The 106,149-nt window shown below is 67.9% G+C and carries 101 protein-coding genes, 1 tRNA gene and 1 pseudogene; 59 read left to right on the forward strand and 44 right to left on the reverse strand.

Translation table 11 applies throughout. The features are described from left to right. From CQ039_RS13050 to CQ039_RS13070, 5 genes and pseudogenes are all read left to right on the forward strand, one after another. Positions 1-705, forward strand: a pseudogene (locus CQ039_RS13050) (hypothetical protein); the annotation flags it as partial. Between the two features lie 54 nt (positions 706-759). After that, positions 760-2,736 carry an ATP-dependent zinc metalloprotease FtsH gene (gene ftsH, locus CQ039_RS13055; RefSeq protein ID WP_105562443.1) on the forward strand — a complete coding sequence of 659 codons (1,977 nt, stop codon included), beginning with the start codon at positions 760-762 and terminating at the stop codon, positions 2,734-2,736. Positions 2,737-2,875: 139 nt separating this feature from the next. After that, a complete protein-coding gene (locus CQ039_RS13060; protein WP_105562442.1) occupies positions 2,876-4,102 on the forward strand; it encodes an acyltransferase family protein in 1,227 nt (408 codons plus the stop codon). 64 nt (positions 4,103-4,166) lie between these two features. Continuing rightward, positions 4,167-4,805 carry a hypothetical protein gene (locus CQ039_RS13065; protein WP_105562441.1) on the forward strand — a complete coding sequence of 213 codons (639 nt, stop codon included), beginning with the start codon at positions 4,167-4,169 and terminating at the stop codon, positions 4,803-4,805. Between the two features lie 4 nt (positions 4,806-4,809). Then, on the forward strand, positions 4,810-5,112 hold the full coding sequence (locus tag CQ039_RS13070; RefSeq protein ID WP_105562440.1) for a transcriptional regulator: 303 nt from the start codon (positions 4,810-4,812) through the stop codon (positions 5,110-5,112). Positions 5,113-5,221: 109 nt separating this feature from the next. Here CQ039_RS13070 and CQ039_RS13075 read toward each other — a convergent pair whose 3' ends face one another. Both CQ039_RS13075 and CQ039_RS16640 read right to left on the reverse strand, forming a co-directional pair. Continuing rightward, positions 5,222-5,653 (reverse strand): GreA/GreB family elongation factor, encoded by a 432-nt coding sequence (locus CQ039_RS13075; protein WP_105562439.1) that lies wholly within the window; start codon positions 5,651-5,653, stop codon positions 5,222-5,224. Between the two features lie 38 nt (positions 5,654-5,691). Then, complete coding sequence (locus CQ039_RS16640) at positions 5,692-5,832, reverse strand: hypothetical protein (RefSeq protein ID WP_158255982.1); 141 nt, start codon at positions 5,830-5,832, stop codon at positions 5,692-5,694. 248 nt (positions 5,833-6,080) lie between these two features. Between CQ039_RS16640 and folP the strand changes: the two genes are divergently transcribed. Then, positions 6,081-6,923, forward strand: a complete 843-nt coding sequence (gene folP, locus CQ039_RS13080) for a dihydropteroate synthase (protein WP_105562438.1) — start codon at positions 6,081-6,083, stop codon at positions 6,921-6,923. On the opposite strand, the gene CQ039_RS13085 is transcribed toward folP, so the two are convergent. Continuing rightward, complete coding sequence (locus CQ039_RS13085) at positions 6,895-7,449, reverse strand: ester cyclase (protein ID WP_105562437.1); 555 nt, start codon at positions 7,447-7,449, stop codon at positions 6,895-6,897. The genes folP and CQ039_RS13085 overlap by 29 nt on opposite strands. A gap of 98 nt (positions 7,450-7,547) precedes the next feature. Continuing rightward, a complete protein-coding gene (locus tag CQ039_RS13090) occupies positions 7,548-8,018 on the reverse strand; it encodes an SRPBCC domain-containing protein (protein ID WP_199188054.1) in 471 nt (156 codons plus the stop codon). A gap of 232 nt (positions 8,019-8,250) precedes the next feature. Here CQ039_RS13090 and CQ039_RS13095 point away from each other — a divergent pair, with 232 nt between their 5' ends. The 3 genes from CQ039_RS13095 (at position 8,251) to CQ039_RS13105 (ending at position 10,195) form a co-directional block, all read left to right on the forward strand. Beyond that, positions 8,251-8,592: a multidrug efflux SMR transporter gene (locus CQ039_RS13095; RefSeq protein WP_105562435.1), complete on the forward strand. Its 342-nt coding sequence runs from the start codon at positions 8,251-8,253 to the stop codon at positions 8,590-8,592. Positions 8,593-8,668: 76 nt separating this feature from the next. Continuing rightward, positions 8,669-9,448, forward strand: a complete 780-nt coding sequence (thiD, locus tag CQ039_RS13100) for a bifunctional hydroxymethylpyrimidine kinase/phosphomethylpyrimidine kinase (RefSeq protein ID WP_105562434.1) — start codon at positions 8,669-8,671, stop codon at positions 9,446-9,448. 174 nt (positions 9,449-9,622) lie between these two features. Then, on the forward strand, positions 9,623-10,195 hold the full coding sequence (locus CQ039_RS13105) for a nucleotidyltransferase family protein (RefSeq protein WP_105562433.1): 573 nt from the start codon (positions 9,623-9,625) through the stop codon (positions 10,193-10,195). A gap of 83 nt (positions 10,196-10,278) precedes the next feature. On the opposite strand, the gene CQ039_RS13110 is transcribed toward CQ039_RS13105, so the two are convergent. Beyond that, positions 10,279-10,656, reverse strand: coding sequence for a hypothetical protein (locus CQ039_RS13110; protein ID WP_105562432.1), 378 nt, complete (start codon positions 10,654-10,656; stop codon positions 10,279-10,281). 256 nt (positions 10,657-10,912) lie between these two features. Between CQ039_RS13110 and CQ039_RS13115 the strand changes: the two genes are divergently transcribed. The 5 genes from CQ039_RS13115 (at position 10,913) to CQ039_RS13135 (ending at position 16,089) form a co-directional block, all read left to right on the forward strand. Beyond that, the gene (locus tag CQ039_RS13115; protein ID WP_105562431.1) at positions 10,913-11,263 is read left to right on the forward strand and encodes a hypothetical protein; all 351 of its coding nucleotides are present in this window, start codon (positions 10,913-10,915) and stop codon (positions 11,261-11,263) included. After that, complete coding sequence (locus CQ039_RS13120; RefSeq protein ID WP_105562430.1) at positions 11,264-11,944, forward strand: response regulator transcription factor; 681 nt, start codon at positions 11,264-11,266, stop codon at positions 11,942-11,944. Between the two features lie 6 nt (positions 11,945-11,950). Further along, positions 11,951-13,399 (forward strand): sensor histidine kinase, encoded by a 1,449-nt coding sequence (locus CQ039_RS13125; RefSeq protein ID WP_105562429.1) that lies wholly within the window; start codon positions 11,951-11,953, stop codon positions 13,397-13,399. 1,060 nt (positions 13,400-14,459) lie between these two features. Next, the gene (locus CQ039_RS16560; RefSeq protein WP_146112124.1) at positions 14,460-14,972 is read left to right on the forward strand and encodes a hypothetical protein; all 513 of its coding nucleotides are present in this window, start codon (positions 14,460-14,462) and stop codon (positions 14,970-14,972) included. A gap of 448 nt (positions 14,973-15,420) precedes the next feature. After that, positions 15,421-16,089, forward strand: a complete 669-nt coding sequence (locus CQ039_RS13135) for a hypothetical protein (RefSeq protein WP_105562427.1) — start codon at positions 15,421-15,423, stop codon at positions 16,087-16,089. Positions 16,090-16,092: 3 nt separating this feature from the next. Here the strand turns inward: CQ039_RS13135 and CQ039_RS13140 are convergent, their stop codons facing one another. Then, positions 16,093-16,848 carry a hypothetical protein gene (locus CQ039_RS13140; protein WP_146112123.1) on the reverse strand — a complete coding sequence of 252 codons (756 nt, stop codon included), beginning with the start codon at positions 16,846-16,848 and terminating at the stop codon, positions 16,093-16,095. A 241-nt stretch (positions 16,849-17,089) separates the two neighbouring features. Between CQ039_RS13140 and CQ039_RS13145 the strand changes: the two genes are divergently transcribed. From CQ039_RS13145 to CQ039_RS13215, 15 genes are all read left to right on the forward strand, one after another. After that, the gene (locus CQ039_RS13145; protein ID WP_105562425.1) at positions 17,090-18,469 is read left to right on the forward strand and encodes a hypothetical protein; all 1,380 of its coding nucleotides are present in this window, start codon (positions 17,090-17,092) and stop codon (positions 18,467-18,469) included. 18 nt (positions 18,470-18,487) lie between these two features. Then, complete coding sequence (gene ccmI, locus CQ039_RS13150) at positions 18,488-19,303, forward strand: c-type cytochrome biogenesis protein CcmI (RefSeq protein ID WP_105562424.1); 816 nt, start codon at positions 18,488-18,490, stop codon at positions 19,301-19,303. Between the two features lie 33 nt (positions 19,304-19,336). Beyond that, positions 19,337-19,825 carry a cytochrome c maturation protein CcmE gene (gene ccmE / locus CQ039_RS13155; RefSeq protein WP_105562423.1) on the forward strand — a complete coding sequence of 163 codons (489 nt, stop codon included), beginning with the start codon at positions 19,337-19,339 and terminating at the stop codon, positions 19,823-19,825. Next, the gene (locus CQ039_RS13160; protein ID WP_105562422.1) at positions 19,822-21,807 is read left to right on the forward strand and encodes a heme lyase CcmF/NrfE family subunit; all 1,986 of its coding nucleotides are present in this window, start codon (positions 19,822-19,824) and stop codon (positions 21,805-21,807) included. The genes ccmE and CQ039_RS13160 overlap by 4 nt, the downstream gene beginning before the upstream one ends. Beyond that, positions 21,804-22,295, forward strand: coding sequence for a cytochrome c-type biogenesis protein (locus CQ039_RS13165; RefSeq protein ID WP_105562421.1), 492 nt, complete (start codon positions 21,804-21,806; stop codon positions 22,293-22,295). The genes CQ039_RS13160 and CQ039_RS13165 overlap by 4 nt, the downstream gene beginning before the upstream one ends. A gap of 136 nt (positions 22,296-22,431) precedes the next feature. Beyond that, on the forward strand, positions 22,432-23,991 hold the full coding sequence (locus CQ039_RS13170; protein ID WP_105562420.1) for a Do family serine endopeptidase: 1,560 nt from the start codon (positions 22,432-22,434) through the stop codon (positions 23,989-23,991). A gap of 66 nt (positions 23,992-24,057) precedes the next feature. Then, complete coding sequence (locus tag CQ039_RS13175) at positions 24,058-24,729, forward strand: response regulator transcription factor (RefSeq protein ID WP_105562419.1); 672 nt, start codon at positions 24,058-24,060, stop codon at positions 24,727-24,729. A 21-nt stretch (positions 24,730-24,750) separates the two neighbouring features. After that, positions 24,751-26,169, forward strand: coding sequence for a HAMP domain-containing sensor histidine kinase (locus tag CQ039_RS13180; protein WP_105562418.1), 1,419 nt, complete (start codon positions 24,751-24,753; stop codon positions 26,167-26,169). Beyond that, on the forward strand, positions 26,169-29,069 hold the full coding sequence (locus CQ039_RS13185; RefSeq protein ID WP_105562417.1) for a bifunctional [glutamine synthetase] adenylyltransferase/[glutamine synthetase]-adenylyl-L-tyrosine phosphorylase: 2,901 nt from the start codon (positions 26,169-26,171) through the stop codon (positions 29,067-29,069). The genes CQ039_RS13180 and CQ039_RS13185 overlap by 1 nt, the downstream gene beginning before the upstream one ends. 64 nt (positions 29,070-29,133) lie before the next feature. After that, positions 29,134-29,760 (forward strand): EF-hand domain-containing protein, encoded by a 627-nt coding sequence (locus tag CQ039_RS13190; protein ID WP_105562557.1) that lies wholly within the window; start codon positions 29,134-29,136, stop codon positions 29,758-29,760. 63 nt (positions 29,761-29,823) lie between these two features. Then, positions 29,824-30,396 (forward strand): RNA polymerase sigma factor, encoded by a 573-nt coding sequence (locus CQ039_RS13195; RefSeq protein ID WP_105562416.1) that lies wholly within the window; start codon positions 29,824-29,826, stop codon positions 30,394-30,396. A 16-nt stretch (positions 30,397-30,412) separates the two neighbouring features. After that, positions 30,413-30,838 (forward strand): hypothetical protein, encoded by a 426-nt coding sequence (locus tag CQ039_RS13200; protein ID WP_233190136.1) that lies wholly within the window; start codon positions 30,413-30,415, stop codon positions 30,836-30,838. Next, positions 30,835-31,341 carry a periplasmic heavy metal sensor gene (locus CQ039_RS13205; protein ID WP_105562415.1) on the forward strand — a complete coding sequence of 169 codons (507 nt, stop codon included), beginning with the start codon at positions 30,835-30,837 and terminating at the stop codon, positions 31,339-31,341. The genes CQ039_RS13200 and CQ039_RS13205 overlap by 4 nt, the downstream gene beginning before the upstream one ends. A 150-nt stretch (positions 31,342-31,491) precedes the next feature. Continuing rightward, the gene (locus CQ039_RS13210; RefSeq protein ID WP_158255981.1) at positions 31,492-32,799 is read left to right on the forward strand and encodes a serine hydrolase; all 1,308 of its coding nucleotides are present in this window, start codon (positions 31,492-31,494) and stop codon (positions 32,797-32,799) included. Continuing rightward, positions 32,796-33,299 (forward strand): MarR family winged helix-turn-helix transcriptional regulator, encoded by a 504-nt coding sequence (locus tag CQ039_RS13215; RefSeq protein WP_105562413.1) that lies wholly within the window; start codon positions 32,796-32,798, stop codon positions 33,297-33,299. Before CQ039_RS13210 ends, CQ039_RS13215 begins: the two co-directional genes overlap by 4 nt. A gap of 67 nt (positions 33,300-33,366) precedes the next feature. Here the strand turns inward: CQ039_RS13215 and CQ039_RS13220 are convergent, their stop codons facing one another. The 3 genes from CQ039_RS13220 to CQ039_RS13230 all read right to left on the reverse strand — a co-directional run bounded on the left by CQ039_RS13220 (position 33,367) and on the right by CQ039_RS13230 (position 36,962). Continuing rightward, on the reverse strand, positions 33,367-35,769 hold the full coding sequence (locus CQ039_RS13220) for a HAMP domain-containing sensor histidine kinase (RefSeq protein ID WP_105562412.1): 2,403 nt from the start codon (positions 35,767-35,769) through the stop codon (positions 33,367-33,369). Positions 35,770-35,880: 111 nt separating this feature from the next. After that, the gene (locus CQ039_RS13225) at positions 35,881-36,459 is read right to left on the reverse strand and encodes a hypothetical protein (RefSeq protein ID WP_105562411.1); all 579 of its coding nucleotides are present in this window, start codon (positions 36,457-36,459) and stop codon (positions 35,881-35,883) included. Between the two features lie 89 nt (positions 36,460-36,548). Beyond that, positions 36,549-36,962 (reverse strand): CBS domain-containing protein, encoded by a 414-nt coding sequence (locus CQ039_RS13230; protein ID WP_105562410.1) that lies wholly within the window; start codon positions 36,960-36,962, stop codon positions 36,549-36,551. A gap of 137 nt (positions 36,963-37,099) precedes the next feature. On the opposite strand from CQ039_RS13230, the gene CQ039_RS13235 reads away from it, so the two are divergent. Further along, entirely contained in the window at positions 37,100-38,188 is a 1,089-nt protein-coding gene (locus CQ039_RS13235) for a flavodoxin family protein (protein WP_233190135.1), read from the forward strand. Positions 38,189-38,204: 16 nt separating this feature from the next. Here CQ039_RS13235 and CQ039_RS13240 read toward each other — a convergent pair whose 3' ends face one another. After that, the gene (locus tag CQ039_RS13240) at positions 38,205-40,061 is read right to left on the reverse strand and encodes a VWA domain-containing protein (protein ID WP_199183652.1); all 1,857 of its coding nucleotides are present in this window, start codon (positions 40,059-40,061) and stop codon (positions 38,205-38,207) included. Positions 40,062-40,239: 178 nt separating this feature from the next. Here CQ039_RS13240 and CQ039_RS13245 point away from each other — a divergent pair, with 178 nt between their 5' ends. The 4 genes from CQ039_RS13245 (at position 40,240) to CQ039_RS13260 (ending at position 45,588) form a co-directional block, all read left to right on the forward strand. Next, complete coding sequence (locus CQ039_RS13245; protein ID WP_105562409.1) at positions 40,240-42,105, forward strand: monovalent cation:proton antiporter-2 (CPA2) family protein; 1,866 nt, start codon at positions 40,240-40,242, stop codon at positions 42,103-42,105. Positions 42,106-42,111: 6 nt separating this feature from the next. Next, entirely contained in the window at positions 42,112-43,422 is a 1,311-nt protein-coding gene (locus CQ039_RS13250) for a nicotinate phosphoribosyltransferase (protein WP_105562408.1), read from the forward strand. Positions 43,423-43,509: 87 nt separating this feature from the next. Next, a complete protein-coding gene (locus CQ039_RS13255; protein WP_105562407.1) occupies positions 43,510-44,082 on the forward strand; it encodes an NADPH-dependent FMN reductase in 573 nt (190 codons plus the stop codon). 54 nt (positions 44,083-44,136) lie between these two features. Beyond that, entirely contained in the window at positions 44,137-45,588 is a 1,452-nt protein-coding gene (locus CQ039_RS13260; RefSeq protein WP_105562406.1) for a deoxyribodipyrimidine photo-lyase, read from the forward strand. On the opposite strand, the gene CQ039_RS13265 is transcribed toward CQ039_RS13260, so the two are convergent. Beyond that, a complete protein-coding gene (locus CQ039_RS13265; protein ID WP_105562405.1) occupies positions 45,585-46,241 on the reverse strand; it encodes a methyltransferase in 657 nt (218 codons plus the stop codon). The two genes, CQ039_RS13260 and CQ039_RS13265, sit on opposite strands and share 4 nt — an antisense overlap. 41 nt (positions 46,242-46,282) lie before the next feature. Then, on the reverse strand, positions 46,283-46,513 hold the full coding sequence (locus CQ039_RS13270; RefSeq protein WP_105562404.1) for a hypothetical protein: 231 nt from the start codon (positions 46,511-46,513) through the stop codon (positions 46,283-46,285). A gap of 159 nt (positions 46,514-46,672) precedes the next feature. Between CQ039_RS13270 and CQ039_RS13275 the strand changes: the two genes are divergently transcribed. The 3 genes from CQ039_RS13275 (at position 46,673) to CQ039_RS13285 (ending at position 48,352) form a co-directional block, all read left to right on the forward strand. Continuing rightward, positions 46,673-47,080 carry a hypothetical protein gene (locus CQ039_RS13275; protein ID WP_105562403.1) on the forward strand — a complete coding sequence of 136 codons (408 nt, stop codon included), beginning with the start codon at positions 46,673-46,675 and terminating at the stop codon, positions 47,078-47,080. Beyond that, the gene (locus tag CQ039_RS13280; protein ID WP_105562402.1) at positions 47,080-47,277 is read left to right on the forward strand and encodes a helix-turn-helix transcriptional regulator; all 198 of its coding nucleotides are present in this window, start codon (positions 47,080-47,082) and stop codon (positions 47,275-47,277) included. The genes CQ039_RS13275 and CQ039_RS13280 overlap by 1 nt, the downstream gene beginning before the upstream one ends. A 136-nt stretch (positions 47,278-47,413) precedes the next feature. Continuing rightward, on the forward strand, positions 47,414-48,352 hold the full coding sequence (locus CQ039_RS13285; protein WP_105562401.1) for an alpha/beta fold hydrolase: 939 nt from the start codon (positions 47,414-47,416) through the stop codon (positions 48,350-48,352). A 180-nt stretch (positions 48,353-48,532) separates the two neighbouring features. Here CQ039_RS13285 and CQ039_RS13290 read toward each other — a convergent pair whose 3' ends face one another. Further along, positions 48,533-49,363: an RsiV family protein gene (locus CQ039_RS13290; protein ID WP_105564397.1), complete on the reverse strand. Its 831-nt coding sequence runs from the start codon at positions 49,361-49,363 to the stop codon at positions 48,533-48,535. Between the two features lie 22 nt (positions 49,364-49,385). Then, positions 49,386-50,405, reverse strand: coding sequence for a UbiA family prenyltransferase (locus CQ039_RS13295; RefSeq protein WP_105564396.1), 1,020 nt, complete (start codon positions 50,403-50,405; stop codon positions 49,386-49,388). A 125-nt stretch (positions 50,406-50,530) separates the two neighbouring features. Here CQ039_RS13295 and CQ039_RS13300 point away from each other — a divergent pair, with 125 nt between their 5' ends. The 3 genes from CQ039_RS13300 to CQ039_RS16985 all read left to right on the forward strand — a co-directional run bounded on the left by CQ039_RS13300 (position 50,531) and on the right by CQ039_RS16985 (position 53,023). Next, positions 50,531-50,746, forward strand: a complete 216-nt coding sequence (locus tag CQ039_RS13300; protein ID WP_105564395.1) for a DUF4287 domain-containing protein — start codon at positions 50,531-50,533, stop codon at positions 50,744-50,746. 86 nt (positions 50,747-50,832) lie between these two features. Then, positions 50,833-52,029, forward strand: coding sequence for an MFS transporter (locus tag CQ039_RS13305; protein ID WP_105564394.1), 1,197 nt, complete (start codon positions 50,833-50,835; stop codon positions 52,027-52,029). 31 nt (positions 52,030-52,060) lie between these two features. Beyond that, a complete protein-coding gene (locus CQ039_RS16985; protein WP_369831560.1) occupies positions 52,061-53,023 on the forward strand; it encodes a hypothetical protein in 963 nt (320 codons plus the stop codon). A 4-nt stretch (positions 53,024-53,027) separates the two neighbouring features. On the opposite strand, the gene ppk2 is transcribed toward CQ039_RS16985, so the two are convergent. Beyond that, on the reverse strand, positions 53,028-53,771 hold the full coding sequence (gene ppk2, locus CQ039_RS13315; RefSeq protein WP_105564393.1) for a polyphosphate kinase 2: 744 nt from the start codon (positions 53,769-53,771) through the stop codon (positions 53,028-53,030). Between the two features lie 309 nt (positions 53,772-54,080). On the opposite strand from ppk2, the gene CQ039_RS13320 reads away from it, so the two are divergent. After that, positions 54,081-54,284, forward strand: a complete 204-nt coding sequence (locus CQ039_RS13320) for a cold-shock protein (RefSeq protein ID WP_105564392.1) — start codon at positions 54,081-54,083, stop codon at positions 54,282-54,284. 167 nt (positions 54,285-54,451) lie between these two features. Here the strand turns inward: CQ039_RS13320 and gluQRS are convergent, their stop codons facing one another. Then, on the reverse strand, positions 54,452-55,300 hold the full coding sequence (gene gluQRS / locus CQ039_RS13325) for a tRNA glutamyl-Q(34) synthetase GluQRS (protein WP_105564391.1): 849 nt from the start codon (positions 55,298-55,300) through the stop codon (positions 54,452-54,454). Between the two features lie 7 nt (positions 55,301-55,307). Further along, positions 55,308-56,441 (reverse strand): JmjC domain-containing protein, encoded by a 1,134-nt coding sequence (locus CQ039_RS13330; protein ID WP_105564390.1) that lies wholly within the window; start codon positions 56,439-56,441, stop codon positions 55,308-55,310. A 48-nt stretch (positions 56,442-56,489) separates the two neighbouring features. On the opposite strand from CQ039_RS13330, the gene CQ039_RS13335 reads away from it, so the two are divergent. From CQ039_RS13335 to CQ039_RS13375, 9 genes are all read left to right on the forward strand, one after another. Continuing rightward, complete coding sequence (locus CQ039_RS13335; protein WP_105564389.1) at positions 56,490-57,146, forward strand: DNA-3-methyladenine glycosylase; 657 nt, start codon at positions 56,490-56,492, stop codon at positions 57,144-57,146. Then, a complete protein-coding gene (locus tag CQ039_RS13340; RefSeq protein WP_233190300.1) occupies positions 57,143-57,793 on the forward strand; it encodes a trimeric intracellular cation channel family protein in 651 nt (216 codons plus the stop codon). Before CQ039_RS13335 ends, CQ039_RS13340 begins: the two co-directional genes overlap by 4 nt. 10 nt (positions 57,794-57,803) lie before the next feature. Beyond that, positions 57,804-58,202: an ASCH domain-containing protein gene (locus CQ039_RS13345; RefSeq protein ID WP_105564387.1), complete on the forward strand. Its 399-nt coding sequence runs from the start codon at positions 57,804-57,806 to the stop codon at positions 58,200-58,202. A 148-nt stretch (positions 58,203-58,350) separates the two neighbouring features. After that, positions 58,351-58,926, forward strand: coding sequence for an HNH endonuclease (locus tag CQ039_RS13350; RefSeq protein ID WP_199183656.1), 576 nt, complete (start codon positions 58,351-58,353; stop codon positions 58,924-58,926). Between the two features lie 235 nt (positions 58,927-59,161). Continuing rightward, positions 59,162-59,905 (forward strand): hypothetical protein, encoded by a 744-nt coding sequence (locus CQ039_RS13355; RefSeq protein WP_105564385.1) that lies wholly within the window; start codon positions 59,162-59,164, stop codon positions 59,903-59,905. A gap of 33 nt (positions 59,906-59,938) precedes the next feature. Further along, on the forward strand, positions 59,939-60,439 hold the full coding sequence (locus tag CQ039_RS13360; protein WP_146112130.1) for a hypothetical protein: 501 nt from the start codon (positions 59,939-59,941) through the stop codon (positions 60,437-60,439). 63 nt (positions 60,440-60,502) lie between these two features. Further along, positions 60,503-61,075 (forward strand): hypothetical protein, encoded by a 573-nt coding sequence (locus tag CQ039_RS13365; protein WP_105564383.1) that lies wholly within the window; start codon positions 60,503-60,505, stop codon positions 61,073-61,075. 25 nt (positions 61,076-61,100) lie between these two features. Beyond that, positions 61,101-61,616 (forward strand): hypothetical protein, encoded by a 516-nt coding sequence (locus CQ039_RS13370; protein WP_105564382.1) that lies wholly within the window; start codon positions 61,101-61,103, stop codon positions 61,614-61,616. Positions 61,617-61,810: 194 nt separating this feature from the next. Beyond that, positions 61,811-63,400, forward strand: coding sequence for a c-type cytochrome (locus CQ039_RS13375; RefSeq protein WP_146112131.1), 1,590 nt, complete (start codon positions 61,811-61,813; stop codon positions 63,398-63,400). On the opposite strand, the gene CQ039_RS13380 is transcribed toward CQ039_RS13375, so the two are convergent. The 5 genes from CQ039_RS13380 to CQ039_RS13400 are packed head-to-tail and all read right to left on the reverse strand — an operon-like array spanning position 63,401 to position 68,478. Next, positions 63,401-64,366: a hypothetical protein gene (locus CQ039_RS13380; RefSeq protein WP_105564380.1), complete on the reverse strand. Its 966-nt coding sequence runs from the start codon at positions 64,364-64,366 to the stop codon at positions 63,401-63,403. Continuing rightward, on the reverse strand, positions 64,363-65,487 hold the full coding sequence (locus tag CQ039_RS13385) for a GNAT family N-acetyltransferase (protein WP_105564379.1): 1,125 nt from the start codon (positions 65,485-65,487) through the stop codon (positions 64,363-64,365). The genes CQ039_RS13380 and CQ039_RS13385 overlap by 4 nt, the downstream gene beginning before the upstream one ends. Beyond that, positions 65,484-66,686 (reverse strand): hypothetical protein, encoded by a 1,203-nt coding sequence (locus tag CQ039_RS13390; protein WP_105564378.1) that lies wholly within the window; start codon positions 66,684-66,686, stop codon positions 65,484-65,486. Before CQ039_RS13390 ends, CQ039_RS13385 begins: the two co-directional genes overlap by 4 nt. Continuing rightward, positions 66,683-67,555, reverse strand: a complete 873-nt coding sequence (locus CQ039_RS13395; protein WP_105564377.1) for a ThiF family adenylyltransferase — start codon at positions 67,553-67,555, stop codon at positions 66,683-66,685. Before CQ039_RS13395 ends, CQ039_RS13390 begins: the two co-directional genes overlap by 4 nt. Further along, complete coding sequence (locus CQ039_RS13400; protein ID WP_105564376.1) at positions 67,552-68,478, reverse strand: hypothetical protein; 927 nt, start codon at positions 68,476-68,478, stop codon at positions 67,552-67,554. Before CQ039_RS13400 ends, CQ039_RS13395 begins: the two co-directional genes overlap by 4 nt. Positions 68,479-68,649: 171 nt before the next feature. Here CQ039_RS13400 and CQ039_RS13405 point away from each other — a divergent pair, with 171 nt between their 5' ends. Beyond that, positions 68,650-69,258: a TetR/AcrR family transcriptional regulator gene (locus CQ039_RS13405; protein ID WP_105564375.1), complete on the forward strand. Its 609-nt coding sequence runs from the start codon at positions 68,650-68,652 to the stop codon at positions 69,256-69,258. Positions 69,259-69,266: 8 nt separating this feature from the next. Here CQ039_RS13405 and CQ039_RS13410 read toward each other — a convergent pair whose 3' ends face one another. Continuing rightward, positions 69,267-69,881 carry a class GN sortase gene (locus CQ039_RS13410; RefSeq protein WP_199183653.1) on the reverse strand — a complete coding sequence of 205 codons (615 nt, stop codon included), beginning with the start codon at positions 69,879-69,881 and terminating at the stop codon, positions 69,267-69,269. Then, on the reverse strand, positions 69,878-72,013 hold the full coding sequence (locus CQ039_RS13415) for a marine proteobacterial sortase target protein (protein WP_105564374.1): 2,136 nt from the start codon (positions 72,011-72,013) through the stop codon (positions 69,878-69,880). The genes CQ039_RS13410 and CQ039_RS13415 overlap by 4 nt, the downstream gene beginning before the upstream one ends. Before the next feature lie 167 nt (positions 72,014-72,180). Between CQ039_RS13415 and CQ039_RS13420 the strand changes: the two genes are divergently transcribed. Beyond that, the gene (locus CQ039_RS13420; protein WP_105564373.1) at positions 72,181-72,909 is read left to right on the forward strand and encodes a helix-turn-helix transcriptional regulator; all 729 of its coding nucleotides are present in this window, start codon (positions 72,181-72,183) and stop codon (positions 72,907-72,909) included. Positions 72,910-72,921: 12 nt separating this feature from the next. Here CQ039_RS13420 and CQ039_RS13425 read toward each other — a convergent pair whose 3' ends face one another. Together CQ039_RS13425 and rpmB are read right to left on the reverse strand one after the other, a co-directional pair. Beyond that, positions 72,922-74,622 (reverse strand): M1 family metallopeptidase, encoded by a 1,701-nt coding sequence (locus CQ039_RS13425; RefSeq protein ID WP_105564372.1) that lies wholly within the window; start codon positions 74,620-74,622, stop codon positions 72,922-72,924. A gap of 109 nt (positions 74,623-74,731) precedes the next feature. After that, on the reverse strand, positions 74,732-75,028 hold the full coding sequence (gene rpmB / locus CQ039_RS13430) for a 50S ribosomal protein L28 (RefSeq protein WP_105564371.1): 297 nt from the start codon (positions 75,026-75,028) through the stop codon (positions 74,732-74,734). Between the two features lie 217 nt (positions 75,029-75,245). Between rpmB and CQ039_RS13435 the strand changes: the two genes are divergently transcribed. Continuing rightward, complete coding sequence (locus tag CQ039_RS13435; RefSeq protein WP_105564370.1) at positions 75,246-75,749, forward strand: DUF3617 family protein; 504 nt, start codon at positions 75,246-75,248, stop codon at positions 75,747-75,749. An 84-nt stretch (positions 75,750-75,833) separates the two neighbouring features. On the opposite strand, the gene CQ039_RS13440 is transcribed toward CQ039_RS13435, so the two are convergent. Together CQ039_RS13440 and fdxA are read right to left on the reverse strand one after the other, a co-directional pair. Next, entirely contained in the window at positions 75,834-76,394 is a 561-nt protein-coding gene (locus CQ039_RS13440) for a CarD family transcriptional regulator (protein WP_105564399.1), read from the reverse strand. Between the two features lie 312 nt (positions 76,395-76,706). Then, the gene (fdxA, locus tag CQ039_RS13445; RefSeq protein WP_105564369.1) at positions 76,707-77,048 is read right to left on the reverse strand and encodes a ferredoxin FdxA; all 342 of its coding nucleotides are present in this window, start codon (positions 77,046-77,048) and stop codon (positions 76,707-76,709) included. Between the two features lie 169 nt (positions 77,049-77,217). On the opposite strand from fdxA, the gene CQ039_RS13450 reads away from it, so the two are divergent. Beyond that, complete coding sequence (locus tag CQ039_RS13450) at positions 77,218-77,841, forward strand: YceI family protein (RefSeq protein ID WP_105564368.1); 624 nt, start codon at positions 77,218-77,220, stop codon at positions 77,839-77,841. Between the two features lie 45 nt (positions 77,842-77,886). Here the strand turns inward: CQ039_RS13450 and CQ039_RS13455 are convergent, their stop codons facing one another. Further along, positions 77,887-78,177 carry an RNA-binding S4 domain-containing protein gene (locus CQ039_RS13455; RefSeq protein WP_105564367.1) on the reverse strand — a complete coding sequence of 97 codons (291 nt, stop codon included), beginning with the start codon at positions 78,175-78,177 and terminating at the stop codon, positions 77,887-77,889. Then, complete coding sequence (locus CQ039_RS13460) at positions 78,174-80,684, reverse strand: helicase-related protein (protein WP_105564366.1); 2,511 nt, start codon at positions 80,682-80,684, stop codon at positions 78,174-78,176. Before CQ039_RS13460 ends, CQ039_RS13455 begins: the two co-directional genes overlap by 4 nt. A gap of 262 nt (positions 80,685-80,946) precedes the next feature. Here CQ039_RS13460 and CQ039_RS13465 point away from each other — a divergent pair. Continuing rightward, positions 80,947-81,023, forward strand: a tRNA-Arg gene (locus tag CQ039_RS13465). Between the two features lie 84 nt (positions 81,024-81,107). Here CQ039_RS13465 and CQ039_RS13470 read toward each other — a convergent pair. Beyond that, positions 81,108-82,523 carry an amidohydrolase family protein gene (locus tag CQ039_RS13470; RefSeq protein WP_105564365.1) on the reverse strand — a complete coding sequence of 472 codons (1,416 nt, stop codon included), beginning with the start codon at positions 82,521-82,523 and terminating at the stop codon, positions 81,108-81,110. Between the two features lie 109 nt (positions 82,524-82,632). After that, on the reverse strand, positions 82,633-84,882 hold the full coding sequence (locus tag CQ039_RS13475) for a glycoside hydrolase family 88 protein (protein ID WP_233190299.1): 2,250 nt from the start codon (positions 84,880-84,882) through the stop codon (positions 82,633-82,635). 157 nt (positions 84,883-85,039) lie between these two features. Here CQ039_RS13475 and CQ039_RS13480 point away from each other — a divergent pair, with 157 nt between their 5' ends. Next, positions 85,040-86,416 carry a glycoside hydrolase family 28 protein gene (locus tag CQ039_RS13480; protein WP_105564363.1) on the forward strand — a complete coding sequence of 459 codons (1,377 nt, stop codon included), beginning with the start codon at positions 85,040-85,042 and terminating at the stop codon, positions 86,414-86,416. Positions 86,417-86,552: 136 nt separating this feature from the next. Here CQ039_RS13480 and CQ039_RS13485 read toward each other — a convergent pair whose 3' ends face one another. From CQ039_RS13485 to rhmD, 8 genes are all read right to left on the reverse strand, one after another. Then, positions 86,553-89,282 carry a TonB-dependent receptor gene (locus tag CQ039_RS13485; protein WP_105564362.1) on the reverse strand — a complete coding sequence of 910 codons (2,730 nt, stop codon included), beginning with the start codon at positions 89,280-89,282 and terminating at the stop codon, positions 86,553-86,555. A 372-nt stretch (positions 89,283-89,654) separates the two neighbouring features. Next, a complete protein-coding gene (locus CQ039_RS13490) occupies positions 89,655-91,130 on the reverse strand; it encodes an oligogalacturonate lyase family protein (protein ID WP_105564361.1) in 1,476 nt (491 codons plus the stop codon). Between the two features lie 28 nt (positions 91,131-91,158). Then, positions 91,159-93,453: a hypothetical protein gene (locus CQ039_RS13495; RefSeq protein WP_199183654.1), complete on the reverse strand. Its 2,295-nt coding sequence runs from the start codon at positions 93,451-93,453 to the stop codon at positions 91,159-91,161. Continuing rightward, the gene (locus tag CQ039_RS13500; protein ID WP_105564360.1) at positions 93,453-94,718 is read right to left on the reverse strand and encodes a sugar MFS transporter; all 1,266 of its coding nucleotides are present in this window, start codon (positions 94,716-94,718) and stop codon (positions 93,453-93,455) included. Before CQ039_RS13500 ends, CQ039_RS13495 begins: the two co-directional genes overlap by 1 nt. A 64-nt stretch (positions 94,719-94,782) precedes the next feature. Next, entirely contained in the window at positions 94,783-95,685 is a 903-nt protein-coding gene (locus CQ039_RS13505; RefSeq protein ID WP_105564359.1) for an amidohydrolase, read from the reverse strand. 11 nt (positions 95,686-95,696) lie between these two features. Then, entirely contained in the window at positions 95,697-96,446 is a 750-nt protein-coding gene (locus CQ039_RS13510; protein ID WP_105564358.1) for an SDR family NAD(P)-dependent oxidoreductase, read from the reverse strand. Continuing rightward, positions 96,443-97,306 (reverse strand): fumarylacetoacetate hydrolase family protein, encoded by an 864-nt coding sequence (locus CQ039_RS13515; protein WP_105564357.1) that lies wholly within the window; start codon positions 97,304-97,306, stop codon positions 96,443-96,445. The genes CQ039_RS13510 and CQ039_RS13515 overlap by 4 nt, the downstream gene beginning before the upstream one ends. Positions 97,307-97,319: 13 nt before the next feature. Next, positions 97,320-98,513, reverse strand: a complete 1,194-nt coding sequence (gene rhmD / locus CQ039_RS13520) for an L-rhamnonate dehydratase (RefSeq protein ID WP_105564356.1) — start codon at positions 98,511-98,513, stop codon at positions 97,320-97,322. A gap of 150 nt (positions 98,514-98,663) precedes the next feature. Between rhmD and CQ039_RS13525 the strand changes: the two genes are divergently transcribed. Genes CQ039_RS13525 through lldD form a run of 3 tightly spaced genes read left to right on the forward strand, consistent with a single transcriptional unit; the run spans position 98,664 to position 101,399 of the window. Continuing rightward, the gene (locus CQ039_RS13525) at positions 98,664-99,461 is read left to right on the forward strand and encodes an IclR family transcriptional regulator (protein ID WP_105564355.1); all 798 of its coding nucleotides are present in this window, start codon (positions 98,664-98,666) and stop codon (positions 99,459-99,461) included. 26 nt (positions 99,462-99,487) lie between these two features. After that, positions 99,488-100,249 (forward strand): SDR family NAD(P)-dependent oxidoreductase, encoded by a 762-nt coding sequence (locus CQ039_RS13530; protein WP_105564354.1) that lies wholly within the window; start codon positions 99,488-99,490, stop codon positions 100,247-100,249. A gap of 10 nt (positions 100,250-100,259) precedes the next feature. Beyond that, entirely contained in the window at positions 100,260-101,399 is a 1,140-nt protein-coding gene (gene lldD, locus CQ039_RS13535) for an FMN-dependent L-lactate dehydrogenase LldD (RefSeq protein ID WP_105564353.1), read from the forward strand. 20 nt (positions 101,400-101,419) lie between these two features. Here the strand turns inward: lldD and CQ039_RS13540 are convergent, their stop codons facing one another. The 4 genes from CQ039_RS13540 to CQ039_RS13555 form a co-directional block, all read right to left on the reverse strand. Then, a complete protein-coding gene (locus CQ039_RS13540) occupies positions 101,420-102,817 on the reverse strand; it encodes an amino acid permease (protein ID WP_105564352.1) in 1,398 nt (465 codons plus the stop codon). A gap of 113 nt (positions 102,818-102,930) precedes the next feature. Then, positions 102,931-103,464, reverse strand: coding sequence for a PadR family transcriptional regulator (locus CQ039_RS13545; protein WP_105564351.1), 534 nt, complete (start codon positions 103,462-103,464; stop codon positions 102,931-102,933). A gap of 20 nt (positions 103,465-103,484) precedes the next feature. Continuing rightward, positions 103,485-103,913, reverse strand: coding sequence for a nuclear transport factor 2 family protein (locus CQ039_RS13550; RefSeq protein WP_105564350.1), 429 nt, complete (start codon positions 103,911-103,913; stop codon positions 103,485-103,487). 14 nt (positions 103,914-103,927) lie between these two features. Continuing rightward, a complete protein-coding gene (locus CQ039_RS13555) occupies positions 103,928-105,970 on the reverse strand; it encodes an NADPH-dependent 2,4-dienoyl-CoA reductase (RefSeq protein ID WP_304529187.1) in 2,043 nt (680 codons plus the stop codon). Positions 105,971-106,149 lie beyond the last annotated feature (179 nt).

Below are 106,149 nucleotides of genomic sequence, written 5' to 3' on the forward strand. Positions count from 1 at the left end.
CTGGAGGTAAAGACGGCGCCGCCTCCCGCGCCATCTCATCAAAGTCTGTCCGCGCACCCCCATCCCCCGCCCTTCCCCCCTCCGCCAACGGGAAGGGAGTTCGGTCGTTGTTTCGCCTGGGCCGGCGTTGTCGAAATCCCGCGCGAGGCCTCGGCCTCCAGGCTGGCGGCGGCCCTGCTGTGCGCGGGGGGCGGATCGGTTCCGCCGCGCGGGGATCGGCTGGAACGGTTGAGGGCGAGGCTTGCGGCCGGCGAGGACTTTACGGCGGGGCTGGCGGGGGCGCGGGTCGAGGCGGCCGGGGCGTCGGTTCTGCTGATGCGCGAGCCGGGCGAGATGAAGCGGCGCCCGCCGGAGCCCGTGGCCATGAGGCCGGGCATGGCGGCGGTCTGGGATGGGCGCTTTGAAATCACGACGCGCGAGGACGGCTGGCGGGTGGAGGCGGCGGCGGGGATGTTGGCGCGGCTGGCGCAGGCCGATCGACGCGCGGTCGCGGGTTTGCCGGCGGCGGCGCGGGGCGCCTTGCCCGTCCTGGTTCGGGACGGCGGGAGCGGCCCTATTCCTGGCCCGATTCTGGCATGGCGGGGGGCGACGGTGCGGGCCTTGGGCGGGCGACGTTTGGCGCTGGCGCTGGGCGAAACGACGCAGGAGGCCGACCTCTTTCACCCCATGCATGGCGAAACGCCGCCGACTGACCTATTTTCTTAGAAAGACTGCTGATCGGCGGGGCCTGACGGCGTCCGTCGAGAAACCGAGGATCGAATGAATCTGCGTAATCTAGCCATCTGGGGAGGGCTGCTGCTGGTCCTGGTCGCGGTCTATGCCGCGATCGGCACGAACGGCGGCGCGACCATGCCGGGCGCCAAGGGTGCGGCCGCCAGCCGCCCCGCGCCGATCACCTATTCGCAGCTGATCACGGCCATCAACGGCCAGGAGATCAAGACGGCGACGGTGCGCGGCGACACGATTAACGGCGTCTACAAGGACGACAGCAAGTTCACGACCGTCACGCCCCTGCCCAACGGCGACATCATCGACAAGATGCAGGCCGGCGGCGCCGCCGTGGACGTCAAGAGCACGCGCCAGCCCTGGTGGTCGGGCCTGCTGGGCCTGTTGCTGCCGGTGGCGCTGATCATCGCCTTCTGGTTCTTCATCATGAACCGGATGCAGGGCGGGGCCAAAGGCGCCATGGGCTTTGGCAAGTCCAAGGCCAAGCTGCTGACCGAGCACAAGGGCCGCAAGACCTTTGACGACGTCGCGGGCGTGGATGAGGCCAAGGAAGAACTGCAGGAGGTCGTCGACTTCCTGAAGGACCCGTCGAAGTTCCAGCGTCTGGGCGGCAAGATCCCCAAGGGCGCCCTGCTGGTCGGCCCTCCCGGCACCGGCAAGACCCTGCTGGCGCGCGCGGTGGCGGGCGAGGCGGGCGTGCCCTTCTTCTCGATCTCGGGTTCGGACTTTGTCGAGATGTTCGTCGGCGTCGGCGCCAGCCGCGTGCGCGACATGTTCGAGCAGTCCAAGAAGAACGCCCCCTGCATCATCTTCATCGATGAAATCGACGCCGTCGGCCGTCACCGCGGCGCCGGTCTGGGCGGCGGCAACGATGAGCGCGAGCAGACGCTGAACCAGCTGCTGGTCGAGATGGACGGCTTTGAGTCCAACGAAGGCATCATCCTGATCGCGGCGACCAACCGTCCCGACGTTCTGGACCCGGCCCTGCTGCGTCCCGGCCGCTTCGACCGTCAGGTCGTGGTGCCGAACCCCGACGTCTCGGGTCGTGAACGCATTCTGCGCGTGCACATGAAGGACGTGCCCCTGGCCGCCGACGTCAACGTCAAGACGATCGCGCGCGGCACGCCGGGCTTCTCGGGCGCGGACCTGGCCAATCTGGTCAATGAAGCCGCCCTGATGGCCGCCCGCAAGGACCGTCGCATGGTCACGCACCGCGACTTCGAGGACGCCAAGGACAAGGTCATGATGGGCGCCGAGCGCAAGTCCATGGCCATGAACGAGGAAGAGAAGCGCCTGACCGCCTATCACGAAGGCGGCCACGCCATCGTCGCCATCAACGTCAAGATGGCCGACCCGGTGCACAAGGCGACCATCGTCCCGCGCGGCCAGGCCCTGGGCATGGTGATGCAACTGCCGGAAGGCGACCGCTATTCCATGAAGTACCAGCAGATGGTCGATCGCATCGCCATCATGGCCGGCGGCCGCGTGGCCGAGGAACTGATCTTCGGCAAGGAGAACATCACCTCGGGCGCGTCGTCGGACATCCAGCAGGCGACCAAGCTGGCGCGCCGCATGGTGACGCAGTGGGGCTTCTCGGACGTGCTGGGGACTGTGGCTTATGGCGAGAATGAGCAGGAGGTCTTCCTGGGCCACTCGGTCGCGCGCAGCCAGAACATCAGTGAGGAAACCGCGCGTCTGATCGACAGCGAGGTCAAGAAGCTGGTCACGTCCGGCTGGGACGAGGCGCGCCAGATCCTGACCGACAAGGCGGCGGATCTGGAGAAGCTGGCTCAGGCCCTGCTGGAATACGAGACCCTGTCGGGCCAGGAGATCAACGATCTGCTGGAACGGGGCGTCACCCCGAACCGCGACGACGCCAACTCGCCCGTGCCGGGACCCTCGGTCTCGGTGCCGGTGACGCCGGTGTCGGACGGCACGGAGGTCGAGACGCCCAAGGCTTCGGAGGCCGAACCGGTCGCCGCGCCGGCGACGAGCGTGCCGACCGTCTGATCGGATCGGACAGGCTGAAATGAAGGAGGGGCGGGCCGCAGGGCTCGCCCCTTTTTCGTGCCCATCTTGGGTCTAGCAGACTTGTTTGTAATTTAGACTAGTCTGTGAGATATGGCGTTATCCGAAACAGGAGGGCGCCATGACGGCATCCGCATTCGACCAAGGCGAACGCCTGCACGGCCTCGACGGCTTGCGGGGCGCGGCCCTGCTGCTGGGGGTGGTGCTGCACGCCACCCTGTCCTTCTTTCCGAGCCAGATCTGGATCGTGGGCGACGACCAGAAGTCGGTCTGGGCCAGCGGGCTTTTCTTCGTCATTCACCTGTTCCGCATGGCCAGCTTCTTCCTGATCGCGGGCCTGTTCGGTCACATGATGCTGAAGCGGCGCGGGACGATGGGCTTCATCAAGAACCGGCTGATCCGCATTGCCGGGCCGCTGGCGGCTTTCTGGGGGCCGGTGATGGGCGGGATCATTGCGGTGCTGGTGTGGAACGCCTCTCTGCACGGCATGACGGCGGCGGATGCGCCGCCCCCGCCGACCTATGATTGGACCAATATCCCCCTGACCCATCTGTGGTTCCTGTGGGTGCTGCTGTGGTTCTATGCGGCCCTGGTGATCGTGAGCGCGGTCTTCGGGCGACTGGATTGGGCGGGCGCTCTGGGGCGCGGGCTGGACCGGCTGGCGGGCGGGCTGATCGGGCCGTGGGGTCTCCTAGTGCTCGGCGCGCCCTTGGCCCTGGCCCTGTGGCTGGAGCCGAACTGGATCGCCTTCTTCGGCATTCCGACGCCGGATGCGGGGCTGGTGCCCGAGACCTCGGCCCTGGTCGGCTTTGGTCTGGCCTTTGGCATGGGCGTCCTGCTGGATCGTCGTCGCGACCTGCTGGCGAGGATCACGGTCTGGACCCCGGTCTATCTGGGGCTGGCCCTGGGCGCCGGGACGACGGCCTTGATGCTGTCGGGCGGGCCGACGCTGGTGCTGACGCCGATGATCGATCCGGCGGCTAAGGCCATGACGGCGGCGGCGTTCGGCGTGGCGACCTATGCCTCGATGTTCGCCGTCGTCGGGCTGGCCCTGAGGTTCTGGTCGGGGCACAGCGCGGTTCGGCGCTATCTGGCCGACGCCTCCTACTGGATCTACATCGTCCACCTGCCGCTGGTGATGGCGGCGCAGGTGGTGGTTCAGGACTGGGCTCTGGTCTGGCCGGTCAAGCTGGCCATCGTGGTGGTCGGCGTCAGCGCCGTGTCGCTGGCCAGCTATGAGCTGATGGTCCGTCACGGGATGATGGGGCGCTGGCTGAACGGTCGGCGCGTGCCGTGGCGCAGGACTCGTCCGGTTGTGCCCGTCGTCCACCAAGCCGCCGCCGAATAGCTTGCCAACCTTGGCGGCTGCGTCCATCCGAAGGGGGCCGCCGCGTCGCGCCAGGAATCACCCGATGATCGACAAGTCCCGCACGCCCGAAGCCGACCTCGCCTTCATGCGCTCGATCGTGGAAGGCGGCGGGCGGCCGCCGATGACCCTGGCGATCTGCTATCTGGCGGGCGGGCTGTTGTATGGGCTGCAGTGCCTGTTTCATGTCGGGCAGGTGGTCGGGCTGATACGTTGGCCTGACCTGGCCAATCTGGTCTTTGTCGTCGGCATCACCGTCGCCTTTCTGGCGGTTCTGACCTGGGCCATCTTGAAGGACCGCAAGGCCGGGCCGTCCAACCGGGGGCCGCTGGCGACGCGGGTGACAAATGCGGCCTTCAGCGCCACGGGCATGGCCAACGCCGCGGTGATCATCGTCTTCGGGGTGGGGGCGGTGCGGGATCAGGATTTCGCCATCTGGCTCTACTACGCCGCCATCGTCTTCGCCCTGCAGGCGGCGGCCTGGTATGTGGCCTGGGTGCTGAAGAAGAAGGCCTGGATGCTGGCGGTGTCGCTGGGCGGATGGGTGACGGCGGTGGCTCTGGGCGTTCTGGTGCGCCAGCCGGTGGCCTATCTGGGCGTCTGCACCCTGGCCCTGTTCCTGCTGTTCGCCCTGCCGGGGTGGATGCTGTTCCGCGACGCCCGCGCGGGCGCCAAGGCCGCCTGACGTCATGGGACTGGCGGATGATTTCGGACGGATCGACGAGGTCATCCACGGCCGTATGCGGCTGGGGATCATGGTCTATCTGGCCGATGTCGAGGCGGCGGACTTCACTGAGCTGAAGTCCGTGCTGGAGGCGACCCAGGGCAATCTGTCGGTCCACCTGAAGAAGCTGGAAGAGGCGGGCTATGTCGCCATCAGCAAGAGCTTCGTGAACAACAAGCCCCTGACGCGGATCGCCATCACGCCCGAAGGGCGGGCGGCGTTTGCGGCCTATCTGGATGCGCTCGGCGGGTTGATCGGGCGGAAGTAGCGACGGCTGACGGCTTTGGAGAGGGGCGCGCTGACACCCCTCATCCGTCAGGCTTTCGCCTGCCACCTTCTCCCACAAGGGGAGAAGGGTTTTAGCGGCGCAGGGTCTTTCAGTGGGCGATGGCCTCGATGGGGTCTTCGTCCTCGATCAGGACGGCGGTCAGCTTGCGGGTTTCGCCTGACGGGTCGGGCCAGTTGATGGACTCGCCTTCCTTGAGGCCGATCAGGCCGGCGCCGACGTGCGACAGGATGGAGACGCGGCCCGCGTCGATGTCGGCCTCACGCGGCAGGACGAGCTGGACGCGGCGCACCTCGGGGTGGCGGTCGTCGGCGTAGTGCAGCCAGCGGTTCAGACCGACCACGTCACGCGGCATGTCGGCGGGCTCGCAGACCTCGGCGCGGTCCAGCTCCTGTTGCAGCAGGCCGGCGGGGCCGGAACCCGGCAGGTCGCCGACCAGGCGGTCCAGGGCGTCGAAGTCGGTGCGGCTGAGAAGGATGCCGGGCAGGGCCGGAGGGCGGCCGCGGGTCTTGGCGGTGGTCATGTCGGTTCTCGATGTGAAGAAAAAAGGGAAGAAGGGATTCAGGCGGCCGAGGGGCCGTCGTCGTCGCTGTCGTCCGCCGGGGGCGCAGGCGCGGGCGCGGGCGGCGTCGCGGGGCGGCGGCTCGGGAAGGGCAGGATGTCGGCGCCGCGCGCGGGCGGATCGTCTTGAGTTGGGGTCATGGCAGGTGTGTTCGCGGCTGACCGACGGGGCGGCTTGCGCGATCCTGATTTTAGGGAACTAGGAAAAAAGCGAAGCGACGCGCCCCGTAGCGGACGACAGCAAGCTGGCCGCTACGGGTTAAAGGCCTTCGACGCGGCGACCCGCGTGGGTGAGGCGTCGAGCCTGGCTGACGAAACGTTCCATAGTGTCTAGAGGCTGGGCCTCAGCGCGCGGAAAGTCAAACCGGCGCCTCGGGAGTTCTTGTCGCATGGATCGTCAATCCCTCGTGAAGCCGCCCCTGGTGATGGGCATCGTCAATGTGACGCCGGACAGTTTCTCCGACGGCGGGCGGCTGGCGACGCAGGAGGCCGCGCTGGCTCATGCCCTGCGGCTGATCGAACAGGGGGCGGATGTTCTGGACATCGGCGGCGAGAGCACGCGGCCGGGGTCGGACCCGGTGCGCGAGGACGAGGAGATCGACCGGGTCGCGCCCCTGATCACGGCGCTGCGGGCGCGTTGGGACGGGGTCATCAGCATCGACACCATGAAGCCGGGGGTGGCGCGGGCGGCGGTCGAGGCGGGAGCGACGATGTGGAATGACGTGACGGCGCTCATGCATGCGTCCGACAGTCTGGCGACCGCCGCCGACCTGGGGTGCGCGGTGGTGCTGATGCACATGAAGGGGGCGCCCAAGACCATGCAGGACGACCCGCACTATGACGACGTCGTCGCCGAGGTGGTCGCCCATCTGGCGGCGCGGGCCGAGGCGGCGATGACGGCGGGGGTGGCGCGCGAGAAGATCTGGCTGGACCCCGGCATCGGCTTCGCCAAGACCACGGTGCACAATCTGATGCTGTCGGCGCGGCTGGAGGCCCTGGTCGAGCTGGACTTCCCGGTGCTCTACGCCACCAGCCGCAAGCGGGTCGTTCAAGGCGTGGACGCCAGCGCGGTTCAGGCCAGCGACCGGCTGGGCGGGTCGCTGGCCCTGGCGCTGGAGGGCGTCCGTCGCGGCGCGCGGATGGTGCGCGTCCACGACGTGCGCGAGACGGTGCAGGCGCTGAAGCTTCAGGCCGCTGTGGCGGCTATGGCGCCAGGCCGATCTGCTTCATGAAGGCCTGGTTGTCCCAGTAGAGCCATTCCTCGACCATGACGCCGTTTTCCCAGCGGCCGACGGTCAGCATGGGCAGCTTGAACGCCTTGCCCGTCGGCTGGATCACCTTGCCGTCGCCGAGATCCATCGGCTGGGTGAAGGTGCCCTCCATGATGCCCTGGACTGCGGTGTAGTCGCCGTCGGCCAGCTTGATCGGGTGCTCCTTGATCCGCGTGTCGGGGGCGAAGACGAACTGCGGCTTCAGGCCCTCGATGTGGGCTGGCAGGCCCGTGGTGGTCGTGCCGTCAGGATAGTGGACGACGATGTTTTCGGCGTGGCTGCGGCTGAACTCGGCCCACTTCTGGCCGCTGTAGACGTTGAAATCCAGGTCGTCGAAGGTCGCCAGGTTGCGGGTCTGTTCGGCGGTGTGGCCGGAGGCGGCCGCTGCGGCGGGCGCCTTGTCCGCGGCCTTGTCGGCGGCGGGCGGCGAACAGGCGACCAGCGACAGACTGGCCGTGGCGATGACGAGGACGACGGAACCACGCATGTTGTCTCTCCGGTGAAGGCGGCATTGGCGCCCTCTTCGTAAGGGCGCCAATGCGAACGCGCTTCCGTGAGTTCTGGGCGCGGGCGCGGCCGCCCCGCCTAGCGCTGCTTCCAGGTTTCGCGAACCCGATCGGGAAAGCGGTCGAGGATGAAGCGGGGTTCAATCGCCTGTTCCAGCCAGAGCTTGGCCCCGGCCAGGACCAGGGTGAAGCCCTCCTTGGCGTCGAAGGCCTCGGCCAGGCCCTCGTCGGAATCCTCAAAGCCGCGATTGATGATCTCGACCCAGGTCGCCTTGCCACGACTTTCGAACAAGAATTCCACCTCGGTCGGACGATCTTCGAGGTTCCAGTCGAGCAGAATGCGACGACTGGGCTCGATCGCCTTGACCGCGACGCGGGTCGAAACGCCGTACATGCCCCAGGTCCAGGTCGCCTGCGCTCCCAGGGTCAGACGACGATCACCATGGGTAAACCAAAACCAGGACGTTACTCCTGGTTCCGTAAATGCTTGAAAAACCTCATCGATAGGGCGACGGATAAGCATTGCGGTGTTTACGAACGGTGTTTTCATATACCAACCTTGGCGGTAAACCTCCGCTGCAACGTGCAGCACCGAATAGTGTTGCACGACTGAGTAAAATTAGCCTTGAAATTTGGGATACCAATGTTTGTAAACATAGTAACGGATATTCTTGTTTCATGAATACTGTTGTCGGCCGGATTTCCACCCCCTTGAACGCGACCAAAGCCTGTCCATTTCGTCCCGCCTTGTCTGGAGACGCGTGATCGGTCATGCAGCGGCCATGTCCTGGCTGATGTCTCTGAATCCGTGGTTGGTGCTCGTCGTGGCGGGCCTGTTCGAGGTCATGTGGGCCTCGGGCATCAAATATGTGGGGGTGCAGCGGCCGCTGCTGTCCCTGGGTGTGGCCGCGGCCCTGGTGGCCAGCATGGTCGGGCTGTGGATCGCCACGCAGAAGCTGCCGGTGGGCACGGCCTATGCGGTGTGGACCGGCATCGGCGCCGTGGGCGCGGCGACGGTCGGGATCGTGATCTATGGGGAACCGGCGACGGCGGTGCGGGCGGTCTGCATCCTGCTGATCGTGGCGGGCATTGTCGGGCTGAAGCTGTTTTCGGGAGCGCACTGAGATGAGCGGGCACGACCTCCCTCAAGCCGTCTCCGACCGCGTCGGAGACGATAGGGACCAAAAGAGAGGCCGCGTATTGATACTGGCCGGTTCCGACTCCGGCGGCGGGGCGGGCATTCAGGCCGACATCAAGGCGGTGACCATGCTGGGCGGGTTCGCCGCCACGGCGATCACGGCCATCACCATTCAGAACACCCTGGGGGTGCATGGGGTCTATCCCCTGCCGCTCGACGTGATCGAGGCTCAGGCCAAGGCCGTGCTGGACGACATCGGCGCCGATGCGCTGAAGACCGGCATGCTGGGCTCGGTCGAGGTGGTCGAGGTGGTGGCCGCGCTGATCGACTATGCCGGCAACGTGCCGACGGTGGTGGACCCGGTGATGATCGCCAAGGGCGGCTCGCCCCTGCTGGAGGATCGCGCGGTCGAGGCGGTGCGGCGGCTGATGGTGCCGCGCGCGGCCCTTTTGACGCCCAATGCGCCCGAGGCCGAGGCCCTGACCGGGATCGCCGTGGTCGATCTGGACGGCCAGCGCCGCGCGGGCGAGGCTCTGCTGGAAATGGGCGCGCGGGCGGTGCTGATGAAGGGCGGCCATGTGCCGGGCGACACAGTCATCGACCTGCTGCTGACGTCTGAGGGTGAGACGGTGCTGGAAAGCGAGCGGGTGGACACGCGCCATACGCACGGGACGGGCTGCACCTTGGCGAGTGCGTGCGCCGCAGGCATCGCCAAGGGCCTGCCGCTGCCGGTCGCGGTGGCCGAGGCCTGGGCCTATGTGGCCGAGGCCATCCGCCGCGCGCCCGGTCTGGGCCAGGGACATGGGCCGCTGGATCACGGCTGGCCGATCCGGGATCGCTAGCGTTTTCCTCCCCATTTCATGGGGAGGTGGCGCGGCGCTGAAGGCGACGTGACGGAGGGGCGACTCCACGTCCGACCTCTGTGCCGCCCCCTCCACCGCTACGCGGTCCCCCTCCCCATAGAATGGGGAGGAAAGAGGTTGGCTTGCGTTCGGAATCGACAGCACAGAGCGCTCATGACCCTGGAAACCCGACTGATCGAGATCGTCCGCGCCGACGCGGCTTTGATGCATGTGCTGAACGTGATGCGCGACCTGGACCTGCCGGATTGGCGGCTGTTTTCCGGCGCTGTCTATCAGGGCGTGTGGAACGACCGGACCGGGCGGCCGGTCGGCTATGGGATCAAGGATTACGACATCGGCTATTTCGACCCCGACACGTCGTGGGACGCCGAGGACGTGATCATCAAGCGGGTCGCCGCCGCCTTCGAGCCGCCGTTCAGGGACCTGGTCGAGGTGCGCAACCAGGCGCGGGTGCATCTGTGGTTCGAGAGCAAGTTCGGCGAAACCTATGAGGCCCTGACCTGCACCGATGACGCGCCGGCGCAGTTTGTGGCGCCGGCCTTCGCCCTGGCCGTGCGGCTGGAGAAGGACGACACGATCAGCGTGGCCGCGCCCTATGGCTTGCGGGACGTGTTCGACATGGTGATCCGCCCCAACCCCGTGCGCGGTCTGGCCAAGGGCTGGGACAAGGTGATCGCCAGCGCGCGCGGGCGTTGGCCGGAAATCACGGTGGTCGAGCCGGAATGACGAAAGGGGCGCGACCCTTGCGGATCGCGCCCCTCGGCCGGGCCTCGGACAGGGAGGGATGAGGCCCGGTTCGGTGTCAGCCGTCAGTGGCGACGGCCGTTGTAGTCGTTGCGCTCGTAGCGGACCTTGGCCGACAGGCGGTCATAGCGACGGTCCAGGTCCTGGCGCTCCCAGCGGGTCAGGCCGCCGCGCTGATACTGGCGCTCCAGACGAACCAGGCTGTTCAGTTCGTCCTGCAGGCGCGAGGCCTCGCGGCGGCTAAGTTGGCGGGTGCGGACGCCCTGATCGATGCGGCGGTCCAGGTTGTGCTTGCGCTGGGCGATGGCGTTCCAGCCGCCGTAGTTCTGCTCATAGCCGTGACCGCGCGAGGGGCCGTTGTTGTGGCCATAGGACTGGGCGGCGGCGGGCAGGGCGGCCGAGGCGACGGCGACGGCCAGGGCGGGGATCAGCAGTTTTTTCATGGTCTTGGCTCCTTCGGTTCGTCGCAACCGGATCGGCTGCGTTGATCCCAAAAGACCACCCGGCGACTGAGCCGCATCTGAACGGCGCGTTTCAGTTCGGGTTCATCTGCATGAGAAGTTCGTCATCTTTGCGCAGGCGTGCTGACGGAAGGCCACAGCGACGGAGAATCCGCGTCCATGCGTTCCTTGTCCGGATGAACAGCGATAGACTGGCTGTTCAGCCCCTGTTCAGAGGCCCCTGTCTAGAAGACAAACCATGATGCGTATTCGAGCCCTCCTGCTGGCCGGTCTGATCGCTGTTGTTCCCCTGACGGACGCGGCGGCCCAGTCGCGCGGTCGTGACCGGGATCGTGACGACGACCGTCGCGAGCAACCCCGGAACTATCCGGGACAGGGCTTCCGCGATGCGCCCCGCTCGGCGCCGCAATCCTCGCCGCGGGCGGACCCCGGCGACATCGCGCGTCGTGTCCAGTCGGGTCGTCCCGGCCGGATGCTGGGCGTGCAGGAGCGCGGCGGCGACTATGTGGTGCGCTGGGAATATCCGGGCGGACGCGTGTCGGACATACAGGTTGACGGCCGGTCCGGCCGGGTTCGCGGAGACGACTGAATGCGGGTGCTGCTTGTCGAGGACGACGTCGATCTGTCGCGCCAGCTGAAGACGGCCCTGAGCGACGCCGGATACGCCGTCGATCATGCCCCGGACGGCGAGGAAGCCTGGTTCCTGGGCGACACCGAACCCTATGACGTGGTGGTGCTGGACCTGGGGCTGCCCAAGATCGACGGCGTTTCGGTGCTGGAACGCTGGCGCCGCGAGGGCAAGACGACGCCGGTGCTGATCCTGACGGCGCGCGGCGCCTGGTCGGACAAGGTGGCGGGCTTTGACGCCGGGGCCGACGACTATCTGACCAAGCCCTTCCACACCGAAGAACTGCTGGCCCGTCTGCGCGCCCTGCTGCGCCGCTCGGCCGGTCATGCGGCGGCGACCCTGACCTGCGGCGGCCTGAGGCTGGACCCGCGCGCGGCGCGGGCGACGGTCAATGGCGAGCCGCTGAGGCTGACCTCGCTGGAATACCGGCTGCTGCACTACATGATGATGCATCAGGGCCGGGTCATCAGCCGCACCGAGCTGGTCGAGCACCTGTATGATCAGGACTTCGACCGCGACTCCAACACCATCGAGGTCTTTGTCGGCCGTCTGCGCAAGAAGATCGGCTCGGACCGGATCGAGACGGTGCGCGGCTTGGGCTATCGCCTGTCGCCGCTGGCCGGCGAGAGCGACGCGGCCTGATTTCGGATGACCGACGCCGGGGCGATCGCGCCGCCCGCCAAGCCTGAAAAACCGGAGTGGGGCCGCTGGTTCGGGCGGCCAGGCCGGTCGCTGACCCGACGGCTGATCTGGCTGGCCTCGGCCTGGATCCTGGTGGCCCTGCTGGTGACGGGCGTGGTCCTGACCTCAGTGTTTCAGGAATCGGCGCTGCGGCGGCTCGGCAACATGCTGGGCGACACCATCGACGAGGCGGTGGTCGCGGCCAGCATCACCCCCGAGGGCGAGATCTTCATCGGCGAGATCCGCGACGCCCGCACCGAACGCCTGCTGTCCGGCAAGTACTGGATGGTGGCCGAGCAGGGGCCGGACGGACAGTTGCAGGTGGTGGCGCGCTCGGCCTCGCTGGGACGGGCCGATCTGGAATACGCCCATGACCTGGACGAGCGGCTGAGGGCCGCCTTTGGCCAGACCATCAGCTACAACGCCGAGGACGGCCCCAAGGGCGAGCCCCTGCGCATCGCCGCCAGCATGAAGCAACTGCCAGGGCGGCCTGCGCCGGTGGTCTTCTTCGCCGGGATCGACCGCTCGGACATCGACGCCGACACGCGCCAGTTCGCCACCGTGACGTGGGTGGCCATGCTGCTGCTGGGGGCCGGGCTGGTTTCGGCGGTCTTTATTCAGGTGCGGGTGGGGCTGCGACCCCTGTTCGACCTGAGGGACGAGATCTCCGACGTGCGCAAAGGCCGCTCGCACCGCATCGAGGGCGTCTATCCGGTCGAGATCCAGCCCCTGGCCGAACAGGTCAATCGGCTGCTGACGCACAACCAGGAGACGGTCGAGCGCCAGCGCACCCACGTCGGCAACCTGGCCCATGCGCTGAAGACGCCGCTGGCGGTCATGTTGGCCGAGGCGGGGACGTCCGAGGGCGTCCTGCCCGACATGGTGCGCAAGCAGACCAAGGTCATGCAGGATCAGGTCGACCACCACCTGCGCCGCGCCCGCGCCGCCGCCCGCGCCGCCCACGGCCTGGGCGAACGGACCCCGGTGGGCGAGGTTCTGGACGAACTGGCGGTCATGCTGGAGCGGGTGTTCGAGACCAAGGGGGTCGAGATCGACTGGCGCGCGCCGGACGACCTGGCCTTCCTGGGCGAGCGTCAGGACCTGCAGGAGATCCTCGGCAACCTGATCGAGAACGCCGCCAAGTGGTGCCGGCGCCGGGTGCGGATTTCAGCCGGGGCCTCGGTGCCAGGACAGATGGTGGTGGTGGTCGAGGACGACGGCCCCGGCCTGCCCGCCGACCAGCGCGACGCGGCGCTGAAGCGCGGCACGCGCATGGACGAGGACACGCCGGGCACGGGCCTGGGCCTGTCCATCGTCGAGGACCTGACGCGGGCCTACGGCGGCCGCGTCACCCTGGCCGACAGCGACATGGGCGGGCTGAAGGTGCTGCTGGAACTGCCGGCGGCGGAGGGGTGAGGGGCTTTGTCCCTCGCCGTAAGCGGACGGGCTAGAAGTCAGTTAGGGGGGGAAGCGGAGATCCCTAGAGCGGCGTTTTCTCCCTTTTCGTCATCCTCCGGCAAGCTGCCTCTTGGCGGCGCAGACCGGGGGACCCAGCGGCGCTGAAGGCGATCTGTTCACGAGAGATGTTCGACCATCGTCTGCGCGACAGGTTCGCGCTCTCGCGCGCCGCTGGGTCCCCCGGTCTCGCTGCGCTCGCCGGAGGATGACGAAAGCGAAAGCGCACACCAAGGTCTGCAATGGTCGATTGCGGTCCTGGGTTTCGGCGCCGAAAGCGGACATTGGCCTTCCGGCTCGAAAGCGGCCGCCGTCAATGTCCGCTAAGGGTGGGAAGCGGACGTCGATTGGAGGAAGTACCCGCTATGACCATTCGCCCTTTCTGCACGACTATTTCTCTCCTCGCCGCGGTGTTTGTCTCGATCGGAGTGTCCGCCTGCGGCGCACCCCCGCCGATGTCAGCCGCAGATCACACCTTCGACAACGCAATCTCGGCGGCATTGGCGGAAGGCCGATCTATCACCATCACCTCCCTTGAGCAGGGTGACTGGAGTATGGTGTGCGTCGTTGGGGAGGGGCGACCGGCAAACATGTTGCCTGGCCACGCTGCTCGCCCCGGCGAAGAGGCTTTTGAGAGCTTGTTCGATGCAGCGGCCTACTGGTCCGGTCCGAGCTCCGCTTTCGCGTTCCTCTATGATGAAGGTGTCGAAGTGCGACCGGTGAATGGCCTCCACGTGAATATGGGGCGACCCATAAACAGGTGCGTATCGAGAGGGGAGGCCATCCTTGTCCAGCATGGAGAAGGCGAATGGCGGTTCCGGGACTTCCCGACTTAGAACCGCGACCGTCCATTGTCCGCAACGGGTCGATTTCGGTCCATGGCTTTGGCGCCGAAAGCGGACACCGGCCTATAGGCCGGAAAGCGGTCGCCGTAGATGTCCGCTAGGGGGGGGAACGGCCATTGGCCGCGCAACTTGCCCAACGTATCGTTGTGAGGCGGCGATGTCTGCTGGAGAGAGGAATGAACGGCAAAATCTGGCCACTAGTAGTTATTGCGATCGGCCTGGTGTCTTGCGCAGACAAAGTCAGGATCGCCAATCCATCGCTATCGTCGCCTTATGATTTACCGATATCTATATCGAGTCATAGCCATTACGCAGGTATATCGGGATATGATGAAATTTCGTTCGACATGGATTTGTCTCGGATCAGATCTGAAGAAATTATCGCATCAAACATCCGTTTTGTTATCACATCATGTACTGATAATGTTGGCCGATTTACTGGCGATGTCATCATCAAAGGCGTCACATGGAGAGAGGCGCTAAACCACAATCGCGTTTCGAATTCTGATTCGTTACAGGCTAAAATATATGTTCCCCGCGATTTGATGTTGGCAAATATTTCGAATGAAAATCACATATTGACACGACCTTTGTCAGATCGCCGCCTCTGCTTATCCCTAGAAGGATATACGCGAAGCGGAACAAAAATTTTATCGAATGAATTGGAAATAGAACGGGCGTGGCTGTGATTTTGGGAAGTCCGCGCTTGGCCTGATTTGGTTCGGCCTAATCTGTCTGTTAGTCTGCATTGGGTCGTGAACCGAAGTTCGCTTTTGGGGGGTAGCGGACACTCGCTCGGGCGATGTTAGCGACTGTGAGCTTCCGGTCAGGACGCGTAATCGTTGCGCCCAAGCCGTCCCGACGACAAAGCTCGGTGACTTCCGAAATGGCGGCATCATCATCGTTGAAGAAGAGAGTGCCGAGCTGGGCCTTTCTGTCTCCAAAGTCCCATTCCACCTTGTATTTCGGCATCGCTGGTCCTCGTGGTGACACTTGCTGATCCTACATGGCGGCGGCGGTGCGGCAATGTCCGCAACGGGTCGGAAGCGGACGTCGCTTTCTCGACCACAAGCCGTCGCAGGTTGAACGCGCTGGGGCCGTCTGCGAGGGTGGGCGCGTCATGGCGCGGGGGCTGAAATGGACTTTCTGAAAATCCTCCGCAGCTTCGAGGAGTTCCTCTTTGAAGCGACGGCCTGGCTGTTGTTCTATCCGATGACGGTGTGGCGGATCATGCGCCACCCGCTGGCCGCCATGAGCTATTCGGACCGTCAGCAGCACGAACCGGACGAGCGCCGTTACGACGAGGCGATGAGCCCGCCTCTGGTCCTGCTGGTGACCCTAGTGCTGGCCAATCTGATCGCCGCCGCCGCCCATGTGCCGCCGCCCGAGAGCACGACCCATCTGGCCCACACCCTGCTGAACTCGCAGCAGAATCTGGTGCTGTTTCGCTCGCTGCTGTTCAGCCTGGTGCCGCTGATTTCGGCCGCCAGCCTGGTGCGTTTGCAAAAGAAGCAGCTCAGCCGCCAGTCGCTGATGGAGCCCTTCTACGCCCAGTGCTACCTGGCCGCGCCCTGCGCCTGCTTCGTCGGCCTGGGCGGCCTGATCGTACAAAGGCCCGATATTTCAAACGCCTATGGCGTCGCCATCATCATCGCCGGGACGGTGTGGTTCCTGTGGGTCCAGTCGGCCTGGTTCGCGCAGAAGCTGGACGTCACGCGCGCCAGAGGGGCTGTCCTGGCCAGCTGGGCCATGGCGCGCGCGGTCGTCTATATGCTGGCGATCCTGATCCCCTTCGCCCTGTTCTGAGGCCTAGTAGGGGTTCATGGCGCGGACATCGCCCGAGGCGCTGACGGTGCAGCGCGAGCGATAGGAGCCGGTGGCCATGGTCAGTTCATATTCGCCGCGGCCCAGATCGCGCACGCTGATCGGCACGCTGGAGCCATAGGGGCGGTTCTGGAAGTCGTCGGCGCTGCGGGCGCAGGCCTGTTGCGCCGCCGGCGGCGCGCCCTGGACCCAGCGGCTGTTCGAGTGGCGGCGGTTGCGGGCCTCGTCCTCGCCGGCCAGATAGCCCTCGTGATAGCCCTCGGTCTCGTGGCGATCATCATAGTTGGCGCCATAGAGGGCCGCCTGATAGCCGCGCTGATACTCGCGGTCATGGTTCTCGTCGGCGTCGTTGTGACGGTTGTTATGCGCGGCGATGGCGGCGGCCAGGCCGACGATGGCCACGCCCGCAACCACAGCGGCGGCGGTGTTGTTGGAGCTGGAATGGCTGTCGCCGCACTCGCTGCGCCCGGCGCGGTTGATCGAGGCGTAGCGGCCGTCGCGGGTCATGATGGCGACGCAGTCGTCGCCCTTGCGCCACCAGGTCAGGCGCCCGTCGCCCACCACTTCGGATCGGTCGGTGGCCTGATAGCCGCGACGCTGCAGCTCACCCTCGGCCTGACCGGCGCGGGCGTTGACCAGATCGCTGAGCGCGCCGGGCGTCTGAGCCCATGACGAGGCGGCGGAGGTCAGAACGACAACACTCGCAGCGAGGGCGGCTACGGATCTTTGGCGGAACGACATGACAGGCTCCGAAATGAGGCGGCGCCGCCGACCGATCCGACGACCGCGCAGGGTGAACATGAATCCGCGAGGGGAACAACCGGAGGATGCGCATGGTGATCCCATCACGATGGTCTCAGGACGATTTGTCGCTGATGGGAGGGTCAGGAAGGCGGGGGCGAGAGCGCCAAAATCCCCTGTTAACCCGAAGGGGGCACCCTTGGCGGGATGGCCGGGAATCGGATCGGCCCAAGGAGAGTGCATGGCGGACCTGTCGGTCGCGCAAAGGGCCGCCCTGGCCCAGCTGATCGCCGCTTGCCCGGATCATCTGCTGTCCCAGCTGGAAGCGCTGGCGGCGACGATGACGGGGGATCGCGCGTGGGCGCTGCGCGACATGGTCGAGGCCGAGGTGTTGGATCGGCGACGGCGAGACGCGGCCTTTGCGCCTTTGACGCCCCTGTTCCGGCGGCGCGAGGACGGGCTGGAGGGCTTGAGCTTTCCGGCAGGCGTTCCGACGCGGCTGTGGAAGCTGGCCACGCGCAATGAACCGGAACTGTTGCCGCAGCTGGATCGCGACGACGAGCTGTCGCGCATGGTGGCCGACCGTCTGTGCCTGAGCGCGGCCTCGGCGGTGCGGGATCAGGGCGAGGGGCTGTGGCCGGGCGCCAGCGCGGATGAGGCGGCGGAACTGGCGGCCTGTTTCGATCTGGCCGGGTTGGCGCGGCGTAGTCTGACGTTTCTGGAGACCTGGCTGGGACGGCCAGGGCCGGAGGCGACGGCGGAGCTGAAGCTGGCGCTGCGCCAGGCGGGGTCGATCGCGCCGGACGGGGCGGCGCGGTTGATGGAGATCTTCTTCGCTCATTTGTCGGACGCGCGGATGATGCTGCGGCTGGTGGCCCAGGCCACGCCCGCCGCCGGGCGCGAGACGGTGGTGGGCGAGAGCGAGCTGGCGGTCTTTGTCGACCGGGTGGTGACGGCGCTGGCGCATCGGGCGGCGCAGGCGGCGGCCTTTGACCCGACCGCCGTTGATTCTTCAGGGAGGGGGGCGGATGCGGCCCTGCTGAAGGCCGATCTGGACTGGTGCGCCGAGACCCTGGCCGAGATCGACATGACCCTGCCGCTGAGGGCCGACAGCGCCTGGGGCAAGGCGGTGCGGCAGGCGCGGCTGAAGATCGCCCTGCGCCTGTCCGAACTGTTCAGCGCCGCAGAGAAGGCGACGGCCAAGGTGCTGCCGGTCGAGCGCACGGCCATCGGAGGGCGGATGACGCGCCCCGCGCCGCGTCTGGACGAAGCGGTCGACGCCACAGCGGCGGACAAGGCCAAGGCTTTGGCGGCGGTGATCGGACTGGTGCGCGGGCCGGCCACGGTGTTCGGCTGCGAAGCCGAGCGGCGTCAGACGGCCGAGGGGCTGACCGGAAAGCTGGCGACCTGGGCTGACGAGGCCATCGAGCGGTTGAACGACGGCGAGGCGCCGAACGAGGGGATCGCGCGCAAGCGCATCGCCCTGACCGCCGAACTGCTGGGCCTGATCGGCGCCAGGGACGCCCAGCGCACGGTGAGGCGGCGGCTGACGGTGGCCGGAGCGCCGCCCAGCGTCGCGGTGGAGGCTGCGACCTCGGGAGCCTCGCGTCGGCGCGCCTGATCCGCTAGAGCGGCGGGCATGACGATCTTCTGGATCATGACGGGACTGGCCACGGCCCTGGCCGGGCTGCTGGTGCTGGCGGGCGCGCGACGCGGGGCGGACGCCGAAGGCGTGATCGACCGCGAGGCTGGCGCGCGCGAACTGGCCGAACTGGACCGGTTGAAAACACGCGGCCTTCTGGACGAGGCGGGCTGGACCGCCGCGCGGGCCGAGGCGGGACGGCGGCTGCTGGCGGCGCGCCGCGACGCGCGGGCGCCGACGGTGGGGGCCAAGGACCGTTTGTGGGTTCTGGGCGGGATCGGCCTGACGGCGGCGGTTTCGCTGGCGCTCTATCTGGGGCTGGCGGCGCCGGGCATGGCGGATCAGGCCTATGAGACGCGGGTGCGCGACTGGGCGGCCTCGCCCGAGACGCTGGAGCCGGCTCAGGCGGCGGCGGTGATCGGCCGCATCGTCAAGGATCGCCCCGACGACCATCAGGCCCTGGTCATGCTGGGCGCCGCGCGCTTCGAGGCGGGCGACCCCATCGGCGCGGCCTCGGCCTTCCGCCGGGCGCTGGCGATCCGGTCAGACGACGCCCAGAGCTGGGCCCGGCTGGGCGAGAGCCTGGTGCGGGCCAACGAAGGCGCGGTCGGCGGGGACGCCGAGGCGGCCTTTGTCGAGGCGCTGAAGCACGACCCGGATCAGCTGGGCGCGCGCTACTTCCTGGGCGAGGCGGCGCTGAAGCGCGGCGACAAGGCCGGGGCGGCGGCGGTCTGGGGGCCGCTGATCGCGGCGCTGGAGCCGAGCGATCCGCGCCGGGCCGACCTTCAAAAAAGACTGGGCGGGGCTGGATGAGCCTGCGCTGCAACCCTTCTGTGATGTCCTGACATGAGCTGGCTTCCCAAATCGCCCAAGGCGCGGCGTCGCCTGTGGATCGTGGCGGCGGCGGCGCCGGTGCTGGCCCTGGCGGTCGGCCTGTCGCTGTGGGCCATGAAGGACAATGTCACCTACTTCTTCTCGCCGTCCGAAGTGACCGAGGAAGCGGCGCCGACGGGTCGGGTCATCCGCCTGGGCGGACTGGTCGAGGCCGGCAGCGTGGTCAAGGGCGCCGACGGGACCGTGGTCTTCGTCGTCACCGACAATGCGGGACGCAGCAAGGTCAGCTATCACGGCGACCTGCCCGACCTGTTCCGCGAGGGGCAGGGCATCGTGGCGCAGGGCGCCTTCCGCCCCGACCGCGTGTTTGAAGCCAGTCAGGTCCTGGCCAAGCATGACGAGACCTATATGCCGCGCGAAGTCGCCGACCGGCTGAAGGAAAAGGGCGAGTGGCGCCCTGAAACGGGCGAAGCGCCGCCTGCCGGAGCGCAAAGGCTGTGATCGTCGAACTGGGGGCGTTTGCGCTGATCCTGGCGCTGGTTCTGGCCGGGCTGACGACGGTGCTGACCACGGCGGGGCGGCTGCGGGCCAGCCCGGTGCTGGCGGGCGCGGGCGGCGGGGCGTTGCTGGCTTCGGCGGCGGCGACGGCGCTGGCGTTTGCTGCGCTGATCTACGCCTTTGCGGTGTCGGACTTCTCAGTGTCGAACGTGGCCCTGAACAGCCACACCGACAAGCCCATGCTCTACAAGGTCGCCGCCGCCTGGGGCAGCCATGAAGGCTCGCTGGTGCTGTGGTGCCTGGTCATGACCGGCTTCGGCGGGGCGCTGGCGCTGGCGCGCGGCCTGCCGTTCGGGCTGAAGACCTCGGCCGTGGCGGTGCAGGGCGCGCTGTCGACCATGTTCCTGGCCTTCGCCGTCTTTACGTCGAACCCGTTTACGCGTCTGGACCCGGCCCCGGTGCAGGGCGCGTCGCTGAACCCGCTGTTGCAGGACCCGGCGCTCGCCTTCCATCCGCCGCTGCTCTACGCGGGCTATGTCGGCTTTTCGGTCTGTTTTTCGCTGGCGGTCGCCGCTCTGATCGAGAAGCGGGTCGATCCGGCCTGGGGGCGCTGGGTGCGGCCGTGGGCGCTGGCGTCGTGGGCCTTCCTGACGGTCGGCATCCTGCTGGGCTCCTTCTGGGCCTACTACGAGCTGGGCTGGGGCGGCTGGTGGTTCTGGGACCCGGTGGAGAATGCGTCCTTCATGCCGTGGCTGGCGGGGGCGGCCCTGCTGCACTCGGCCATCGTCACCGAACGGCGCGGGGCGCTGGCGGGCTGGACGGTGTTTCTGGCCATCCTGGCCTTCACCTTCTCCATGCTGGGGGCCTTCCTGGTGCGCTCGGGCGTGCTGACATCCGTCCACGCCTTCGCCGTCGATCCTGAGCGGGGCATGATGCTGCTGGCCATCCTGGGCGTGGCGGCGGGGGCGGCCTTTATCCTGTTCGCCTTCCGGGCGCCGGCGATCCGGTCGGGCGCGGCCTTTGCGCCGATCAGCCGCGAAGGCGCGCTGGTGCTGAACAACCTCTTCCTGACGGCGGCGGCGGCGACGGTGCTGCTGGGGACCCTCTATCCGCTGATCCTCGAGGGACTGTCGGGGGCGACCATTTCGGTGGGGCCGCCCTATTTCGCCGCGACCTTCGTGCCGCTGATGCTGGTGGCCTGTCTGATCCTGCCTGCCGGGCCTCTGCTGGCGTGGAAGCGCGGCGACCTGAAGGGGGCCTTGCAGCGTCTGTGGCTGGCGGCGGGTCTGGCGGTGGTGGCGGCCTTTGCGGCCTTTATGCTGTTCGAGCCCAAGAAGGCGTTGGCGGCGGCGGGTCTCGGCGTCGGGGCCTGGCTGATCCTGGGGGCGCTGGCCGAGGTGGCGACGCGGACCAAGGCGTTCCGCGCGCCCCTGGCCGAGACCCTGCGCCGCGCCAAGGGGCTGCCGCTGGGGGCCTGGGGCATGACCCTGGCCCACGCGGGGCTGGGCGTCTTCATCCTGGGGGCCGTGGTCGAGACCAGCTTCAAGGCCGAGGCGGCGGCGGCGGTTCCCTTGGGCGGGGTGGTCTCGTCGGGGCCGTGGCGGGTCCGTCTGGACGCCGTCGAGGTGATCGAGGGGCCGAACTACCTGGCCGAGCAGGGGCGACTGACGGTCATGCCGGTCGAGGGCGGCGCCGTCGAGCGCACCGTCACCGCCGAGCGCCGTTTCTTCCCGGCGGGCGGGCAGACGACGACCGAGGTCGGGCTCGACTTCCGCGGGCTGGACGACGTCTATGTGGTCATGGGCGAGCGGGCGCGCGCCGAGAACGGCGAGCAGGCCTGGACGGTGCGGGTCTATTACAATCCCTGGGCGCGGCTGATCTTCCTCGGTCCGGCCATCATGGCCCTGGGCGGAGTGCTGTCGCTGCTGGATCGGCGGCTGCGGGTCGGGGCGGGATCGCGTCAGAAGACGGGGGCCAAGGCGTGAGGCGGCTGGCTTGCCTGGTCGGGGCCTTGAGCCTGATGGCCGGCGCCGTCATGGCTGAACCGCCCCCGGCGCCAGACCGGCCTCTGCCCGACGCAGGCCAGGAGGCGCGGGCGCGGGCCCTGTTCGCCGACATCCGCTGCGTCGTCTGTCAGCACGAATCCATCGCCGACAGTCCGGCGGGCATCGCCGCCGACATGCGCCGTCTGGTCCGCGAGGAGATCGCGGCGGGCAAGAGCGATCAGGCGGTGCGTCAGGATCTGGTGCGGCGCTACGGCGACTATGTGCTGTTCCAGCCGCCGGTGCGGGCGGGGACCTGGCTTTTGTGGTTCGGCCCCTTCGCCCTGGTGCTGGGCGCGGGGACGGTCTTTGTCTGGCGCGCGCGCCGTCGACGGACCGAGATTCAGCCCTTGTCCGAAGACGAGGAGCGGGCGCTGGCGGAACTGACCGCCGATCCTGACGAAACCGAGAGCGTTTCGCCGCGATCCTGACGCAAGCGCGCCTCACGGCGAACGCGGATCAGGAACAACCATCGCGAGGGCGTGCATTGGCTTTGGCCATAAGCCCCTATATCCATGGGCGAACGGAGCTTTTGGAGCTCCGACTTTCAGGACTGCAAGGACGACGATGCTGAAACGCAAGGAGTTCATTCTGGGGGCGGCCGTCGGCCTGTCCTTCGCCGCTGTCGCGACGGCGGGCGGGGTGATCAGCTGGCCAGGGGCGCACGCCGCGCCCGCAGCCCAGGCTGCCGGACAACTGGTCCCCTCGGCTGGGGCCGCCGGACTGGCGTTTGCGCCGCCGCAGGGCGCGCCGCTCAGCTTCGCCGACATCTTCCAGCAGGTCGCGCCCGCCGTGGTGCAGATCGACGTCAAGACGCGGGTTCAGCGCCCGGCCGGCGTGCTGCAGATTCCCGGTTTCGGCGCCGTGCCCATCCCCGGTCGTCCGCGTGGCGGCGGTTCGGGCGAAGAGGGCGAGGACGACAACTCGACCACGGCCCTGGGCGCCGGTTCGGGCTTCCTGATCTCGGCCGACGGCTTCATCGTCACCAACAACCACGTCGTCGAGAACGCCGAGGAGATCAAGGTCAAGCTCAGTGACGGGCGTGAGCTGAAAGCGCGCCTGATCGGCCGCGACGAAGGCACCGACCTGGCGGTCATCAAGGTCGAGGGCGAGGCTTTCCCGTTCGTCAGCTTCGAGGAAACCGCAGCGCCGCGCGTCGGCGACTGGGTCATCGCCGTGGGCAACCCCTTCGGTCTGGGCGGCACGGCGACGGCGGGCATCGTTTCGGCCATGTCGCGCGACATCGATCCGGTCGGTTACAACGAATATCTGCAGATCGACGCGGCCATCAACCGGGGCAATTCGGGCGGGCCGACCTTTGACATCTATGGCCGGGTGATCGGCGTCAACACGGCGATCTTCTCGCCCACGGGCGGATCGGTCGGCATCGGCTTCGCCATTCCGGCGGCGACGGCCAAGAGCGTGACCGACAAGCTGATGCGCGGCGAGACGGTCGAGCGCGGCTATCTGGGCGTGCAGATCGTCAGCCTGTCGAGCGAGGCGGCCGCGGCTCTGGGCCTGCCCGAGAACACCAAGGGCGCCCTGGTCGGGGACGTCACCGCCGATGGTCCCGCCGACAAGGCCGGGATGAAGATTGAAGACATCGTGGTCAGCGTCAACGGCGAGGCCATCGACAGCTCGACCGAGCTGACCCGCCGCGTGGCCCGCGCCAAGGTCGGCGATGCTCTGCGTCTGGAAGTGCTGCGCGACGGTCGTCGTCAGACGCTGAACGTCCGCGCCGGTCGCCGTCCGTCCGAGGCGGAACTGCGCGCCGGTCTGGGTGAGGACGAGGGCGAACAGGCGGCGCCGTCGGCCGCGGCCGGTCAGGCCGTCGAGGGCATGACCGTGACGGCGATCACTCCGGCCCTGCGTCAGCGCTATTCCATCCCCGAGAGCGTCAATGGCGTGGTCGTCACCGCGGTTGAACCACGCTCCAAGGCCGGACAGATGCAGATGCCGGCGGGGACGGTCATCCTGCGCGCCAACAACCGCAGCGTCTCTTCGGCTGCGGATCTGAAGGCGGCGGTCGATGCGGCCCGGTCGGCGGGACGGCCCGGCGTGCTGCTGCTGGTTCGTGTCAGCGGCGGCAACAGCTCGGTCGTGCTGGAACTGTCCAAGTCTGAATAAGGCGTAACTCACGAGATCGGCGGCGATGCGCTAACATCGCCGCCGAATCTTTTTCTGGAGGGGCCCATGCGTATTCTGGTGGTCGAGGACGATGCCGAGGCGGCGACCGCGATGGTGCGAGGCCTGTCCGAGGCCGGGCACGAGGTGACGCACGCCGTGGACGGCGCCTTTGGTCTGCTGGAATCGCAAAAGGGCGGCTACGACGTCTATGTCGTGGACCGCATGATGCCGCGTCTGGACGGCGTCGGCATGGTCGAGACGGTGCGCAAGGGCGGCGATCAGACGCCGGTCCTGTTCCTGTCGGCGCTGGGCGAGGTCGAGGACCGGGTGACGGGCCTGAAGGCCGGCGCCGATGATTACCTGGTGAAGCCCTACGCCTTCGCCGAACTGATCGCGCGGGTCGAGGCCCTGGCGCGGCGTCGCGAGACCGGCGGGGTGCAGACCGTGCTCAAGGTCGGCGACCTGGAGATGAACCTGATCGGCCGCACCGTGCATCGCGGCGCGACCGAGATCGACCTGCAGCCGCGCGAGTTCCAACTGCTGGAGTTCCTGATGCGCCACGCCGGCCAGTCGGTGACGCGCACCATGCTGCTGGAGAAGGTGTGGGAATACCACTTCGACCCCCAGACCAACGTCATCGACGTCCACATCAGCCGCCTGCGCTCCAAGATCGACAAGGGCTTCGACAAGGCCATGCTGCAGACCGTGCGCGGCGCGGGGTATCGGCTGGAGGCGTAAGCCTCCCGCCGCCCGCCTGACGTGAAACTGCCCTCCCTTTTCAGGCGGACGCCGTTTCGGCTGACGCTGCTGTTTCTGGCGCTGTTCGTGGCGACGGCCAGCGCGGTGCTGGCCTATGTCTATGTCGCCTCGGCGTCGGAGGCGCGGGCGCGAGCCGAGGCCAGCGTGAAGGTCGAGGTGGACGCCCTGACCGCCATCTATCGCACGCGGGGCAAGGATGCGCTGAACCAGGCCTTGGTCGAGCGGGCCATTCGCGGTGGACCCTACCTCTATGTGCTGAAGGACGCGGCCGGAAAGATCGTTACCGCCAACATCACCGATGTGCCGGACGGCGTCTCCACGGGCGAGTGGGAGACCTTCCGCCTGACCGACACCGACGAGGACGGGCGGGTGCGCAAGCGCCAGTCCATCGGCCTCGACACGGCCCTGTCGGGCGGCGAACACCTGTTCGTCGGCGAGGACGTGGGCGACGTCGAGGCTTATCTGTCGCGCCTGACCCAGGCCCTATGGGGGGCTATGATCATGGTCCTGATCCTGGGCATCGGCGGCGGTCTGGTGATCAGTCGCCGGGTCGAGAAGTCGATGAGCGGGTTGAACCGCGTGGTCGCGGCGGTTCAGGAGGGCGACCTGAAGGTGCGCGCCCCGATCAGGAACTCGGGCGACGAACTGGACGAGCTGGGCCAGGGGCTGAACACCATGCTGGACCGGCTGGAGGCCTCGATGGCTTCGATCCGCCACGCCGGGGACGCCATCGCCCACGATCTGCGCTCGCCGCTGACGCGGATGCGGGCCAAGCTGGAGGTGGCGCTGATGGACGCCGACGCCGGCAAGGTGTCGGGGGTGGACGCCCTGGGCGTCGCCCTGGATGAGGCGGACCTGCTGCTGAAGACTTTCAATACGGTTCTGGCCATCGCCCGCTTGCAGGCGGGCGGGGCGCCCGATCCCAAGGTGTTCGACGCCGCTGAACTGGCCACCGACATGGCCGAGCTCTATGAGCCGTCCGGCGAGGACAAGGGGCTGGAGTTCTCGGCCGAGATCGAGAAGGGGCTGATGATCGAGGGCAACCAGCCCTTCCTGGCCCAGGCGCTGGCCAACATCATCGACAACGCCATCAAATATACGCCGTCGGGCGGGGCGGTGAAGTTCCGCGCCCGGCGGCGCTCGTCCGGCGAGATCGAGTTTTCCGTCACCGACACCGGGCCGGGCGTGCCGGACGAGGATCGCGAGCGGGTGCTGCAACGCTTTGTCCGGCTGGACAACAGCCGCACCGAGCCGGGCTCGGGGCTGGGCCTGTCGTTGGTGACGGCGGTGGCCGAGGCTCACGGCGGGCGGGTGCAACTGGATGAGGGGCCGGGGGCCTATGGCGGGCAGGGGCCGGGGCTGCGCGTGGCTCTGGTGCTGCCCCCAGCGAGCGGAACGGCGGGCGGGATGGCGAGCTGATGAGCGACGCTCTGGGGCTGAGGCTGAAGCCGTGCGGGCCGGTGCGCGATGCCGAGGCGGCGGCGCGTATCCATGAACGGCTGGTCGAGGCGGCGGACGCGCACAGCTGGCGCGCGACGCTGGACGGCGCCTGGGGGGCGCTGGAGCCGGTGTTTGCGGCCTCGCCCTATCTGGCTGGGCTGGCGCGGCGCTGGCCCGAGCGGCTGCGGCAGATCCTGGAGACGACGCCCGAGGTGCGGCTGGCCGAGATTCTGGCGGCGACCGACGCGATCGACGGCCCGGCGGACGAGGCCAAGGCGCCGCTGCGCTGGCTGAAGGCCGAACTGCATCTGCTGACTGCGCTTGCTGATCTGGGCGGGGTCTGGGATCTGGAGGCCGTGACGGGCGCCCTGTCGCGGTTCGCCGATGCGACGGCCCAGGCGGCGCTGCGCTGTCTGGCCCATGATCAGCGCCGACGCGGCAAGCTGATCTCGGCGGCGGATGATCCGCGCGGGCCTGTGCCCGGCCTGTTCGTCCTGGCCATGGGCAAGGGCGGGGCGTTCGAGCTGAACTATTCCTCGGACATCGACCTGTCGCTCTTCTTCGAGCCGGAGGCGCTGCACAGCGCGCTGGACGAGGGCGTGGAGGCGCAGAGTTTCGTCAACCGGCTGGCCCAGGGTCTGGCCAGTCTGCTGACCGAGCGGACGGCGGACGGCTATGTCTTCCGGGTGGACCTGAGGCTGCGGCCCGATCCGTCCTCGACCCCGCCGGTGGTCGCCGCGCCAATGGCCCTGGCCTATTACGAATCCGTCGGTCAGAACTGGGAGCGGGCGGCCTTCATCAAGGCGCGGGTCTGCGCCGGAGACGCGGTCGAGGGGGCGGATTTCCTCAAGGCCCTGGTCCCCTACATCTGGCGGCGCAGTCTGGACTATCAGGCTGTGCTCGACATCCAGTCGATCAAGAAACAGATCCACGTCCACAAGACTGGCGAGGGGCTGGAGGCGGCGGGCGCCAATCTGAAGCTGGGGCGCGGCGGCATTCGCGAGATCGAATTCTACGTCCAGACCCAGCAACTGATTCTGGGCGGGCGCGACAAGGGGCTGCGCTCGTCACGCACGCTGGAGGCGCTGGACGCCCTGACCGAGCGGGGCCATGTGACGCCCGAGGCGCGCGACGAGCTGGCCGCCGCCTATCATGAGCTACGGGCGCTGGAGCATCGGGTGCAGATGCTGGCCGACGAGCAGAGTCATGTCCTGCCGGTCGATCCCGAGCGCCGGGCCGATGTGGCGGCGCTGGCGGGCGAGGGGGATCTGGCGGCTTTTGACGCCGGGGTCGAGGCGGTGCTGGTGGGGGTCAACCAACGCTATGGCGAGCTGTTCGAGGGCGGCGAGGAGCTGTCGTCGCCCTATGGCAGTCTGGTCTTCACCGGGGTCGAGAATGATCCGGGGACGTTGGAGACCCTGAAGCGGATGGGGTTCTCTGAGCCCGCGACGGTGTCCGACACCATCCGAAGCTGGCACCACGGCCGCATTCAGGCGACGCGAACGGCGCGGGGGCGCGAGCTGTTCACCCGGCTGGCCCCGCAACTGCTGACGGCGGTGGCCAGGACCGGGGCGCCCGATGCGGCCTTCCGGCGGTTCGCGGTCTTCTTTTCCGGCCTGAGCGCCGGGGTGCAGGTGCAGGCCCTGTTCCTGAATCAGCCCAGGCTGTTCGATCTGGTGGTCGGGGTCATGGCCTTTGCGCCCAGATTGGCCCGCGCCCTGGGGCGTCAGCCGCAGGCCCTGGACGGTGTGCTGGACGCGCGCTTCATGACGGCGCTGGGCACCGACACCGGCCTGGCCGATCAGGTGGTGCGCGAGGCGCATGAGGCGGGGGATTTCGAGGGGGCCATGAACGCCGTGCGCCGCCTGCACCGCGAGCAGACCTTCCGCATCGGCATGCATGTCGTCACCGGGCGGACGACAGCCGAGCAGGCCGGGCTGACCAATACCTCCCTGGCCGACGCCTGCATGCGGGGCCTGGCCCCGGCGGCCCTGGCCGAGGCCGAGCGCATGGGCGGGGCCTTTGAGGGCGCGGTCGCCGTGGTGGCCCTGGGCAAGGCCGGATCGCGCGAGATGACGGCGGGGTCGGACCTGGACCTGATGACCGTCTATGCCGCGGCGCCGGAGGCGACCTCGGCGGGCAAGGGGTGGAGCGCGGACCTGTTTTATGGCCGGTTCACCCAGAGGCTGATCGCCGCCCTGTCGGCGCACACCGCCGAGGGCGGTCTATACGAGGTGGATATGCGGCTGCGGCCGACGGGGTCCAAGGGGCCGGTGTCGGTGCGGCTGGAGGCGTTGGACGCCTATTACGCCGAGGAGGCCGAGACCTGGGAGTTCATGGCCCTGACGCGCGGGCGCCTGGTCTGGGCCAGCGACGAGGCCTTTGGTGCGCGGGTCGAGGCGACGCTGGAGGCGGCGCTGCGGCGGCCGCGCCCGCCCGGCGTGGACGTGGCGCACGACGTGCGGGCCATGCGCGACCTGATGGACCGCGAGCGCCGGCCCAAGGGCTTCTGGGATCTGAAGCTGTCGGCGGGGGCGCAGGTCGACGCCGAGTTCGTGGCCCAGTACCGTCAGCTGTGCGCGGCGGCGGCGGGCGAGGCGCTGACGGTCTCGACGCTGGAGGCGCTGAAGGATGATCCGATCCTGGCCGAGACCTGGCGGACGCATCAGCAGTTGGGCCAGTTGATGGCCTGCGCCTTTGAGGACAAGGGCGACCCGGACGCCGAGCCTGCGGGCTTCCAAAAGCGGTTGGCGGCGACGGTGGGCGTGGCGGACTTCGAGACGCTGAAGGCGCGGTTGATCGACCTGCGGCTGCGGGCGCGGCGGGCGTTTGAGACGGCGCTGCCGGCTGTGCTGGATTCCAGCGGCGACGGAAACTGATCCGGGCGGCGTTCTATTTCTCGACAGGGATGTTTTCGGGCCTTGGCCCGTGGAGACCATCGAGATGAACAAGACCCTTGGCGGCGTCGCCGCTATCGCCATCCTGACCGTTTTCAGCGGCGTGGCTGTGGCCCAGACGGCTGCACCGCAACGCCCCGCGCGGGCGGCCATGGCCCAGCCGGTGTCGCAGGCGGACTTTGTCGCGCGCCGCGTGGAGCGCCTGCGCGCGGCTGACGCCAATCACGACGGCACGGTCACGGCAGAAGAAATGCGCGCCGCCGGTCAGGCCAAGCGCGCCGAGCGCCGCGCCGCCCTGTTCGACCGTCTGGACGCGAACAAGGACGGCTCCATCAGCCGCGCCGAGTTCGACGCGCCGCGCGCCGAAGGTCAGCGGGCCGGACGCGGCGAACGCGGTCCGCGCGCGGAGCACGCCGGTCGCGGTCATCGCGGCGGGATGCATCGCGGCGCCCAGCGCATGGGGCGGAATGGCGAAGGTCGTTTCCCCATCGTCATCGCCGAGGCCGAGCAAAGGGCGACGGCCAGCTTTACGCGCCTGGACGCCGACCATGACGGGACGCTGACCGCTGAGGAACGTCGCGCGGGGATGCAGGCCCGTCGCGCCGAGATGCGCGAGAAGCGCCAGGAACGCGGAGCCCCGGCGGCGTCGCCTTCGACGCCCGCTTCGGAGTAAGGAAGATGTCGGGGAAGGCGGTGCAGCCGTCGGCCCGTTTCGTGAACGGCGAAAGAGGCTGGATTGGCGAAGACCGCCGACCCCGACGAGGAACTGGTGCGGCGCGTGGGTCAGGGCGACCCCGCGGCGATCCAGGCCATGGTCGCTCGCAAGCTGCCGCGCATGCTGACGCTGGCGCAGCGGATGCTGGGCGACGCGACGGAGGCTGAGGACGTGGCGCAGGAGGCGATGCTGAGAGCCTGGCGACAGGCACCGCGCTGGACGCCGGGTCAGGCCAAGTTCGACACCTGGCTGCACCGGGTCGGGCTGAACCTCTGCTACGACCGGCTGCGGCGTCGGCGCGAGATCGCGACGGATGCGCCGCCCGACCGGCCCGACGACGGGCCAGGGCCGGATCGGGGTCTGCTGGCCATGGAGACCGGCGTGCGGGTCGAGGCGGCCCTGGCGAAACTGCCCGAGCGGCAGCGCGAGGCCATTGTCCTGTGTCACTATCAGGAACTGGGAAATATCGAGGCGGCGGGGCTGATGAATGTCAGCGTCGAGGCCCTGGAGAGCCTGCTGTCGCGTGGACGGCGGGCGTTGCGGACGGCGCTGGCCGATATGGCGCCGAATGCACAGAGAATGGCGAATGGGTAAGGCGGGGGCTGGAACCATGACGATGACGTACGAGCGGTTTGAATATCTGGCCGACGCCTATGGCGGCGACCTGCGGCGCTGGCCCGAGGCCGAGCGCGAGACGGCGCGCGACCTGATGGCGGCGGACCCGCGCGTGGCGGCCTTGCTGCGCGAGGCCGACGGACTGGACGCCCTGCTGGACGCCGCGCCGCGCCTGGCGGCGTCGCACGCCCTGCGTGAGGCGGTGATCGCCAGCGCGGCGGGAGCCGGTCTGCGCGCGCGTCGTCGCGGCCCTGGGCCTCTGGCCTGGCTGTCGGGCGCCGGATGGGCGGCCGCGGCCTGCGCCGGGGTGGTGTTCGGGGTCAATCTGACCAGCCACCTGACCGCCGATGTCCAGGCGGACGCGGTGCTTTATCAAGCCAGTCTGATCAGTGCGGACGACACGGAGGTTCTGGGCGGATGACGTCGCGCAGTTTGAAGATCGCCCTGGCCGTCTCGGTCGCCCTGAACGTCTTTGCGGCGGCCGCCGTCGGCGCCGTCTGGGTGGCGCGCGACAAGATCGAGCACCGCATCGCCGAGGCGCACAAGCCGGGCCGCAGCGAGCCGGTCTGGGACGTCATCGAACGCATGGACCCGGCGGTGCGCGACAAGGTCAAGGCGCAACTGCGCGCCGCCGCCATGCAGGCGCGGCCCGACTTTGACGAGGCGCGGGCGGCGCGGCGCGAAGCCATCGCCCTGACCGGCGGCGAGACCTTTGACCCGGTGGCGGTCGCGGCCCTGCTGGAACGCTCGCGCGCGTCCGAGGCGCGCGGCCGCTCGCGGCTGGAGACGGGGGCGGTCGAGACCTTGAACCAGCTGAGTCCCGCCGACCGCAAGGCCCTGGCCCCCATCCTGTCGCGCCACAAGGCGAAGCGGGACGCGCGCAAGCCCGAGAAGGCCGAGAAGCCGGTCGCCAATGTCGGCTGAAGTCAGCTGACGGTGGGGAGCGAGCGGGCACGCTGTTCGCCTGGTTAGTGTTTCGGCCAGAGTAAGCGTCGTCCGGGCTGGCGTTTCTTGCGATGCTTATATATGTAGGCACCTACATAAATGACGGGGGCGGTTTCAGTGAGCATTTGGATGACGCGGCGAGGGGTGATGGGCGCGACCGCCGGGCTGGGCGTCTTGAGCTGGGGCGGCCCTGGTCGAACGGGGGACAAGGGAGGCTCCATCGCCGCCCGTATGGACGCCGCCGTGGAACAGGCGATCATAGATTCAGATTTCTCGGGCGCCTTGATGCTGAAGCGTGGCGACCAGGTCGTCTATCAGCGCGCGGTGGGCCAGGCCGAGCGGGTGTTCGGCGCGGCAAACCGTATCGACACACGGTTCAACGTCGCCTCCATCGGCAAGATGTTTACAGCAACGGCGATCCTGCGTCTGGTGGAGCAGGGGAGGCTCGACCTGGACGCCCCGGCCCTCCGCTATCTGCCCGACTACCCGGCCCCTGCCATCGCCGGTCAGATCACGGCTCGCCAGATGCTGTCGCACAGCTCTGGCGTGGGCAACTACTGGGAGGCGATCGCGCAAAAGCCCTCCCAGGCCTTTGCCGAGACCCGCGACTTCCTACCCCTGATCGCCGACCAGCCGCTGGAGTTCACCCCCGGCGAGCGGCTCGGCTATTCCAATGGCGGCTATGTGATCCTGGGATTGATCGTCGAGGCCCTGACCGGCGAGACCTTTGCCGACCACATCCGGCGCACGATCTTTGAGCCTCTTGGCATGAGCGGTAGCGGCGACTGGCCGCTGGATGTCGTCGTGCCGAACCGCGCCGATGGCTATACCCGTGACGAGGCCGTGATCGGCGCCTGGCGCAACAACCTCTTCGTCAACCAGTTCAGGGGCGGGCCGGCGGGCGGCGGCTATTCGACCGTCGAGGACCTATCGACCTTCATCACCGCCCTGGGCGACGGCCGGCTCCTATCGCCGCAGATGTACGCCACAGCGACTACCGGTCTGTTCGACCTGGGCCGCGCGCGTTACGGTCTGGGGGTCATGGAAGAAACCATCAACGGTCATCGCATGGTGGGGAATACCGGCGGCCATTTCGGTATCGCCGGCGAGGTCTGGCGCTACGAGGATCTGGGCTACACCTTCGCCATGCTGACTAATGGCGAGGTCGACGGGTACTGGGGCATGAACATCGCGGTGAAGGATATCCTGTGCGGCCCGAGCCCGGCGACCGACGCCTATCATCTGGGCATGGCGATGACGGCGGCGGCGAGGGACGACAGCGTGGCGGCCGCCCGCGCCCTGTTCGATGCGAGGCCGCAGGGCCTGGAACCGCGCTCGGTCTTCGAGGTCGAGGCGGCGAAAGCCCGCCATCGCGGAAATCCGGACGGCGCTGAGCGGATCATGCAGATCGCCGCCATCGTCGAGCCCCCAGCATGACCGATCTGAAGGGCGGTCACGGCGCGGCCATCGGCGCCCAGTTGCGTCGTCTGTCGGAGCGGATCGACCGCGACGTGGGCCGCGTATACGCCCGGCTGGGCATCCGGTTCGAACAGCGCTGGTTCGGGGTCCTGAACCAGATCGTTCTGAACGGACCGATGACGGTCGGCGACCTCGCCGCCGCCCTGCGCATCACCCACGTCTCGGTCAGCCAGTCGCTGCGCTCGCTCGAAGCGGCCGGCTATGTGCGGGCGCTGCCCGACCCACGGGATGCGCGTCGCCGAAGGCAATCCCTGACCGTCGAAGGCGAGGCGTTGGTCGCCCGCCTGACACCCCTGTGGCTCGCCATGAATCTCCAGGCCGAGGCCCTCAACCGCGAGGCGGACGACGTCGCCGCGCGGCTGGATCGGCTAGATCAGGCCCTGGACCGCAGCTCCTTGCACGACCGACTGATCGCCGTGGTCGAGGTCATGGACAAGCCGGGCCGCAACGAGTCGTAGGCATCGGAATGTCCATCGGGGGCCGAGGGGGCGGCGAGCTATCTCGCGCTGTCATCCAGGGCAGCCGTCAGGCCGCTTGCGGCTGAACGCGCTGCACCGGCGCGCCGACCGGGGCCATGGCGCCTTCGGGGGCGCGGATGGGGAGGTCGAACCAGACGGTGGTGCCGTGGCCGGGTTCGCTTTCGATGGTCATGCGGCCGCGATGCAGTTCGATCAGCGACTTGGTCAGGGCCAGGCCGAGGCCGGTGCCCTGGGTGGTCTTGGAGTGTTGGCCCTCGACCTGCTCGAAGGGCTGGGCCAGGCGGTCCAGGTCGGCGGCGGCGATGCCGATGCCAGTGTCGGTCACCGAGACGCGGACATGATCGGCGTCATGGGGCGAGACAGTCACGGTGACGGCGCCGCCTTCGGGCGTGAACTTCACGGCGTTGGAGATCAGGTTCAGCATAACCTGCTTCAGGCCGCGATGATCGGCCTCGATCTGAAGCGCCTCGGGGGCGACCAGGCCGAGGGTCAGGCCGGATTCCATCGCCTTGCCGCGCATCAGGCGGATGGCGTCGTTGCACAGGCCGTTCAGGGACACGGTCTCATAGTGCAGGGTCAGCTTGCCGGCCTCGATCTTGGCCATGTCGAGGATGTCGTTGATCAGGCTGAGCAGGTGCTGGCCGGACTGGTGGATGTCGGCGGCGTAGCCCTTGTAGCGACGGTCGCCGAGGGCGCCGAACATCTCGCCGGCCATGATCTCGGAGAAGCCGTTGATGGCGTTCAGCGGAGTGCGCAACTCGTGGCTCATATTGGCCAGAAACTCCGACTTGGCCTGGTTGGCGGCCTCGGCGCGGGTCATGGCGACCTCATACTTGCGGGCCAGCAGTTGCAGTTTGACCTCGCGGTCCTCCAACTCGACGACCATGGCGCGCAGTTCGTCGGCGGCGCGGCGGCGCTCGGCCTCCTGACGACGGATGACGGTGATGTCGGCGGCGATGACCACGGTGCCGCCGTCGCCGGTGAAGCGTTCGGCCATCTGCAGCCAGCGCCCGTCCTTCAACTCAACCTCGCGCACGCCGGCGCGACCGCTGGCCGAGGGGTGCTCGGCCTTGATGGCTTCGGCGGCGATCAGGTTGAGGGCCTCCTTCTGGGCGCCCTTGCGGACCACGCCGGCGGGGAAGGCGAAGGCGTCCTGGAAGGCCTGGTTCCACAGGATCAGGCGGCCCTGGCGATCAAACAGGACGAAGGCGTCGGACACGCTTTCGATGCCGTCGCGCAGGCGGTTTTCGGCGGCCTGGGCCTGGGCTTTGGAGCGGCGGGCTTCGGTGATGTCCAGGGCCACGCCCAGCAGGCTGGTGAAACCGGCGTCGCGGCGGGCCTGGCGCGACTGACCGCGGGCGTCGATCCAGCGGATGCCGCCGGACTTGAGCGGCACGGGGAAGGTGACGTCGAAGACGCCGTCGGCCGCAGCCCGATCGAGGGCGTCGATCAGGGTCTCGCGATAGCGGGGATGGACCTTCTCGATCAGGGTCTGGGTGGTCAGGGCTTGACCGGGTTCGACCTCCAGCATGGCGGCCATGTAGTCGGACAGGACCACCTCGCCGCGCGCCAGATCCCATTCCCACACGCCGCAGCGCGCGGCCTCGACGGCGACGCGGAAGCGACGCTCGGTGTCGGCCCAATGGCGGCCCGCACGGGTCTGACGCCAGTTCTGCACCGCCAGGACGGCCAGCAGCAGCAGCACCAGCAGCAGAGGCCCGGCCAGCATCCAGGCGTCGTCGAGCCAGGCGGCCAGGCCGCCGGTCGCGGGCATGGCGGCGACGACGGCGTGGCCAGCGGCGTCCACGGGGGCCGAGGCGGTCAGGCGGACCTGGCCGTCTGCGCCCTTGACCGGACGGCCGGCGTCGGCGGGCGCCTGACCGGCGGGAACGATGCTCAGACCGGCGCCCGGCAGGGCGGTCTTGAGATCGGGCAGGGGGGTGCGGGCGGTGATCGTGCGGCCGTCGGCCAGCGGGCGACGGGCGGTCAGGGCGCCGTCATGCAGCGCATAGGCGGACGACGCGCGCCCGGCGGTTGCGGCCTCGGGGCCGGTCTTGCCGCCGGTCGCAGCGAGAACCCGTCCATCCTTGTCGGCGATGACGAAGGCGGCTTCGGGGGCGACGACGCGGGCGCGGTCCAGGGCCTCGACCGCCTGGGCCGGGCGTTCAGCCAGTTCGCGGGCGACGAGGGCCAGGGCGCGGTCGGTCAGGGCCAGGCGGGCGGTGATCTGGCTGGCGGCGAGACGGGCTTCCAGCGCCAGGGCCTCGACCTTGATCGCCTGGGCTTCACGATCGGGGCGACCGTCGTCGCGGATGACCAGCAGGGCGTAGGCGGTGATGACCAGGGCGATGGCGAGCATGAGGACGCGCACCCAGGGCATGTGGCCGCGCGCGGTGCGATCCGAAGCCCGTCGGCCCGGCTGGTAGCTGCGGCGCTCGGTGCCCTGCAAGCCGTCCCCTCATCCTGAAACAGACGGGGAATCTAGGCTGCGTCGCGGATTCCTGTCGAGGCCCGGCGTGGAAGGCTTTTCACCTTGCAGGCGAACCGGTGCAGGAAAGACTCAGGCGGCGTTTTCAACGGCCGTCGCCGGCGCGTGCGCGGGGTCGCCGGGGGCGGCCAGGACGTCGGTGATCTGACGCAGGACGTCGCGGGCGCGGCGGGCCAGGTGCAGGCTTTCCGGGGGGGCGTCGTCGGGGGCCTCGGACACGCTCTCGACCAGCTCGCGGGCCAGATCCATCAGATCGGGCGCGGCGGCGATCAGGCGGGACTGGAACTCGATGCGCTCGGGATCGCGGTCGTATTCGGCGCCCGGCACGCGCCAGCCGCCCCAGTCGGCCTTGTCGGTGACGACGACCGGGTAGGAGCCGGGGAAGGGATGGTGGGCGCAGTCGGCTGGTTCCTGCCACTTGTTGCGGGCGCGCAGCACGCGCCAGTCGCCCAGGACGGTGGCGGCGGCGTCCTCGGCCGGGAGTTGCAGCTCGGCGGCCTGGAACTCGCGGCCCAGACCGACCTCGTAGGTGATGCGGACCGGCTCGTCGAAGCCCTTGGCCCAGACAGGCAGGACCTTTTCGACCTGGGCCCAGGCGCCGACGCTTTCAACCCAGACCTTCTGGCCCTTCTGGAACTGCGCGCGCGCCATGCGGATTCTCCCCTGCGAAGGGCCAGCATGGCGCGACAGCCGTTATCGTCCGGTTCCGCGTCGTGGTTAGCGGGCGGTAAAGGCCGGGATCAGGTGGGGCGCGAGATCTCTTCCAGGGCCTCGCCGGCGTAGCGTTCCTTGACCCGCGTCGACAGGTCGCCCAGCGAGACCACGCCGACCAGGCGGCCGTCCTTGTCGACCACGGGCAGGCGGCGGACCTGGCGCGAACCCATCAGGTCCAAGGCGGCCTTCAGGTCGTCGTCGGCGCGGACGACCAGGGCGTCGCGGCTGAGGAATTCGACCACGCGCGCATTGGGGGCGGCGCCCGAGGCCACGGCGCGCACGGTGATGTCGCGGTCGGTGATGGCCCCGACCAGGTTTTCGCCGTCGGCCACGGGGATGAAGCCGAAATCGCCCGCCGCCATGCGGGCGGCGACTTCCTGCAGGGTGTCGTTGGGACGGGCCACCTGCACGTCCTTGCTCATCACGTCGCGGATTTTCATGGGTCTCTCCCTTGCCGACCGTCTGTCAGGCTTGACGGTAGGAACCCGCGCAAGGGAGGCCGGTTCCGGACGGCTGATCCAGGGAACGGCGGTCGCGGCGGCTCGTTTGCCTGTGATCGCCGGCCGGAGACCCGCCCATGACCGATGCCGCCAAGACGCCAGACCCGCGCCGGGGCATGCCCTCGCCGGAACTGAGCCGCGCCGAATTCACCGCCCGCTTCCTGAGCGCCTATCAGGACCCGGCCTTTGACGCGGTGCGGGCGGCGCTGGATGAGGTCGCCGCCGTGGCCTGGGACGGCTACATCAAGGGCCGCAAGAGCCCGGTGACGCGCAAGGCCGGGCCGGGATATGCCGACCCCGACTATGATCTGTCGATCGACTGGATCGCGGCGCGGGCGGCGATCGAGGCGGCGCAGGCCCGGCACGATGACGCCAGGGGGCCGCTGCGCGCCCTGCTGGTCAATGGCTCGTCGCGATCCGAACACACCTGTCCCGGCGAGATGTCCAAGAGCTGGCGTCTGACCATGATCGCCGAAGAGGCGCTGAAGGCGGCGGGGATCGAGACGAACGTGCTGGATCTGGCGCGGCTGGCGTCGGAATACGGGCGAGAGATCCACCCCTGCAAGGCCTGCTTCTCGACGGCGGCGGCCCTGTGTCACTGGCCGTGCAGTTGCTATCCCAACTATTCGCTGGGACAGGTCCACGACTGGATGAACGACATCTATCCGATGTGGGTCGAGGCGCATGGGATCTTCATCGTCACCCCGGTCAACTGGTATCAGACCTCCAGTTCGCTGAAGCTGATGATCGACCGGCTGGTCTGCGCCGACGGGGGCAATCCCGATCCGACCCTGACGCACGGCAAGGACCCGAAGAAGGCCAAGGCGGTCGAACTGGCGGGCTGGGACTATCCGCGCCACCTGGCGGGGCGGACCTTCGCCGTGGTGGCGCACGGCGATGTCGAGGGGGCCGAGAACGTGCGCCGCTCGGTGGCCGACTGGCTGAAGTCGATGAAGCTGATCCCGGCGGGTCCCGACGCCGAGATCGACCGCTACATCGGCTATTTCGAGCCCTATGCTGTCAGTCACGACGCCCTGGACAAGGATCAGGACATCCAGGCCGAGGTCAGGATCGCCGCCGAGGAACTGGCGCGGGCGATGCAGGCCCGCCGCGACGGACGGCTGGCGTCCACCGACGAGGGGCTGGAAGGCCCGCGCCAGAAGTAGGCGCCTGAAACAGGCGTCATGGCGTGCGGCGCTCGGGCAGGGTCTGGGCGGCGCGGACCAGTTGCACGAACTCGGCGCGGTCGCCGTAGAGGTCGTCGCCGCGCGACCCTTGCGCCTGTTCGAGGATGGCCTCCCAGCCGTAGTCGGCGTTCATCCACGGATCGCCACGCAGTTTCTGGGCGAAGGCGGCGACGGCGATGGCCCAGCGCGTGGTCTCGGGCGGCTGGGCGCTGACACGACCGTCGGCGGGATTGGCCAGGACCTGCTGGATCAGGTCCGAGCGGGCGGCGCCGGGCTGCTTGTAGCGGATCTGGATGAAGCCGATCTCGCCGTTCGGATCACCGCCGCCGGTCGTGACGCGGTTGTCGGGGTAGCGCCGCTCAGGGATCTGCGTCGGGCCGCCGACGGGGGTGATTTCATAGAGGGCGGTGACGGAAGCGCCCGAGCCGACCTCGCCGGCGTCGATGGCGTCGTTGTTGAAGTCTTCCTCGTTCAACAGGCGGGTTTCGTAGCCGATCAGCCGCCATTCGGCGACGCGGGCGGGATTGAACTCGACCTGGATCTTCACGTCGTCGGCGATGGGGAAGGCGCCCTTGTCGAACTGGGGGCCGAACAGGCGGCGGGCTTCGTTCAGGTCGCTGACATAGCCCGCGGTCCCGTTGCCGGCCTGGGCGATGGCCTGCATCCGGGCGTCCTGATAATTGCCGCGCCCGAAGCCATAGACCGACAGATAGATGCCCGTCTTGCGCTTGTCGGCGACGTAGTCCTCCAGCCGCTTGTCGTCGGTGACGCCGACGTTGAAGTCGCCGTCGGTGAACATCAGGATACGGTTGACCTTGTTGCGGCCGAAGCTGGCCTGGGCCTGGTCATAGGCGTTGGTCATGCCGGTGGCGCCCGCCGTCCCGCCCGAGGCGCGCAGGGAGGCGACGGCGCAGCGCAGCTTCAGCTTTTCGTTGCCTGAGGTGGGGGCCAGGGTCGTGCCGGCGCCCTCGGCGTAATAGGCCACGGCGACGCGGTCCTGGGGCCGCAGGCGGTCGATGACCAGGTTCATCGACTGCTTGGCCAGTTCCAGCTTGTCGGGGCTGTTCATCGAACCGGAGACGTCGACGAGGAAGGTCAGGTTCAGCGGACGGCGCTGGGCCTCGGGTAGTTCATAGCCCTGAAGCCCGACATGGACGATCTGGCGCCCCGGCGCCCAGGGCGAGGCGGCGACGGCGGTGGTGACGGCGAAGGGCCGCGCCGCCGAGGTTGGGCGGGCGTAGCCGTAGTCGAAGTAGTTGATCATCTCCTCGACCCGCACGGCGTCGCGCGGCGGGGCGCTGCCGTTGTCGATGAAGCGGCGGACATTGGCGTAGGCGGCGGTGTCCACATCGATGGAGAAGGTGGAGACGGGCTGTTCCGCCGTGCGCTTGATCGGGTTGGGCGTGGCGTCGGGATAGCGTTCGGTGTCGGCGGGCGCAGGCGGGACCGGCGCGCCGGGCGTGCGGCCGATGCGCGACCCGCTGACCGTCACTTCGTTGAGCATTGAACCCGGCGGCGGCGGCGGCGGAGGAGGAGGAGGAGGAGGTGCGCCGATTGGCAGCGGCGGTCCGGGGGCGATGACCGGCGGGCCGCTGTATTGGACCCGATCCTCCTTCTTTGTCGGCGCGATCGGCACGGCGACAGGCGGCGGGGGACGGCGCGTGATCGGCGGAGCAGGCGGTGTCAGATGGAAGCCGAACTCACGACAGGCGGCGTCAGTGGGCGTTCCGTCTCTCACAAGCGGTGGGACGGGTGCAGCCAGGACCGGGGCCGGGGCGGCGGTCATCAGGGCGGCGACGGCGGCCAGGGTCGTGTTCGCCAGGCGCCGTGGGGGCGGGTTGCGGTTGGGCATCAATGTCTCCTCCATCCCTGTCTCGCTTAGTAGGATGACGATGTTCGGCGGAACTGTGGCGATTATTTCGCGCTGATAGGAGGGGGCGGCGAGTGTGGCGCGGGCGCCTCGGGCGCATGACCCCTCGCAATCGCGACGCTTCGCCCCCACAATGAAGGCTCAAACTGAAGGGTGAGCGATGGCCGACGCGGCGACGGGACTGGATCTGGGGCATGTGGCCGCTCTGCTGGCGGCGGGGGTCGTGGCGGTGCCGATCTTCCGCAAATTGGGGTTGGGCTCGGTGCTGGGCTATCTGGCGGCGGGCGTGGCTATCGGGCCGTTCGGCCTGGCCCTGTTCCACGAGCCGGAGACCATCCTGCACGTCGCCGAGTTCGGCGTGGTCATCTTCCTGTTCATCATTGGTCTGGAGATGCGGCCCAAGCGTCTGTGGGGCATGAGGAACGAGATCTTCGGTCTGGGCGCGGCCCAGGTCGGGCTGGCGGGACTGGCCCTGACCCTGGTCGCCATGATGGCCGGGGTGTCGGCGCCGGTGGCCTTTGTCGGGGCCATGGGCTTCGTCATGTCCTCGACCGCCGTCATCGTGCAGATGCTGGAGGAGCGCGGCGATCTGCCGACGCCGGGCGGCCAGAGGGCCGTGTCCATCCTGCTGTTCGAGGATCTGGCCATTGTGCCCCTTTTGGCCATCGTCGCCCTGCTGGGGGCCTCGATGGGCCAGTCGGCGGAAAGCACGACGCCGCTGTGGCAGTCGATCGGCCTGGCCCTGGCGGCTCTGGCGGGGGTGCTGGTCGTCGGTATCTACGCCATCAATCCGGTGTTCCGCTTCCTGGCCCGCAACGGCGGGCGCGAGGTAATGACCGCCGCCGCCCTGCTGGTGGTGGCGGGCACGGCCTGGATCATGGACGGGGTCGGCCTGTCGATGGCCATGGGCGCCTTTCTGGCCGGGGTCCTGCTGTCGGACTCGACCTTCCGGCATCAGCTGGAAGCCGACGTCGAGCCGTTCCGCGCCATCCTGCTGGGGCTCTTCTTCCTGTCGGTGGGCATGGCCCTGGACATCGGCGTGGTCATCAATGACTGGCGTGTGGTCCTGGCCGGTCTGGCCGCCTTCATGGTGGTCAAGGCCCTGGTCATCTATGTGGTCGCCCGCCTGTTCAAGGCGCGCCATCATGAGGCGATCGAGCGGGCGGCCCTGTTCGCGCAAGGCGGCGAGTTCGCCTTTGTCCTCTATAGCGCCGCCGCCACGGCGGGGGTAATCGACGCCCAGGCCAGCGCGGCCCTGACGGCCATCGTCATCCTGTCCATGGCCCTGACGCCGCTGACCACCCTGGCGCTGAAGCGTTTCCTGCCCAAGGAGGCGGGGCTGTCGCCAGAAGACGCCGAGGGGGTGGACGCCGCCGATGGCCTGCGCGGTCAGGTGCTGATCATCGGCTTCGGCCGCTTCGCCCAGGTGGTGTCGCAGCCCCTGCTGGCGCGCGACGTGGACGTGTCGATCATCGAGAACGACGTGGAGATGATCCAGGCCGCCGGCAATTTCGGCTTCAAGGTCTATTATGGCGACGGCACGCGTCTGGACACGCTCAGGGCCTCGGGCGCGGGCAAGGCCGAGGCGGTGCTGGTCTGCGTCGACAAGCCGGAGGCCGCCGACAAGATCGTGCAACTGGTCAAGTCCGAGTTCCCCGGCGTGAAGCTGTTTGTGCGCGCCTTTGACCGTGGGCACTCGCTGCGCCTGATCCAGGCGGGGGTCGATTATCAGGTGCGCGAGACCTTTGAATCCGCGCTGAAATTCGGCCAGGCCGTGCTGGAGGAACTGGGTCTGCCCGAGGACGAGGCCGCCGACGTCATCGCCGATGTGCGCCGTCGCGACGAGGCGCGTCTGGATCTGGACCTGACCGGCGGGCTGAAGGCCGGAGCGGCCCTGATGCGGGGCAATATGCCGACGCCGCAGCCGACGCCCTATATCAAGCCGCACCGCGAGGGCCGTCTGGTCAACGAGGACGAGGCCCCGCCCGAAGCCGTCATCGAACCGGCGGGGCAGAAGGCGGACTGACCGGGCATGGCGAGCGTCGATCTGGCCAAGCGGGCCTATGACCACGGCTGGCGGCTGGACCCCATTGTTCGCAGCCTGCTGGACACCGACTTCTACAAGCTGCTGATGCTGCAGTTGATCTGGCGCCGGCATCGCGAGGTGCCGGTGACCTTCAGCGTCATCAACCGCACCACCAGCGTCCGCCTGGCCGAGGAGGTGGATGAGGCGGAACTGCGGGCGCAACTGGATCATGCGCGGACCCTGCGGTTTTCCAACCGCGAGCTGATCTGGCTGGGCGGCAACACCTTTTACGGGGTGAAGTCGATCTTCAAGCCGGACTTCCTAGCCTGGCTGGCGGACTATCGCCTGCCGGAATACGACCTGTCACGCGGAGCGGACGGGCAGTTCCGGCTGGAGTTTTCAGGGTCCTGGGCCGAGGTCACTCTGTGGGAAATCCCGGCGCTGTCGATCCTCAATGAGCTGCGCAGCCGTCGGGCGCTGCGGCGGCTTGGGCGGTTCGAGCTGGACGTCCTCTATGCCCGCGCCAAGACCAAGCTGTGGGGCAAGGTCGAGCGGCTGCGCCGGCTGGAGCCGCTGTCGATCTCGGACTTCGGCACGCGGCGACGTCACGGCTTCCTGTGGCAGGGCTGGTGCGTCGAGGCGCTGAAAGAGGGGCTGGGGTCAGCCTTCATCGGCACCTCCAATGTCCTGCTGGCCATGAACAATGATCTGGAGGCGGTCGGCACCAATGGGCATGAACTGCCCATGGTGTTGGCGGCCCTGGCGGGGGACGACGACGCGGCCTTGCGGGCCGCCCCCTATCAGGTGCTGGAGGAGTGGCGGGCGACCTATGACGGCAATCTGCTGATCGCCCTGCCGGACGCCTTCGGGACGCGGGCCTTTCTGGCCGATGCGCCGCACTGGCTGGCCGACTGGAAGGGGTTCCGGCCCGATTCCGCGCCGCCGATCGCGGGCGGCGAGGAGATCCTGGCCTGGTGGGCGTCGCAGGGCCGTGATCCGCGCGAGCGGCTGCTGGTCTTCGCCGACGGCATGGACGTGGATACGATCGAGGCGACCCACGCCCACTTCAAGGGGCGGGTGCGGACCAGCTTCGGCTGGGGCACCAATCTGACCAACGACTTCCGCGACTGCGCGCCCGCGCCCATGCCGGAACTGACGCCCATCTCCCTGGTCTGCAAGGTGACACGGGCGGGCGGGCGTTCGGCGGTCAAGCTGTCGGACAATGTCGAGAAGGCCACCGGCGACCGGGCCGAGATCGAGCGCTATCTGCGGGTCTTTGGCGAGGCGGGGCGGGGGCGACAGGCGGTCACGGTCTGAGGGAACCGCCAAGCTTGGTGAGGCATTTCGCTGAAGGCGGCGGTCGGCGTCGTCTCAACCCAGCTTCAGCCTAGCAGGATGCGCGTCATGACCACCTATAACGTCGGCTATATCGTCGGTTCGCTGTCGAAGAATTCGATCAACCGCAAGCTGGCCAAGGCCCTGATCAAGCTGGCGCCCGCGAAGCTGAAATTCCACGAGGTCTCGTTTGCGGACCTGCCCCTCTATTCCTACGACTACGACGCCGATTTCCCCGAGGTCGCGACCCGGTTCAAGGCGGACCTGAAGCGCTCGGACGCCATCCTGATCGTCACGCCGGAATACAATCGTTCCATCCCCGGCGGGCTGAAGAACGCCATCGACTGGGCCAGCCGCCCCTATGGCACCAACAGTTTCGCGCGCAAGGCGACGGCGGTGATCGGCACATCGCCCGGCGCCATTGGCACGGCGGTGGCGCAGCAGAGCCTGCGCAGCGTCCTGGGCTTCCTGCAGGCACCGCAGATGAACGCGCCCGAGGCCTATATCCAGTTCAAGCCGGGCCTGATCACCGACGACGGCGAGGTGACCGTGCCGGAGACCGAGCAGTTCCTGCGCGACTATATGGAAGAGTTCCATCAGTTCATGGCGCGGGTGCTGACGGTCTTGCCGCGCGACGCCTGATCCATCAGGGAAGCGGGGCCGTATTCAGGGTTTCGCCCACGTCAGGACCGCCGCTTGCCCGCTTCCCCGCCCGTCATCCTGTGGTTCCGCCGCGACCTGCGGCTGGCCGACAACCCGGCCCTGCATCACGCCCTGGCGACGGGGCGGGCGGTGCTGCCGGTCTATGTTCGGGACGAGCGGCTGGAGGGGCGGGCCATCGGCGCCGCCTCGCGCTGGTGGCTGGACAAGAGCCTGCGGGCGCTGGATGCGGACCTGAGGGGGCGGGGCGGACGACTGATCCTGCGCAGTGGCGACGCGGAGGCGCAGTTGCATCGCCTGATCGCTGAGACCGGCGCGGATCGGGTCTTCATGAACCGCCTGTTCGAGCCCGAGGCCTTCGCCCGCGACGCCGACATCGCCCATGGGCTGAAGGCCGAGGGCGTCGCGTGCCGGGGCTTCAACGCCAGCCTGATGGCCCGACCGGGGGCGGTGCTGAACGGCTCGGGCCAGGCCTACAAGGTGTTCACGTCGTTTCTGAAGGCCCTGCTGACGGTGGCTGAGGCGCCCGCCGGGCTGGATGCGCCCGAGGCCATAGCGGTTCCGGACAGCGTGGCGAGCGAGGCGGTCGAGGACTGGGGCCTGCATCCGACGCGGCCCGACTGGTCCACCGGCTTTGTCGCGACGCCGGGCGAGGCGGGGGCGAGGGCGGCGCTGGCGGCCTTTGTCGCGGGCGGGCTGAAGACCTACGCCACCGACCGCGACCGGCCGGATCGGGCCGGGACCAGCGGTCTGGCGGCGCACCTGCACTGGGGCGAGATCGGGCCGTGGCGGGCTATCCAGACTGTGCGAGCGGCGGCGGCAGAGGGCCGGGTTCCGGCGGGAGAGACGGAGAAGTTCGTCGCCGAGATCGGCTGGCGTGAGTTCTCGGCCCATCTGCTGCACCACTTCCCCTACCTGCCCGAGCGGGCCTTCCGGCCCGAGTATGACGCCATGCCTTGGCGGGACGATGCCGAGGGTCTGGCGGCGTGGAAGGCGGGGCGGACGGGCTATCCCCTGGTGGACGCCGGGATGCGCCAGCTGTGGGCGACGGGGACCATGCACAATCGGGTGCGGATGGTGGTCGCCTCCTTCTTGGTCAAGCACCTGCTGATCGACTGGCGCGAGGGCGAGGCCTGGTTCTGGGACTGCCTGACCGACGCCGATCTGGCCAGTAATGTGCAGAACTGGCAGTGGGTTGCGGGATCGGGCGCCGACGCCGCCCCCTATTTCCGCGTCTTCAATCCGACAGCCCAGGGCGAGAAGTTCGATCCGCAGGGGCGCTATGTGCGGCGCTGGGTTCCCGAGGTGGCGCGGCTGCCGGACCGCTGGCTGCACGCGCCGTGGACGGCGCCGCCCATGGTGCTGACCGAAGCGGGGGTGAGGCTGGGCGTGACCTATCCCCGGCCCATCGTGGATCATGTCGAGGGACGCGAGCGGGCGCTGGCGGCGCTGAAGACGGTCAGCGCCAGTCGCGGCGAAAGCGACTAGTCCAGCGACCAGACGCGCGAGCGTTTGACCTCCTGGTCCTCCAACTCGCGGGTGGTGGGGACGGTGTATTCCGCCAGCAGGGTCAGGCCGGTCTTGGGGAAGTAGGTGCGGCCCGGGTCGCCGACGATGACGCGCGTTCCGTTGGCCTGGGCCTGTTTCAGCCAGACCAGAACCGCCTCGGCCATCGGCTTTTCATAGAAGACATCACCGGCGCAGATCAGGTCGGCGGGCGGCGGCGGGGCGTCCAGAAGGTTGGCGTCGGTGAAGGCGATCTCGACGCCGTTGGAGGCGGCGTTGGCGGCCACGGCGGCGGCGCAGAAGGGGTCGATGTCGGCGGCCAGGACCGAGGCCGCGCCCGCCTTCATGGCGGCGACCGCGACCAGGCCTGAGCCGGTGGCCAGATCAATGACGCGCTTGCCCGCGACCTGATCGGGGTGATCCAGCAGCCAGCGCGCGAGCGCCTGACCGCCGGCCCAGGCGAAGGCCCAGAAGGGCGGGGGCAGGCCCATGGCGCCCAGTTCTTCCTCGGTCAATCGCCACAGGGGCGTGATCTCGTCCGCCAGCCACAGCGAGATCTCGGGTGCGTGCGGCACGGTCTGCAGCCGAGTGTTGGCGGCGATGAAGTCGGGGGCGTTGGCGGGCGTCAGGCGCATGGGTGGTGTCTAGCGGTCGTCCCGCCCCGTGCACAGGGCGATCAGGCGCGGGCGGCGTTCTGCTCGGCGCGGTTGTCGCGATGCGCCCGATCCGAACCCGACTGATAGCCGATGTGATAGCTGGCCAGCAGGATGCAGATCATGCTGCCCAACAGCAGGGCCAGACCGCCGTTGGAATAGAGTTTCCGGCCTTTCGCCAGGCCCAACCCCATTCCCAGCAAGGCGAGAAGACTCAAGGCCACGCCTGTCAGCGCCCAACTGATCGCGCCCATGCCTTTGATCTCCCTTTGAATTCGATGACCGAGGTTAGGTCGACGGCGATCGGCTTGGCAAGGGCGTGGTAGGGTCAGGCGCGCCTGACTAAAAGTCAGGTTGACATGACATGAAAGCGGAGTAAGGTCAGCCTTACATTCAGTCAGGAGCGCTTTCCAATGTTGACGATGGGAAAACAGAGCAACACCCCCGCCGGTCGACGCTATGTCGTCCGCACCATGGCCTTCATGGGCGGCTATGTCGCCGTCATGCTGGCGACCATCGGCGGCGCTTTTGACGCCATCCAGGGCAAGCCCGCCGCCTGGGTGCTGGCGCTGGTGGTTTCGGCGCCCATCGCCGGGCAGATCTGGGCCACACTCAGCTTCATGCGCGACTCGGATGAATATGTGCGGGCGGTGACGGCCAAGCAGTTCATCGTCGCGGCAGGCGTGGCCATGACGCTGTTCAGCGCCTGGGGCTTTGGCGAGAGCTTCGCCGGGGCGCCCCACGCCGAAGGCTGGCTGATCTATCCGCTGTTCTGGGCCGTCTTCGGCTGTGTCGCGCCCATGTTGCGGTCGTCGAACTGATGAAGAACAGGCTGAAACTGCTGCGCGTCGAGCGCAACTGGACCCAGGAGCAGCTGGGTCAGGCGCTGGGGGTCTCGCGTCAGGCCGTCAACGCCCTGGAGACCGAGAAACACGACCCCTCGCTGGACCTCGCTTACCGCATCGCCGCCCTGTTTGCGCGGCCGGTGGAAGAGGTGTTCGAGAACCCGCACGGCTGACGACGACTGTCAGCTTAACCTGACTATTTTGTCCGCCTTGCCTGCCGTCGCTCCCGGTCTGAACCGGGAAGCGATCCCGCTCGCCCGGAAGTCGTCGGGCGAGCGGCGGGCCTCATCCCGATCGAAAGGAAACGCCATGACCAGAATCTCCGCCCCCGCCCGAACCCTCCGCGCCTTCGCCCTGGCCGCCGCCGTCAGCTGGGCCGCTGGAAACATCTTCTCGCCGGCCCAGGCGGCCACGGTCGAGGCCGCCTCGACCCAGGCTGGGGCTCCCGCCTTTGCCTCGGACCGTCTGTCGGTCGAGGTGATGGGGCAGGGACCGGATGTCGTCCTGATCCCCGGCTTCGCCTCGTCGCGCGAGGTGTGGCGGCCGATGGCTGAGCGGCTGGCGGCGACCCATCGGGTGCATCTGGTGCAGTTGGCGGGCTTTGCGGGCGAGCCGTGGAGCCATGGCGACGGGGCCTTTGTCCAGCCAGCGGTGGATGAACTGGCGCGCTATGCGGCGACGCTGAACCGGCCCGCCGTGATCGGCCATTCCATGGGCGGACTGGCCGGGCTGATGCTGGCGCAGCAGCATCCCGAGGCGGTCGGGCGGGTGATGAGCGTCGACAGCCTGCCCTTCTTCAGCGCCATGTTCGGGCCGACTGCGACGGTCGAGGGGGCGAAGCCCTTCGCCGATCAGGCGGCGGCGAGCATCCTCGGCGCTGATGAAGCGGGCTTCCGGCGTCAGCAGGACCAGACGGCGGTGGGCCTGATGAAGACCGAGGCGGCGCGCCCGGCCATGGTCGACTGGTCGATGGCCTCGGACCGTCACGCCATGGCCACGGCCATCCGCGAGGTGATGACCACCGACGCGCGGCCCGGTCTGGCGGCGATGACCACGCCGGTCTGGGCGGTCTATGCGGCGGACGCCGACGGCGGGGCGCCGGCGGCGATGGCCGACACCGTCTGGGGGCGCGAGTATGCGGCCCTGCCGGGGGTGAAGCTGGTGCGGGTGGACGACAGCCGCCACTTCATCATGAACGACCAGCCGGAGCGGCTGGGCGTGCTGGTGGATGAGTTTCTGGCGGATTGACCACAACCGCTCATCCCCGCGGAGGCGGGGACCCAGTGCTTTGGCTGCAAGCGTGACCGCTCAAATCTAACCACGCTCATTCCTACGCAGCGCGTGAGGCTCTCACTGGGTCCCCGCCTCCGCGGGGATGAGCGGAACAAAGGGGGCGCGCTCGATGGAAGTCGGCGCGCCCTCAGTCTCTTACTTCGGTCGCAGGTCGTTGGTGACGTCGCCGGTCTTGAGCGGCTGGCCGCCGAACTCGGCGGCATAGGCCGGGGCGAGCAGGCTCTGGAAGGCCGAGGCGGGCAGGGTCAGGTAGTAGGCGCCTTCGACGTAGGGACCGACCGCATAGGCGTCGAGCAGGAAGGTCAGGCCGCCGGCCTTGCCCGGCGTGGCGCCGGGCGCGAGGACGATGGCCACGTCTTTCAGCTTCGGGCAGGACCAGGTGTCGGCCTTGGTGCTGACCGGGGTCGCGCCGGGGCGGGCCTTCTTGGCGGTGTTGACGGCGTCGCACAGGGCGCGCTCCAGCGACGACAGGTCGGCGCCCTTGGCGAAAAGGTCTGCGGGGCTGATGCGGCGCTTCTCGGTCTTGTCCCACAGCAGGGCGGTGGCGACCGTGTTCGGGTGGGCGCCGCCGGAATAGTCGAAGTCGGTGCGCATGGCGCTGAACAGGCGGCCGGTCTGGACCGGGTCGCCATAGACGATGGTCTTCTCATAAGGCCCCATGGCGCTCTCGCCGCCGGCCTCGGTGCGGTCGGCCTGGGCGCCCTCGGCGTACTTGGCCAGGTCGGCGACTTCCTGACGATAGAGGCTGGCGTAGAGCTCGGGCTGGGTCTTGATGGCTTCGGGCAGGGTCAGGCTGGTCTTGGCGTAGGGCGTGGCGCTGTCATACTTCAGCGGGCCGTCCGCGGCGACGGCGGTCGCGGCCTTGGAGGCCTCGGGCGCCTTCTGCTCGTTGCGCTGGCAGGCGGCGAGGGAGGCCGCGACGGCGACGGTGACGAGCAGAATGCGAGCGGTACGCGAGGGGATCATGCCGGGTACTCCTAAGGCGAGATCAGTAAGCTAGGCCGTTCAACGCAATGGCGGCGAGAAGGATCAATCCCGCCTCACGATTTGATTTGAACAGGCGCAGGGCCAGGTCGGCGTCGTCGGGTTTCAGGCGCTTCACCTGCCAGGCCAGGTGCAGGGCGTAGGCGGCCAGGCCGACGTAGAAGACGGGGCCGAGACCGGCGGCGAAGCCCGCCGCGCCGGCCAGCAGAACGGCCAGGACATAGAAGACGGCCACGCCCGGCTTGACCTGGGCGCCCAGACGCCGGGCCGAGGACTTGATCCCGGCCATGGCGTCGTCCTCGATGTCCTGAAGCGCGTAGATGGTGTCGTAGCCGAGGGTCCAGAAGACGCCGCCGGCGTAGAGCAGCAGGGCCGACAGGGCGAGATGGCCCATCTGGTTCAGGCCCTCGGCCATCCAGTAGGCGTCGCCGCTGGCGCGAACCTCCAGCACATAGAGCCAGCCCAGCGAGAACAGGCCGCCGGTCGCTGCCGCGAAACCCAGCAGCGCGCCCCAGTTGAAGGTCAGGCCCAGCCAGGCCTGGGGCCACCAGGTGATGCGCTTCATGAAGGGATAGGCCGCCACCAGACCCAGCGACAGGGCGCCAAGCAGGACCGACATCAGGTTCATGCTTAGTAGGATGCACAGGCTGATCAGGCTGAGGCCGGCGACGAAGGCCCAGGCCTGTTTGACGCTGATCTGGCCCGCCGGAATGGGGCGCAGGGCGGTGCGGGCGACCTGAGCGTCGAAGTCGCGGTCGACGATGTCGTTCACGGCGCAGCCGGCGCCGCGCATCAGACAGGCCCCGATGGCGAAGCCCGCGATCAGCCACAGCTCATAGCCGCCGAAGGGCCGGTCGTACTGGTTCAGGGCCAGCATGATGCCTTGCCAGCCGGGCAGCAGCAGCAGCCAGGTGCCGATGGGCCGGTCGAAGCGGCCCAGCTTCAGCCACGGCTTCAACCCCTCGGGGGCGTAGCGGTCCACCCAGTTCTGGCGGGCGGCGTCGGGAAGCGGGGCTGTGCTCATGAGAGGGGTCTTAGACCCTGAGACGGTCACGGGTGAAGGCCCTGCGTCCGATCCGCGTGATGCGAGGCCATTGCGCGATGCGGCCAGGCTGCGCTTAGTGTCGACATAACTGGAGGGAAGCGCCGATGACTGACGAGCCGATCAAGGGCCCCGCGTCCTATTTTCCCTCCATCGAGAAGAAGTACGGACGGCCCATCAGCGAGTGGAAGGCCGAGGTCCGCGCCGCCTATCCCGCCAAGCACATGGAACTGGTGACCCTGCTCAAGGACGAGCACGACATGGGCCACGGCCATGCCAACGCCATCGTCGCACACACCCTGGCGGAAGACGGACTGAAATAGCGGACGGCTCGACCGTGGCGGAAAGGCCAGCGTGACGTTTTAGAGACGGGCTGGACACAGCGGCGCTTGTTCGTCACTTGTTGCGAATGTCTCGCAATTCGATTCCGCGCAGCGTCTGGGTTCTGGGCGTCGTCAGTCTGCTTATGGATGTCTCGTCTGAGATGATCCAGACGCTCCTGCCCATCTATCTGGTGGTCGGACTGGGCGCCTCGGCGGTGATGATCGGCCTGGTCGAGGGCTTTTCCGTCGTCGTGGCGACGGCGGTGAAGTTCCTGTCGGGCTTCTGGTCCGATCGGATCGCGCGGCCCAAATGGCTGGCGGTCGCGGGCTATGGGCTGGCGGCCCTGTCCAAGCCGATCTTTCCCCTGGCGGCCTCGGTCGAGGGGGTGTTGCTGGCCAAGGGGGTGGACCGGATCGGCAAGGGCGTTCGCACCGCGCCGCGTGACGCCCTGGTCGCCGCCGTGACGCCGCCGGACATTCGCGGCCGCGCCTTCGGCCTGAGAAAATCGCTGGATACGGTGGGCGGATTCGTCGGCCCCCTGCTGGCGATCGGGCTGATGGTGGTGCTGGCGAACGACATCAAGGCGGTGTTCTGGCTGGCCTCCATTCCCGCCTTCCTGGCCGTGGCCCTGTTGGTCGGCGGCGTGTCCGATCCGCCGCGCCAGGACGAGGACGCCAAGAAGCCGCCCAGCCTGAAAGGGGCGCTGCGTCTGGACGCAGCCACCTGGACCATGATCGCCCTGACGGCGGTGATCGGTCTGGCGCGGTTCAGCGAGTCCTTCCTGCTGATGAAGGGGCTGGACGTCGGCGTCCCCGCCGCCTTCGCGCCGGCGGCGATCGTCCTGCTGCACCTGGTTTTCGGCCTGGCCGCCTTTCCGGTGGGGGCGCTGTCGGACCGCATCGGGCGCACCTCTCTGTTGCTGCTCAGTCTGGTTTTTCTGGCCGCCGCCGACGTGGCGCTGGCGCTGGCGAGAGATCAGGTCGTCTTCTATCTGGGCGTGGCGCTGTGGGGGCTGCACATGGGCTTTTCCCAAGGCCTGCTGATGACCCTGATCGCCGATGCGGCGCCCGCCCATCTGCGCGGTTCGGCCTTTGGCCTGTTCGCTCTGATCTCCGGCCTGATCGCTCTGGCGGGCAATGTGGCGGCGGGCCTGCTGTGGGAGGGTTTCGGCCCGCAGGCGACCTTTGCCGTCGGGGCGGGCGTGAGCCTTGCCTGCGCTTTGGGCGTCGCGGCGTGGATGCGGCGTCAGGCGGCGCGTAGCCGCTCCAGCGCTTCGGGGTAGCGAGGCGACAGGGGGCCTCCAGCGCACCCAGTTGGACGGTCCAGTCGCTTGGCTGCGCTATCTGACGCTCGGGGTCTTTCCCTTCTACATCGTGCATCAGACCGTCATCGTGGTCGCGGCGCATAATCTGGCGGCTCTGGGCCTGCCGCAACCGATCGAGGCAGGGCTGGTGATCGGGGCGACCTTTGCGGGTTGTTTCGCCGCCTATGAAGGGGCGCGGCGGCTGGGCTGGTTGGGCCTGTTGCTGGGCGTCCGGCCTGCGTCGAGGCGGCGAGCCGGGCAGCGCCGCCTTGATGAAGAGCCCCGCGAGGCCCTAGGCTGCGCTGAACCCCTGACAGCAGGAACCCGCAGCATGACCGCTCCTCGGCCTCCGGCGCGACCCCCCATCATTCTCTACCTGACCTGGCTCATTCTGATCGGGGCGGCGGTGGTGGGCTTCGTCACCGACGAATTCAGCGTCACCTTCGTCGGCATCGGGACCCTGCTGCTGTCGCTGGTTCCGATCTGGCTGGGCGAGCGGGTGGGGGTCCGGTTGCCGACCGCCTTTGTCAGCGCCATCGCCGCCTTCCTGTGCGCCACGCTGCTGCTGGGCGAGGTCGGCGACTTCTATGAGCGCTACTGGTGGTGGGACGTGGTGCTGCACGGCGGCTCGGCCGTGGCCTTCGGCCTGGTCGGGTCGCTGTTGATGCTGATGCTGGTCAAGGGCGAGCGGCTGAAGGCGGCGCCGATCACCGTGGCCTTCTTCGCCTTCTGCTTCGCCGTCATGATCGGGGCGCTGTGGGAGATCTGGGAGTTCACCCTGGATCAGCTGTTCGGCCTGAACACCCAGAAGTCCGGTCTGGTCGATACCATGTGGGACCTGATCGTGGACGCGATCGGCGCCCTGATCGGGGCCAGCGCGGGTTGGGCCTATCTGAAGGGACGGCATGGTCCGCTGGTCGGCGCGCTGCGCGACTTTGTCGACAAGAACCGCCGCCTGTTCGGCGACGACTGAGGCGTTATTTCGCCAGCTGGCCCTTGGCCTTGTCGGCGGCGAAGACGATGTCGGAATCGGGCTTCCTGGCCTCCAGTCCGGGGCAGTTCAACTGGTGCAGGACATGGCGGATGATGTTCAGTCGCGCCTTCTTCTTGTTGTCGGTGGCCACGACGGTCCAGGGCGCATAGTCGGTATGGGTGCGCTCCAGCATTTCATCGCGGGCGGCGGAATAGGCGCTCCAGCGTTTCTGGGCCTCGGCGTCCAGGGGCGAGACCTTGAAGCGTTTCAGCGGGTGGGTGGTGCGTTCCTCGAGGCGGCGCGCCTGCTCGTCCTGGCTGATATCGAGCCATAGCTTGATCAGGGTCGTGCCGGACTGGGTCAGCATCCGCTCGAAATGCGGGGCGTCGTGCAAGAAGCGCTCGTGCTGTTCAGGGGTGCAGAAGCCCATGACCGGCTCGACCCCGGCGCGGTTGTACCAGGAGCGGTTGAAGAAGACGATTTCACCGGCGGCGGGCAGGTGCGGGGCGTAACGCTGGAAATACCATTGCGACAGTTCGCGATCGTTCGGCTTGGGCAGGGCGACGACGCGGGTCTGGCGCGGGGCCATGAACTCGGTCATGCGCTTGATCGCCCCGTCCTTGCCGGCGGCGTCGCGGCCCTCGAAGACGATCACCACCTTCAGTCCCTGTTCGATGGCCCAGGCCTGGGTCTCGACTAACTGAATCTGCAGGGCTTCCAGGGTGTCGTCGTAGTCGTTCTTGGCCATAGTCGTGCGCTCCTTGCCGTCGCGAGGGTCGAAGCTTGCGACCATTTCAGCGAAGACGCCAGCCCATGCCGGCTATGCGGTGAGGGCGAACGATCCCTGTTCGGTATTAACCAAGCGGGGAGAATGGGCGTTTCGCTTTACAGTTGACGGACTGTGGATAGTCGGGTGACAACATCGCCGCAGTCCGGATTTCACGTGGGGTCCAAACCCGCGTCTCGCTCCTTCGCCTGAACGAGCTTGTCCAGATGGACTGACGGACTCTCCAGCATGGACGTCCGCCTGGCAAAGCGCGTTTACGGAGACGCTAAGATGGCGACCGGCACGGTCAAGTGGTTCAACCCCACCAAGGGCTATGGCTTCATCCAGCCCGATAACGGCGGCTCGGACGTTTTCGTCCACGTCACCGCCGTCCAGAAGGCTGGCCTGCAGGGCCTCGATGAAAACGCCAAGGTCGAATACGAGCTGGAAAACCAGCGCGGCAAGACCTCGGCTGTGGACCTCAAGGTTCTCTAAGGCCGACGACCAAGGCGCGGAACCCATGGGTTCCGCGCCTTTCTTTTTGCCTGGACGTTAAGAGCGCTGCCGCACGGCTCGCGGAGCCGCGCTGCTTGAGCGGCATCCTTGGCGCGCTATCGGGCGTTCGCCCTGCTTGAGCGCAGCGGCGACCGTGCGATCCGCTATTAGAACCCCAGTTCCGCCCGCAGGGCCTCGGGCGTCAGACCGCCAGCGCGAAGTTCGGCCAGCGTCACCGACTGGTCGCGCTTGGCGTAGCGACGCCCGTCGGGGCCGGTCAGCAGGCGGTGGTGGCGATAGACCGGGGCGGGCCAGCCCATCAGGGTCTGGATCAGGCGCTGGATATGGGTGGCCTCGAACAGGTCCAGACCGCGCACGACATGGGTGATCCCCTGCAGGGCGTCGTCGTGGGTGACGGCGAGGTGGTAGGCGGTCCCGGCGTCCTTGCGCGCCAGCACCACGTCGCCCGCCGTCTCGGGCCGCACGCGGATGACGCCGGTTTCGCCGTCGGGGCCAACGCCTTCCTCGACAAAGGCCAGCGCGTTCCAGGCGTCGTCGCTCAGAGCTGCACGTGCGCGGTCCAGCGACAGCCGCCAGGCGTAGGGGCGGCCCTCGGCCAGAAGGCGGACTTCTTCATCCGGGGCGTGCGGGCCGGGGCGGACGGCTTCGGCGGGGCCGTGAGGGGCGTCGCCGATGGCGTCGAGGATGTCTTTGCGGGTGCGGAAACAGCGATAGAGCAGACCGCGCGCGTTCAGGGTGTCGATGACGGCGGCATAGTCAGCCAGGTGGTCCGACTGGCGCCGCACGGGCACCTCCCAATCCAGACCCAGCCAGGTCAGATCTTCAAGGATGGCGGCTTCGTATTCCGGCTTGCAGCGGGTCGGGTCGATGTCCTCGATGCGCAGCACAAAACGCCCGCCGGCCTCGCGCGCCGCGCTCCAGGCGGTCAGGGCCGAGAAGGCGTGGCCCCGGTGCAGCCGGCCGGTGGGCGAGGGGGCGAAGCGGGTGGCGAACATCGACCGATCAGAAGCGCTTGAGCGCGCCCGCCTTTTCAGCCTGTTCTATGGCGGCGCGAATATCGGCCTCGGCCACGAAGTCGAACTGGGCGATCAGGTCCTCCAACGCGAAGTCCGCCTGGGACATGGCCCATTGCATGGCATGGGCGGCTGGACCGGCGCAGGCGGGCCCGCGAACACCGGTCCAGCGATAGGCGGTCAACGTCGTCGTTTGGGGCAGGTCGAACCGAGCTGGACGGGCGATCAGCCTTTCTTGAGTCATCGCGATCTCATCTCGGAAGGCCGGCAGGGCCGCGAGCCGGGCCAGACGTTGACCAAGGTCGCTCAAGTGGGCCTGAAGGGCCTTGCCGCCGTCCTGATCCGCCGGAGGCATGAAGGCGCGGAAGGCCGGGTCCTGCATGGCGGCATGTTCCAGCAGAGAGAAGATGATCCGACCGTAGAGAGGCGTCACCGAAAAGGTGACGTGCAGCGAGGCGCCGTCCTGGGCCAGGGCGTCATGATACCAGCCGCGCGGCAGATAGAGGACGTCGCCGGGACGCATCCGCACCTCGGTCATCAGTCTTCCGCGGCTCTGCTCCAACCAACGACGTGTGTCGGGTGTATCGGCGGGAAAATCGACGGGCGCATCGGCGCGGTTTTCATACAGCCGCCAGACCTTCTCGCCCTCGACCTGGAGGGCGAAGACGTCGTGCAGATCGTAATGGGCGCCGAAGGCGCGGACGCCCTTGAACGAGCAATAGAGATTGACCCCGACGGCGGCGGCGAAGGCGCGGCCCAGCATGGCCGTCACGGCCGACAGGTTCGGGGTCAGTTCCTGGGCGTCGCCGGCGATGACGCTGGCGCCCGTGGCCATGAAGACAGCCACCTTGGCCGGGTCGGGGCGCAGCACCTGGCCGGACTGGGTCTTCACGATGCGGCAATATTGGTCGGGCGGGACGGCGACGGTGTCGCGCACCAACTTAAGACTGCTGGCGCTCCAGATCGACGACTGGTTCAGCAGTCTGCTGAACTCGGCCCAGTCCAGAAGGCTGCGCTTGCCCACGCTGTCCCCGGCCGGAATGTGCAGCGGTTTCCGGCCGTGAAACTCGGCGAAGAAGCGATCGGGGGTGATCGGGTGAAGAAGTTCGTCCAGACTATGCATCGGTCGCCAAGCTAGAGCGGCGCCGTTTCCCTGTCGATACGGACCATCATGGCCACAACTCCCACCGCCCCGTCCATCGCCGCCGCCCGCGAGGCCCTGGCCGCCGCTGATCCCGCCCTGGCGCGAGCGCACGCCACGACGCCCGTATTCGAGTGGCGGCTGCGGCCCGGCGGCTATGAGGGGCTGTTCCGCATGATCGTGGAGCAGCAGGTCTCGGTCGCCGCCGCCGCCTCGATCTGGAAGCGGACGTTGGAAGGGCTGGGCGGCGTGGTGTCACCGGACGCCGTGCTGGCCCTGGATGTCGAGACCCTGCGCAGCTTCGGCCTGTCGGGGCAGAAGGCGAAATACGGCCATGAGATCGCATTGGCCCACACCGAGGGCCGCATCGACTTCGACCATCTGGAGCGGCTGGACGACGCCGAGGCCATCGCGGCGCTGACAGCCATCAAGGGGGTGGGCAAGTGGACGGCCGAGACCTTCCTGATGTTCTGCGAGGGGCGCCTCGACGTCTTTCCCGGCGGCGATGTGGCCTTGCAGGAGGCGATGCGCTGGGCCGACGCGGGCGAGGCCCGGCCTAATGAGAAACAGGCCTATGCGCGAGCCGAAATCTGGCGACCGCATCGCGGGGTGGCGGCGCATCTGCTCTGGGGATGGTATGGAGGGGTCAAGCGTGGCGATATCGCGCTGGAGGACCCGCCGACTTGACCCCGCTGATTGACGCTGACCTGACCCGTCCCGAGACCGTCCTGCCCTTGCTGGACTTCGCCGGCGTGGCCGTCTTCGCCGCCACCGGGGCCCTGGCCGCGGCGCGCGAGAAGCATGATCTGGTGACCTTCGCCTTCTTTGGGGCCATCACCGGGGTCGGCGGCGGGACGCTGCGCGATCTGTTGATCGGGGCGCCGGTCTTCTGGGTGCAGGACTGGCGCTATATCGCCGTCTGCGTGGCGGCGGCGACGGCCTTCTGGATGCTGGGGGCCAGGACCTGGCGTTTCCGGGCCCTGCTGTGGCTGGATGCGGTCGGTCTGGCGGCCTATGGCGTCATGGGCGCGGCCAAGGCGGCCTCCTATGGCGTGGCGCCCCTGATCTGCGTGGTCATGGGGGTGCTGACCGCCTGCTTCGGCGGGGTGGTGCGCGATGTGCTGGCGGGGCAGCCGTCGATCCTGCTGCGGCGCGAGTTGAACATTACGGCTGCGCTTCTGTCGGCCGGCCTGTTTGTCAGCCTGAAGGCCCTGAGCGTGCCGACCTGGCCGGCGGTGGGCGTGGCGGTTGTGGCGGGCTTTGGCCTGCGCGCCGGGGCGTTGAAATGGGGGTGGAGCCTGCCGGCCTTCCCCAGTGCGCCAACCCGAAACTGAGGACTGATCCATGACTGACGTTCCCGCTGCCTATCGTGATGCGCCGCGCTGGCCGTTTGGCGACAGTGCTGAACTGGCCGACGAACTGCTGGCTCTGGTCATTGCGGGCGGCAAGACGGCCACCTGTTCCTCGCTGGCGGCGTGCGAGGCCGACATCATGCCGACGGTGGGGGAGATCAGCGTCATCCTGGACGGGGCGGGCGTTCCGCGCTGCGCCATCCGCACGACCCAGGTCGAGATCATGCCCTTTGAGCAGGTCAGCGAGGAATTCGCTCGCGCCGAGGGAGAAGGCGACCTGACCTATGAGTGGTGGCGCGACGCGCACGAGGCCTATTATCGCCGCGAAGGCACCTGGGCGCCGGGGATGAAGGTGGTCTGCGAGCGGTTTGAGCTGGTCGAGGTCTTCTGAGGCGGCGTCACGAAAACGCTGCGTGTCGGTCATGGCGATGAGGGAGAATCGGGCGTAGGCTTGCCGGGTAAGACTAGGGCCAAGATCAGGGAAGGAGACGTGTCCTCACTCCTGTCGCCTCAAGATCCCCCCGTATGAGCGGGAGGGCCTGATGCAGGTCCTGACCCGCCCCCCGTCCGGCTTTCCCGCCCTAGTGCTGAACGCCGATTTCCGTCCTCTATCCTACTACCCGCTGTCGATCTGGCCCTGGGAAGAAGTGGTCAAGGCCGTCTGGCAGGAGCGCGTCGACGTGGTCGCCACCTATGACAAGGTGGTGCGCAGCCCGTCGATGGAGATGCAACTGCCCAGCGTCATCTCGCTGAAGAACTACGTCGATCAGGACCGCAAGCCGGCCTTCACCCGCTTCAACGTCTTCCTGCGCGACGGCTTCGCCTGCCAGTATTGCGGGCAGGGCGGTTTGGCCCAGGACCTGACCTTCGACCATGTCATCCCCCGTTCCAGGGGAGGCCGCACCACCTGGCAGAACATCGTCGCCGCCTGCGGGCCGTGTAACCTGCGCAAGGGCGGGCGCACGCCGCAACAGGCCGGGATGCCCCTGCTGCGCCGCACCGCGCATCAGCCGAACTCATGGGAACTGCAGGAGGCCGGCCGTCGCTTCCCGCCCCACTTCCTGCATCAGAGCTGGCTGGACTACCTCTACTGGGACATCGAGCTGGAACCCTAGGGGATCGCCCAGGAGCGCAGCCGCTGCAGACAACTCGTGACGAGTGGCGACAACGGCGTTCGCGCTGTGAGGGGCTGTCATCGGCTTGGAAATAGGTCGCATGGGGCAACTGGAGCCCGAGTTGATCAACCGGGTTGCCATCGATTGTGAACAGTGTTTAATTTGTTGTGCGTCCGGAGCGCCATGAGCGTCAGCGGCGGCCGACCCCTGTTCCTGCCTCCGGAGTGAAACGCATATGCAAGCTTCCAAGACCGTCATTACGCTGTGTCTGGCGGCGGCCGCTGCGGCGTCCGTCGTCGCGCCGGCTGCGGCCCAGTCGCTGATCGAGGTGAAGGACGTGGATCGCGACGCGGTTCCGGCCGGAACGCCCGCCGCCTTCGCCGTCGCCTTCCCGGACGCCCAGCGCAACGAGGCGACGCGGGAGATCGGCGAGGACTCTTACAGCTTCGTGCCGCTGGCTTTCATTCCTCTGTCCGACACGCGGGTCGCTCTGGTCAGCACTGGCGCCAATGCGTGCACAGGACAGGCCTGCACCGGTCTCAACGCCGTCCACTATCTGTCCCATGACGCGGGGGAGCCGCGTCACCCTTTTAGCCTGCAGGGCGAGTGGCTGGATGTCGGCGCGGCCGGGGTGATGGGCAATCCCGCCTTGCAGTGGGGCTGGACCAGGGCGATCGCCGACAATCCGGTCCTCTTCACCGAGGCCGGAGGCGTCTGGCAGGGACGGGCCTGCGGCTATGCGGTGCTGACCGAGCTGACCCCGTCCGGCCCCAGGGACATCGCCCGCATCCAGACCTCCTTTTCCGACGCCAGCAGCGATGACGGCGATCCCGGCGTCGAGGGCGTGATCACCTCGGCCGACAAGGGGCGCAGCTTCACGGTGTCCTACAGCGGCTCCGCGCGCTTCGACGAAACCTATACGCGCGGCGCCGACGGCCAATACCGGCTCCAGGGGGCTAGCCGGGTGACGGCCTGCTGATCGACGCCGCCGCCGAGGACCAAGGAGAGTTCCATGCGTATATTGATGATCACTCTGGCCGCCGTTGTTTCTCTGACGGCCACGGGGGCGTTCGCCGCAGACGCCTGCACCTCGCTGGACAGGGGCGAGTTGTCGGTCGGTCAGTCGATTTCCCTGGCGCGGCAGCAGCAACTGATGGCGGATGCGCCGGTCGGGACGCTGCATTGCGGACGCACCGGCTGCACGGCCCTGGCCGAGGACGGGGTGAGCTACAGCTGGCGTCGCGACGGACGGATCGTCGGTAAGAAGATCGAACTGTCCGATCCGTCCGATCTTCCGGGATGGCGCGGCCAGATCGACCAGGGGCTCGCCGATCGTCTGGGACAGGCGACCTGCACCGCCTTCACGCTTCAGGAGGAGGAGCTCGACGGCGGCTATTCCCTGAAGAGCGCGCCCCTGTCGACGGCGCAGGGGCAGCCCATCGTCGCCACCCTGTTCGGACGCGGCGAGGGCGATGAGCCGCTGACGATCGAGATGCGCGCCGTCGAGCCCTGATCACCGCCGAAATCCGCCTCCTGTCGAGGCGGTCTGGCGTTTCTTAATGTCGAAGGAATTGGGATGATCCGTAAAACCGCCTGCGCCGCCGTCGGCGCCTTTACGCTGGCCGCGTCGCTCGCCGCCTGCTCACAGGCCGAAGAGGCCGGGCGCGCCGAGACGGCGCCGGCAGCGGCGAATGCGGCAGCTGTAGCCCCAGCGCCGGCTAGGGATGTCGAGGCGCCGCCCCTGTCGGCCTATGTCGGCAAGCACCCGACCGAACCGGTCCAGGGCGTCACCTTCTTCCAGCATCCGGCCGTTCGCGCCGCGATCGTGGCGTCGGGCGTGGACCGCGACATCCAGAAGGCCATTGTGTTCGACGACAATGTCGTCGGCGTGGTGACGCAGACGCGCGGGCGCCTGCTGCTGCATGGCTATGATCCGGCGGGCGCGGGCGCAACCAACTGGGCCATCCTGATGATCCCGGACGGCAGCAAGGCGGCGGTCTGCTATTCCACGGGCATCGTCGGCTATGAAAAGGGCGCCGATTGGTATTTCGAGGGCGACCTGGCCTTCACCCTCTATACGCCCTGTCCCGCCGAGGAAGGCGACATGGAGACCCTGAGCAACTGGCCGATCGGCCCTATTCCGGGCTGACGCCCCTGAGGTGGAGACTTACCAGATGGGGGTGCGTTCCTTTGTCGGCGGACTGATCGCGGCCTTGGTTGTGGGCGCGGCCCCTGTCGTGGCCGCCCAGACTCATGCCAGCGAGGACGAGGCGGCCGCCAGGGCCCTCATGAGGGAGTGGGTGAGCGCCAGTCCCGAGCATGCGAAGCTGCAGTTTGACCTGGTCAAGGCGCAGGCGGGTCTGGCGGTTCGCATCGAGCGGCTGGTCGTGGTCGGCGCGCGGTGCGATCTGCTGACCGAAGAGGATGGGCAACTGATCATCGCCAACGCCCGCGCCGAAATGGAATTCGACCAGTCCGTTCTGCTTGAGGACCAACAGAGGGCGTTCGCCCTCTACCATGAGGGTCTGCGGCAGGGCGCGCTCGTGGCCGCCGATCCGGGCCTGCCTCGACCGGACGAATGCGAGGACTTCGCCAAGCCGGGCGGCACGCTGATCAAGCTGCTGACCTGGACGGGGCGACGGCAATTCATCAGCCCCGGCATTGTCGCCAGTCCCAGAACCATCCCCTGAGGCGGCGGGGCGCGCGACGCCGCGGGCGCGTGTCGGCTATGAATTTCGGCGATGTCGTGTTTTATTGATCGGTGTTTAATTTTTTCTCGCCCTTGAGGGAGGTTCGCGTGCCGGTGCGTCTGCGGACGAAAAAGGCGAACAGGGTCGCGGCCGTGTTGCTGGCGGCGGCATGGGGGCTGTCCGGGTGCAGCGGGGTGGGACAGTCCGTCTGGGACATGGCGCGGGGGCATGTCGGGGCCGATGCGACCCTTCTCGAGACCCCTTTGCTGTCAGAGGAGGCGCGCGCGCGCGGGGCCTTGCTGTTCGCCTTTGGCGACTATGGCGGGCTCGACACCGACGCCATGCGGACCGTGGCCGTGCCGTGGAAGCTGACCGCAGCAGCCCTGGTCATGGCCCAGGCGCCGGAGGATGTTTCGCAGGCGTCGTTGCGGCGGATTTTGACCGGCTATGGCTTCCTGTATCCGACCGAGATCGCCAACTGGCCCGAAGGGGCGGGCGCGCCGCCGAAGCCCGAGGCCGTGCTGGGGGTCGCCCTGGGCGTGGGTCGACGTAGCCTGCCGCCGATCGAGCTGCAGATCGGCAATATCGGTTGCGCGGCCTGTCATGCGGCCCCGACCTATGGAGCGGACGGGCGTCCGGCGCCGGATCGGGTCTGGCTGGGCGCGCCTAATCCTTCGTTGGATCTGGAGGCCTATACTCAGGGGCTCTATGCGGCCCTGCAAGGCGGCGTGGCCGAGCCCGAACGTCTGATGGCGACCGTGCGTCGCCTCTACCCGGACATGACCGACCGGGAGGCGAAGACGCTGCAGTCCTTCGTCATGCCGCGTGTGCGTGAGCGGATGACGGCCATCGCGGCGACGGGGCAGGGGGTGTTGCCCTTCTCCAACGGCCTGCCGGGGATGACCAACGGGGTGGCGGCGCTGAAACTGCAGCACGGCCTGCTGGCGGATGATCCGGACGCCATGACGCGCGAGACGGGCTTTACCTCCATCCCCCACCTGGCCGATCGCGCCTGGCGCAGCGCCCTGCTGTGGGACGGCGCCTATGCCCCGCCCGGACACGAACGGTTTCGGGTCATGCAGGAGGCGGACCTGACGGACGCCCATCGCGATCAACTGGCGGCGATCACCGCCTATTTCACTGTCCCCAGCATGGGCGTGTCGGGGGCGCAGGCGCGGCGGCATGTTCCCGAGGTGGAGACGGCCTGGGCCTATCTGCAGACGGTGCGTCCCCAGCCCTTCCCAGGGCGGATCGACCCGGCGCGCGCCGTCGCGGGCCGGGACGTCTTTCAGCGCAGTTGCGCCGCGTGCCACGGAACCTATGCCGAGACGGCGCAAGGGCCGCGACTGATCCGTTTCCCCAACTGGGCGGGCCTGGTCGGCACGGACCGGACGCGGGCGGAGGCGATCACCGAGACCCTGGTTGCGCGGGTCAACGCTTCGCCGATGGGCGGCTCGATTTCGGCGGCGGCGACCGGCCTCTATGCCGCGCCGCCTCTGACGGGCCTGTGGCAAAGCGCGCCCTATCTGCACAATGGTTCGGTCCCCAGCCTGGCCGCCCTTCTGGGCTTGGAGGAGCGACCAGAGAGGTTCCGCGTCGGCGGCCACGCCATGGATCTGGAGCGTGTGGCGATCGCCTATCCGGACGGCTATCAGCCCTATGCGGGGTCCGTCTGGGTGGACACTCGCAAGCCTGGCTTGGGCGCTCGGGGCCACGAGACCCCGTTCGCCGACCTTAGCCGTGAAGACCGTCTGGCTCTGCTGGAATACCTGAAGCGTCTGTGATCAGGCGATAAGGTCGGCGACCGCCCGCCGCGCGGACGGAGGCAGGGCTTCGTCGGCGACCCGCCCGATGCGGAAGGCGGTGATCAGGCGGGCGCCGGGGGGCTGTCCGAACCGCGCCGCCAGAGCTGAGGCCGCCGCCTCGTCGTCGGCCAGGACCGTCATGGGCGCCGCCGACAAGCCCAGTCGCGTCATCTCCAGCCAGACGCGATGCCAACGACGGCCGGTGTCGAACGCGGCCTCGTCGGCGGGACGATAAAACAGGGCGACGGCTGCGCTGGAGTTGACCACGGCGGCCTCGCCGGTCAGGGCGCCCGCCAGACCCAGCCGATCCAGAAGCTCGAACAAGCCCGGCCTCAGCACGAGGCCCGCGCCGAGGGCTTCGACGCCTGACATCTCCATCGCTCGGGCGTTCAGTCCGTCGACGGACCAGCGAGGATGGCGCGGCGACAACCGCATCCAGGCCAGAAGTTCGGCGCGAAACCCGCTATGGCGAAAGGCCCTCAGACTGGCCCGATCATTGAGGCGCGCGATCTGGTCGATGTCGTCGCGGTTTCGCAGCACGGTCAGGTCGGGCGTGGCCTGGACCAGGGCGTCCAGAGCCGTCTCGGCGCGGTCGGACGTGAACCGGCCGCGATAGGTGCGACGCCGGGTGAGGAAGGGCGCGAGCGGGTCCGGCGCCGCTGTCTCGGTCACGGTCAGGCGGGCGATCTCGCAGTCTGCGGGGGCTGTCAGCGACATGGCCAGTCCGCGCAGACTGGCGGCGAGGATGAAGCCTTCGACCGCCGCGCCGTGGCTGGCGGCGACGTCGCGGCCGCTGGGGTCGCCGACCGGCAGAGTGCGGCCGGACGCCTGTATCGCCGCGACGGTGAAATCGTCGATGCGGCGCCAGGCGGTGGGCTGGATATTGTGGACGTTGGGCGACAGGGCGGCGTCGGCGACGACGGCGGTGAAGGTTTCAGGCCTCATGCCGCCGTTCCATCCAGCACCTTGCGGAACAGGTGGGTGCGATGCAGGCGCTCGCCGCCGATGCGCTCGAACTGACGCAGGCTGGCGCCGTTGACGTCGGCGATCCAGGTGCCGCCGCACTCGCGATAGCCGCGCTTCTGCAGGGCGCCGATGACGCGCCACAGCATGGCGGGATTGACGCCCTGGCCCTGGACCTCGGGCATGACCGAATAGAGGATCAACACCGCCCGACGCGGTCGAAACTGCATCTTGAGCCAGGCCCAAAGGGCACGCGGGCCGTAGGTTGCGCCGGCGTCGCGCACGAAGGGGTTGAGGTCGGGAATGCAGATGACCACCCCCATCGGCTGGCCCTTGTGGTGGATCACCGACGACAGGGCGGGGTCCAGAATCCACATCATTTCGCCGGCCTGGAACTCGAACTCTTCGGCGGTCAGGGGGACGAACATGGGGTTGGCGTCAAAGCCGCCGTTCAGGCACAGGCGCGCCTCTTCCATCCGCGGCTTGAAGCGGCGTCGGTCGATGGGGGCGAAGGTCCAGTCGTCGGACGCCAGAATGGCGCGCGCGCCGGGCGTCAGAAGCCGCTCGCGATCCACCTCGCCGGGCCGAAAGCGGAAGGTCGACATGGGGAACTCGGGGGCATAGCCCATGGCCTCCAGCCGACCGGCCAGATAGGGCGGCGACCAGACCATGTCGGTGAAGGGGGCGTGCTCGAACCCCTCGGTCACCAGGCCGATCTGCTGCATGGCGGTCAGGTTGAAGGGGCCGGCGATCTCGGTGTCGCCGTGGCGGCGGGCGAAATCTTCGACGCCGTCGAACAGCAGACGCAGGGCCTCGGGGTCGTCGGCGGCGTCCAGGAAGCCGAAATAGCTCCGCGACAGGCCGTGGCGCTCGTTTGACGCCGGGTGCCGATGCGCTGTGGCCCGCGCCACCGGCTGACCGTCGCGCAGCACGACCAGGGCCTCGAGGTCGCCGCCGCCTTTCAGCAGCGGGTTCTTTTTCGGGTCCAGATAGCGCTGCAGGTCCGAACGCATCGGCGAGACGTAGGGCGTGTCCTTCGGATAGACGACGAAGGGCGTGCGGAAGAAGGCGTCGAAGTCGCCCCGGACCAGGGTCAGGCTCATACAGGGTCTCCGGCGGGGCGGGCGGCGACCAGGGCCGCCATCTTCTGGAACAGGGTCATGGCCCGCTCATCCTCCTCGGTGCGGGTCGAACCGCCCAGGGCGATCAGGGCGATGCGCAAGGGGGCGGCGCTGATCAGGACGGCGTGGGTCGAGGCGTGGCGTCGCAGCAGATCGCGCAGTTGCTCATGGCCGTCACGTTCCGCCTCGGAGGGCGCGTGGCCCAGACGGGTCAGGTCCATCACGACGTCATCCGCGAAGGCGACGCGCAGCAGAGCGGGGTCATAGGCAGACAGGTCCGCGCCCTCGGCCAGCACCAGGCCCTGCAGGGGCGCGGCGCGCGACGCGGTGTCGATGAAGCGCCCCAGGTCGTCCGTATCCGCCGTCGCCAGGGTCTGCTCGAACAGACGGCGTTGCTGGTCGCCGCCGCCGGATTGCAGGCGCAGCAGGACCGAAAGGGCCAGGAGGGCGGAGACGATGACCGCCAGCACGCCCTCGACCTCCAGCAGGGAACCGGGTGGGCTAAGGCTGAGGAGGGCGCCGGCGAGCAGGACGGAGGTTACGGCGGCCAGGGCCAATTCCTTGAGGGCGTCGATCCAGCGGCGCGGGGCGCTGGCTCCGGCGGCGGCGGCATAGGCCAGTCCCAGCATGCCGAGAGCGCTGAGGCCGAAGGGCGAGACCAGGCCGAAGTCCGTCAGCGCCAGCAGGCCCGTCGCCAGCAGGGCGCGGCCATAGGAATCCAGAGCCGCGTTCTCCATCGGGGCCAGGCTGGAGCGGTCGCGGAACAGGATCAGGCCGAGCACCAGGGCCAGGGCCAGAGGCACATAGAGGGCCAGGTTGAAGGCGCGCTCCAGTCCCGATCCGGCCAGGACAGCCGCGATCACGCCCAGCACGGTCCCCCCCGCGACGACCAGCTTGATCGGCAGGGGGGCGTGGCGCCGCAGCAGGTTCTCGGCCAGCAGGAGCGCGCCCAGCGGCAGGGCGCAGGCCAGGATCAGGCTGGCCAGGCCGAAGCCTTCGACGCCGGTCGCCTTGGCCAGTGCGCGGCAGGCGTAGAACAGCCCCGCCAGGCCGAAGACCAGCATCAGCACGTTCTGGACCGTGGTGCGGCCCTTGCGGCCAGCCAGCACCAGGGCCACGGCCAGCGCCCCCAGGGCGCCGAAGCCGTCGACCAGCATCTGAATGTCGGCGGCGGCGGTCATGCCAGCAGACGCTGCATCATCCGGCGCACCAGCCAGCCCTTGGCCCAGGCGAGGGGGGCGGACAGGGGGCGCTCGACCCGCGCCTCACGCACGTTGAGGAACCAGCCGCGACAGTCGGTGCGCGTGCGCCGTCCCATGATCAGGGCCAGGGCCTCGCCCGCCATCAAGGCCCCGGCGGTGACCACCATCGGGGCGAAACTCATGCGCTTGCGTTTGCCGGCCGCCATGTCGGCGGCGGCCTGTAGGTCGACATGGGCATGGGACGAGGAATGGGTCAGGACCCACTCGATCTCTTTCAGGAAGGCGTCGCCGGCCTGATCGGGCGTGATTTCGCGCCACGGCGTGCCGCGCGTGGGATAGCCCAGCCGGTCTTCGGGACGAGGATCGTCCGGCCGCACCAGGATGACCGAGGGCAGGGGGGAGGCGTAGGCGTCGATGACGCTGGCCCCGCAGCGCCGGGCCACGCGATACAGTTCGACCGTCGCCGCCACGTCGTCGCAGCCGTTGACGATCACCGGATAGTCGCGCGCCAGGGTCTCCAGTTGATCGGTCCATTCGGCGCCCAGAACCGTCAGTTGCAGGTTCGGATTGATCTTCAGCAGGGCCTCGGCCGTGACCTCGGCCTTGGGGCGGTCCACCGTGTCGGTGAAGGCGAAGACCTGGCGGTTCAGGTTGGAGACCTCGAACGTGTCCAGATCGGCGATGGCGATGCGGCCGACTCCGGCGCGGACCAGCATCTGCACGCAGGCGCCGCCCATGCCGCCGACGCCGGCGACGAAGACGGCGCTGTTCTTCAGCCGAGCCTGTTCCTGTTCGCTGATGAAGCCCAGGTTGCGGGTGGTCATCTCGGCATAGAAGTCGTCGGTCATCGGGCCTCTTTCCAGGGTCTGAGGACGCCCCAGGGGCGACTGGCCGAAAGCCAGTAGATCAGGGGCAGGACCGCCATCCGCGCCGCCATGATGACGACCAGACCGCCCAGCCCCATGGCCGTCGTCGGCGGGGCGACCTTGCGCAGATAGCGTCCGGCGGCGGCCATATCGATGCGGCCGATCTGGATCAGGTCGTCGCCCCGGCCATAGTCCAACTGGTCGCGACAGAAGGCGTTGTAGGCCTCCATGCGGTGCGGCGCGGCCTGCGCGAAGGTCTTCTTCAGGGCGTCGGAGCCGCCGGTGTAGGCGTTTGTGATGACGAAGCGCGCCTCGTCGAAACCGGCCTCGGGGCCGACGCCGAAGGCCGCCCTGTGTCGGGCCATGATCTGTCGCGCCAGGGTCAGGTGATCGAAGCTGCGGCGCACGCCGGGGCGCGGCGAGGGGAAGACGTCGGAAAAGGTCTCGGCCGCCATGCCGACGACGGCGGGCACCTGGCTGACGTTGGAAATCCACAGGGGCCGCCCTTGCCCGGCCAGGAACATCAGGACGCAGGTCAGGCCGTAGAGGGTGGCCGACATGCCGCGCCCCCGGAACGAGGGGTCGACCATGACCAGGCCCAGATGCATGACCTGGGTCGCACGGCCTTCCAACTCCACGTCCAGCAGCGACAGGACGTTGAAGGCGACGGGACGGGCGGCCGCGCCCTTGCCCTGATAGACCACGGTCACGACACAGTTCCTCAGCCGCTCGGCGTCGCCGCCCAGCACGCCATAGGTCAGTGCGGCCTGATCCAGCGTCGTCGCGGCCACCGTCCGCAGGTCGGCCGTCAGGGCATCGACCTCCGGCCCCGACAAGGCCAGGCCAGGGCGCTCGACGATGTGCGTCGTCAAATCCCGACCCGAGCGCCAATGAAGATTGATCATGCCACCGTCATTCGAGGGACGACCCGCGCGTGTCCGCCGAGCTTACAGGAGAGCGCGCTCTGGGGCGCGTCAAGGCGAAGCAGCATAGCTGGAAATGAACGTCGATCAATAAGATGCGAAAACGGATGTTTCTTCAGCTTTCCCAAAGCGGGATTCTGCTATGCACGAACGATGGGCAGACGTTCGGATCATACGCGGCAAGAGCTGGAGCACCTGTTTGTGGTCGAGGGCCACAAGCATATGGCCGAGGTGGGGTTCGCACGCTTTTCCGCGCGGGAGGTGGCCAAGCGGATCGGCTATTCGATCGGCACCCTTTACAATGTTTTCGGCACCCTGGATCAGTTGCTGATCGCCATCAACACGCGGACCTTCCAACTGTGGGCCGAGGATGTCCGGCAGGCGCTGGAGCGGAGCGGGCCGGATCGCATCCGCTGTCTTGTTGAGGCCTATTTCGGCTTCGCGCGCGCAAATCCTCACAGTTGGACGGCTATATACGAACATCACCTGCCGGCGGATCTGGTCCTGTCCGACGAACAGAACCTGCTGCGGGGCGGGCTGACCCAGATCATCGTGGACGAGGTGGTCGCCGTCCTGCCGCCCAAAGCGCAGGCCGACGCGCCGCGTCTGGCCCGTTCGCTGATCGCGGTGGTTCACGGGCACTGCGTCTATGATCTGAACGGCAGCTTCGCCCTGATGGGCATTGCGCAGCCGATGGAACTGGCGCTGGAACGGGTGCGCGAGAGTCTGACCCATGCGGGCGCGTCGCTGACGTCGGACTAGCGTCGCCGTCATCCCCGCAGGTCGGCCTGTGCGACGGCGACGTAACGCCAGGGGCCGCGCGTGCTGGCGTCAAAAGGCCAGCAGGTGCTTAGAACCAGGGTCGGGGCGACGGCGTGGGGGGCGACGGCGAACCGGTCGTTGCGGACCACATAGCCGCCCTGCATGCGAAATGAGGCGCGCCCGCCGTCGACGGTTTCGACGATCACCACATCGCCCGGCCTGAGGTCCTGCATGAAGCGGAAGTGGGTATCGCGATGGGCGGCGACGACGGCGGTTCCGTTCCGGCCAAGGGGGGCGCTGCCGGGGACAAGGGTCGGTCCGAAGGCCAAGGCCTCGCCCGAACCGCCGGACAGGACGATCTCGGAAACCTTCAATCGCGGCACGCTGATGCGCGCGACCGGCACGGTGTCGGCCCAGGGCCAGGCCTTGACCGGAGCGCCGGTCGACCGCGCGGTCGTGAAGGCTCGCTCCAGAAGCACCTGGGCCAGGAGCGCCTTGGCGGGAATGATGGCGCCCTGACCGGCCAGGCACAGGCCGGCGATCGACAGGGCCATGAAGCCGGCGGTCGGGAGGGCGCGCCAGCGGCGCCCTCCCTTGGCGGCGGTGGGAGGGGGCGGTCTCACGACCTCGCCCGCCGACGGCGCAGGATCATCAGTCCCAGTCCGCCGATCAGCGCCAGCCCCAGACCGCTCCACATGGAGAGAGCCCACGCGGTCGCCGTTTGCGGCAGGTCGAAGGGGACGCTGGGATCGTCGGTTTCGGCTTCGCTCGACCGATCACCGTCCGGCGCGGGGGCGCCGAATATGCGGTCGAAATCCCAGCCCGCCGGCAGGTTCAACGGCAGTTCCTCCTCGGTCAGGCGTGCGCCTTGGGGCCGCGAGGGTGTTCGATCAACGGCGACCAGGCTGGTCTCCCGAGTCACGATCGAGAAGTCGAGACCCAGTTGGGCGATGGTCTGGGCGGCCTCCTCGGCGCTGATCTGATCCAGACGCTGACCGACCTCGGCGTCGGTGATGCGGCGCCGGGCCCAGAGCTTGGCGACGCCCACGCCTTCCACGGCCTGGTTGAGATTCAGGCGGCGGCTCCAGGGACGTCCGTCCAGCATGCCGGAGACGGTGATCGATCCCCGCAGGTTCGAGGCGCGGGCCAGGAGAATCAGCGGCTCGCCTTCGTAGAGATCGGGCAGATCGGCGGGGGCGAACTGGGCGTCGCCGCCGTGGGTGACCACCCGAAGGTCGGTCAGGACCGGGCGGGTCAGGCGATCCAGCAGCGCCGACATGCGGACGATGACCTCGCGGGTGTCGCCGATGTGGGTGTAGGTCCCGCGCCCGACCTCGGCCATCCGGTTCATCAGGAAGGTGTTGGGCGCGCTGCCGATGCCGACCATGAAGACGCGGCTGCGGCCACGGTTCGAGCCGAGCGCGGCGAGCATCTGGTCTTCATTGCTGATCGAGCCGTCGGTCAGAAAGATCACCTGGCGCACACGCCCGGCGTCTTCGGGCGTGTCGTCCACCAGGGCGGCCCTCAACGCCGGCAGCATCTCAGTGCCGCCGCTGGCCTCGAGCTGATCGGCGTAGCGCAAGGCCAGGGCGACCTGGTCGCGCGTCGCCAGGACGGGCTTGTCGAACAGTTCGGTCATGCTGTCGTCAAAGCGAATGACGTTGAAGCGGTCGGCAGGGGAGAGGCTGCGCAGGGCCAGCTTCAGGCTCTCCTTGGCCTGACGCATGGAGTCGCCGGACATCGATCCGCTGTTGTCGATGACGAAGACCAGTTCGCGCACCGGCGGGGTGCTGCGACGGTTGCTCTCCGGCGGTGAAATCAGCGCCATCAGATAGTCGTCGGCCCGCACGCGTTGCCGGAACAGCTCGACGCCAGGAGCGGTTTCGGCGGAACGCCACCTCAGCTCGAAGTCGCGATTGGACGGCGCCGACCCGTCCTCGAGGGTGATGGTCCGCGTCGATCCTGGGCCATCGGCGACCTGGATCGCATGATAGGGGCTGACGATGCCGGTCGGGGCGAAGCCGGGGTTGAGACGCACAGTGATGGAAACCGGATTGACGTCGGCATGGCGTCGCGGGTCCAGCACCGGGGCGCGGGTTGCGGCGGCGTCGGCCGCCGACGTGCCGGGCGGGGCGTAACGCGGCCCGACGACCAGCGGCAGCCGGAAGCCGTACTCGCCCGAAATGCGACGCACCGGGGCCTGGTATTCGATCTCGATCAGGACGGTTTCGCCTGGCCCGATGTTGGCGACCCGGTTGGTGAACATATTGGGGCGCTGCTGCTCGACCAGGCCGGCGGCGCGACCTTCGGCCTTGGCCTGTTCATAGATTTCGCGCGCGGCGGCGCGGCGGTTGATCTCCCCGATGATCACCCTCTGGCCGACAACCATCTTCAGGCTGTCGACGGCGCCGTCTTCGGGCAGGGGATAGAGATAGGTGGCCTCGACCCAGTCGCGGCTGGTGTTGCGGAAGGCCTGGACGACTTTGACGCGCGCGGTCAGGCCGGTGACGGTCACGTCCATGTCCGTGCCCAACTGCACCGCGGAGGGCGTGGCCCCGTCTCTGGCCCGCAACAGCAGGGAGCCGGAGGTGATCTCGTCGTCCGGCGCGAGCTGTCGCGCTTGGGCGAGCGAGGCGAAGCTGAACATCATCACCGACAGGACGACGGCTGACAGCCCGGCGATCAGGGCGGCGCGACCTCGGCGGCGCCGGGAGGGATGGCCAGGGCGGGGCCTGGCGGCGGGGGACGGGATCATGGGAATGCTCCTTGATGGAGCCTTTTCACTAGGCAGTCGGCGGTGCGGACAGCCACGCGAAATCGAGGCAAATCTCCGCCGTGGTCCGCACGCGCGGGCGCGCTCTGGCCTTCAATTGACGTCATGTGCGGAAATGTGCGTATTTTGGCGTCAATCAGGGGAGAGTCATGGACGACGCCGAAGCGCAGATGATCGCCCGCCGGGTTCGCGAAGAACTGGCGCGACGGCGGCTGTCCCGTCAGGCGCTGGCGGATATGGCCCGGGTCAGCATCTCAACGCTGGAGAAAGCGCTGTCGGGCCGCCGCGCCTTCACCCTGGCCACCGTGGTACGGCTTGAACAGGCTCTGGGCGTCCCGCTGCAGAAGGCCTCGACGCCCTCGGTTGATCCGCTGGCTTCTTCGCCCGACAGCTTGGGGGCATATTCGCAGAATGCTGTGCGTTGGCTGGAGGGGCGCTATCTGACGCTGAGGCCGTCGTTCGGAACGCCGGGCGACATCTACGCCTATGCAACGATCATCCAGTGGGATGCGGGGCAGGGCTGTCTGATGTTTTCGGAGTCCGAGCGCCTGGACAGTTCGTTCTCGCAGACCGGCAAGGTGTCGCTGCCCCATCTGTCCGGCCATATCTACCTGGTGACCAATGTGGAGGGGCAGTATCGTCTGGCCGTGCTGGGCCGCCCCACGATCCAGGGCGCCCTCTACGGCATCCTGACGACCCTGATGGTCGGCCACGGGTCGCAATTGATCCCCGCCGCCGCGCCCTTCGTGCTGCTGCGTCTGAAGACGGAGGCCGGGATCGCGTTCGGCCGCGTCACGCCCGAGCATTCGGACTATGCCCGATATCGTGCGGAGCTGGACCTGGTCACAGCCGATGGGTTCGCGCATTTCCCCAAGTGATCGAAGCTGCGATCAGGAGGCCGGGGCTGACTGCGACGCCTTCCAGGCTTCGAGGTATTCGAGGCGGCGCAGCACCTTGGAACCAGGGTCCAGCAGGACGTGGGCCGAGGCAGGGGCGGTGAAGCTGGCGCGGCCGTTGGTCATGGGCAGGGTGCGGGTCTGGCCGTCCACCTCGACCTCGACGGGCAGGGGGAAGGGGCGGCCGTCGCCGGTCTTCCATTCCAGACTGACGCGCTCGCCGTCGCGGGTCATGACCAGGTCGGGCAGGGCGGCCTGATAGAGGTAGGCGTCGAAGAACCAGCCCAGGTCGCGGCCGGTCACGTCGTTGACGATGGCGATGAACTCCGGCGTCGTGGCGTAGCGGGGTGCGAAGTTGCCGGGTTTGGGGTCGGGGCGACCGTAGACCAGGCGGCGAAGGCTTTCATAGAAGGCGTCGTCGCCGATGTAGAGGCGCAGCGTATGGGCGATCAGGGCACCCTTGTAATAGAGGTCCAGCCCCGGCCCGGTCTCGCCGTTATAGACGGTTCCGGCGTCCTGAGGCTTGCCCGAGACGACGGGGAAGCGGTTGGACAGCGTCAACCGCATGGTCTGCAGTTCGGACTGCATGGCGCGCTCGCCGTTCAGCCAGCGGGCGTAGAGGGGCTGCATATAGGTGCCGAAACCCTCGTGCAGCCACATGTCGTCCCAGTCGGCGTTGGTCAGCTGATTGCCGAACCATTCGTGGGCCAGTTCGTGCTGCAGCAGCCAGTCGTAGCCCTTGCCGTCCAGCTTGTAGCCGTTGCCGTAGGCGTTGATGGTCTGGTGCTCCATGCCCAGGTGCGGGGTCTCGACCACGCCCATCTTCTCGTCGGCGAAGGGGAAGGGACCGATGGTCGCCTCATAGAAGTCGAGCTGCAGAGGGAACTCGGCGAACAGGGCGGCGGCCTTGGCCGGGGCGTCCGAGGCCAGATGCCAGAAGCGCAGGGGAATCACATTGCCGAATCGACTGGGGTATTCGGCGCTCATCTCGACGAAGGGGCCGACGTTCAGGCTGATGGCGTAGGTGTCGGGCTGGCGCGCGGTCCAGTTCCAGGTCGTCGTGCCGTCGCCGTTGTCGGTCTTGCCGAGAAAGCGGCCGTTGGCGGGGGCGGACAGGGCGGACGGGACGGTGATGTGCAGGTCCACCCGGTCCGGCTCGCCCTGGGGGTGGTCGACGCAGGGCCAGAACAGGTCGCAGCCCTCGCCCTGCACCGCGCTGGCGATCCACGGTTGGCCGTCCGGCGCCTTGGCCCAGACGAAGCCGCCGTCCCAGGGCGCGCGCTGGGCCTGATGCGGGCGGCCGGAATAGGCGATGCGGACCGAGGCCGTTTGGTCGGGCGTCAGGGCGCTGGGCAGGGGGATGGTCAGGCGGCCGTCCGGGTTGGACCAGCCGGTGACGGCCTGGCCGTCCACGGTGATGGAGGCGATGGCGAACAGGGTGTCCAGTTCGACCACGACAGCGCTAGCCGGGGCCGTGGCGGTGAAGTTGAGAACAGCGACGCCCTCGATCGACTGGGACTCGGGCAGCAGTTTGAACGACAGGTCGGCCTTGTCGAAGCGCAGGGCCAGTTGTTCGGGCGTGCGCGCTGTGCCGCTGGACAGGGTGAAGGCGCTCGAATCGCGGACCGCTTCCTGGGCCAGTGCGGGCGCCGACAGCAGGGCGGTGGTCAGGCAGAGGGCGGTGATCAGGCGCAAGGCGGCGGCTCCGGCAGAGGTCGGGGGACCGTAGCCTCCGCCGGCAAGCGCGCAAAGAAAAAGGCCGGCGTTTCCACCGGCCTCTTCAAATCGTGTCAGACGGCGCTGATTAAGCGGCGGTCTGCTCAGCCAGCTTGGCCTTGACCTGGCGCTTGATGCGCAGGGCGGCGACCGACAGCTTTTCGTCGCGAGCCTTGACGATGAAGGCGTCCAGGCCGCCCTTGTAGTCGAGGGTGCGCAGGGCGGCGTTCGAGATCCGCAGCGAGAAGGTTTGGCCCAGCGACTCGGAAGCCACCTTGACCGTCTTCAGCGACGGCAGGAAGCGGCGCTTGGTCTTGATGTTCGAGTGGCTCACATTGTGGCCGACCATCGGGCCGATACCCGTGAGTTCGCAACGACGCGACATCTTAAGATCCTCAAGGTCACATCCGCGAGACGTGTGCGGACGCATGAAACAGGTGCACGCAGCGGGCGGACCCCTGCGAGAGAGGGGGCCGTATAGAGGAATGACTCGGAGGCCGTCAAGGCTGGAGTCGAGTCAGGCTGGGGATTGAAGCGAGGATGACCGCCGGGGATCGTCATCGTTCAGCCCGCGTTCAACGACCTGCTATAGAGAGGATCGCATGAAGACCTATCGGAAGCTGCTTACCATGAAGACGCTGCCTGTTTCGTTCGCCCGCATTCTGGCTGTGGCCGCCCCCGTCGTGGCGGGCGCCGTCATGCTGGGCGCGCCGGCCGCCGCGCCCCAGGCCCAAACGGCGGCGCCGACCCAGCCGGTCCTGCCCGGATACTGGGAATACACCACCAGCGCCCTGGGCAGCCGCGACACCGAGCAGAAGTGCGTCCGCCCCAGCGAGATCAACCGCTTCTTCGGCGGCCTGTCGACCAACCGCTGGAAATGCACCTATCCGACACGTCAGGTCGGCGACGGCCGCGCCCGCTTCGAAGGAAGCTGTCAGGACAAGAAGGGCCGTCGGGTCAATGTGCGCCTGAATGGAACCTATCAGGCCGAGAGCTTCACCTTTAACGGCGGCGCGCAACTGATGCGCGGCACCCCCTATATCCCGGCCAGCATCACCGCGCGCCGTCTGGCCGCCCAGTGCCCGGCGGGGGCGGAGTATTTCTGAGGCTGAACGCCGGTGATGCGTCGCCCATAGAAAAAGGCCCGGCGTTTCCGCCGGGCCTTTGTCGTATCCGTCTGTCGCCGCGGATCAGGCGGCTTCGGCCTCGGCCTCGGCGGCGGCCAGTTCGGCGGCGGTCGGGACCGGCTTCTTGGCGCTCAGCGACTTGGCGAGAAGGGCGACGGCGGCGTCCTTGTCGATGCGGTTGGCGGCGGCGACTTCACGGGCCATGCGGTCCAGGGCCGATTCATAGAGCTGACGCTCCGAATAGGACTGTTCCGGCTGGGTGTCGGCGCGGTGCAGGTCGCGAACCACCTCGGCGATCGAGATCAGGTCGCCCGAGTTGATCTTGGCTTCGTATTCCTGGGCGCGACGCGACCACATGGTGCGCTTGACGCGGGCGCGGCCCTTGAGGGTCGTCAGGGCCTTGGTGACGGTGTCGTCGGCGGCCAGGGTGCGCAGACCAGCGGTCTTGGCCTTCTTGGTCGGGACGCGCAGGGTCATTTTTTCATGGTCGAAGGTCACGACATAGACCTCCAGCGACATGCCGGCGACTTCCTGAGTCTCGATGGCGGCCACCTTGCCGACGCCGTGCGCGGGATAGACCACCGCATCGCCAACCTTGAATTCCAGACCGGTCTTGCTCGTCATGTCATTCCTTTCCCGGAACAGGGGCCAGGCGAGGCGCTGAGCGTAGCTGATGGGCGAAAACAACCCCGCCGCCGGAAACTGGTTCCGTCGGTTGGGCGGTCAGGTCACACATCAGAAGCGAAAGCGGATCACCGAACCTCTGGCCGACCCCGTCTGTTCGGCGGGGGACTGTCGCAAACGCGGGCGGCGCGCATGACTGCGGAACCGCCCGTTTCGAATAGGGAGGAACCTATCATAAAATTAGGAAATCTCAAAACATCCACAGGACGACTGAGAGGTTCCGGCACTTTGTGACCGGATTGTGTTCAGGTCTTAGGAGCCCTTGCCGGGCTTGGTGCTGAAGTATTTCTCGAACTTGCCGGTCTCGCGTTCATACTGCTCGCGGTCGGCGGGGGGCGTGCCCTTCACGGTGATGTTGGGCCAGGTCTTGGCGTATTCGGCGTTGACCTGAAGCCACTTGCCGTCCGGCTCGTCCTCGGTGTCGGGGACGATGGCGTCGACGGGGCATTCCGGCTCGCAGACGCCGCAGTCGATGCACTCGTCAGGGGCGATGACCAGGAAGTTCTCGCCCTCGTAGAAGCAGTCCACCGGGCAGACCTCGACACAGTCCATGAACTTACATTTCACGCAGGCGTCGGTGACGATGTAGGTCATGGCGGTCGGGCGGGCTCTCTGGCGCAATCAGGGTCGAGGGCGGGCAAATGGCCCCGTCGGAACCAACTGTCAACCGAGGGCGCTGTCGCGATAGCGCCGCCTCGGCTTGACGGGGGGGCTTCAATCCGTATCTGATTGGATTACAGATTAGCTCTGAAAGGACGTCTTCATGCGTTTCGCTCCTCGCACCGCTCTCGTCGGCGCCCTCGCGTTCAGCCTGCTGGCGGGCGGCGCGGTGGTCGCTCAGTCGGCCATGACTCGCGTCCCCGCCGAGGTCCAGGCGGGCGCCTACAAGCTGGATGCCAGCCACGGCAAGATCACCTGGTCGGTCGATCATCTGGGCTTTTCGAAATATTATGGCCAGTTCGTCAATGTCTCGGCCGAGTTGACGCTGGACCCCGCCAATCCGTCGGCTTCAACCCTGACGGCAAGCATTCCCCTGACCGACGTGGCCCCGAACGATGACGGGTTGAAACGCCACCTGCAGACGGCGGACTTCTTTGACAGCGCCAACCACCCGGTCGCCACCTTCCGCTCGGTCCACATCATGATCGACCCGAGCGAGCCGAACGAGGCTGTCGTGCACGGCGAACTGACCCTGCGTGGCGTGACCAAGCCTGTGACGATGGAGGTCGAGTTCAACCAGGCTGGTCAGACGCGCGGCGGCTACAAGGCTGGTTTCGACGGCGAGGCCACCATCAAGCGTTCGGATTTCGGCATCACCTACGCCCTGCCGGGTGTATCGGACGAGGTGGAGTTGCATATCGAAGGCGAGTTCGTGAAGCAGGGCTGAGGCACGTCTTTTGGGCTAACGCGCGTCGCGCGGCTTGAGCCCCGTTCAGTCCAATAGAAGGTAAAGGGCGCGGGCTTCCTCGGGAGGGCCGCGCCTTTCGCCTAGATGGAGCACGCGCACGGCGACCAGCCTTCCCCCTTGCGCGAACAGGATGTCGTCGCCGGGGTGGACGCTGCGGCTGGGCTTGTCGAGGCGGGTCTGGACGCCTCGGTGGGTCAGGCGGATGGCGCCGCGCTCGACCATATCGGCGGCCAGGCTGCGGGTTTTGGCGAAGCGGGCGCGCCATAGCCACAGGTCGATGCGGCAGCTTTGCGCAGCCTCGGGAGCGGGCTTCACGCGGAGGCGGCCTTGCGCCTCGGGCGGCGCTTGCGGCGCGGGGGCGCGGGCGGCTGGGTCAACTGGGCCAGGGCGGCGAAGGGCGAATCCTTGGGCGGCGGCGCGGGCTTTCCGGGACGTGTGGCCTTGTCGGCGCGGGGCAGGCGCAGCGCGGCCTGAACCTGTTTCGCCTGTTCAGTGGTCCAGCCCAGTTCGCTCAGGGCCTCTTCCGGCAGGCCCGACTTGGGGGGCGCCTTGCCCGCCGCGCGCGACAGGTCGGCGAAGCGTTCCAGCGCCTCGACCGGGGCGGTCCATGAGCCGACCGCGCGGCGACCGAAGGCGGAAAGCGCACGCGGCGATGGCGTGGGCGAGGGCGAGGGCAGCAGGGCCTCGCCGTCGGGACGGAAAGGCTCGACGACAAAGGCCTGGGCCAGCAGCCGGGCGCGGGGCTTGAGCGCGCCGGGCAGCCAGACGGAGTGGGCGCCGATGCGGATGGCGAAGGTCTTGACCGTGCGCCGCTCGTGCTGGCTCAGCGCGGCCAGATCACGCTCGATCTCGGCGCGCGGAATGACGCCGCCCGCCTCGATCAGGCGGAAGGCCAGGCCGCGCGGCAGGCCGGTCAGGGCCCCGCTGTCCACCGCCTGACGCAGACGGCGCAAATCGCGAAGGGCGCGCCCGGCCTCGGACGCCAGCCAGGCCTCGATGCGTCGTTGCGCCCGCTCGCGCGCCGGGACCGGGCCGAGGTCGCCCAGCAGCCGCACGCGCGGGGCAAAGGGATCATCGTTGATGATCCGGGCCGTCAAAGCGCCCTTCCACAGGACGTCGCCGCCGCCCGAACGCGGATTGGGAATGAGGCTGAAGGCGGCATCGGCTTCGGCCGCCAGCTTGCCGAGACGCCGCGCGATCTCCGGCCCCACGGCGCGGGTCGCGGCCTGTCGCAGCGCCCGATCGGCCAGGGCCGAGCCGCCCGCGTCGGGGGTGAAATGGACCCCCTCCAGATGGCCGACCACCTCGCCCTCGACCGTCACCTCACCGTCGTCGGCGACGCCTGCGATGGTGTCAGATCGCACGTTCAGCGCACGCATCAGGGCGGTGGTGCGCCGGTCGACAAAGCGCGCCGTCAGCCGTTCGTGCAGGACGTCGGACAGCCGCTCCTCCAGCGCCTTGGTCTTGTCACGCCAGCCCTGGGCCTGATCCATCCAGTCGGGGCGGTTGGCGATATAGGCCAGGGTCCGCACCCCCGAGAGACGCGCTGACAGCTGGTCGATCTGGCCGTCGTCGCGGTCCAGATCATTGAAGCGCGGGGCGACCCAGTCCTCGGTCAGACGCCCGCGACGGCTGGTCAGGGCGGTGAAGATCTCCTTCGACAGGCGGGCGTGTTCGTCCAGCGTCGTCTTCTGGAAATCCGGCAGTTGGCAGGTCTCCCACAGCCGCATCAGGGCGCCGCGAGAACGGGCGACCTTCTTGACGTCGTCGTCGGCGGCGAAGCGGCGCAGCAGGGTCTCGTCCAGAGCCTGGGCGGTCAGCCGCAGGCCGAAGCGGTTGGGCGACACGGTCAGCGAGCGCAGCAGGTCGGGCAGGGTGTCGAAGTCCAGCCGCCCGTGGCGCCACTCGGCGGCCTCGACCGGATCGAAGCGGTGGCTGACCACCTGTTCGAGGATGTCCTCGTCCAGCTCATCGGCCTCGCCGGTGACGCCAAAGGTGCCGTCGCGCAGGTGGCGGCCGGCGCGCCCGGCGATCTGGCCGATCTCGGGCGCGTGCAGCCAGCGGGTGCGGGTGCCGTCGAACTTCCTCAGGCCGGCAAAGGCGACATGGTCGACATCCATGTTCAGCCCCATGCCGATGGCGTCGGTGGCGACCAGGAAGTCCACCTCGCCCGACTGGAACAGCTCGACCTGGGCGTTGCGCGTGCGGGGGCTGAGGCTGCCCATGACCACGGCGGCCCCGCCGCGTTGGCGGCGCAGCAGCTCGGCGATGGCGTAGACCTGCTCGGTCGAGAAGGCGACGACGGCGCTGCGGCGCGGCAGGCGGGTCAGCTTCTTGGACCCGGCATAGGACAGGGTGGACAGGCGCTCGCGCGTGATGATCTCGGCGTCAGGGACCAGGGCGCGGATCAGCGGGGCCATGGTCCCGGCCCCCAGGAACATGGTCTCGAACCGACCGCGCGCGTGCAGCAGGCGCTGGGTGAAGACGTGGCCGCGTTCCGGGTCGGCGACCAGCTGGATTTCATCGACGGCCAGGAACTCGACCTGACGCTCCAGCGGCATGGCCTCGACGGTGCAGACGAAATAGGCCGGGCGCGGCGGGACGATCTTCTCCTCGCCGGTGATCAGGGCGACGGCGGCGGCCCCGCGCTGCTTGACGATCCGCTCATAGATCTCGCGCGCCAGGAGGCGCAGCGGCAGGCCGATCATGCCCGAGGCGTGACCGAGCATCCGCTCGACCGCCAGATGGGTCTTGCCGGTGTTGGTGGGCCCCAGGATCGCCGTAACGCGCGATGGGGCCAGACCTGCGGAACGATCACTCATGTCGGGTTCAAGGTGGAGAAGGGGGGCGGGTTTCTCAAGCGAAACCGCTGAAGGGCGCCAATAATGAACAGATGCTTTCCGGCGCCTGGAACGGGCACGAAACGAATCATGACCGAATCAGCGACACGGCCCGATTCAGGATTTGTTCCCTACAAGATATTGTAGCTTAACGAGGATTAATCGCTAGGAGTTTCTTGCCGGGTGGATAAGTCGGGGGCGACGTCTTTCCCTGATCGCCGCGAGCCGCTAGGGACGACGCAACGGCCCCGTAGCTCAGCTGCATAGAGCAAGGCTTTCCTAAAGCCGAGGTCGGGGGTTGGAGTCCCTCCGGGGTCGCCATGATGCATCTGTCGAAGCCGCTGCACGGTCTTCGGGGATTCAGGCGACGTGGTCAGATGCCAGGGCGAGCGCTAGGCGCACGGGTCAGGGCGCGGCCGACACCACGCCTTCCACGCGGGCGCCGTCGGCGATGACGGCGACGATGCGGCGGCTGTTCTCGATCTTCAGCAGGGGATTGTCGGCCAGCAGCAGGATGTCGGCGCGATAGCCCGGCGCCAGGCGGCCGACCTGATCCTGGCGGTCCAGGAAGGCGGCGCCGCCGAGGGTGGCGGCCTGCAGGGCCTGAGCGGGGCTGAGGCCCGCGCGCACCATCCAGGACAGTTCCTCGTGCGCCGCGTAGCCGGGGAAGACGAAGGGATTGCCGACATCCGTGCCCAGGGCGATGGGAACGCCCGCCGCCGCCGCCCGCTTCAGATTGTCTGCGGCCTTGGCCAGGTAGCCGAGCGCCGTCGTTTCGTCCTCGGCCGCGGCGGCGAGGAAGGGCGGAGCCGTCAGGCTTTCGACCGCCGAGGGCTCCACGCCGGCCAGGGCGTAGGGGTCCGTCTCGCGTTGGCCCCGCGCCCAGGTGAGGATGCCGTCATAAAGGGCGAAGGTCGTAACCAGGGTCATCTTCTGTTCGGCCATGCGCCGCACCAGATCGTCCGGCAAGCGATCGGTCGGCCCATGCATGACGCCGTCGACCCCCGCGTCGAGCGCGATGCGCACATGCTCCGAAGTGCTGATATGGGCGAAGACCCGCAGCGACCGGGCGTGGGCGGCGGAGACAAGCCGGCGGATCTGGGCGTCGCTCAGACGGGGCTTGGGATACCAGGGCGGCGGGCCGTCTTCGATGACGATCTTGATGGCGTCCACGCCCGCCGCCTTCTTGGCGTCCATCAACCGATCGATGTCGGCGTCGGGGGTCAGCATGGTGACGCCCAGGGCTTCCAGCACGGCGGGGGGCGTATCCGCCGGCATGTTGAAGATGGTCGAGATCGGGTGGCTGCCCGGCGCGGTGATGAGGGAGCCGGCGCCCTGGAGGTCGGGGCATTGACCCGCCGTTGTTCGACAATGCTCCCGCAGCGGTGAAAACTCGGCGTCATTGGCCCCGGTCGCGCCAGGAATGAAGAGGCTGGTGACGCCGTAGCGTAGGAATTGCCGCAAGGCGCGAGCGCGGGTCGTCTCATCGCTCGGCAAGACGCCGCCTTCGCCAAGGTGGGCGTGAACGTCGATCAACCCGGCCATCGCGAAGCGCCCCGAGGCGTCGATGCGCGTCGCGCCCTCGGGCGGTCGGGCGGCGCCTGCGGGGGTGATGGCCGCGATCCTCCCCGCCAGGATCAGGATGTCCTGCGGCGACGACGTCGAGCCGGCGGCGGGGTCGATGAGGGCGGCGCCAGCGATGAACAGGGCGGGGCGTGCAGTATCCTGCGTCTGCCCGGCCCAGGCGGTCGGCGCTGAACAGGTCAGAGCGCAGGCCGCGACACGTCCTGCGACGGCCAGGGTTGTGAATGGGTTCGCCATGAAAGCCTCCTCGCCCGGATGCCCAACGCACGAAATCACATTTCGTTGTTAGCTTGAACCGAGAGGGCTTTCCTGGGCCCGAAGCCGGCGCTTCGGGCCCAGGCGGCGGCTAGAATTGGAAGGTCTGGCCGACGGTGTAGCTTTCCCAGGCTTCGCGAGTCTTGAAGTCCAGGCCGCCGTCCCAGGCGGAGCCCATGTAGTAGGTGAAGGGCTGGCCCGGCGTGACCCGCACTAGGATCAGATAGTTGTCGGCGTCCTCGGCGAAGCCCTCGACCAGGGCCGGGTCGATGGCGATGGCGATGCCGATGGAGCCGTGCTCGGGGTTGGCGGGCTCCCAGAACATCAGGCGGCCGTTGGCGGCGTCGCGGGTGACGGCGCCGGCCCCGGCGGCGTTGCGGCGCTTGGAGATGCCGATGCCGACGATCAGGGGCTCGGTGGTGTCCGAGTTCAGGGTCGAGGTCATGCGGGTGAAGTTGGAGCCCAGCGGCAGGGAGAAGTCGCGCGTCTCCCAGACCTTGCGAGCCACATCGACGGGCCAGGGGCGGTAGTCGACGCTGAAGCGGGCCTCGTCGCCGCCGGTTTCCTCGATGCGGTAGGTCGAGAAGTTGCGGCTGGTCCACAGCTTGTTCTCGAACCAGATCCCCAGACCGCCCGAGCCGCGACCACGCCCGACGTCGTAGTAGTCCAGGCCCTCGCCGCGATCGACGTGGTAGTTGGGGAAGCGCAGTTGGCGGTCCATGTAGGGATAGCGCACGCGCTTGGCCCAGACATCGACGCCAGAGCCCGAGGGCGCTTCGCGCGCCTCCAGCGCCGGGCCGTAGATGCGGTGAGCGACGCGGTCGTTCTCCCACAGCAGATCGTCCAGACGGTCGGGCGCGAAGCGGACTACGGCCCGAGGCTGCTGCTGATCGGCGGGCGGCGGGGTCAGCCGTTCGACCTCGGCGGGGCGGCCCAGGACGGTAGGGTCATAGGAGAGGGCGCGGGTGGCGTGCATCTCCTCGGCGCGACGCTTGATCTCGGCCTCGCCGACGACGGTGACAGGGGCGGGGGGCGTCGGGGTGGTGGCGGCGATGACGGCGGGCGTGTCGCGCGCGGGCTCGGCCAGGGGCAGGCTTTTCTGTGCGCCGTTCAGGTCGGCGATCTCAAGGCCGGCCATCAGATAGGTTCCGGTGGTGTAGAGGCCGACCTCGTTGGGATCGGTCGCCACGGGCATATCGCCGGTCTTCTGCGTCGCGCCGACCAGGCCGTTGGGCAGGACGTGGCGGTTCAGGGCGGCCCAGCCCTTGAGCGCGGCGGGCTCATAGACGGCGCGGTCCAGCAGGCCGTGGTTGATGCCCCAGGCCATGGCGTAGACGTAGAAGACCGAACCCGAGGTCTCGGCCTGAGGATAGAGGTCGGGGGCCAAGAGGCTGGCGCGCCACAGGCCGTCGTCCTGTTGCAGTTCGCGGATGCGCCCGGCCATGGCCTGGAAGATGTCCACGTAGTCCTGACGGCCTTCGAAGTCGGCGGGCATGGCCTCCAGGGTGCGGGCCAGGCCGCCCATGACCCAGCCGTTGGCGCGAGACCAGTAGATGGGCTGGCCGTTGGCTTCCTTGCGGCCCTCGAAGCGCTGGTCGCGCAGGAAGAGGCGCTGTTCGGGCACCCACAGGCGGTCGATGGTGCGGCGGAACTCCTTGTCCATGGCGCGGATGTATTTGGGATCGCCGGTCACCGCCGACATGCGCGCCAGCACCGGCGGCGCCATGTAGAGGGCGTCGGCCCACCACCAGATCGAAGCCTCGCTCTCGGTCGTGCGGTTCAGGTGCGGGACCATGTAGTCCAGCCGCTGGCGCAGCGGCATCAGCACCCCGTCCTGACCCCGGCGCGAATAGAGCTCGAGGTAGAGGTCGCCGATCGTCTGGTCGTCGGCGTTCAGCATGGTCGGGCCGGAACGGGCACCGCGCAGACTGTAGTTATAGTGCTCGGCCACCGCCGTCAGGAAGCGCAGGGTCTCGGGATCGTCGGACACGCGGGCCAGTCGCGCCGCGCCGATATAGAAGGTGGCGGCGACCCAGTTGGACGACATCTGCGTCAGGTTGCTGCCGGTGGACAGGGCGAGCGGACGCTGCGCCATGTCCTTGATCTGGGACGAGGCGACATATTCGACCGCCGCCATGGTCTGTTCGCGCGAGGGGCGGGCGTCGGCGCGGAAGTTCAGGTCGGGGCGCGGCTTGGCGGTGAGCCATTCGGCCTCGACGCCCGGGTTGGACTGCGGCGTCCAGGCTTGACCCGCCGCCGACTGGGCGAGCGCTGGAGAGGTCAGGACGGTGCTGCCCAGCAGGATGGCGGCAATCGTCGGCACGGCGCGGCGTAGCGTCACAGGCGTTCTCTCCGGTACGAACCCCGTTAGGTTTGGGGTTTCACTATTTGCTCTTCCATACCATAAAATGGTGACTGAGCAGCGCAAGCCGGAATGACACCGGTGAACCGCGACAAGACGCCGTCGTTCAAGGCGGCCAGTATATTGAGGAACGCCCATGCATCGCCGCTCCCTGCTGCAACTCGGCCTGACTGGGGCCATCGCCACCGCTGCGCCGCCCGCCTTCGCCCAGACGACGGGGCGGATGTTCGACGCGGCTGACTTTGGCGCGGTCGGCGACGGCGAGACTATCAACACCCGCCCGATCCTGGCCGCCATCGACGCGGCGGCGGGCGCGGGCGGCGGGACGGTGGTGTTGAAGCCCGGCGTCTATCTGTCAGGTTCGCTGTTCGTGAAGTCGAACGTCACCCTGTTGATCGGGCGCGGCGCGACGATCAAGGGGCTGCGCGACATCGCCGCCTATCCCATGGTCCGCACCCGCGTCGCCGGGATCGAGATGGAGTGGCCGGCGGGCCTGCTGAACATCTATCGCGAGAAGAACGCCAAGATCACCGGCGAGGGTCTGGTGGACGGCGACGGCAAGGTCTTCTGGGACAGCTATTGGGCCATGCGCCGCGACTATGACCCCAAGGACCTGCGCTGGGCCGCCGACTATGACTGCCGCCGCCCGCGCCTGATTCATGTCTATGACTCCGAGGCGGTCGAGGTGTCGGGGCTGAACCTGGCGCGGTCGGGCTTCTGGACCGTCCATGTCTGCTATTCGCGCGATGTGAAGGTGTCGGATCTGATCATCCGCAACAACCTGGGCGGACGCGGCCCCTCGACCGACGGCGTCGATATCGACTCCTCTGAGCGGGTGCTGGTCGAGCGCTGCGACATCGCGGTCAACGACGACGCCCTGTGCATCAAGGCCGGGCGCGACTGGGACGGGCTGCGGGTGGCGCGGCCCTGTCGCCAGGTGAAGATCCGGGACTGTGTGGTGCGCGACGCCCACGCCGGCATGACCTTCGGCAGCGAGACCTCGGGCGGGTTCGAGGATATCGAGGTGTCGGGCCTGAGGATCGAGTACCCTGTGCCTCTGGGCATCTTCTTCAAGTCTGGCCACACGCGCGGCGGGGTCATCAACAACATCGCCCTGAAGAACATCCACCTGCAGGACGTGGCGACCCTGTTCCGGGTCAATCTGAACTGGTACCCGAACTATTCCTACGCTCAGATCCCGGCGGGGATCACCGACATTCCCGACTACTGGCGCGCCCTGGCGACCCCGGTGCCGCGCGAGCAGGGCATCCCTCGCATTCGCGACGTGCGCCTGTCGGACATCAAGGCGGTGGGCGGCAAGATCGGCTTTGAAGCCGCCGCCTATGAGGAGGCGCCGTTGCGCGACTTCACCTTCGACCGGCTGGACTGGGACGTGCGCGAGGCGGGCAGCATCGCCAATGCTGACAACTGGCGCTTCAGCGACTGCAAGATCGACACCCTGGACGGCACGGGACCGAAGGTCACGGCGTCGCGCGGGGTGGTCGGGCTGTAAGGGGCGACATCGCGTCAGAAACTCATCGCCCCGGCGCCTCAGGCGTCGGGGCTTTTTACTGCCTGACAGGACAAAAAAAGGCCCGGAGCGAAACGCTCCGGGCCAAGTCATGCACTGAAAGGTTCAGGGAGGAAGATCAGTATTTCCAGCGCAATCCGATAGCGACCTCGCGGCCGGTGTGACGGTAGTCGGACACGCGGTCCGTCTCGTCGACGTAGCGATTGTTGTATTCGTCGGTCAGGTTGATGCCTTCCAGCGAGACGGTGAGGTTGTCGGTGAAGGCGTAGGACATGGAGGCGTCGATGTTGGTCGTCGCGTTCATGCCCTCTTCCGAGTTGCCGTTGCTGCCCGGGTAGGACATCAGATAGGGGCTGCGATAGGCGGCCGAGATACGGGCCTGGAAGGGGCCGTCCTCGTAATACAGCGTCGTGTTGTAGGTGTTCTTCGACGAACCCGTCAGGCGGTTCTTGCCCGATGCGCCATAGTCCACTTCCGAGTCGACATAGGTGAAGTTGCCGATGAAGCCGAAGTTCGACCAGACGCCCGGCAGGAAGGTGAAGGGCTGCTGATACTGGATTTCCAGACCGTGCAGCGAGCCGCCTTCGCCGTTAAGCTTGCGCGTGACCTGGAAGACGTCGGTCGGACGCGCCGCGCCTTGCAGCAGTTCGTCGGGCAGGCCCAGATCGCTCCAGACGACGGCGTCGGTCTTGGAAACGATGAAGCTGTCGATGTCCTTGTAGAAGACAGCGGCGGCCAGCAGGCCCTCGTTCTGGAAGTACCACTCGACCGACAGATCGTAGTTGGTGGCGCGGAACGGATCCAGCAGGGGGTTGCCGTAGGAGACGGTGCGCGTGGTCGGCGACACGCCGCCGCCGGGCGTCAGATCGCCCAGCGAAGGCCGCGACATCACCTTGGCGGCGCCCAGGCGGATGACAAGGTCGTCGCGCGGTTCGATGGCCAGGTTGAACGACGGCAGGACGTCGTCGTAGTCATTGGTGGCGGTGACGTAGTTATAGGTCGGACCAGCCGGCGTGGTGACCGTCTGCCAGCCCTTGGACTCGACCTCGGTCTGGGCGTAGCGGACGCCCACGTTGCCGCGCACCGTCATATTGGCGACCTCGGTGTTGAAGTCGGCCTGGACGAAGAGGCCCTTGTCCGTTTCGTCGACTTCACGCTCGCTGCGGTTCGAGACCAACGGGGCGTTATAGACGCTGAGGAAGTCGTTGATCTTCGAGATGTCGGGCACGATGAAGTTCATGCTCGACCCGGCCGGGACGCCGATCTTGCCGTCGATGCTGACGATCTTGCCCAGGGCGTCGACGCCGGTGATACGGTCGGCGCCGGCGGTGGCTGTCGCGGCTCGGGACACGCCCCAGGTGCTGAAGCCGTAGGTGCGATATTCGCCGCCGCCCTTGAGCGTGATCGACGGGGTCCAGTCGTATTCCAGGGCGCCGGCGAAGACATTGTTGTCGAAGTCGCCGCCGCTGGTGCTGCGGGTGCCCTGGACCAGGGTGAAGTCCTTGCCCGAGGTGATGTCGTAGCCGTAGTTGATCATCGGCATGCGGTCATTGCCGCGGAAGTCGATGGTGTAGCCGTTCACGCCCGCCTGTTCGAAGGCGTAGGTGACGTTGATCGGCGTGCGGGCCTCGGACTTGTTGAGGCCCAGTTTCATGTTGCCGCGCAGGCGGTCGGTGAAGTCGTGACGGATGTTCAGCGAGGCCTGGGCGAAAGTGCTCTCGTTGCGGGTGAAGCCGTTTTCCGAGCGCACCAGCATGTTGTCGAACACGCCGTAGGACAGGGCGTTCTTGCCGGCGTCGATGGCGTAGTCGCGCACGATGACATTGTTGACGGCGGCGCGGCTGAAGGCCCAGGCCTCGACGTTGGGGCTCTCCAGTTCCGAGTTCAGGCGCGACCACAGCAGGTCCAGAACGACCTCGGTGCGGTCGCTGGGGCGCCATTGCAGGGCGCCGGTCAGGCCCAGACGATCTTCCTGGGTGTTGCCGAAGGTGTAGCGCGGGATGCGCGGATAGAAGGCGTTCAGCAGTTCGGTGCGCTGAGCCTCGGTCGTGCAGGGGACGCAGCCGCCGAAGTTCTGACCCACGCCATAGGCCTTGGTCGGATCACCCTTCTGCCAGCGCGTGGTGTTGAAGCTCTCGAGGATCGGCGAACGCTCGGAATAGGCGATCGAGCCCAGGATGCCGAAGGTCTTGCTGTCGTTGGACCAGCTCAACAGGCCAGCGGTGCGTGGCACGGTCTTTTCCGACAGGTCGTTGTACGAGGCCTGGACCGAGAGGGCGGAGTTCAGGCCGCTGCGCGAGAAGTCCAGCGGACGGCCGGTCTGCAGGTCGACGGTTGAGCCCAGCGAGCCTTCCTCGATCTCGGCCGACTGGGTCTTGCGGACCTTGATGCTGTTGAACAGCTCGGACGCGAACATCGAGAAGTCGAAGCTGCGGTTGCGGTTGCCGCCCGAGGCCGCCTGGGCTTCCAGGCCGTTGATGCGGGTGCGGGTGAAGTCGCCGCCCAGGCCGCGCACCGAGATGGTGGTGCCCTGGCCGTTGACGCGTTCAATGGTCACGCCGGGCAGGCGCTGGATGGCTTCGGCCAGGTTCTGGTCGGGGAAGTCGGCCATGTCTTCGGCGAAGATGGCGTCCACGGCGCCGGCCTCGCGGCGCTTGATGTTCAGCGCCTGTTGCAGGCTGGAGCGGTAGCCGGTGACGACGATCTCATCGACGGTGGTGGCGGCTTCGGGCTCAGCGGCGGTCGGCTGGGCGTCTTGAGCGAAGGCGGCGGGCGCAGCCCACAGCAGGGCGGTCGCCGACACGCTGGCGATGCACAGAGTCCGGGCGTGGTGGAAGGGCCGTTCCATGTTTCTCTCCCCGCACCGAAGCCAGTGGCACCGGTGTCATTTGTTGGTATGGCGTCGCGCATAGTTGGATGCGGCGCGTGTCACTTCTTGCAATAGCTTCCCGCTTTTTGCAACAGCGTGATGTCAGCGTTCGATCGAGCAGCGAACCGATCTGAGAAAATCACCTTTCTGCGCAATCGGATAGCTCTATCTGATGGTCGCGGATTTGCGGCCAGCGCAGCTCAGTTTCTCGATCAAGAAGGGCTCTGTGGGATGTAATTTCGAATGGCGGAACGACGGTATTGGTCTGTGCGAGCTGTTCCAGTCGGGCGTCACCATCAGAAAAGGCCCCGGCGGTCTCCGGGGCCTTCGGGCGCGGGGCAGGGCGCCCGCTCAGGCGGCGCGGGCCACCTCGACGGCATAGACGTGGTTCTTGCCGTGCATGTTGGAGACGAAGACGATCCATTTGCCGTCGGGCGTGAAGGTCAGGTTGGGCTCCAGCCGGTAGTCGTGGTTGGACAGGTCCACGATCCGTTCAGAGCGCAGATACTCGACGCTGATCTGGTCGTCCTTGTCGCTGGACGGGTCCTCGTCGACGATGGGTTCTGGGCGCAAAAGGACAATCCATTTGCCGTCCGGGGCATGGGCCACCATGTCGCCGTCGCCGCCGTCGCCGGCGAACATTCGGCCATCCGGCGAGACATTGAAGTGGACCGACCAGTCGTTTTGCTCGACCCGGCGATAGACGCGCTTGCCCGTCTCCAGATCGACCGAGGCGACCCAGAAGACCTGACCGCGCGGGGTCTGCAGGTCATAGAGGATCTGCTTGCCGTCGGGGCTGAACCATTCGTGGCCGAAGATCTCGAAATTCATGGTCCGGGTGTGGGTCTTGCGCAGATCCGAGCCGTCGATCTTCATCGTCCACATCCGGTCCACCCGGTGCCAGGGGCCTTCGTGGCAGAAGATGATGCGGTCGGGATCGGTGGGCGAGAACTGGGTATGGCCGATCCACTCATTGGTCTTGTGGATCACACGGCGCTCGCCGGTCGCCATGTCGATGACGAAGATCTCCATCGGATAGCGGGCGGCCCAGCGTTGCAGCATCCGCACGCCCTTGGCGCGGGCGAAGTTCAGCGGCTTTCCGTCCGGGCCGTTGGCGGCGTACTCGGCCTGATCGAAGCGACGGTTGCGCGGGTCGCCGACATTGGGCTGAAGCGGCTGGGAGTCATAGGCGACGAAGCCCAGCAGCAGGGTCTCATCGGCGTTGACCGAGTTGACCTGGCCATTGGGAATGCGGGCGATCCGGCGCACGCGCTTGGTGTCGGCGTCGATGACATAGAGGGTCTTGGCGCGGTCCATCAGCTGGGCCTCGCTGGGCTCCGTCACCGAATAATAGACATTGCGGCCCTGGCGGCCTGTGAACATCAGGTCGGCCCTGGTGTCCGCGACCAGGACTTCGCGCGCCCAGGTCGACAGGTTGACCGTGGTGATGCCCTCAGGGGTCGTGATGACCATCAGGTCCGGCTTTCCGGCCTTCGAGGGCAGGAACATGTTCTTGTAAAAGTAAGGCTTGCCGCCGCCGCCATCGGGCGACAGGCGCAGGATGCGGTGGCCGGTGTGCTGGTCCACCCAGTCGGCGGGCACGGGGCCGGACCAGGTGGGGCGCTGATGGGGCACGTCCTGGGTGGATGAGGGGGCGGTGTTGGGCGCAGGCCATGCCGGAACCTGACCAGCGGGGGGCAGGGCGGGTTGCAGGCCGTTGGCGGCGCGCGGCGCGGGGGTGGCGCTCTGGGCGTGGGCGACGCCGGCGACCCCCAGGGCGGGGGCGGCCAGCAGGGCCTTCAGAGCCAGTCGGCGGGACGTCGTCATAGGGCGTTCCTCTTTGTTGTGGTGCGACTTAAGGGGCCGGGGTCAGGCCTTCGACCCGCACCGTCCAGCCGTCCTTGGGGAAGCCGGGGGCGTGGCCGCTCGAGCCGTCCCAGCCGCCGGCCATCAGGCCGACCGCCATCAGCAGCGAGCCGTTGGACGGGAAATAGGTCTCGGCCGCGCGGCGATAGCCGGCGCCGTCCGGGTTGACCGACATGGTGACGCCGCCGGCTCCGGCGGAGACCGGCACCAGTTCGTCGGCGTGCTCGTCCAGGTGGACGCGCGGGGTCATGCCGGTGACGCCCCACTGATTGTTCTTCAGATCCGCGAACAGCCAGTCGACGGCCTTTTCCGGCTCGCCGAGGCGGGCGGCGGTCATGGCCATCATCGGGAAGTCCCAGCCCCAGGTCTGGCGCACGTCCCAGTTCTGCTCCACCGCTTCGAAGGTGCGGCGCATGGCGGCAGGGTCGATCCGCGCGCCGGGGATGAAGCCGTAAGCCATCAGGAAGGAGGGGTGGTCGCGGTTCTTGCACTGGGCCGCCGCCGCATGCTTGCGGCAGGCGTCGGACATGGCCGTGTCCCAGAAGTCCGGCACGCTTTCGACCGGCAGATAGAGACCGTCCTTCATCGCCGGCGGGGCGATTTTCGCGAGCGCCTGATCCCAGTCGGCGCGGCGGGCCTGGCCCTGACGGATGCGCCACTGTTGCGCGGTTTCCAGCGCCCAGCGGAAGTACTCGACCTCGAAGGTCGGGTTGATCGTGGTCAGGGGATCATAGTTTTCCTGAGCCGGGATCAGGGGCGTGCCCAGGTTCAGGCGGCCGTTCGCCTCGATGGGCCAGGAGGCCAGCAGGTCGGCGGTGGCCGCGACCAGTTCGTCGTAGCGGGCCAGCACCGCCAGGTCCTTCTCAGAGCGCCAGACCAGTTCGGCCATCAGGATCGGGTGCGGCTGCTGCCACATGATGAAGGGGGAGACGAGGCTGGGGCTGTTGCGGCCTTCCGGTCCCACCATCTTGGGCCACCAGGCGCCCTTGACCCCGTGACGCGCGGCCTCGGCGCGGGCGTTGTCGAGGTTGCCCAGATACCAGGGCAGGCTGCGCTCCAGCATCTCGGGATGGCCCCACATGGCCTGCCAGCCGGCGTGCCAGGGGTGCATCTCCAGATGGAACTTGCCGTACCAGGAGTTGGAGAAGAGGCCTTCTTCTTGCGGCGGCAGTTCGCCCGCGCCGTTTACCGCCGACAGGTATTGCGACAGCACCACGCGGCGCTCCAGCTCGGCGGCGCGCGGGTCGGTGGAGCCGGAAAAGTCGACGGCGCCGCCCTTCGTCCAGAAGGCGTTCCAGTGCGTGGTCACGGCCTGAACGCTGGCGGAATAGGCGGGGGCCTTGGTGGTGTCGGCCTGCTGGTCGAAGCGGACCATGACGGTCAGCCGGTCACGACCATTGGCGACGACGCTGAAACGGTCGGCGCCGCTCTGCTCGATCTTACCCGAGGCGGTGATGCCGGAATAATAGGTGGTGTCGTCCAGGGTGCGGCGAATGCGGACGTCGCCGGTGTCGAAAGCGACGACATCCAGGCTCTGGGCGCCCGCGCCGTCGAAGCTGGTCGGATCGGGGTTGATGGCCGGGTTCACGCTGGGATAGCGGACCTGAACGCCCAGGCCCTGAGACGCGACCAGAGGCGAGGCGATCTCGACCATGACCATGTCGAGTTCGGGGTGGACGCGGGTGACGACCTCGACCGGCTGGCCGTCATAGGTGAAGCGGCTGGTCAGGGCGCCGGTCCACAGGTCCAGGGTCTGACGCGTGTTCGCCACCTTGGCGAAGTCCAGGGCGCGGCCGTCGTTGAAGCTCAGGCCGATGCGGCTGAGCGAGATGCGGTGCGGATTGGCCCGCAGCCAGGTGTAGGCGGGGTTGGTCTCGGCCTCGGCCCAGGACTTCATCCAGGCGTAGGGCTGCTCGCCGCGACCAGGGACCGGGACCTCGATCAGGCCGTTGGCCTCGGTATAGCCCTCGGGGTTGGGGAAGCTGTGCCAGGCCCACTGGGCCATGGTCAGCAGGGGGGCCAGTTCCGAATACTGCTCGGGGAAGGTCTGCAGGCCGGTGATGTCGGCGGTGAAGCCCAGATCGCCATTGCCCAGCTGGACCGGGGCGTGACGGTCGATGGCGGTCAGCGTTACATTGTGGCGCTGGGCCAGGGCTTGTCGGTCGATCGGGGCCGTCGGAGCGACCGCCGCGATGGGCTGGACGGTCTGGGCGCAGGCGCCCAGAGGAAAGGTGACGGGGCCGGCCAGCAGGGTGAAGGCGAGCAGGGCGGAACGCAGACGCATCAGTTGGCCTCCGTCTTCAGGCCCAGACCCGCGCCCTTCCAGCCATACCAGGCCACGACCACGAAGCAGGCGGCGGGCAGCAGGAAGGCGATGTTGGCGCCGTACAGGTCGGCCAGCTTGCCCATGGGCCAGGGCAAAAGTACGCCACCGCCGATGGCCATGACCATGAGGGACGAGGCCTTCTTGGTGTGGACCCCCAGGCCCGTGGTGCCCAGGGCGAAGATGGTGGCGAACATGGTCGACATGAAGAAGAAGACGGCGATCAGGGCGATCGGCGACACCTTGTCGATGCCGGCGGCGACGATCAGCGTCAGGATGACGTTGATGACGCCATAGGTGGTCAGCAGGGTGCGCGGCTTGACCTTCAGCAGCAGGGCCGTGGCGGCGAAGCGGCCGACCAGATAGCCGATGGCGGCCAGCGACAGCATGAAGGCGCCTTGCTGCGAGCTGAGGCCCGCCCAGTTGTGCGTCACCAGGTTGATGAAGTAGGCGCCGATGCCGACCTGGGCGCCGATGTAGAGGGCCTGGGTCACCACGCCGGCGATGAAGTGTGGTTGTTGCGACAGGGGCTTGGCGGGCGCGTCGCCATCGACAGCGGCGCCGTGGTCGGACAGGCCAGTTTCGGGCAGACGGGCGCGCCAGACGACGGCGGCGAAGACCAGGACCGCGACGGCGATCAGGCCATAGACGATCTGGATCGAGCGGGTGGCGCCGCCCAGAGCTTCGGTGGTCGAGGGGCTGAAGAAGACCGCGCCGCCGATCATCGGACCGATGAAGACGCCGAGCGCATTGAACGACTGGGCCAGGTTCAGGCGCTGCGAGGCCTTGGCTGGGTCGCCCAGGACGTTGACGTAGGTGTCAGCCGAGGTCTCCAGCACGCACAGGCCGGCCGCCAGGACGAACATGGAGCCGACGAAGGGCAGGAAGCTGCCGGCGTCAGCCGCCGGAATGAAGAGCAGGGCGCCGATGGCGGTCAGGCCCAGGCCCGAGACGATGCCGAACTTGTAGCCGCGCGCGTTCAGCAACATGCCGGCGGGCAGGCTGAGCAGAAGATAGGCGCCGAAATAGGCGATCTGCAGCCACGAGCTGTCCGCCTGGCTGATGCTGAGCGTCTCCTGGAAATGCTTGTTCAGCACGTCCAGCAGGCCATAGGCCAGGCCCCAGATCAGGAAGCAGCCGATGGCGAAGGCCAGCGGGCCGCGTAGGTTGCCGGCGGGGAAGGCAAGACCCCCAGGGGTGTGGGCGGCGTCGGTTTCGATACTCATGTCGTCCTCTTGAGCGTCCTCGGGACCGGCGCCGTCTTGATGCGGGCTCGGCGTATGATGGGGGTCAGATGCGGTAGATCGCCTCGGCGTTGGCGGCGAACAGGCGGTCGCGCTCATCGGCCGAGAAGGCGGCGGTGATGGCGTCGAAGGCGGAATAGAAGGCGTCGAAGCTGCCGTGCACCCGCTCGACCGGGAAGTCGCTGGCGAACATGGCGCGGTGCGTCCCGAAGGTCTCGATGCAGGTCAGCACGATGGGACGGATGCTGTCGGGCGTCCAAGCGCGGTCGGTGATGCCGAGGCCGGAAAGCTTGATCGAGACCTGCGGGCGCTCGGCCAGGGCCTTCAGCCCGGCGCGCCAGATCGCCAGGCCTTCGGCGTCGCGGTCGGTCGGCAGGCCCGCGTGGTTGATGATCAAGGAAATGTCGGGATGAGCGTCGGCCAGTTCGACCGCGCTGGCCATCTGCGACGGATAGAGCTGCAGGTCGAAGGACAGGCTGTGTCGCGCAAGCTTGCCGAAGCCCGCGCGCCATATAGGGTCCTGCAGGGGATCGGCGGGATTGTAGGTCTTCTTAGGGTCGGCGTGCCAGCAGACGATCTGGCGCACGCCTCGGACGTTGCGTCGGGCGGCGTGAGCGTCCAGCAGGGCGTCCAGATCGGGATCGGTCAGATCGGCGCCGGCGACGATGCCGTGGGGATAGCCGTAGGTGTCGGCCAGGGCTTGAAGCCAGTCGGTTTCGGCCAACTGATGACCGCGCGGCTGGCCGGCCTCGACGTGGACGATCTTGTCCACGCGCCAGTTCGTCGTGTCGGCCAGATAGTCTTTCAGCAGGTAGTCGCGGTGCGCGATCGGGGACATGTCCCCCGCCGGATTGTTCGGCAGGGGATCGTCTTGCAGCCAGCCATAGCGGGCGCGCGACAGGTCCCACAGGTGGACGTGGCAGTCGACGATGCGAAGGTCGCGGCCCACCTGCGGCGCTCCTAGTAGGTCGTGCGGCCGCCCGACGTATCGAACGTCGAGGCGGTGGTGAAGCTGCATTCTTCGGACGCCATGAAGCAGACCATGGCGGCGCTTTCATCGACTTCGCCCAAGCGGCCCATGGGGATCTTGGAGCGCATGTAGTCGACCTGGCTCTGGGGCAGTTGCGCCAGGATGGGGCTCTCGAAGGTGGCGGGGGTCAGGCTGTTGGCGATGACGCCCTTGCCGGCCAGTTCCTTGCCCAGCGACTTGGTGAAGCCGATCACCCCGGCCTTGGACGCCGAATAGGCCGAGGCGTTGGGGTTGCCCTCCTTGCCCGCGACCGAGGCCACGTTGACGATGCGGCCATAGTCGTTGGCCAGCATGTAGGGGACAATGGCGCGCGAGCAGTAGAAGACGCCGTTCAGATTGATGTCGACCACGCGCTTCCAGCTGTCGAGCGGGAACTCGTGCACCGGCACGGTCGCGCCGGTGATGCCGGCCGAGGCGACCAGGATGTCGATGCGACCCAGAGCCTCATGCGAGGTCCTGGCGGCGGCTTCGACGGCCTCAGGGTCGGAGACGTCCAGCGCCACGACGGCGGTGGCGCCCACTTCGTCGGCGGCGGCTTTCAGCGCGTCAGCGTTGAGGTCCCAGAGAACGACCTTGCCGCCCTCGGCGACGATGCGGGCGGCCGAGGCCTTGCCCAGACCCGAGGCGCCGCCCGTCACGACGGCCGTGCGGCCGGTGAAACGTCCCTGATAGGCGCTCATGCGACCACGTCCTTGGACCAGGCGACGACCGACTGGCGCTGGCTGCCCAGTTTCTCGATGCCCAGTTCCATCACGTCGCCGGCCTTGAGGTAGAAGGGCTCGGGCTTCTGGCCCAGGCCGACGCCGGGCGGCGTGCCGGTGGTGATCAGGTCGCCCGGTTCCAGGGTCATGAACTGGCTGACGTAGGAGACGATTTCGGCCACGCCGAAGATCATGGTCTGGGTGTTGCCGGTCTGCATGCGCTTGCCGTTGAGGTCCAGCCACATGTCCAGGCTCTGGACGTCGCCGACTTCATCCGTGGTGACGATCCAGGGGCCAACCGGGCCGAAGGTGTCGCAACCCTTGCCCTTGTCCCAGGTGCCGCCGCGCTCGGTCTGGAAGGCGCGTTCCGATACGTCGTTGATCAGGACATAGCCCGCGACGTGGTCCAGGGCGTCGGCCTGTTCGACGTAGGAGGCGCGCTGGCCGATGACGATGCCAAGCTCGACTTCCCAATCGGTCTTCTCAGAGCCGCGAGGGATGACAACGGTGTCGTTCGGGCCCGTCAGGCAGGAGACGGCCTTGGTGAAGACCACGGGCTCCGCCGGGATGGGCAGGTTGGACTCGGCGGCGTGGTCGGCGAAGTTCAGGCCGATGGCGATGAATTTGCGCACGCCGTTGACCGGCACGCCATAGCGCGGCTGGCCCTCGACCAGGGGCAGGGTCTCGGGATCAATCGCCTTCAGCGCGGCCAGGCCTTCGCCCCACAACTGCTCGGGGGTGATGTCGGCGACGACGCCGGACAGGTCGCGGATGCGACCTTGGGCATCCAGGGCGCCGGGCTTTTCCTGGCCCACAGGGCCATAACGCAGGAGTTTCATAGGGTATGCCTTCTTAGCGGGCGTAGGGGCGATGCAGGGCGATGTCGCGGTTCAGCTCGACGCCGAAACCGGGCGTGTCGGGAACCTTCAGCTTGCCGTTCACGGGGACGGGCTCGCCGATTAGCTGCGGATGGAACATGGGCACGACCTCGTCGGCGCCGGGGGCCATCATCAGGAACTCGGCGAACGGGCTGTTATGGCGCGTCACGACGAAGTGGTAGGAATAGACGGACGACCCGTGCGGGATCATCAGCACGCCCTTGGCGTCGGCCATGGCGGAAATCTTGATCAGTTCGGTCACGCCGCCGCACCAGCCCACGTCGGGCTGGATGATGTCGCAGCATTCCATTTCCAGCAGCATGCGGAAGCCCCAGCGGGTGGCCTCGTGCTCGCCGGTGGTGACCAGCATGCCCTTGGGGGCATTCTTCTTCAGCGCCTGATAGCCCCAGTAGTCGTCGGGGCTCAGGGCCTCTTCGATCCACTTCAGACCCATCTTGTGGGCTTCATGGGCCAGGCGGGTGGCGTAGTTGAGGTCCAGCGCCATCCAGCAGTCGAACATCAGCCAGAAGTCGTCGCCGCAGGCGTTGCGCATAGCTTCAAGCTCGGCCAGGTTTTTGCGTAGGCCTTCCTCGCCCTCGGCCGGGCCGTGGTGCAGGGGCATCTTGCCGCCGATGAAGCCCAGTTCCTTGGCTTTGTCGGGGCGTGCGCCGGTGGCGTAGAAGGTCAGCTCGTCGCGCACCGGCCCGCCGAGCATGGCGAAGACCGGCTCCTGACGCAGGCGGCCCAGCAGGTCCCACAGCGCCAGATCGACGCCGGAGATGGCGTTCACCACCAGACCCTTGCGGCCGTAATACTGGGTGGAGAAATACATCTGGTCCCAGATCTTCTCGACCTCGGACGGATCGCGCCCTTCGAGGAAGCGGGCCAGATGCTTCTCGACGATATAGGCGGCGGGTTCGCCGCCGGTCGTGACGGCGAAGCCGACCACGCCGTTGTCGGCCTCGATCTCGACCACCAGGGTGCCCAGCACATTGATGCCGAAGCTGCGGCGGCTCTGGCGGTACTCGGGGTACTTGGCCATCGGCGTGGCGATGTGATCGTCGATCCAGTGGCCGTCGCCCTGATCGTGATAGTCGGCGCCGCCGCCGGTTCCGTCGTTTTTCACGACGAAAGCGCGGACGTGTTTGATTTTCGGCAGGCGGCTCATTGGCAAATCACCGAAATACGGTAATCCGCTCCCATCATGCGGGATTTCACTGGCGTTCCTCCGTGCGACCCGTCAAACTTGCCAACCATTTGAGCGGCCCGCTTGCGTGTTTTGCTACATTCTGGGAATGAGGATTACGAGATGGGACGAATGACGTCAATCAAGACCGAGCAAGTCGAGGGCGAAGAGGAAACCGGGGTCAAGGCCTCCGGCAGCCAGACCCTGCTGCGTGGTCTGGATGTCATCGATGCGCTGATCGACGGCTCCCTGCCGCTGGCCGAGCTGTCCGAGAAGCTGGAGCTGACGCGCAGCACCACCCACCGCCTGGCCTCGGCCCTGGTGGATCGTCGCCTGCTGTCCTTCCGCCCACGCGAGGGCTACAGCCTCGGCCCGAAGCTGCTGGAGTTGGGCCACGCCGCCAGCCAGCAGATGCATCTGCCGCGCGTGGCGCGCCCCTATCTGGAACATCTGTCGGCGGTGACCGACGACACGGTCCATCTGGGCGTGCTGGACGGCCGTTTCGCGCTCTATCTGGACAAGGTGCCAGGGCGGCGTCGGGTCAACATCGGATCGCGCCTGGGGGAGCGTCACCCCATCGCCTCGACCGGTCTGGGCAAGGCGCTGATCCTCGACAAGTCCGAGCCGGAATGGAGCGATTTCTACGCCCCCGAGGGCACGGCCTTTGATTCCGCCGCCCGCGCGGTCTGGATGGAGCGGATGCGCGGCTATGCGCAAAAGGGCTACGCCTTCGACCTGGAAGAAAACGAGGATCAGGTCCGCTGCGTCGCTGCGCCGATCCGTTCGGTCGACGGCCATGTGGTCGCCGCGATCAGCGTCTCGTCCGCCGCCCAATACATGTCCGACGCCCGGATGGCCGAGCTGACCAAGACGGTCACCGACGCCGCCAACGCCATCAGCGGCGACCTGGGCTGGACCCCCAAACCCTGAATCAACTGAGACTGTACGGAGCCCCCATGCTGCTTAAAGACAAGGTCGTCCTCATCACCGGAGGATCGCGAGGCATCGGGGCCGCTGTGGCCGTGGAAATGGCCAAACAGGGCGCGGACGTGGCCATCAACAGCCACTCGGGCGGCGCGGCTGCGGCTGAAGTGATCGCGGCGGTCGAGGCCCATGGTCGGCGCTGCATCTCGGTTGAGGGCGACGTGGCCCTGCCGGAAACGGCGGCGGCCTTTGTGCAGGCGGCGGTCGAGGCCTTTGGCAAGGTGGACGTCTTCGTCTCCAACGCCGGCATCTGCCCCTTCCACGCTTTCCTCGACATGCCCGCCGAGACGCTGAAGCGGACCATGGAGGTCAACCTGCACGGCGCCTACTTCATGACCCAGGCGGCGGCCAATCAGATGGTCAAGCAGGGGAAGGGCGGGGCCATTGTCGCCATCAGCTCGATCTCGGCCCTGGTCGGCGGCGAGTTCCAGACCCACTACACCCCGACCAAGGCGGGCGTGCACAGCCTGATGCAGTCCTGCGCTATCGCCCTGGGCAAGCACGGCATCCGCTGCAACTCGGTGCTGCCGGGCACCATCCTGACCGACATCAACAAGGACGACCTGGCCGATCCGGCCAAGCGTGAATACATGGAAGGCCGCATCCCGCTGGGCCGTCTGGGCCAGCCCGAAGACATCGGCGGCGCGGTCGCCTTCCTGGCCTCGGACATGGCGGCCTATGTCACCGGCGCGGCCCTGCTGGTCGACGGCGGCGCCTTTGTGAACCTGCAATAGGGCGCGTGGCGTGAAGGCGGCCTCCATCACCGACTATCGCGAGCTGGCGCGCCGGCGTCTGCCGCGCTTCCTGTTCGAGTACATTGACGGCGGCTCCTACGCCGAGACGACGCTGGGGCGGAACGTCAGCGATCTACGCGACGTGGCCCTGCGCCAGCGGGTGCTGCGCGACGTGTCGGACATCGACCTGTCGGCGACCCTGTTCGGTCAGAAGATCAGCCTGCCGGTCGCGCTTGCGCCCGTCGGGCTGGCGGGGATGAACGCCCGGCGCGGGGAGGTTCAGGCCGCCCGCGCCGCCGCTGCGTTTGGCGTGCCCTTCACCCTGTCCACGGTCGGGGCCTGTTCGATCGGTGAGGTGGCGGAGGGCAGCCCGACGCCCTTCTGGTTCCAGCTCTACATGATCCGTGATCGGGCCTTCATGGCGGATTTGCTGGATCTGGCCGAGGCGGCGAAATGCCCGGCCCTGATCTTCACCGTCGACATGCCGGTGCCGGGTTCGCGCTATCGCGACTATCACTCGGGTCTGGCGGGGGCCTCGGGCTTCTTCGGCGACGTGCGCCGGGCGATGCAGGCGGTGGCCCATCCGGCCTGGGCCTGGGACGTCGGCGTCCGGGGCGGTCCCCATTCGCTGGGCAATGTCGCGCCGGTGCTGAAGGGCAAGACCGGTATCGACGACTTCTTCGCCTGGATGCGCGACAACTTCGACCCCACCGTGACCTGGGACGATCTGGCCTGGGTGCGTGAACGCTGGAAAGGACCGCTGATCATCAAGGGCGTGCTGGACGCCGACGACGCCCGACGCGTCGCCGATCTGGGCGCTGACGGCCTGGTGGTGTCGAACCACGGGGGGCGGCAACTGGACGGCGTCCTGTCCTCGACCCGCGCCCTGCCGCCCATCGCCGACGCGGTGGAGGGGCGGCTGACGGTCCTGGCTGACGGCGGGGTCCGCAGCGGTCTGGACGTGGCGCGGATGATGGCCCTGGGCGCCGACGGCGTGCTGATCGGCCGGGCCTGGGCCTATGCCCTGGCCGCGCGTGGCGAGGCGGGCGTCAGCCATGTCCTCAACCTGATGGCCGCCGAGATGAAGGTGGCCATGGCCCTGACCGGGGTCACCCGCGTCGATCAGTTGGACCGCACCACCCTGGCCTGATCAGGCGGCGCTGGCGGGGGCTACTTCCCCGCCAGGCTGTGGCGACGGCCATAGGCCAGATAGACGGCGATCCCGGCCAGGTTCCAGAACAGGAACCACAGGTGGGTCTTCTGCGGCAGACTGGCCAACAGATAGAGGCAGCCGGCGATGGCGATCGGCCCGACCACCCAGGCCAGGGGCGTGCGGAAGCCGCGCGGCGCGTCGGGGGCGCGGCGGCGCATGATCAGCATACAGGCCGCCACCGCCGTAAAGGCCACCAGCGACCCGGCATTGGCCAGGGCGACGATCTCGTCCAGCGGCAGGAACAGGCTGATGGCGCCGACGATGGCGACGGTGAACAGGGTGATGCGGATCGGCCGCCCGCCCTTGGACACCTTGGACAGGCCATGCGGCAGCAGACCGTCACGGGCCATGACGAAGAAGATGCGGCTCTGGCCATAGAAGAAGGCCATGATGACGGTCGGCAGGGTGATGACGGCGGTCACCGCCAGGAAGTGGGCGGCGCCGGGCTGGTTGATCTCGCGCAGGATCAGGGCCAGGGGCTCGGGGCTGTTGGCGAAGCGGATGAAGGGCGTGGCCCCCAGGGCCGCCAGGGCGATCACCGTATAGATGGCGGCGCAGGCGAACATGGAGCCGATGATGCCGATGGCCAGATCGCGCTTGGGATTGCGGGTTTCCTCGGCGGCGGTGGCGATGGCGTCAAAGCCGTAGAAGGCCGAGAAGATGATGGCGGCCGCCGCCATGACCCCGCGCTCGATCCCGTCGGCGCCCATGTTGCGGGCGAAGCCATAGGGGCTGAAGGGCTCCAGGTTGGCGGCGTCGAAATGGGGCAGGGCGAACCAGACGAAGACGGCCAGGGCCGACAGCTTCACCGCCACCAGGATCATGGTCAGGCTGGCGCTCTTGCGCGTGCCGGCGATCAGCAGGGCCGCGACCAGGGCGATGACGAACAGGGCGGGCAGGTTGGCGATCCCGCCCGCGTGCGGGGCCTGCATCAGGGCCATGGGCACGCCCGCCCAGCCGTTCAGCAAGGGGGCGGCATAGCCCGACCAACTGACGGCCACGGCGCTGACCACTAGACTGTATTCCAGGATCAGGCTCCAGCCGATGATCCAGGCGAAGACCTCGCCCATGACGACGTAGCTATAGGTATAGGCGCTGCCCGAGGCTGGGATCATCGAGGCCATCTCGGCATAGGCCAGGGCGGCGCAGGCGCAGACAAAGCCGGCGATCAGGAAGGATAGCAGGACCGCGGGGCCCGCCTTGTCGGCGCCGATGCCGATCAGGGTCAGGATGCCGGTGCCGACGATGGCGCCGACGCCCATGGCGATCAGATGCGGCCAGCTCAGGGTGCGGGGCAGGGCCTGGGCATTGTGAGTGTCGGCGTCGATGCGCTTGCGTGCGTTCCAGCGGCCCATGTGGCGGTTCCCGGGGAGGTGGCGTCCATTGTCGCACGGATCGAGGGTGCGGAAAAACGGACGGGGTCGGCTGGAAACGGCAATAAAAGGGCGTTTTTGTGGGCGCGGCTCTCCTAGAGCGGCGTTTGCAGGATGGCGACGGCCTCTTCGCACAGGGCGATGCGCTGGCGCTCGAACTCGATACCGGCCTTCAGCACGAGGTGTTGCAGACGCTGTTCGCGTGCGGCGGGGGCGCTCGGGTAATGCCGCGCCTCGATGGCCAGATAGGCGGCCAGCTTGTCGCGGTGGCGGGCGGCGACGGCCTCCAGTTCCTCCGCCAGGCCGGTGGGGCCGACCACGGCCTCGGCCCGCAGCCGCACCATCAGCTCGTCGCGGATGGCGGGTGGATCCTGATGCTCGCCGATCCATCGTTGAAGTTCGGCGCGACCGGGCGCCAGGATGCAGAAGCGCCGCTTGCCCCCGCGCGCGCCCTCGACCGGCGCGGCCTCGACCCAACCCGCCGCTTCGAGGCGGGCCAGCTCGCGATAGATTTGCTGATGCGTCGCCTGCCAGAAATAGCCGATCGAGCGGTCAAAGCGGTTAGCCAGCTCGGACCCCGAACCGGGGCGTTCGGCCAGCGACGTCAGAAGGGCGTGAGGCAGGGACATGGGGTCTGGATAGCCGAAGCTCAGGAGGCCTTGAAGGCGGGCAGGATGGCGCCGAGGCGCTGGCCCATTTCCTCGGCCATGGCCTGAACCCCGCTGAGCGGGCGCATCATGACCTCGAAATCGACGATCTGGCCGTCTTCGTTGAAGCGGATGAAGTCGATGCCCTTGACGCTCTTGTCCCCGACCTTGGCGCTGAACTCCAGCACCACGCTGAGGCCGTCGGCGGTGACGGCCTCGCGGTGATAGGCGAAGTCCGAGAAGACGCTGGCGGCGGTGCTGACCGCCAGAACCACGGCGTCGGCGCTGTGATAGGCCTTGTAGGCCACCGGCGAGCGGAAGACGGCGTCAGGATGGGTGATGGCGCGCAAGGCCCCGAGGTCCTGAGCCGTGACCATGGCGTGCCATTTGGCCAGCGAAGCAGCGGCGGCGGGATGCAGATTCAGCGTCATGGGCTTGTCCTCGGTTAGATGGCGGCGGCCAGGCGCACGCCCTGGTCGATGGCGCGTTTGGCGTCCAGTTCGGCGGCCACATCAGCCCCGCCAATCAGATGAACCGAACAGCCGCGCGCGATCAGGTCGTCGTGCAGATCGCGCAAGGGGTCTTGGCCCGCGCAGATGATGACGTGATCCACCGGCAGGGTCTTTTCGGCGCCGTCGATGGTGACGTGCAGGCCCTCGTCGTCGATGCGATTGTACGAGACGCCGCTGGCGGTGACGACGCCGTGCATCTTCAGCGCGGCGCGGTGGATCCAGCCCGTCGTCCGGCCCAGACGCTCGCCGACCTTGCCGGTCGAGCGCTGCATCAGGAAGACCTGACGCTCCGCCGGTTCGACTTCGGGTGCGCAGCGGCCCCCTGCGGCACGGTATTCGGGATCGACGCCCCAGGTGCGGAAGAAGCGGTCGATGGACGGGGCTTCATGGCTTTCGACCAGATATTCGCTGACATCGTGCCCGATGCCGCCCGCGCCGATGACGGCCACGGTCTTGCCGACCGGAACCTCGTCGCGCAGGACATCGAGATAGGAAAGGGCCTTGGGGTGGTCGATCCCGTCGATCTCGGGCGTGCGCGGACTGACGCCGGTGGCCAGAACGATCTCGTCGAAACCCTCGTCGGCCAGAGCGTTCGCCTCGGCGCGGGTGTTCAGGCGGACGGTGACGCCGGTCAGTTCCAGTTGCTTGCGGAAGTAGCGCAGGGTCTCGCCGAACTCCTCCTTGCCGGGGATTTTCTTGGCGATGTTGAACTGGCCGCCCACGTCGCTGGAGGCCTCGATCAGGGTGACGTCGTGGCCGCGTTCCGCCGCCGTGACGGCGAAGCTGAGGCCCGCAGGCCCGGCGCCGACGACGGCGATTTTCCTGGCGGCTTCGGTCGGGGCGATGACCAGCTCCGTCTCATGGCAGGCGCGCGGATTGACCAGGCAGGAGGTGATCTTGCCGGCGAAGGTGTGGTCGAGGCAGGCCTGATTGCAGCCGATGCAGGTGTTGATCTCGTCGGCGCGATCCTCGCGCGCCTTCTGCACAAAGGCGGCGTCGGCCAGCAGGGGGCGGGCCATCGACACCATGTCGCAATAGCCCTCGGCCAGCAGGTTCTCGGCGACCTCGGGCGTATTGATGCGGTTGGTGGCGACCAGGGGAATCGAGACCTCGCCCTTCAGCCGCTTGGTCACCCAGGCGAAGGCGGCGCGCGGGACGCTCGTGGCGATGGTGGGGATGCGCGCCTCGTGCCAGCCGATGCCGGTGTTGAGGATGGTGGCGCCCGCCGCCTCGATGGCCTTGGCCAGTTGCACCACCTCGTCGGCGGTCGAGCCGCCCTCGACCAGGTCCAGCATCGACAGGCGATAGATGATGATGAAGTTGGGGCCGACGCGCTCACGCGTGCGGCGCACGATCTCGAGCGGCAGGCGGATGCGGTTCTCGTAGGACCCGCCCCATTCGTCGTCGCGCTGGTTGGTGCGGGCGGCGATGAACTCGTTGATCAGATAGCCCTCGGAGCCCATGACCTCGACGCCGTCATAGCCGGCGGACTGGGCCAGGGCGGCGCAGCGCACAAAGTCTGCGATGGTCTGCTCGACCTCCTCGCCGGTCAGGGCGTGGGGGGCGAAGGGGGTGATCGGCGCCTGGATGGCCGAGGGGGCCACCAGGTCGGGATGATAGGCGTAGCGGCCGAAATGCAGGATCTGCAGGGCGATCTTGCCGCCCTCGGCGTGGACGGCATCGGTGATGAGGCGGTGGTGGTCGGCCTCTTCCTCGGTGGTCAGCTTGGCGCCCCAGGGCATGGGCCGGCCGCGCTCGTTGGGCGAGATGCCGCCGGTGACGATCAGGCCGACCTCGCCCCGCGCCCGCTCTGCGTAGAAGGCGGCCATGCGCTCGAAGCCGTTCTCGACCTCCTCCAGCCCGACGTGCATCGAGCCCATCAGCACCCGGTTCTTCAGGGTGGTGAAGCCGAGGTCGAGGGGCTTCAGCAGTTCGGGATAGGGCATGGCGGCAGCCTGTTTTGCAATCCGTTTCATAAACTCTACCGTCCTGGCTTCATTTTGCAATGGGTTGCAATAAGCGCGATCCAACGGGCTGCGCCTGTCCGTTACGAGGGGCGAGCTGCGACCCTGCGCACGTCATTCTGATCTGGTCTGGCGGGTCGATAGGCTTTAGCTAAAGGCGAGAAGTCGGCGGGGCGGCGGGTGTTTGGGAC

The organism is Brevundimonas sp. MYb52, assembly GCF_002979535.1.
Lineage (GTDB): Bacteria > Pseudomonadota > Alphaproteobacteria > Caulobacterales > Caulobacteraceae > Brevundimonas.

Excerpts from the sequence above, each read along its gene's own strand:
- CQ039_RS16560 (WP_146112124.1), top strand. The coding sequence starts at position 14,460 with ATGAACGGCAAAATCTGGCCACTAGTAGTTATTGCGATCGGCCTGGTG.
- CQ039_RS13125 (WP_105562429.1), top strand. The coding sequence starts at position 11,951 with ATGACCGACGCCGGGGCGATCGCGCCGCCCGCCAAGCCTGAAAAACCG.
- CQ039_RS13245 (WP_105562409.1), top strand. The coding sequence starts at position 40,240 with ATGGCCGACGCGGCGACGGGACTGGATCTGGGGCATGTGGCCGCTCTG.
- CQ039_RS13235 (WP_233190135.1), top strand. The coding sequence starts at position 37,100 with ATGACCGATGCCGCCAAGACGCCAGACCCGCGCCGGGGCATGCCCTCG.
- CQ039_RS13145 (WP_105562425.1), top strand. The coding sequence starts at position 17,090 with ATGGCGGACCTGTCGGTCGCGCAAAGGGCCGCCCTGGCCCAGCTGATC.
- CQ039_RS13510 (WP_105564358.1), bottom strand. The coding sequence starts at position 96,446 with ATGAGCGCCTATCAGGGACGTTTCACCGGCCGCACGGCCGTCGTGACG.
- CQ039_RS13270 (WP_105562404.1), bottom strand. The coding sequence starts at position 46,513 with ATGGGCGCGATCAGTTGGGCGCTGACAGGCGTGGCCTTGAGTCTTCTC.
- CQ039_RS13305 (WP_105564394.1), top strand. The coding sequence starts at position 50,833 with ATGTCTCGCAATTCGATTCCGCGCAGCGTCTGGGTTCTGGGCGTCGTC.
- ccmI (WP_105562424.1), top strand. The coding sequence starts at position 18,488 with ATGACGATCTTCTGGATCATGACGGGACTGGCCACGGCCCTGGCCGGG.
- rhmD (WP_105564356.1), bottom strand. The coding sequence starts at position 98,513 with ATGAGCCGCCTGCCGAAAATCAAACACGTCCGCGCTTTCGTCGTGAAA.
- CQ039_RS13490 (WP_105564361.1), bottom strand. The coding sequence starts at position 91,130 with ATGACGACGTCCCGCCGACTGGCTCTGAAGGCCCTGCTGGCCGCCCCC.
- CQ039_RS13170 (WP_105562420.1), top strand. The coding sequence starts at position 22,432 with ATGCTGAAACGCAAGGAGTTCATTCTGGGGGCGGCCGTCGGCCTGTCC.
- CQ039_RS13175 (WP_105562419.1), top strand. The coding sequence starts at position 24,058 with ATGCGTATTCTGGTGGTCGAGGACGATGCCGAGGCGGCGACCGCGATG.
- CQ039_RS13275 (WP_105562403.1), top strand. The coding sequence starts at position 46,673 with ATGTTGACGATGGGAAAACAGAGCAACACCCCCGCCGGTCGACGCTAT.
- CQ039_RS13090 (WP_199188054.1), bottom strand. The coding sequence starts at position 8,018 with ATGAAAACACCGTTCGTAAACACCGCAATGCTTATCCGTCGCCCTATC.
- CQ039_RS13420 (WP_105564373.1), top strand. The coding sequence starts at position 72,181 with ATGGACGACGCCGAAGCGCAGATGATCGCCCGCCGGGTTCGCGAAGAA.
- CQ039_RS13190 (WP_105562557.1), top strand. The coding sequence starts at position 29,134 with ATGAACAAGACCCTTGGCGGCGTCGCCGCTATCGCCATCCTGACCGTT.
- CQ039_RS13355 (WP_105564385.1), top strand. The coding sequence starts at position 59,162 with ATGCAAGCTTCCAAGACCGTCATTACGCTGTGTCTGGCGGCGGCCGCT.
- CQ039_RS13205 (WP_105562415.1), top strand. The coding sequence starts at position 30,835 with ATGACGTCGCGCAGTTTGAAGATCGCCCTGGCCGTCTCGGTCGCCCTG.
- folP (WP_105562438.1), top strand. The coding sequence starts at position 6,081 with ATGGATCGTCAATCCCTCGTGAAGCCGCCCCTGGTGATGGGCATCGTC.
- CQ039_RS13500 (WP_105564360.1), bottom strand. The coding sequence starts at position 94,718 with ATGAGTATCGAAACCGACGCCGCCCACACCCCTGGGGGTCTTGCCTTC.
- CQ039_RS13345 (WP_105564387.1), top strand. The coding sequence starts at position 57,804 with ATGACTGACGTTCCCGCTGCCTATCGTGATGCGCCGCGCTGGCCGTTT.
- CQ039_RS13525 (WP_105564355.1), top strand. The coding sequence starts at position 98,664 with ATGACGTCAATCAAGACCGAGCAAGTCGAGGGCGAAGAGGAAACCGGG.
- CQ039_RS16640 (WP_158255982.1), bottom strand. The coding sequence starts at position 5,832 with ATGACCCCAACTCAAGACGATCCGCCCGCGCGCGGCGCCGACATCCTG.
- CQ039_RS13185 (WP_105562417.1), top strand. The coding sequence starts at position 26,169 with ATGAGCGACGCTCTGGGGCTGAGGCTGAAGCCGTGCGGGCCGGTGCGC.
- CQ039_RS13320 (WP_105564392.1), top strand. The coding sequence starts at position 54,081 with ATGGCGACCGGCACGGTCAAGTGGTTCAACCCCACCAAGGGCTATGGC.
- CQ039_RS13515 (WP_105564357.1), bottom strand. The coding sequence starts at position 97,306 with ATGAAACTCCTGCGTTATGGCCCTGTGGGCCAGGAAAAGCCCGGCGCC.
- CQ039_RS13255 (WP_105562407.1), top strand. The coding sequence starts at position 43,510 with ATGACCACCTATAACGTCGGCTATATCGTCGGTTCGCTGTCGAAGAAT.
- ppk2 (WP_105564393.1), bottom strand. The coding sequence starts at position 53,771 with ATGGCCAAGAACGACTACGACGACACCCTGGAAGCCCTGCAGATTCAG.
- CQ039_RS13300 (WP_105564395.1), top strand. The coding sequence starts at position 50,531 with ATGACTGACGAGCCGATCAAGGGCCCCGCGTCCTATTTTCCCTCCATC.
- CQ039_RS13225 (WP_105562411.1), bottom strand. The coding sequence starts at position 36,459 with ATGGCGCGCGCGCAGTTCCAGAAGGGCCAGAAGGTCTGGGTTGAAAGC.
- CQ039_RS13265 (WP_105562405.1), bottom strand. The coding sequence starts at position 46,241 with ATGCGCCTGACGCCCGCCAACGCCCCCGACTTCATCGCCGCCAACACT.
- CQ039_RS13460 (WP_105564366.1), bottom strand. The coding sequence starts at position 80,684 with ATGAGTGATCGTTCCGCAGGTCTGGCCCCATCGCGCGTTACGGCGATC.
- CQ039_RS13495 (WP_199183654.1), bottom strand. The coding sequence starts at position 93,453 with ATGCGTCTGCGTTCCGCCCTGCTCGCCTTCACCCTGCTGGCCGGCCCC.
- CQ039_RS13335 (WP_105564389.1), top strand. The coding sequence starts at position 56,490 with ATGGCCACAACTCCCACCGCCCCGTCCATCGCCGCCGCCCGCGAGGCC.
- CQ039_RS13135 (WP_105562427.1), top strand. The coding sequence starts at position 15,421 with ATGGACTTTCTGAAAATCCTCCGCAGCTTCGAGGAGTTCCTCTTTGAA.
- fdxA (WP_105564369.1), bottom strand. The coding sequence starts at position 77,048 with ATGACCTACATCGTCACCGACGCCTGCGTGAAATGTAAGTTCATGGAC.
- CQ039_RS13550 (WP_105564350.1), bottom strand. The coding sequence starts at position 103,913 with ATGACGCTGAATCTGCATCCCGCCGCCGCTGCTTCGCTGGCCAAATGG.
- ftsH (WP_105562443.1), top strand. The coding sequence starts at position 760 with ATGAATCTGCGTAATCTAGCCATCTGGGGAGGGCTGCTGCTGGTCCTG.
- CQ039_RS13540 (WP_105564352.1), bottom strand. The coding sequence starts at position 102,817 with ATGGGCCGCTGGAACGCACGCAAGCGCATCGACGCCGACACTCACAAT.
- CQ039_RS13285 (WP_105562401.1), top strand. The coding sequence starts at position 47,414 with ATGACCAGAATCTCCGCCCCCGCCCGAACCCTCCGCGCCTTCGCCCTG.
- gluQRS (WP_105564391.1), bottom strand. The coding sequence starts at position 55,300 with ATGTTCGCCACCCGCTTCGCCCCCTCGCCCACCGGCCGGCTGCACCGG.
- CQ039_RS13485 (WP_105564362.1), bottom strand. The coding sequence starts at position 89,282 with ATGGAACGGCCCTTCCACCACGCCCGGACTCTGTGCATCGCCAGCGTG.
- CQ039_RS13295 (WP_105564396.1), bottom strand. The coding sequence starts at position 50,405 with ATGAGCACAGCCCCGCTTCCCGACGCCGCCCGCCAGAACTGGGTGGAC.
- CQ039_RS13065 (WP_105562441.1), top strand. The coding sequence starts at position 4,167 with ATGATCGACAAGTCCCGCACGCCCGAAGCCGACCTCGCCTTCATGCGC.
- CQ039_RS13200 (WP_233190136.1), top strand. The coding sequence starts at position 30,413 with ATGACGATGACGTACGAGCGGTTTGAATATCTGGCCGACGCCTATGGC.
- CQ039_RS13215 (WP_105562413.1), top strand. The coding sequence starts at position 32,796 with ATGACCGATCTGAAGGGCGGTCACGGCGCGGCCATCGGCGCCCAGTTG.
- CQ039_RS13435 (WP_105564370.1), top strand. The coding sequence starts at position 75,246 with ATGAAGACCTATCGGAAGCTGCTTACCATGAAGACGCTGCCTGTTTCG.
- CQ039_RS13415 (WP_105564374.1), bottom strand. The coding sequence starts at position 72,013 with ATGATCCCGTCCCCCGCCGCCAGGCCCCGCCCTGGCCATCCCTCCCGG.
- CQ039_RS13400 (WP_105564376.1), bottom strand. The coding sequence starts at position 68,478 with ATGATCAATCTTCATTGGCGCTCGGGTCGGGATTTGACGACGCACATC.
- CQ039_RS13545 (WP_105564351.1), bottom strand. The coding sequence starts at position 103,464 with ATGTCCCTGCCTCACGCCCTTCTGACGTCGCTGGCCGAACGCCCCGGT.
- CQ039_RS13105 (WP_105562433.1), top strand. The coding sequence starts at position 9,623 with ATGACCCTGGAAACCCGACTGATCGAGATCGTCCGCGCCGACGCGGCT.
- CQ039_RS13060 (WP_105562442.1), top strand. The coding sequence starts at position 2,876 with ATGACGGCATCCGCATTCGACCAAGGCGAACGCCTGCACGGCCTCGAC.
- CQ039_RS13480 (WP_105564363.1), top strand. The coding sequence starts at position 85,040 with ATGCATCGCCGCTCCCTGCTGCAACTCGGCCTGACTGGGGCCATCGCC.
- CQ039_RS13370 (WP_105564382.1), top strand. The coding sequence starts at position 61,101 with ATGGGGGTGCGTTCCTTTGTCGGCGGACTGATCGCGGCCTTGGTTGTG.
- CQ039_RS13405 (WP_105564375.1), top strand. The coding sequence starts at position 68,650 with ATGGGCAGACGTTCGGATCATACGCGGCAAGAGCTGGAGCACCTGTTT.
- CQ039_RS13440 (WP_105564399.1), bottom strand. The coding sequence starts at position 76,394 with ATGACGAGCAAGACCGGTCTGGAATTCAAGGTTGGCGATGCGGTGGTC.
- CQ039_RS13290 (WP_105564397.1), bottom strand. The coding sequence starts at position 49,363 with ATGATCCCCTCGCGTACCGCTCGCATTCTGCTCGTCACCGTCGCCGTC.
- CQ039_RS13360 (WP_146112130.1), top strand. The coding sequence starts at position 59,939 with ATGCGTATATTGATGATCACTCTGGCCGCCGTTGTTTCTCTGACGGCC.
- rpmB (WP_105564371.1), bottom strand. The coding sequence starts at position 75,028 with ATGTCGCGTCGTTGCGAACTCACGGGTATCGGCCCGATGGTCGGCCAC.
- CQ039_RS13070 (WP_105562440.1), top strand. The coding sequence starts at position 4,810 with ATGGGACTGGCGGATGATTTCGGACGGATCGACGAGGTCATCCACGGC.
- CQ039_RS13210 (WP_158255981.1), top strand. The coding sequence starts at position 31,492 with ATGACGCGGCGAGGGGTGATGGGCGCGACCGCCGGGCTGGGCGTCTTG.
- CQ039_RS13240 (WP_199183652.1), bottom strand. The coding sequence starts at position 40,061 with ATGCCCAACCGCAACCCGCCCCCACGGCGCCTGGCGAACACGACCCTG.
- CQ039_RS13380 (WP_105564380.1), bottom strand. The coding sequence starts at position 64,366 with ATGAGGCCTGAAACCTTCACCGCCGTCGTCGCCGACGCCGCCCTGTCG.
- CQ039_RS13120 (WP_105562430.1), top strand. The coding sequence starts at position 11,264 with ATGCGGGTGCTGCTTGTCGAGGACGACGTCGATCTGTCGCGCCAGCTG.
- CQ039_RS13230 (WP_105562410.1), bottom strand. The coding sequence starts at position 36,962 with ATGAAAATCCGCGACGTGATGAGCAAGGACGTGCAGGTGGCCCGTCCC.
- CQ039_RS13555 (WP_304529187.1), bottom strand. The coding sequence starts at position 105,970 with ATGAAACGGATTGCAAAACAGGCTGCCGCCATGCCCTATCCCGAACTG.
- CQ039_RS13075 (WP_105562439.1), bottom strand. The coding sequence starts at position 5,653 with ATGACCACCGCCAAGACCCGCGGCCGCCCTCCGGCCCTGCCCGGCATC.
- CQ039_RS13115 (WP_105562431.1), top strand. The coding sequence starts at position 10,913 with ATGATGCGTATTCGAGCCCTCCTGCTGGCCGGTCTGATCGCTGTTGTT.
- CQ039_RS13450 (WP_105564368.1), top strand. The coding sequence starts at position 77,218 with ATGCGTTTCGCTCCTCGCACCGCTCTCGTCGGCGCCCTCGCGTTCAGC.
- CQ039_RS13330 (WP_105564390.1), bottom strand. The coding sequence starts at position 56,441 with ATGCATAGTCTGGACGAACTTCTTCACCCGATCACCCCCGATCGCTTC.
- CQ039_RS13250 (WP_105562408.1), top strand. The coding sequence starts at position 42,112 with ATGGCGAGCGTCGATCTGGCCAAGCGGGCCTATGACCACGGCTGGCGG.
- CQ039_RS13385 (WP_105564379.1), bottom strand. The coding sequence starts at position 65,487 with ATGAGCCTGACCCTGGTCCGGGGCGACTTCGACGCCTTCTTCCGCACG.
- CQ039_RS13365 (WP_105564383.1), top strand. The coding sequence starts at position 60,503 with ATGATCCGTAAAACCGCCTGCGCCGCCGTCGGCGCCTTTACGCTGGCC.
- CQ039_RS13095 (WP_105562435.1), top strand. The coding sequence starts at position 8,251 with ATGTCCTGGCTGATGTCTCTGAATCCGTGGTTGGTGCTCGTCGTGGCG.
- CQ039_RS13530 (WP_105564354.1), top strand. The coding sequence starts at position 99,488 with ATGCTGCTTAAAGACAAGGTCGTCCTCATCACCGGAGGATCGCGAGGC.
- CQ039_RS13390 (WP_105564378.1), bottom strand. The coding sequence starts at position 66,686 with ATGACCGCCGCCGCCGACATTCAGATGCTGGTCGACGGCTTCGGCGCC.
- CQ039_RS13395 (WP_105564377.1), bottom strand. The coding sequence starts at position 67,555 with ATGACCGACGACTTCTATGCCGAGATGACCACCCGCAACCTGGGCTTC.
- CQ039_RS13140 (WP_146112123.1), bottom strand. The coding sequence starts at position 16,848 with ATGTCGTTCCGCCAAAGATCCGTAGCCGCCCTCGCTGCGAGTGTTGTC.
- ccmE (WP_105562423.1), top strand. The coding sequence starts at position 19,337 with ATGAGCTGGCTTCCCAAATCGCCCAAGGCGCGGCGTCGCCTGTGGATC.
- CQ039_RS13110 (WP_105562432.1), bottom strand. The coding sequence starts at position 10,656 with ATGAAAAAACTGCTGATCCCCGCCCTGGCCGTCGCCGTCGCCTCGGCC.
- CQ039_RS13280 (WP_105562402.1), top strand. The coding sequence starts at position 47,080 with ATGAAGAACAGGCTGAAACTGCTGCGCGTCGAGCGCAACTGGACCCAG.
- CQ039_RS13470 (WP_105564365.1), bottom strand. The coding sequence starts at position 82,523 with ATGGCGAACCCATTCACAACCCTGGCCGTCGCAGGACGTGTCGCGGCC.
- CQ039_RS13085 (WP_105562437.1), bottom strand. The coding sequence starts at position 7,449 with ATGCGTGGTTCCGTCGTCCTCGTCATCGCCACGGCCAGTCTGTCGCTG.